This is a genomic window from Sphingobium fuliginis (assembly GCF_015074805.1).
Taxonomy (GTDB): Bacteria; Pseudomonadota; Alphaproteobacteria; order Sphingomonadales; family Sphingomonadaceae; genus Sphingobium; species Sphingobium fuliginis.
The window spans coordinates 1,196,811-1,311,403 of sequence record NZ_CP060035.1; the positions used below are offsets into that span (position 1 = coordinate 1,196,811).

Annotated in this window: 102 protein-coding genes and 2 tRNA genes (2 of these 104 cut by a window edge); 46 read left to right on the forward strand and 58 right to left on the reverse strand. The window is 64.5% G+C overall.

Annotation, left to right across the window (positions count from 1 at the left end; translation table 11 throughout):
- A protein-coding gene (gene secA, locus H5V43_RS05600; protein WP_193666790.1) for a preprotein translocase subunit SecA crosses the window boundary here: on the forward strand, positions 1-1,572 show its 3' portion. 1,158 nt of this gene lie to the left of the window's left edge; only the last 1,572 of its 2,730 coding nucleotides appear in the window; its start codon lies off the left edge, out of view; its stop codon occupies positions 1,570-1,572.
- Between the two features lie 220 nt (positions 1,573-1,792).
- Here the strand turns inward: secA and H5V43_RS05605 are convergent, their stop codons facing one another.
- From H5V43_RS05605 to H5V43_RS05615, 3 genes are all read right to left on the reverse strand, one after another.
- On the reverse strand, positions 1,793-2,251 hold the full coding sequence (locus tag H5V43_RS05605; protein WP_200887615.1) for a DUF983 domain-containing protein: 459 nt from the start codon (positions 2,249-2,251) through the stop codon (positions 1,793-1,795).
- Positions 2,252-2,556: 305 nt separating this feature from the next.
- Positions 2,557-2,757: a hypothetical protein gene (locus H5V43_RS05610; protein WP_025548941.1), complete on the reverse strand. Its 201-nt coding sequence runs from the start codon at positions 2,755-2,757 to the stop codon at positions 2,557-2,559.
- A 73-nt stretch (positions 2,758-2,830) separates the two neighbouring features.
- Positions 2,831-2,920 (reverse strand) — tRNA-Ser (locus tag H5V43_RS05615).
- A gap of 241 nt (positions 2,921-3,161) precedes the next feature.
- On the opposite strand from H5V43_RS05615, the gene H5V43_RS05620 reads away from it, so the two are divergent.
- The 10 genes from H5V43_RS05620 (at position 3,162) to mazG (ending at position 13,079) form a co-directional block, all read left to right on the forward strand.
- The gene (locus H5V43_RS05620; protein WP_025548940.1) at positions 3,162-4,199 is read left to right on the forward strand and encodes a lytic murein transglycosylase; all 1,038 of its coding nucleotides are present in this window, start codon (positions 3,162-3,164) and stop codon (positions 4,197-4,199) included.
- Positions 4,200-4,279: 80 nt separating this feature from the next.
- Complete coding sequence (locus H5V43_RS05625; RefSeq protein WP_025548938.1) at positions 4,280-5,443, forward strand: D-alanyl-D-alanine carboxypeptidase family protein; 1,164 nt, start codon at positions 4,280-4,282, stop codon at positions 5,441-5,443.
- Positions 5,440-6,081, forward strand: coding sequence for a dTMP kinase (gene tmk, locus H5V43_RS05630; RefSeq protein ID WP_025548937.1), 642 nt, complete (start codon positions 5,440-5,442; stop codon positions 6,079-6,081). Before H5V43_RS05625 ends, tmk begins: the two co-directional genes overlap by 4 nt.
- Positions 6,078-7,040: an AAA family ATPase gene (locus tag H5V43_RS05635; RefSeq protein ID WP_025548936.1), complete on the forward strand. Its 963-nt coding sequence runs from the start codon at positions 6,078-6,080 to the stop codon at positions 7,038-7,040. Before tmk ends, H5V43_RS05635 begins: the two co-directional genes overlap by 4 nt.
- Before the next feature lie 43 nt (positions 7,041-7,083).
- The gene (metG, locus tag H5V43_RS05640) at positions 7,084-8,646 is read left to right on the forward strand and encodes a methionine--tRNA ligase (protein WP_025548934.1); all 1,563 of its coding nucleotides are present in this window, start codon (positions 7,084-7,086) and stop codon (positions 8,644-8,646) included.
- 4 nt (positions 8,647-8,650) lie between these two features.
- Entirely contained in the window at positions 8,651-9,424 is a 774-nt protein-coding gene (locus H5V43_RS05645; RefSeq protein WP_025548933.1) for a TatD family hydrolase, read from the forward strand.
- Positions 9,421-10,200 (forward strand): MBL fold metallo-hydrolase, encoded by a 780-nt coding sequence (locus H5V43_RS05650; protein WP_025548931.1) that lies wholly within the window; start codon positions 9,421-9,423, stop codon positions 10,198-10,200. Before H5V43_RS05645 ends, H5V43_RS05650 begins: the two co-directional genes overlap by 4 nt.
- A gap of 15 nt (positions 10,201-10,215) precedes the next feature.
- Entirely contained in the window at positions 10,216-10,866 is a 651-nt protein-coding gene (locus H5V43_RS05655; RefSeq protein ID WP_025548930.1) for a retropepsin-like aspartic protease family protein, read from the forward strand.
- Positions 10,863-12,158 (forward strand): MFS transporter, encoded by a 1,296-nt coding sequence (locus tag H5V43_RS05660; protein WP_025548929.1) that lies wholly within the window; start codon positions 10,863-10,865, stop codon positions 12,156-12,158. The genes H5V43_RS05655 and H5V43_RS05660 overlap by 4 nt, the downstream gene beginning before the upstream one ends.
- 132 nt (positions 12,159-12,290) lie before the next feature.
- Positions 12,291-13,079 (forward strand): nucleoside triphosphate pyrophosphohydrolase, encoded by a 789-nt coding sequence (gene mazG, locus H5V43_RS05665; protein WP_025548927.1) that lies wholly within the window; start codon positions 12,291-12,293, stop codon positions 13,077-13,079.
- Between the two features lie 58 nt (positions 13,080-13,137).
- Here mazG and hflX read toward each other — a convergent pair whose 3' ends face one another.
- The 7 genes from hflX to dusB all read right to left on the reverse strand — a co-directional run bounded on the left by hflX (position 13,138) and on the right by dusB (position 22,536).
- A complete protein-coding gene (gene hflX / locus H5V43_RS05670) occupies positions 13,138-14,469 on the reverse strand; it encodes a GTPase HflX (RefSeq protein WP_025548926.1) in 1,332 nt (443 codons plus the stop codon).
- Positions 14,470-14,534: 65 nt separating this feature from the next.
- A complete protein-coding gene (gene hfq, locus H5V43_RS05675; protein WP_025548924.1) occupies positions 14,535-15,017 on the reverse strand; it encodes an RNA chaperone Hfq in 483 nt (160 codons plus the stop codon).
- Positions 15,018-15,172: 155 nt separating this feature from the next.
- Positions 15,173-16,546 (reverse strand): nitrogen assimilation response regulator NtrX, encoded by a 1,374-nt coding sequence (ntrX, locus tag H5V43_RS05680; RefSeq protein WP_044662332.1) that lies wholly within the window; start codon positions 16,544-16,546, stop codon positions 15,173-15,175.
- Positions 16,536-18,800, reverse strand: coding sequence for a HAMP domain-containing histidine kinase (locus H5V43_RS05685; protein ID WP_025548923.1), 2,265 nt, complete (start codon positions 18,798-18,800; stop codon positions 16,536-16,538). Before H5V43_RS05685 ends, ntrX begins: the two co-directional genes overlap by 11 nt.
- 151 nt (positions 18,801-18,951) lie before the next feature.
- Complete coding sequence (ntrC, locus tag H5V43_RS05690) at positions 18,952-20,397, reverse strand: nitrogen regulation protein NR(I) (RefSeq protein ID WP_025548921.1); 1,446 nt, start codon at positions 20,395-20,397, stop codon at positions 18,952-18,954.
- A gap of 13 nt (positions 20,398-20,410) precedes the next feature.
- Positions 20,411-21,520 carry a two-component system sensor histidine kinase NtrB gene (locus H5V43_RS05695; RefSeq protein WP_025548920.1) on the reverse strand — a complete coding sequence of 370 codons (1,110 nt, stop codon included), beginning with the start codon at positions 21,518-21,520 and terminating at the stop codon, positions 20,411-20,413.
- Positions 21,517-22,536 (reverse strand): tRNA dihydrouridine synthase DusB, encoded by a 1,020-nt coding sequence (dusB, locus tag H5V43_RS05700; RefSeq protein ID WP_025548918.1) that lies wholly within the window; start codon positions 22,534-22,536, stop codon positions 21,517-21,519. The genes H5V43_RS05695 and dusB overlap by 4 nt, the downstream gene beginning before the upstream one ends.
- A gap of 106 nt (positions 22,537-22,642) precedes the next feature.
- Here dusB and H5V43_RS05705 point away from each other — a divergent pair, with 106 nt between their 5' ends.
- Positions 22,643-23,824 (forward strand): bifunctional 2-C-methyl-D-erythritol 4-phosphate cytidylyltransferase/2-C-methyl-D-erythritol 2,4-cyclodiphosphate synthase, encoded by a 1,182-nt coding sequence (locus H5V43_RS05705; protein ID WP_037482354.1) that lies wholly within the window; start codon positions 22,643-22,645, stop codon positions 23,822-23,824.
- A 5-nt stretch (positions 23,825-23,829) separates the two neighbouring features.
- Entirely contained in the window at positions 23,830-24,348 is a 519-nt protein-coding gene (locus tag H5V43_RS05710; RefSeq protein ID WP_025548915.1) for a CinA family protein, read from the forward strand.
- On the opposite strand, the gene H5V43_RS05715 is transcribed toward H5V43_RS05710, so the two are convergent.
- Positions 24,294-24,770, reverse strand: coding sequence for a type II toxin-antitoxin system RatA family toxin (locus tag H5V43_RS05715; RefSeq protein ID WP_025548914.1), 477 nt, complete (start codon positions 24,768-24,770; stop codon positions 24,294-24,296). The two genes, H5V43_RS05710 and H5V43_RS05715, sit on opposite strands and share 55 nt — an antisense overlap.
- Positions 24,771-24,774: 4 nt before the next feature.
- Complete coding sequence (gene lipA / locus H5V43_RS05720) at positions 24,775-25,758, reverse strand: lipoyl synthase (protein WP_025548913.1); 984 nt, start codon at positions 25,756-25,758, stop codon at positions 24,775-24,777.
- 20 nt (positions 25,759-25,778) lie between these two features.
- On the opposite strand from lipA, the gene H5V43_RS05725 reads away from it, so the two are divergent.
- From H5V43_RS05725 to alaS, 4 genes are all read left to right on the forward strand, one after another.
- The gene (locus tag H5V43_RS05725) at positions 25,779-26,429 is read left to right on the forward strand and encodes a carbonic anhydrase (RefSeq protein ID WP_025548912.1); all 651 of its coding nucleotides are present in this window, start codon (positions 25,779-25,781) and stop codon (positions 26,427-26,429) included.
- On the forward strand, positions 26,429-27,163 hold the full coding sequence (locus H5V43_RS05730) for an NYN domain-containing protein (protein WP_025548911.1): 735 nt from the start codon (positions 26,429-26,431) through the stop codon (positions 27,161-27,163). Before H5V43_RS05725 ends, H5V43_RS05730 begins: the two co-directional genes overlap by 1 nt.
- Positions 27,163-27,444: an acylphosphatase gene (locus H5V43_RS05735; RefSeq protein ID WP_025548909.1), complete on the forward strand. Its 282-nt coding sequence runs from the start codon at positions 27,163-27,165 to the stop codon at positions 27,442-27,444. Before H5V43_RS05730 ends, H5V43_RS05735 begins: the two co-directional genes overlap by 1 nt.
- Before the next feature lie 179 nt (positions 27,445-27,623).
- Complete coding sequence (gene alaS, locus H5V43_RS05740; protein ID WP_025548908.1) at positions 27,624-30,278, forward strand: alanine--tRNA ligase; 2,655 nt, start codon at positions 27,624-27,626, stop codon at positions 30,276-30,278.
- Between the two features lie 339 nt (positions 30,279-30,617).
- Here alaS and ahcY read toward each other — a convergent pair whose 3' ends face one another.
- From ahcY to H5V43_RS05755, 3 genes are all read right to left on the reverse strand, one after another.
- Positions 30,618-32,027, reverse strand: coding sequence for an adenosylhomocysteinase (ahcY, locus tag H5V43_RS05745; protein WP_044662340.1), 1,410 nt, complete (start codon positions 32,025-32,027; stop codon positions 30,618-30,620).
- Positions 32,028-32,148: 121 nt separating this feature from the next.
- The gene (locus H5V43_RS05750) at positions 32,149-32,700 is read right to left on the reverse strand and encodes a hypothetical protein (protein ID WP_025550884.1); all 552 of its coding nucleotides are present in this window, start codon (positions 32,698-32,700) and stop codon (positions 32,149-32,151) included.
- A gap of 163 nt (positions 32,701-32,863) precedes the next feature.
- Positions 32,864-33,424: a YqgE/AlgH family protein gene (locus tag H5V43_RS05755; RefSeq protein WP_025550882.1), complete on the reverse strand. Its 561-nt coding sequence runs from the start codon at positions 33,422-33,424 to the stop codon at positions 32,864-32,866.
- Positions 33,425-33,570: 146 nt separating this feature from the next.
- On the opposite strand from H5V43_RS05755, the gene H5V43_RS05760 reads away from it, so the two are divergent.
- Complete coding sequence (locus H5V43_RS05760) at positions 33,571-34,053, forward strand: peroxiredoxin (protein ID WP_025550880.1); 483 nt, start codon at positions 33,571-33,573, stop codon at positions 34,051-34,053.
- Between the two features lie 73 nt (positions 34,054-34,126).
- On the forward strand, positions 34,127-35,581 hold the full coding sequence (locus H5V43_RS05765; protein ID WP_025550878.1) for an AMP nucleosidase: 1,455 nt from the start codon (positions 34,127-34,129) through the stop codon (positions 35,579-35,581).
- Between the two features lie 41 nt (positions 35,582-35,622).
- On the opposite strand, the gene H5V43_RS05770 is transcribed toward H5V43_RS05765, so the two are convergent.
- The 5 genes from H5V43_RS05770 to H5V43_RS05790 form a co-directional block, all read right to left on the reverse strand.
- On the reverse strand, positions 35,623-36,396 hold the full coding sequence (locus H5V43_RS05770; RefSeq protein WP_025550876.1) for an alpha/beta fold hydrolase: 774 nt from the start codon (positions 36,394-36,396) through the stop codon (positions 35,623-35,625).
- Between the two features lie 7 nt (positions 36,397-36,403).
- Complete coding sequence (locus H5V43_RS05775) at positions 36,404-37,084, reverse strand: DUF2238 domain-containing protein (protein ID WP_025550875.1); 681 nt, start codon at positions 37,082-37,084, stop codon at positions 36,404-36,406.
- A 10-nt stretch (positions 37,085-37,094) separates the two neighbouring features.
- Positions 37,095-38,120: an aspartate-semialdehyde dehydrogenase gene (locus tag H5V43_RS05780; RefSeq protein ID WP_025550873.1), complete on the reverse strand. Its 1,026-nt coding sequence runs from the start codon at positions 38,118-38,120 to the stop codon at positions 37,095-37,097.
- Between the two features lie 235 nt (positions 38,121-38,355).
- Positions 38,356-40,575 carry a S9 family peptidase gene (locus H5V43_RS05785; RefSeq protein WP_025550871.1) on the reverse strand — a complete coding sequence of 740 codons (2,220 nt, stop codon included), beginning with the start codon at positions 40,573-40,575 and terminating at the stop codon, positions 38,356-38,358.
- A 118-nt stretch (positions 40,576-40,693) separates the two neighbouring features.
- A tRNA-Val gene (locus H5V43_RS05790) sits at positions 40,694-40,768 on the reverse strand.
- A 134-nt stretch (positions 40,769-40,902) separates the two neighbouring features.
- On the opposite strand from H5V43_RS05790, the gene H5V43_RS05795 reads away from it, so the two are divergent.
- Positions 40,903-41,031 (forward strand): entericidin A/B family lipoprotein, encoded by a 129-nt coding sequence (locus tag H5V43_RS05795; RefSeq protein WP_007685859.1) that lies wholly within the window; start codon positions 40,903-40,905, stop codon positions 41,029-41,031.
- A gap of 17 nt (positions 41,032-41,048) precedes the next feature.
- Here H5V43_RS05795 and H5V43_RS05800 read toward each other — a convergent pair whose 3' ends face one another.
- Entirely contained in the window at positions 41,049-41,237 is a 189-nt protein-coding gene (locus H5V43_RS05800) for a hypothetical protein (RefSeq protein ID WP_025550870.1), read from the reverse strand.
- Between the two features lie 171 nt (positions 41,238-41,408).
- Between H5V43_RS05800 and hslV the strand changes: the two genes are divergently transcribed.
- Positions 41,409-41,975: an ATP-dependent protease subunit HslV gene (hslV, locus tag H5V43_RS05805; RefSeq protein WP_025550868.1), complete on the forward strand. Its 567-nt coding sequence runs from the start codon at positions 41,409-41,411 to the stop codon at positions 41,973-41,975.
- A gap of 117 nt (positions 41,976-42,092) precedes the next feature.
- Positions 42,093-43,394: an ATP-dependent protease ATPase subunit HslU gene (hslU, locus tag H5V43_RS05810; protein ID WP_025550866.1), complete on the forward strand. Its 1,302-nt coding sequence runs from the start codon at positions 42,093-42,095 to the stop codon at positions 43,392-43,394.
- 122 nt (positions 43,395-43,516) lie between these two features.
- On the opposite strand, the gene H5V43_RS05815 is transcribed toward hslU, so the two are convergent.
- Positions 43,517-45,043, reverse strand: coding sequence for an aminoacyl--tRNA ligase-related protein (locus H5V43_RS05815; protein ID WP_025550865.1), 1,527 nt, complete (start codon positions 45,041-45,043; stop codon positions 43,517-43,519).
- Between the two features lie 209 nt (positions 45,044-45,252).
- The gene (gene phaR, locus H5V43_RS05820) at positions 45,253-45,849 is read right to left on the reverse strand and encodes a polyhydroxyalkanoate synthesis repressor PhaR (protein WP_025550863.1); all 597 of its coding nucleotides are present in this window, start codon (positions 45,847-45,849) and stop codon (positions 45,253-45,255) included.
- Here phaR and H5V43_RS05825 point away from each other — a divergent pair.
- The gene (locus H5V43_RS05825) at positions 45,848-46,936 is read left to right on the forward strand and encodes an alpha/beta hydrolase (RefSeq protein WP_025550861.1); all 1,089 of its coding nucleotides are present in this window, start codon (positions 45,848-45,850) and stop codon (positions 46,934-46,936) included. The two genes, phaR and H5V43_RS05825, sit on opposite strands and share 2 nt — an antisense overlap.
- Before the next feature lie 50 nt (positions 46,937-46,986).
- A complete protein-coding gene (locus tag H5V43_RS05830; protein WP_025550859.1) occupies positions 46,987-48,159 on the forward strand; it encodes an acetyl-CoA C-acetyltransferase in 1,173 nt (390 codons plus the stop codon).
- Positions 48,160-48,218: 59 nt separating this feature from the next.
- Here the strand turns inward: H5V43_RS05830 and alr are convergent, their stop codons facing one another.
- From alr to H5V43_RS05870, 8 genes are all read right to left on the reverse strand, one after another.
- Positions 48,219-49,265 carry an alanine racemase gene (alr, locus tag H5V43_RS05835; RefSeq protein WP_193666791.1) on the reverse strand — a complete coding sequence of 349 codons (1,047 nt, stop codon included), beginning with the start codon at positions 49,263-49,265 and terminating at the stop codon, positions 48,219-48,221.
- 40 nt (positions 49,266-49,305) lie between these two features.
- Positions 49,306-50,898, reverse strand: a complete 1,593-nt coding sequence (locus H5V43_RS05840; RefSeq protein ID WP_099185776.1) for an MFS transporter — start codon at positions 50,896-50,898, stop codon at positions 49,306-49,308.
- A gap of 247 nt (positions 50,899-51,145) precedes the next feature.
- Positions 51,146-51,517 (reverse strand): tRNA-binding protein, encoded by a 372-nt coding sequence (locus H5V43_RS05845; protein ID WP_099185775.1) that lies wholly within the window; start codon positions 51,515-51,517, stop codon positions 51,146-51,148.
- 277 nt (positions 51,518-51,794) lie between these two features.
- Positions 51,795-53,795, reverse strand: a complete 2,001-nt coding sequence (locus tag H5V43_RS05850; protein ID WP_099185774.1) for an acetyl-CoA carboxylase biotin carboxylase subunit — start codon at positions 53,793-53,795, stop codon at positions 51,795-51,797.
- Between the two features lie 228 nt (positions 53,796-54,023).
- Positions 54,024-55,022: a biotin synthase BioB gene (gene bioB, locus H5V43_RS05855; RefSeq protein ID WP_025547353.1), complete on the reverse strand. Its 999-nt coding sequence runs from the start codon at positions 55,020-55,022 to the stop codon at positions 54,024-54,026.
- Positions 55,022-57,187: a methylmalonyl-CoA mutase gene (gene scpA / locus H5V43_RS05860; RefSeq protein ID WP_061934215.1), complete on the reverse strand. Its 2,166-nt coding sequence runs from the start codon at positions 57,185-57,187 to the stop codon at positions 55,022-55,024. Before scpA ends, bioB begins: the two co-directional genes overlap by 1 nt.
- 1 nt (position 57,188) lies before the next feature.
- Positions 57,189-57,629 carry a methylmalonyl-CoA epimerase gene (gene mce, locus H5V43_RS05865; RefSeq protein ID WP_025547355.1) on the reverse strand — a complete coding sequence of 147 codons (441 nt, stop codon included), beginning with the start codon at positions 57,627-57,629 and terminating at the stop codon, positions 57,189-57,191.
- A gap of 114 nt (positions 57,630-57,743) precedes the next feature.
- Positions 57,744-59,276 (reverse strand): acyl-CoA carboxylase subunit beta, encoded by a 1,533-nt coding sequence (locus H5V43_RS05870; RefSeq protein WP_025547356.1) that lies wholly within the window; start codon positions 59,274-59,276, stop codon positions 57,744-57,746.
- A 121-nt stretch (positions 59,277-59,397) separates the two neighbouring features.
- Here H5V43_RS05870 and H5V43_RS05875 point away from each other — a divergent pair, with 121 nt between their 5' ends.
- Positions 59,398-60,813 (forward strand): helix-turn-helix domain-containing protein, encoded by a 1,416-nt coding sequence (locus H5V43_RS05875; RefSeq protein WP_025547357.1) that lies wholly within the window; start codon positions 59,398-59,400, stop codon positions 60,811-60,813.
- A 37-nt stretch (positions 60,814-60,850) separates the two neighbouring features.
- On the opposite strand, the gene H5V43_RS05880 is transcribed toward H5V43_RS05875, so the two are convergent.
- Positions 60,851-61,747, reverse strand: a complete 897-nt coding sequence (locus tag H5V43_RS05880; protein ID WP_025547359.1) for a LysR family transcriptional regulator — start codon at positions 61,745-61,747, stop codon at positions 60,851-60,853.
- A 108-nt stretch (positions 61,748-61,855) separates the two neighbouring features.
- Between H5V43_RS05880 and H5V43_RS05885 the strand changes: the two genes are divergently transcribed.
- A complete protein-coding gene (locus tag H5V43_RS05885) occupies positions 61,856-62,641 on the forward strand; it encodes an SDR family NAD(P)-dependent oxidoreductase (RefSeq protein ID WP_025547360.1) in 786 nt (261 codons plus the stop codon).
- Positions 62,642-62,730: 89 nt separating this feature from the next.
- Positions 62,731-63,438, forward strand: coding sequence for a 2OG-Fe dioxygenase family protein (locus H5V43_RS05890; protein ID WP_025547362.1), 708 nt, complete (start codon positions 62,731-62,733; stop codon positions 63,436-63,438).
- A gap of 3 nt (positions 63,439-63,441) precedes the next feature.
- On the opposite strand, the gene gor is transcribed toward H5V43_RS05890, so the two are convergent.
- Entirely contained in the window at positions 63,442-64,788 is a 1,347-nt protein-coding gene (gor, locus tag H5V43_RS05895) for a glutathione-disulfide reductase (RefSeq protein WP_025547364.1), read from the reverse strand.
- Positions 64,789-64,952: 164 nt separating this feature from the next.
- Entirely contained in the window at positions 64,953-66,458 is a 1,506-nt protein-coding gene (pgi, locus tag H5V43_RS05900) for a glucose-6-phosphate isomerase (protein WP_025547365.1), read from the reverse strand.
- A gap of 234 nt (positions 66,459-66,692) precedes the next feature.
- On the opposite strand from pgi, the gene lepB reads away from it, so the two are divergent.
- From lepB to era, 4 genes are all read left to right on the forward strand, one after another.
- Complete coding sequence (gene lepB, locus H5V43_RS05905; RefSeq protein ID WP_025547367.1) at positions 66,693-67,514, forward strand: signal peptidase I; 822 nt, start codon at positions 66,693-66,695, stop codon at positions 67,512-67,514.
- Positions 67,469-68,182, forward strand: coding sequence for a ribonuclease III (gene rnc, locus H5V43_RS05910; RefSeq protein ID WP_048578033.1), 714 nt, complete (start codon positions 67,469-67,471; stop codon positions 68,180-68,182). Before lepB ends, rnc begins: the two co-directional genes overlap by 46 nt.
- A 79-nt stretch (positions 68,183-68,261) precedes the next feature.
- On the forward strand, positions 68,262-68,549 hold the full coding sequence (locus H5V43_RS05915) for a GIY-YIG nuclease family protein (protein WP_099185773.1): 288 nt from the start codon (positions 68,262-68,264) through the stop codon (positions 68,547-68,549).
- A gap of 36 nt (positions 68,550-68,585) precedes the next feature.
- Complete coding sequence (era, locus tag H5V43_RS05920; protein WP_025547371.1) at positions 68,586-69,494, forward strand: GTPase Era; 909 nt, start codon at positions 68,586-68,588, stop codon at positions 69,492-69,494.
- Positions 69,495-69,611: 117 nt separating this feature from the next.
- On the opposite strand, the gene topA is transcribed toward era, so the two are convergent.
- The 3 genes from topA to plsY all read right to left on the reverse strand — a co-directional run bounded on the left by topA (position 69,612) and on the right by plsY (position 73,971).
- A complete protein-coding gene (gene topA / locus H5V43_RS05925) occupies positions 69,612-72,164 on the reverse strand; it encodes a type I DNA topoisomerase (protein WP_025547373.1) in 2,553 nt (850 codons plus the stop codon).
- Between the two features lie 113 nt (positions 72,165-72,277).
- Entirely contained in the window at positions 72,278-73,360 is a 1,083-nt protein-coding gene (gene dprA, locus H5V43_RS05930; protein WP_099185771.1) for a DNA-processing protein DprA, read from the reverse strand.
- Positions 73,357-73,971: a glycerol-3-phosphate 1-O-acyltransferase PlsY gene (gene plsY, locus H5V43_RS05935; RefSeq protein ID WP_037481602.1), complete on the reverse strand. Its 615-nt coding sequence runs from the start codon at positions 73,969-73,971 to the stop codon at positions 73,357-73,359. Before plsY ends, dprA begins: the two co-directional genes overlap by 4 nt.
- Positions 73,972-74,154: 183 nt before the next feature.
- Between plsY and murI the strand changes: the two genes are divergently transcribed.
- Positions 74,155-74,958, forward strand: a complete 804-nt coding sequence (gene murI, locus H5V43_RS05940; RefSeq protein WP_025547377.1) for a glutamate racemase — start codon at positions 74,155-74,157, stop codon at positions 74,956-74,958.
- Between the two features lie 153 nt (positions 74,959-75,111).
- Positions 75,112-76,332 carry a 5-aminolevulinate synthase gene (hemA, locus tag H5V43_RS05945; protein ID WP_025547379.1) on the forward strand — a complete coding sequence of 407 codons (1,221 nt, stop codon included), beginning with the start codon at positions 75,112-75,114 and terminating at the stop codon, positions 76,330-76,332.
- A gap of 146 nt (positions 76,333-76,478) precedes the next feature.
- On the opposite strand, the gene H5V43_RS05950 is transcribed toward hemA, so the two are convergent.
- The gene (locus H5V43_RS05950) at positions 76,479-77,126 is read right to left on the reverse strand and encodes a class I SAM-dependent methyltransferase (RefSeq protein ID WP_025547381.1); all 648 of its coding nucleotides are present in this window, start codon (positions 77,124-77,126) and stop codon (positions 76,479-76,481) included.
- Positions 77,126-78,343, reverse strand: a complete 1,218-nt coding sequence (locus H5V43_RS05955; protein WP_025547383.1) for a BtaA family protein — start codon at positions 78,341-78,343, stop codon at positions 77,126-77,128. The genes H5V43_RS05950 and H5V43_RS05955 overlap by 1 nt, the downstream gene beginning before the upstream one ends.
- 133 nt (positions 78,344-78,476) lie before the next feature.
- Between H5V43_RS05955 and H5V43_RS05960 the strand changes: the two genes are divergently transcribed.
- From H5V43_RS05960 to H5V43_RS05985, 6 genes are all read left to right on the forward strand, one after another.
- On the forward strand, positions 78,477-79,469 hold the full coding sequence (locus H5V43_RS05960; RefSeq protein ID WP_099185770.1) for a ligase-associated DNA damage response exonuclease: 993 nt from the start codon (positions 78,477-78,479) through the stop codon (positions 79,467-79,469).
- Positions 79,469-81,052 (forward strand): cisplatin damage response ATP-dependent DNA ligase, encoded by a 1,584-nt coding sequence (locus tag H5V43_RS05965; RefSeq protein ID WP_025547386.1) that lies wholly within the window; start codon positions 79,469-79,471, stop codon positions 81,050-81,052. The genes H5V43_RS05960 and H5V43_RS05965 overlap by 1 nt, the downstream gene beginning before the upstream one ends.
- Before the next feature lie 112 nt (positions 81,053-81,164).
- A complete protein-coding gene (locus tag H5V43_RS05970; protein WP_025547387.1) occupies positions 81,165-81,515 on the forward strand; it encodes a GFA family protein in 351 nt (116 codons plus the stop codon).
- A 142-nt stretch (positions 81,516-81,657) separates the two neighbouring features.
- Entirely contained in the window at positions 81,658-82,863 is a 1,206-nt protein-coding gene (locus tag H5V43_RS05975) for a saccharopine dehydrogenase family protein (RefSeq protein ID WP_025547389.1), read from the forward strand.
- 118 nt (positions 82,864-82,981) lie between these two features.
- Positions 82,982-84,154, forward strand: a complete 1,173-nt coding sequence (locus H5V43_RS05980; RefSeq protein WP_025547391.1) for a carboxynorspermidine decarboxylase — start codon at positions 82,982-82,984, stop codon at positions 84,152-84,154.
- Positions 84,155-84,302: 148 nt separating this feature from the next.
- On the forward strand, positions 84,303-85,496 hold the full coding sequence (locus H5V43_RS05985; protein ID WP_025547393.1) for a type III PLP-dependent enzyme: 1,194 nt from the start codon (positions 84,303-84,305) through the stop codon (positions 85,494-85,496).
- Between the two features lie 74 nt (positions 85,497-85,570).
- Here H5V43_RS05985 and H5V43_RS05990 read toward each other — a convergent pair whose 3' ends face one another.
- From H5V43_RS05990 to H5V43_RS06020, 7 genes are all read right to left on the reverse strand, one after another.
- Positions 85,571-86,776: a class I SAM-dependent RNA methyltransferase gene (locus H5V43_RS05990; RefSeq protein WP_025547395.1), complete on the reverse strand. Its 1,206-nt coding sequence runs from the start codon at positions 86,774-86,776 to the stop codon at positions 85,571-85,573.
- Positions 86,773-88,167, reverse strand: coding sequence for a bifunctional ADP-dependent NAD(P)H-hydrate dehydratase/NAD(P)H-hydrate epimerase (locus H5V43_RS05995; protein WP_025547396.1), 1,395 nt, complete (start codon positions 88,165-88,167; stop codon positions 86,773-86,775). Before H5V43_RS05995 ends, H5V43_RS05990 begins: the two co-directional genes overlap by 4 nt.
- Positions 88,167-88,355 carry a hypothetical protein gene (locus tag H5V43_RS23565; RefSeq protein WP_244968671.1) on the reverse strand — a complete coding sequence of 63 codons (189 nt, stop codon included), beginning with the start codon at positions 88,353-88,355 and terminating at the stop codon, positions 88,167-88,169. Before H5V43_RS23565 ends, H5V43_RS05995 begins: the two co-directional genes overlap by 1 nt.
- A gap of 190 nt (positions 88,356-88,545) precedes the next feature.
- Positions 88,546-89,262, reverse strand: a complete 717-nt coding sequence (locus H5V43_RS06005; protein ID WP_025547399.1) for an N-formylglutamate amidohydrolase — start codon at positions 89,260-89,262, stop codon at positions 88,546-88,548.
- The gene (locus tag H5V43_RS06010) at positions 89,259-90,158 is read right to left on the reverse strand and encodes a 4-(cytidine 5'-diphospho)-2-C-methyl-D-erythritol kinase (protein ID WP_025547400.1); all 900 of its coding nucleotides are present in this window, start codon (positions 90,156-90,158) and stop codon (positions 89,259-89,261) included. Before H5V43_RS06010 ends, H5V43_RS06005 begins: the two co-directional genes overlap by 4 nt.
- Positions 90,145-91,767, reverse strand: coding sequence for a tetratricopeptide repeat protein (locus tag H5V43_RS06015; RefSeq protein ID WP_025547401.1), 1,623 nt, complete (start codon positions 91,765-91,767; stop codon positions 90,145-90,147). Before H5V43_RS06015 ends, H5V43_RS06010 begins: the two co-directional genes overlap by 14 nt.
- A gap of 31 nt (positions 91,768-91,798) precedes the next feature.
- A complete protein-coding gene (locus H5V43_RS06020; RefSeq protein ID WP_025547403.1) occupies positions 91,799-93,451 on the reverse strand; it encodes an electron transfer flavoprotein-ubiquinone oxidoreductase in 1,653 nt (550 codons plus the stop codon).
- A gap of 128 nt (positions 93,452-93,579) precedes the next feature.
- On the opposite strand from H5V43_RS06020, the gene H5V43_RS06025 reads away from it, so the two are divergent.
- From H5V43_RS06025 to moaB, 3 genes are read left to right on the forward strand one after another with little or no spacing between them, the layout of a single operon-like run.
- The gene (locus H5V43_RS06025; RefSeq protein ID WP_052816653.1) at positions 93,580-94,296 is read left to right on the forward strand and encodes a uracil-DNA glycosylase family protein; all 717 of its coding nucleotides are present in this window, start codon (positions 93,580-93,582) and stop codon (positions 94,294-94,296) included.
- A complete protein-coding gene (locus H5V43_RS06030; RefSeq protein WP_099185769.1) occupies positions 94,293-96,092 on the forward strand; it encodes a lytic transglycosylase domain-containing protein in 1,800 nt (599 codons plus the stop codon). Before H5V43_RS06025 ends, H5V43_RS06030 begins: the two co-directional genes overlap by 4 nt.
- Positions 96,092-96,619: a molybdenum cofactor biosynthesis protein B gene (gene moaB, locus H5V43_RS06035; protein ID WP_025547406.1), complete on the forward strand. Its 528-nt coding sequence runs from the start codon at positions 96,092-96,094 to the stop codon at positions 96,617-96,619. The genes H5V43_RS06030 and moaB overlap by 1 nt, the downstream gene beginning before the upstream one ends.
- Before the next feature lie 23 nt (positions 96,620-96,642).
- Here moaB and H5V43_RS06040 read toward each other — a convergent pair whose 3' ends face one another.
- On the reverse strand, positions 96,643-97,152 hold the full coding sequence (locus H5V43_RS06040; RefSeq protein ID WP_244968672.1) for a YbjN domain-containing protein: 510 nt from the start codon (positions 97,150-97,152) through the stop codon (positions 96,643-96,645).
- Between the two features lie 80 nt (positions 97,153-97,232).
- Here H5V43_RS06040 and H5V43_RS06045 point away from each other — a divergent pair, with 80 nt between their 5' ends.
- Positions 97,233-98,300, forward strand: a complete 1,068-nt coding sequence (locus H5V43_RS06045) for a PA0069 family radical SAM protein (protein ID WP_025547410.1) — start codon at positions 97,233-97,235, stop codon at positions 98,298-98,300.
- Between the two features lie 85 nt (positions 98,301-98,385).
- Here the strand turns inward: H5V43_RS06045 and dnaE are convergent, their stop codons facing one another.
- The gene (gene dnaE, locus H5V43_RS06050) at positions 98,386-101,922 is read right to left on the reverse strand and encodes a DNA polymerase III subunit alpha (protein ID WP_025547412.1); all 3,537 of its coding nucleotides are present in this window, start codon (positions 101,920-101,922) and stop codon (positions 98,386-98,388) included.
- Between the two features lie 128 nt (positions 101,923-102,050).
- Here dnaE and H5V43_RS06055 point away from each other — a divergent pair, with 128 nt between their 5' ends.
- Complete coding sequence (locus H5V43_RS06055) at positions 102,051-103,859, forward strand: diguanylate cyclase (protein WP_025547413.1); 1,809 nt, start codon at positions 102,051-102,053, stop codon at positions 103,857-103,859.
- Here H5V43_RS06055 and H5V43_RS06060 read toward each other — a convergent pair.
- Both H5V43_RS06060 and H5V43_RS06065 read right to left on the reverse strand, forming a co-directional pair.
- Positions 103,845-104,534: an ABC transporter ATP-binding protein gene (locus H5V43_RS06060; protein WP_025547415.1), complete on the reverse strand. Its 690-nt coding sequence runs from the start codon at positions 104,532-104,534 to the stop codon at positions 103,845-103,847. The genes H5V43_RS06055 and H5V43_RS06060 overlap by 15 nt on opposite strands.
- Positions 104,527-105,777, reverse strand: coding sequence for a lipoprotein-releasing ABC transporter permease subunit (locus H5V43_RS06065; RefSeq protein ID WP_025547417.1), 1,251 nt, complete (start codon positions 105,775-105,777; stop codon positions 104,527-104,529). Before H5V43_RS06065 ends, H5V43_RS06060 begins: the two co-directional genes overlap by 8 nt.
- 532 nt (positions 105,778-106,309) lie before the next feature.
- On the opposite strand from H5V43_RS06065, the gene H5V43_RS06070 reads away from it, so the two are divergent.
- The gene (locus H5V43_RS06070) at positions 106,310-106,780 is read left to right on the forward strand and encodes an Hsp20 family protein (protein ID WP_025547419.1); all 471 of its coding nucleotides are present in this window, start codon (positions 106,310-106,312) and stop codon (positions 106,778-106,780) included.
- Between the two features lie 54 nt (positions 106,781-106,834).
- Here H5V43_RS06070 and H5V43_RS06075 read toward each other — a convergent pair whose 3' ends face one another.
- The 8 genes from H5V43_RS06075 to ccmC all read right to left on the reverse strand — a co-directional run bounded on the left by H5V43_RS06075 (position 106,835) and on the right by ccmC (position 113,859).
- The gene (locus H5V43_RS06075) at positions 106,835-108,763 is read right to left on the reverse strand and encodes a potassium transporter Kup (protein WP_025547421.1); all 1,929 of its coding nucleotides are present in this window, start codon (positions 108,761-108,763) and stop codon (positions 106,835-106,837) included.
- 142 nt (positions 108,764-108,905) lie between these two features.
- The gene (locus tag H5V43_RS06080; RefSeq protein WP_044662380.1) at positions 108,906-109,541 is read right to left on the reverse strand and encodes a tetratricopeptide repeat protein; all 636 of its coding nucleotides are present in this window, start codon (positions 109,539-109,541) and stop codon (positions 108,906-108,908) included.
- Positions 109,538-109,948 (reverse strand): cytochrome c-type biogenesis protein, encoded by a 411-nt coding sequence (locus H5V43_RS06085; protein WP_025547423.1) that lies wholly within the window; start codon positions 109,946-109,948, stop codon positions 109,538-109,540. The genes H5V43_RS06080 and H5V43_RS06085 overlap by 4 nt, the downstream gene beginning before the upstream one ends.
- Positions 109,945-110,472: a redoxin family protein gene (locus H5V43_RS06090; protein ID WP_025547425.1), complete on the reverse strand. Its 528-nt coding sequence runs from the start codon at positions 110,470-110,472 to the stop codon at positions 109,945-109,947. Before H5V43_RS06090 ends, H5V43_RS06085 begins: the two co-directional genes overlap by 4 nt.
- Entirely contained in the window at positions 110,469-112,409 is a 1,941-nt protein-coding gene (locus tag H5V43_RS06095; RefSeq protein WP_099185768.1) for a heme lyase CcmF/NrfE family subunit, read from the reverse strand. Before H5V43_RS06095 ends, H5V43_RS06090 begins: the two co-directional genes overlap by 4 nt.
- A gap of 139 nt (positions 112,410-112,548) precedes the next feature.
- Positions 112,549-112,995 carry a cytochrome c maturation protein CcmE gene (ccmE, locus tag H5V43_RS06100; RefSeq protein WP_025547427.1) on the reverse strand — a complete coding sequence of 149 codons (447 nt, stop codon included), beginning with the start codon at positions 112,993-112,995 and terminating at the stop codon, positions 112,549-112,551.
- Positions 112,992-113,132 carry a hypothetical protein gene (locus tag H5V43_RS06105; RefSeq protein WP_165363354.1) on the reverse strand — a complete coding sequence of 47 codons (141 nt, stop codon included), beginning with the start codon at positions 113,130-113,132 and terminating at the stop codon, positions 112,992-112,994. Before H5V43_RS06105 ends, ccmE begins: the two co-directional genes overlap by 4 nt.
- Positions 113,133-113,136: 4 nt before the next feature.
- Positions 113,137-113,859, reverse strand: coding sequence for a heme ABC transporter permease CcmC (gene ccmC / locus H5V43_RS06110; RefSeq protein ID WP_025547429.1), 723 nt, complete (start codon positions 113,857-113,859; stop codon positions 113,137-113,139).
- Positions 113,860-114,059: 200 nt separating this feature from the next.
- Between ccmC and purF the strand changes: the two genes are divergently transcribed.
- Positions 114,060-114,593: the start of an amidophosphoribosyltransferase gene (purF, locus tag H5V43_RS06115; RefSeq protein ID WP_025547430.1), read on the forward strand. It continues 927 nt past the right edge of the window; the window shows 534 of its 1,461 coding nt (coding positions 1-534); the start codon lies at positions 114,060-114,062; its stop codon lies off the right edge, out of view.

Sequence of the window (114,593 nt, forward strand, 5' to 3'; positions counted from 1 at the left end):
GAATTCTACGAAATCTACAAGATGAACGTCGTCACCATCCCGACCAACCGGCCGGTGCAGCGTGTCGATGAGGAAGACAGCTTCTACAAGAATCTGGAGGACAAGTTCCGCGGCATCGCCAAGACCATCAAGGTCCATGCGGAGCAGGGCCAGCCGGTCCTCGTCGGCACCGTGTCGATCGAAAAGTCGGAAATGCTGTCCGAATTCCTGACGCAGCAGGGGGTGAAGCACGCCGTCCTCAACGCCCGCTTCCATGAGAGCGAAGCGCATATCGTGGCGCAGGCGGGCCGCAAGGGCGCCGTCACCATCGCCACCAACATGGCCGGGCGCGGCACCGACATCAAGCTGGGCGGCAACCTGGAATTCCGCGTCGAGGACGAGCTGCGGGACATGCCGGAAGGCCCGGAGCGCGAAGCCGCCATCGCCCGCATCGATGCCGAGATCGAGGCGGAGAAGCAGGAAGTGCTCGCCGCCGGCGGCCTGTTCGTGCTGGGCACGGAACGCCATGAAAGCCGCCGCATCGACAATCAGCTTCGCGGCCGCTCGGGCCGTCAGGGCGATCCCGGCCTGTCGCGCTTTTATCTCAGCCTCGACGACGATCTTATGCGCATCTTCGGCCCGGACACAATGTTCGCGAAGATGATCCGCTCCAATCTGGAAGATGGCGAGGCGCTGCCGCCCTCGAAATGGCTCAGCAAGGCGATCGAGACCGCGCAGAAGAAGGTCGAGGCGCGCAACTACGACATCCGCAAGCAGGTCGTCGAATATGACGACGTGATGAACGACCAGCGCAAGGTCATTTACGAGCAGCGCAGCGACATCATGGACGCGGAGACGGTGGACGATGTCGTCGTCGACATGCGGCATGAGACGGTCAACGATCTGGTCGGCGCGTCCTGCCCGCCGGGCACCTACCCCGAACAGTGGGACATGGAGCGGCTGAAGGCCCGCACGGCCGAAGTGCTGAACCTGGAACCCGATTTCGACGGCTGGCTGGCTGAGGACCATGTCGATCCGGAAATGATCGAGGAACGGCTGAGGGCACTGGCGGACGAGGCGGTGGCCGACAAGGTCAAGGAACTCGATCCCGAAAACTGGCACATGATCGAGAAGTCGATCCTGCTCCAGAGCCTGGACCACCATTGGAAGGAGCATCTGTCGACTCTCGACGCGCTCCGCCAGGTCGTCCATCTGCGCGCCTATGCGCAAAAGACGCCGATCAACGAATATAAGCAGGAAGCCTTTGCCCTGTTCGAACGCATGCTGGGCAATATCCGCGAGGATGTGACCGGCTCCATCGCGCGCGTCCAGTTCCGCATGGAAGAGCCGCTGCCGGAATTCGACCTGCCGGTGCTGCCCGACTTCATCACCACCCATATCGACCCCTTTTCGGGCGAGGATAATAGCGGCGACATCGACGGCGGGCAGATCAGCGGGATCACGACCACCCTGCCGCGTCCGCCGGTGGGCGGACAGGGCGGAGAATTCGCCAATCTGGACATCAGCCGCAATGCGCCATGCCCCTGCGGCTCGGGCCAGAAATACAAGCATTGCCACGGCGCGCTCAGCTAGGCTGTGTGGGGATTCAGCCCATGGCGGGCTGCAAATGGCGGCTTTCTGCTTGGAAGAATGCGACAGCAGGAAACCGGAGCGCGCGACCTGCGCCCGATTTGACGCAGCGCGCTCCGGAACAAGCCCGTCGTTTCAACAATGGGCATGCTGACCCGGCTTCAGCAGGACGAAGGGAATAAGGCCGGGGCAATCGCGCGATATGGCTGAATGCCGATACAGCCTAATCGCCGGGCCCGTCCCCATGCAGTTTCGCCCATAATTGGGCTGTACCCGCTTCCTGCGCCTTGTTCACATATTGGGCGGCGATCAGCCAACCCTTGATTGGTCGCAACGGAAGCACTGTCGTCAGGATCAGCACCGGGACACCGACGGCCAAATGCACCCAAAGGCCCGGCCGCGCCAAAATCTCCAGCATGATGATGAAGACCACGCCCGGAACGCAGGCGAATAGCTGCACGAATACGGCTGGCCCGTCCGCCGGATCGGCAAAATCATAATTCAGCCCGCAAATCTCGCAATGATCGCGCACCGTAAGGAAGCCGCGGAAGATATGTCCCTCGCCGCATCGGGGACAACGGCCGAAGGGGCCGGTCTCCATTGGAGAAAGCCGCTTCCAGCGACCTTCCATTTCCGCCGCCGGTTGCATCGTTGTTATCCTGTCCGTGTCGCTCATCGTCATGCCATTCTGCCTGTCGCAGAAATGTCGTCATATCCTGCGGATTTTCAATTGGGCTTTTTGCCCCAGGGCAGTCTGCCCCCGCTCATGGAATTGACGTTACGGAAAGCAGCGTTCTACCTTTGGGTAGATTGCCAAGAACATCTGCACCTGCTAATCCGGGGAGGATTTGGATGCCCGACAGCAAACAAATCGCGCTCCCGGCTTTCCCTTGCCCGGGAGCGCTTTTTATTTGCAATGCATTGCGACGCCAAAAGTTCCCGCCAGCCTGATGGCCGATAGGCCCATGATAATGGGCATGAAGCCGATCAGGGCTCCCGTTCCATCGCATCATGAAGGACCTGATCGGGACAGGACATGGCAAGGGCCCTGACCTTGTAGCGCAGCGCAAGTTCGCGATGGACCGCAACCTCCTGCGACGAAGCGCTGCGCCTTTCAGCAGCATCGGCTTTCGCGGCTTCTTCTCTTGCGCGCCGGAACATGTAGCGCGCATCGTTATCGGCAGACATCGTCACCTCCGATGATTGTCGACCGCTTCTAGCATGAAGAAAACCGCCGCGCTTTAACGGGGATCAAATTGGATGGCGGACAGGGTGGGATTCGAACCCACGGTGAGCGTGAACCCACGGCGGTTTTCAAGACCGCTGCCTTAAACCACTCGGCCACCTGTCCGTCGCCACGCTTCCGGGAGCGATTTCCAGCCGATCGAACCGATCGCTGGTCGGGAAATCGCGGAAAACAGCGCAGCGATCCGATTCAGTCAGATCGAAACCCGCTCTAGCGAACCCGGCGGCCTTGCCAAGCGTAAAAATGGCGGGAAGGCGGTTTCATCGCCCGAATGGCGCCGTGCGCCATTAAGGGGATTCACGCCACGCCATCCCTGTGCAACAAAAGGGCTTAAGGAGATTCTTCAATGCGTTCGTCGATCATGTCGCTGTTGCTGGGGCTCGCCGCCGTCATGGCGGGCGGTCTGACGGCGGACAGCGTCAGCGCGCAGGAGGATGTCGCCTTTCGCGCCTATCTGGAATCCCTCCGCCCGAAGGCGCGGACCATGGGCATCCGGGATACGACCCTGGATAGCGTTTTCCCGGGCCTGACCCCCAATCCCCGCGTGGTTCAGCTCGACCAGAACCAGCCTGGCGGCGGCGCCTACGCCCCCATTCCCAATTTCGAGCCATATCGCCGCCAGCATGTCGACGCGGCGCGCATCGGCCGGGGCCGCACGGCCTATCTCGCCAACCGCGCCCGGCTCGCCCGGATCGAGGCGGAGACCGGCGTGCCGGAGGAGGTCATGGTCGCCATTTACGGCCATGAGACAAATTACGGCGCCTATACCGGCGATTTCGACCTGATCCGCTCACTCGCGACCCTTTCCTATGAGGGGCGCCGCCGGACATTGTTCGAACCGGAACTGCTGGCGACGCTCAAGATGCTGGACAATGGCGTGCCGCGCAGCCGCCTGGTGGGCAGTTGGGCGGGCGCGACCGGTTATCCCCAGTTCCTGCCCAGCGTCTATCTGCGGTTGGGCAAGGACGGCGACGGCGACGGAAGGGTCGACATCTGGAACAGCGAAGCCGATGCGCTCGCCTCCATCGCCAATTATTTCGTCCATGCCGGATGGCGCCGGGGCCAGCCGTGGGGCATTGCGGTGTCCGTTCCCGCCGGTCTCGACCGCTCCGGCCTTGCCGCCCGCACCAGCCCCGCCCGCTGCCCGCGCGTGTTCAATCGCCACAGCCGCTGGCTCAGCATGGCCGAATGGCGGCGCATGGGGATCGTGCCCAGCGGCGGCGGCTGGCCCGCCGACCGGGTGATGGCGACGCTGCTGGAACCCGATGGGCCGGGCAAGACGGCTTATCTGCTCACCAGCAACTACCGGGCGATCCTCGACTATAATTGTTCGAATTTCTACGCATTGTCGGTCGGCCTGCTCGCCGACGCGGTGAAGCAATAGAGCGCTTTGCTATTGGTCCTGCCATGGCTAATGAATGTGCTAGGCACTCGAAGAATCCACCAGTCCGAAGGCAATCCTGCATGAAGAAGTCCATCGCCGCCCTCCTGTTCGTCGGGTTGCTCTCCACGCCGCTGACCGCCGCCGCGCCGCCCTATAGCAGCGAAGCGCCGATCGCCTATATGAAGGACCTGTCGTCAGGCGCGGTGCTCTATAACAAGGGTGGCGACACGCGGATGCCGCCTGCCTCCATGGCGAAGATGATGACGGCCCATGTCGCCTTCCGCCTGATCCAGAAGGGCGACCTGAAGCTCGACCAGAAATTTACCGTCCGCCCGGAAACCTGGCAGCAATGGCATGGCCCGCAGGCCGGTTCGACCATGTTCCTGTCGCCGGGCGAGCAGGTGTCGGTGGAAAATCTGCTGCACGGCATCGTCACCCTTTCCGGCAATGACGCCTGCGTCGTGCTGGCGGAGGGCATTGCCGGGACCGAGCAGGCCTTCGTCGCGCTGATGAATCAGGAGGCGAAGCGTCTGGGCCTCAAGAACAGCAATTTCGGCACCAGCAATGGCTGGCCGGACGAAGGCGTCACCTATGTCACCGCCGCCGACCTGGCGACGCTGGCCGAAGCGACGATCGAGGAAACGCCCAACCTCTACAAGAAATTCTACGCCACGCGCAGCTTCACCTGGGGCAAGACGATGGGCGGCGCGGACATCGAGCAGGGCAACCGCAATCCCATATTGGGCAAGGTGGCCGGGGCCGACGGGCTCAAGACCGGGCATACCCAGGAAGCGGGTTTCGGCTTCACCGGATCGGCCGAGCAGGAGGGGCGTCGTCTGGTCATGGTCGTCGCGGGCCTGACCAGCTTCAATCAGCGGATTGCTGAATCCGTGCGCTTCATGGACTGGGGCTTCCGCGCATGGAAGGCGCAGCCGCTGTTCAAGAAGGGCCAGACCGTCGAGACCGCCGAAGTGCAGCTTGGCAGCGCGACCAGCGTGCCGCTGGTGGCGCCGCAGGACATGGCCGTGACCCTGCCTCGCGCCGCATCGTCCAACATCTCGGTCAAGGTCGCCTATACCGGCCCGATCAAGGCGCCCATCGCCAAGGGGCAGAGGATCGCGCAACTGATCGTCTCGACCCCCGATACCCCGCCGCAGATCCTGCCGCTGGTCGCCGGCGAGGATGTCTCCGAAGCCGGCATTTTCGGCCGCCTGTGGAACGGGCTGAAGTCGTTCTTCGGGTGACCGACGCCCGGACGACAGGGGGGCGCTTCATCTCTCTGGAAGGCGGGGAGGGCGCGGGCAAGTCGACCCAGTTGAGCGCGCTTGCCGCGGCCCTGCGCGCGCGCGGCCTGGAAGTGGTGGAAACCCGCGAACCCGGCGGCAGCGAAGGGGCGGAGGCCATTCGGGCCCTCCTGCTGACCGGTGGCGCGGACCGCTGGAGCCCTCGCGCCGAAGCGCTGCTGTTCGCCGCTGCCCGTGCCGATCATGTCGAAAAGACGATCCGCCCGGCGCTGGAGCGCGGCGCATGGGTGCTTTCCGACCGCTTCCTGGACAGCAGCCGCGCCTATCAGGGCATGGGTTCGCTGACCGACGCGGACATATTGGCGCTTCACCGGATCGGCAGCGACGGTTTCCTGCCCGACCGGACGCTCTTCCTCACCCTGGCGGAGGAGGAGGCGAGCGCTCGCGCCCAATCCCGCGATGGGGATGCTGCGGACAGGATCGGTGGGCGTGACCGGGACTTTCACCGGGCCGTCTCGACGGCCTTCCATCGGTTCGCGCAGCAGGAACCGGCGCGCTTCCTGACCGTCGATGCCTCTGGCGAAGCCGAAGCCGTGACGGCAAGGCTGCTGCATGCCTTGCAGGACCTGCTGCCATGACGCCGCTGCTCGGCCATGACGGGCAGGCCCGCACCCTGATCGGCGCGGCGCGAAGCGGCCGCCTGCACCATGGCTGGATATTGGCCGGCCCACGCGGCATCGGCAAGGCAAGCTTCGCCCGCGCCATGGCGCTGCGCCTGCTGGCGGAGGCAGCGGGCCCGGCCATCGCGGCCGACGGGCTGGACGTGCCGCACGACCACCCGATCCGTCGTCTGTTCGAGGCCGACGCCCACCCCGACTATGCGGAGCTTTTCTGCCTGGAAAGGGAAAGCGGCACCGCGCGCAACATCACGGTCGATCAGGTCCGGGGCCTGCAGCGCCTGATCCAGTCGGCTCCCTCCATGTCCTCGCGGCGGATCGTCGTCATCGACAGCGCCGACGATCTGGAGCGCGGCGCGGCCAATGCGCTGCTCAAGAATCTGGAAGAGCCGCCGGCCGACATGCTGTTCCTGCTGGTCAGCCATGCGCCCGGCCGCCTGCTGCCGACCATCCGCTCCCGCTGCCGCACCCTGCGCTTCGACAGCTTGGGTGAGGATGCCATGCGGAGCATCCTCTACAAGGCGGACGCAGGCCTGTCTGCGGACGAACTGACGGCGCTGGTCCGCGCAGGCGAGGGGTCTCCCGGCAAGGCATTGCGCTATGCCGGCCTCAACATAGCGGACATCGAGCATTCGCTGGCGGCGATCGCCGCCGACGGCGACCCCGGCAATCGCCATCGGCTGATCCTGGCCAAGATGCTTTCATCAAAAAGCGCACGGCCCCGTTATGAGGCCTTTCTGGAGCGTGCCCCGGCCTTCATCGCGGCGGCGGCGCGCCAGCGGCAGGGGGACGATCTCGGCAAGGCGCTGGACCATTGGGAAGCCGCCCGTCAGCTTGCAGGCGGAGCCATCATCCTGTCGCTCGAACCGGGGGCGGTGGTTTTCGAACTGGCGGGGCATGTTGCGGCCCTTGCCCGCTGAAAAGCGGCTTTGCGCAAGGGCTAACACCCGCTAGGGAAGGCCCATGTCCAAGCCCTATACCATCACGACCGCCATCAGCTACCCCAATGGCCGCCCGCATATCGGCCACGCCTATGAAGTGATCGCCACCGATGCGATCGCCCGTTTCCAGCGGATGATGGGCCGCGACGTCTTCTTCCAGACCGGCACGGACGAACATGGCCTTAAAATGGCCCAGACCGCCCGCGGCCGGAACATGGAGCCACGCGCGCTTGCCGATGAAATGTCCGGATATTTCAGGGCTATGAACGACGGTCTGAATATCAGCTATGATCGTTTCATCCGCACCAGCGAGCCGGATCACCATCGCGCCAGCCAGGCGATCTGGCAGGCGATGGAGGCCAATGGCGACCTCTATCTCGGCCGGTATGAAGGCTGGTATTCGGTGCGCGACGAAGCCTTTTACGACGAAAAGGAACTGACCGAAGGGGAGGGCGGGCAGAAGCTCTCGCCCCAGGGCACGCCGGTGGAATGGACGGTGGAGGAAAGCTGGTTCTTCCGCCTGTCGGCCTATCAGCAGAAGCTGCTGGACCTCTACGCGAGCCAGCCTGATTTCATCCAGCCCGACAGCCGCCGCAATGAGATCATGCGCTTCGTCGAAGGCGGACTGTCCGACCTCAGCGTGTCGCGCACCAGCTTCGACTGGGGCGTGAAGGTGCCGGGCAGCGACGGCCATGTCATGTATGTGTGGGTGGACGCGCTCACCAATTACATCACCGGCTGCGGCTATCCCGACGATGCCGAACGCATGGCCCGTTACTGGTCGGAAGGAGGCGACATCACGCATATCATCGGCAAGGATATCGTGCGTTTTCATACCGTTTACTGGCCGGCCTTCCTGATGAGCGCGAAGCTGCCTTTGCCCAAGCAGGTGTTCGGCCACGGCTTCCTCCTCAACCGGGGGGAGAAGATGTCGAAGTCGCTCGGCAATGTGGCCGATCCGATGGAACTGGCGGAGGGCTTCGGCGTGGACCAGCTTCGCTATTTCCTGCTGTCGGAAGTCACCTTCGGCAATGACGGCAGCTACAGCGCGGAGGCGATCGTCGCCCGTTCGAACAGCGACCTCGCCAATAGTTTCGGCAATCTCGCCCAGCGGACGCTGAGCTTCATCGCCAAGAATCTCGAAGGCCGTCTGCCGGAACCGGCGGCGCAGGATGTCGACCGCGATCTTCTTGCAACCGTGGGAGAAGCGGCCCGGACTTTCCAGGGCGCCATGGCCGACCTTGCGCCATCGACCGCCATCGAAGCCTGGATGCGTGCGGTCTTTGCCTGTAACGCCTATATCGACGCGCAGGCGCCCTGGACGCTCCGCAAGACAGATCCCGCCCGGATGGAGGCCGTGCTCGCCACCCTCTACGAAGCCATCGCCGATCTCGCCATCATCGTCCAGCCGGTCATCCCGGCAAGCGCCTCCGCCCTGCTCCAGCAGATGGGGGTAGCCGAGGATGGCCGCAGCTATGCCGCCATCGCCACTGACTGGTATGCGCAACTGCGCGCGTCGGGCTTTACCTTGAGCCCGCCCAAGCCGCTTTTCCCGCGGCTCGAACTGCCCGTCGAAGAGGCATAAGGACATGTTCATCGACAGCCATTGCCACTTGAATTACAAAGGGTTGATCGAGGATCAGCAGAATGTGCTCGAACGGGCGCGTGGCGCCGGCGTCGGCCTGATGCTCAACATCGCCACGCGGGAAAGCGAGTGGGACGATGTGCTGGACACCGCGTTGCGCGAACCCGATGTCTGGGCAACCGTCGGCATCCATCCGCATGAGGCAGACGAGCATCCGCATGTCGATACGGCGAAGCTCGTCGAACGCGCTTCCCACCCGCGTATCGTCGGCATAGGCGAGACCGGCCTCGATTATTATTACGACCATAGCGACCGCGAGCGGCAGCAACGCAGCTTCCGCGCCCACATCGCCGCCTCCCGCGGAACCGGCCTGCCGCTGATCGTCCACACCCGCGATGCGGAGGAAGACACGCTCGCGATCATGCGCGATGAAATGGGGAAGGGCGCCTATGGCGGGGTCATACACTGCTTCACCGCCAGCGGCGCCTTTGCCGATGCGGCGATGGAACTGGGTTTCCTTATCAGCATTTCGGGTATCGTGACCTTCAGGAACGCCAGGGATTTGCAGGAAACGGCCGCGCGCCTGCCGCTCGAAAGCCTGCTGATCGAGACTGACTCCCCGTTCCTCGCGCCGGTTCCCCATCGCGGCAAGCCCTGCGAACCGGCGTTCGTGGCGGACACTGCCCGTTTCCTGGCGAATTTGCGGGGCGAGAGTGTCGAGCAGCTGGCCGAGGCGACGTCAGCCAATTTCCGCAAGCTGTTCAGCAAGGCGGCATGAGCCTCAAGCTCACCATCCTGGGCAGCGGCACCTCTTCGGGCGTTCCCCGGATCGGCAATGACTGGGGCGCATGCGACCCGCAGGAGCCGAAGAACCGCCGCACCCGGGCATCGATCCTGATCGAAAGCCCCACGACCCGGCTGCTGATCGACACATCACCGGATATGCGCACCCAGTTGCTGGCGGCCGATGTCGTGCAGATCGACGCCATATTGTGGACGCATGACCATGCCGACCACAGCCACGGCCTGGACGACGTCCGTCAGCTTTACCATCATCGCGGCACGCCCGTGCCCGGCTATGCACGCCCCCAGACGCTCCGCCTGCTCCGTGAACGCTTCGGCTATGCCTTCGAAGGGCGTCACGGTTATCATCCGACGATCGAACCCCATGCGCTGCCGGACGGCCTGCGCATCGGGGACATCGGCATCGCCTGCACGGATCAGCCCCATGGCGAGATATTCTCCACCGGCTTCCGCTTCACGCATGATGGTCATTCCATTGGCTATGCCACTGATTTTCATGACATAACGGTCGACATGCTGGCGCTGTACGATGGGCTGGACATCTGGGTTGTCGATGCCCTGCGGGAAAAGCCGCATCCGACGCACGCGCATCTGGCGCTTACCCTGGATGCCGTTCAGGCCGTAAGGCCCCGCCGTGCCATATTGATCCATATGGACCAGAGCATGGATTATGCGACGCTCCGCCGGACACTCCCCGAAGGCGTCGAACCGGGCTATGACGGGCTGGTGGCCGAACTGGGCGCGACATAGGGGGCGGGGCAGGGGATGGATGGCGATCAGGCAATGTCCAGTCTCTGGTATGTGCTGGCGCTTGTCCTGGTCGGGTCGGCCCTGATTGCCCGGCGCGCCCCGATGGGCGGGCTCATGCGCATGGCCATGCTCTGGATCGTCATCTTCGCCGTCCTCCTCGGGCTGTTCAAGGCTGGCGAGAAGTCCGGTCTGTTTTCCAGCCGCTTATATGGGGCCGGGGACGAATCCCCTCCATTGTCGACCAATGCCGCGTCGACCAATGCCGCGCCGGCGGCCTTGCCGTCCGCGCATGTGGAGGGACAGGCCTTGCGAATCCCGGTCGCGCCCGACGGTCATTATTGGGTGGAGGGAATGGTCAACGGGAACCCGACGCGCTTTCTGATCGACAGCGGCGCCAGCGTCACCGCCCTGTCAGTGGAGGCGGCCCGCGGTTCCGGCCTGAACTTCGACCTGAACGCGCCCGGCGTCAGCATGATGACCGCCAACGGCAAGATCGACGCCAAGCGCTCGACCATCGCCACGCTGGTGGTCGGCCCGATCCGGGCCAGCGATCTCGACATCGTCGTTTCCCCGGCTTTCGGAGAGGTCAATGTGATCGGCATGAACATGCTGTCGCGCCTGAAAAGCTGGTCCGTGCAAAATGGAGAGATGGTGCTGACCCCATGACGTCATCGACCGCAGCACCCGATCAGCGTCAGCGCCTGAAGGCCATCATCGGCGGCTCCACCGGCAATCTGGTCGAATGGTATGACTGGTATGCCTATTCCGCCTTCACCCTCTATTTCGCCCAGCATTTCTTCCCGAGCGAGGACCGCACGGCGCAATTGCTGAGTGCCGCGGGGATTTTCGCCGTGGGCTTTCTGATGCGACCCATCGGCGCCTGGCTGATGGGCGTCTATGCCGATCGCCATGGCCGGAAAAGCGGCCTGACGCTGTCCGTGGCCCTGATGTGCGCCGGCTCCTTGCTGATCGCCGTCACGCCCTCCTATGATAGCGTCGGGGTGGCCGCGCCCTTGCTGCTGGTGCTTGCGCGCCTGATGCAGGGACTGTCGATCGGCGGCGAATATGGCGCCAGCGCGACCTATCTGTCCGAAATGGCGGGGCGCAACCGCCGCGGCTTTTTCTCCAGCTTCCAATATGTGACCCTGATCGCGGGGCAACTTGTCGCCATCTGCGTCCTGCTGGCGCTCCAGGCCATGCTGACCGAGGCCGAACTGGATGCCTGGGGCTGGCGCATTCCGTTCCTGATCGGCGGAGCGCTGGCGATCATCGTCTTCTGGCTGCGGCGCGGCCTGGCCGAAACCCAGAGCTTTGCCGTGGCCAGGGCGGAGGGCGCCCCCAAATCCGGATTCATGGAACTCGTGACCCGGCATCCGCGCGAGACGCTGACGGTGATGCTGCTGACGGCAGGCGGCACGATCGCCTTTTACGCCTATTCCATCTACATGCAGAAATTCCTGGTCAACACCAGCGGCCTCAGTCGGGAAATAGCGTCGCAAATCAATGGCATAACGCTTTTTCTTTTCATGCTGCTTCAGCCTGTCGCGGGGGCGCTTTCCGACCGCATCGGGCGCAAGCCGCTGATGATCGGCTTCGGCCTGCTCGGCGTCCTGTGCACCTATCCCATCTTCGCGACGCTGGCCGTCACCAAGGACCCGTGGGCGGCGGGGCTGCTCGTAATGGCCGGCCTGGTGATCGTGACCGGCTACACTTCGATCAACGCGGTGGTGAAGGCGGAATTGTTTCCCGCCCATATCCGCGCATTGGGAGTGGCTTTGCCTTATGCGCTGGCCAACACCTTGTTCGGCGGCACCGCGGAATTCGTCGCTCTCTGGTTCAAGCAGATCGGCGACGAACAGGCATTCTACATCTATGTGACGGTGATGATCGGCATCTCCCTGATCGTCTATATCCGCATGCCCGATACGCGGCAGCATAGCCGGATAGTGGAAGATTGAGGAAGCGAGGATCATCACATATTTAACATAATCCTTATTATCGAACTAAGATATTCATTGCCGGAAGCTGGCCTTGGCCCATCCGGCACCCTATCATCCTCCCAATCCCACCCATTTGATCCAGAGTCCTGCATGTCATCCAACAGCAAGGCGAGTCCCGCCGACATCATGCCGCTCGCCAAAGTCATGGCACGGCTGCGCGATCCCGACACCGGTTGCCCCTGGGATGTCGAACAGGACTTCGCCAGCATCGCGCCCTATACGATCGAGGAAGCCTATGAAGTCGCCGACGCCATAGAGCGCGACGATATGGCGGCCCTGCGGGACGAACTTGGCGATCTGCTGCTGCAGGTCGCCTTCCATAGCCGTATGGCGGAACAGGCCGGCCATTTCACATTGCAGGAGGTCATCGACGGCATCACGGAAAAGATGATCCGCCGTCATCCCCACGTCTTTGGCGAAGGAACCGGACGCACGGATGGCCATGCCCAATGGGAAGCCATCAAGGCCGCCGAGCGCGCCGAGAAGGAACCCGATCCAAGCGCGCTGGCGGGAGTCGCCATTGCGCTGCCCGCCCTGCTCCGCGCCGAAAAGCTTCAGAAACGCGCAGCCCGCACGGGGTTCGACTGGCCCGACATCGGCGGCGTCATCGACAAGATCGAAGAAGAACTGGACGAGGTGCAGGCGGCGACTACCCAGGCCGAACGGGAGGAGGAAGTGGGCGACCTTCTCTTTGCCGTGGTCAACCTCGCCCGTCATCTGAAAGTCGATCCGGAAGTCGCCCTGCGCGCCGCCAATGGCAAGTTCGACAAGCGTTTCCGCATCATGGAGGGACTGGCCGGCGAGGACTTTCCCGCGCTTCCGCTCGATGAGAAAGAAGGTCTGTGGCAACAGGCGAAGCGGCAGTTACGACAGGCTTGATAAGGCGACATGGTACTGGACAGGCCGGAACCCGGTTCCAGCATTTCGTCCAGTAAGGTTAATTTCCTCGGCGCTTGAGGAACCGCGCCAGCGCGGAATCGGACAGCCGGACATCCACCAGCATATCCTCGGCCTCCGCCCTGCTGCCGATCACCTCGCCATGTTCGTGCAGCCACGCCATCCCCGCACCGTCCGCCAGCGGCACATGCAGGTGATGGACCTGCGCCCCGGCGGTCAACCGGGTGCTGATCGCGCGCTGGAGGTCATCGACACCCTCGCCGGTCAGGGCGGACAGGATCACCACATCGTTCCGCCGCACCGCCGTCTCCCGCGCCAGCGTCGCCGCATCTTCGTCCAGCAGGTCCAGCTTGTTCCACGCTTCGATGATCGGCGGCGGTTCATCGCCCTCGCCCCCCTCCAGAGCCCCTTCCCCCGCGACGCCAAGCTCGCCCAGCACATCCATGACGTCGTCGCGCTGGGCGTCGCTGTCTGGATGCGCTATGTCGCGGACGTGGACGATCAGATCGGCCGACAGCACTTCCTCCAACGTCGCGCGGAACGCCGCGATCAACTGCGTCGGCAGGTCCGAAACGAACCCGACGGTGTCGGAAAGAATGGCCTTGTCCAGTCCCGGCAAGGCGATCTGCCGCATCGTGGGATCGAGCGTCGCGAACAGCAAATCCTCCGCCATGACGTCAGCCCCGGTCAGCCGGTTGAACAGCGTGGACTTGCCCGCATTGGTATAGCCCACCAGCGCGATCACCGGCCAGGGGGCCCGCTGCCGCCGCGCCCGGTGCAGGCCGCGCGTCTTCGTCACCTGATCCAGCTCCCGCCTGATCTTCGCCATCCGGTCGCGGATCATCCGCCGGTCAGCCTCGATCTGCGTTTCGCCCGGACCGCCCAGGAAACCGAAGCCGCCGCGCTGCCGCTCAAGGTGGGTCCAGCTTCGCACCAGCCGCCCGGCCTGGTAATCCAGATGCGCCAGTTCGACCTGCAGGCGCCCCTCATTGGTCGCGGCGCGCTCACCGAATATCTCCAGGATCAGGCCGGTCCGGTCGATGACCTTGGTTTCGGTCGCCTTTTCCAGATTGCTCTGCTGCACGGGGCTGAGCGCATTGTCGACGATGACCAGTTCCGCCTCTTCGGCCCGCGCCAGCGTCGCGATCTGGTCCACCTGACCGCTGCCGAACAGGGTTGCGGGCTTGCGGTCGCGCACGCGAAAGGCCTGCGCCGCGCGCACGTCGATGCCGATGGCAAGGGCAAGGCCCCTCGCCTCCTCCAGCCGCGCATCGCTGTCGCGACGTTCCGGACCATGGACATCGGCGCGCACGACAATGGCGCGCGCGCCGCGCGACACCTCGTCATCGGAATCTCGGTTGAAGACAGCCATGGTGGCTTAACGCTTCCGGCCCCCGCCGGCTTCATCGGAAACCGGGCGAGGACAAGAAAAAGCGTTCAATCCTCGCCCTCACCCTCGCCGGTGAGGTCCAGCGCGTGCAGCGGCTGCACGGTGGAAATCGCATGCTTGTAGACGAGCTGGACCATGCCGTCCCGCTCCAGCAGCATGCAGAAGAGGTCGAAGGCGGCGATTTCGCCCTGCAACATGACGCCGTTCACCAGGAACATCGTCACCGGGCTGCCGGACTTGCGCACCGCGCTCAGGAAGATTTCCTGGAGCAGCTTCGACTTGCCATTGCCGTCGCTGGCCTTCCGCAATTCGGTCAGATCCATGGATTGCGCGGGCATGACGGTCGAAATCGCATGCTTGTACACCAGCTGCGACTGCCCGTCCCGCCGCAGCAGCACGGAAAAATTGTCGAACCAGGTGATGATGCCCTGCAGCTTCACACCCTTGACCAGGAACATGGTCACGGGCGTCTTGCTCTTGCGCAGGCTGTTCAGGAAGATGTCTTGAAGGTTGTTCACTTTGTCGGCCATGGTCTTCACCAGTCCTTTATTGGCGGGACGTTACCCGCTCTCGCACCCTTAAGCAGAGTGTCTTGCCCGCCCCCGCCTGTCGGAAGCGAGGCAAGCCTACCGCAATTGCGAAGGGCCGTCCATGCCCTGTTTGGCTGAAGATCGTTCAGTTTACCTCAACCATCCTTGCCATCCGTAATTCCCAGCAGCTTCAACTTCCGGTGCAGGGCCGAACGTTCCATGCCGATGAAGGTGGCGGTACGGGAAATATTGCCCGAAAAGCGGCGGATCTGGATGCGCAGATATTCCCGCTCAAAGCTTTCCCGCGCCTCGCGGAGCGGCGCGCCCATGATCGCTGACTGCCCCATCCCCTCCGAACCGCCGTTGCTCGTCAGTTCGGCCGGCAGCATGTCCAGTTCGATCCGCCCGATCCGCTCGCCCGGCGCCAGGATCATCGTCCGCTCGATGACGTTGCGAAGCTGACGGACGTTGCCCGGCCATTCATTGGCCTGCAAGGCGGCCATGGCGTCGCTGGCGATCTCCGGCGGCGGCACCCGGCGCTCCGCCGCGAAACGGGCGAGATAATGTTCGACCAGCGGTGGAATGTCATCCCGGCGCTCGGCCAGCGGCGGGATGATGAGGGGCACGACGTTGAGCCGATAGAAGAGGTCCTCGCGGAAACGCCGCTCCTCGATCTCCGTCGCCAGGTTGAGCGCGGTCGAGGAAATGACGCGGACATCCACCTTTACCTGCCGCTGCCCGCCGACGCGGGTGAAGCTCTGATCCGTCAGCACGCGCAGGATCTTCGCCTGCGTCGTAAGCGGCATGTCCGCGATTTCGTCGAGGTAGAGCGTGCCGCCATGCGCCTGCTCCAGATAGCCGGGACGCACCAGCCCGCTCGGGTCCTCGACGCCGAACAGCTCTTCCTCGACACGATCCGGGTCCATCCGCGCGGCGGCGACGATGATGAAGGGCGCGTCCGCCCGCCCGCTCCAGCTATGCAGCATGCGCGCGGCGACTTCCTTGCCGACGCCCGCCGGCCCGGAAATCAGCACCCGGCTGCCCGTCCCCGCCACCTTCTTGATCGTGGCGCGAACGGCATTGATCGCCGCCGAAGTGCCGGTCAGTTCGTCATCCTGCCCGAAACGGGCGCGCAGCACCTGATTTTCGCGCCGCAGCCGCTCCGTCTCCGTCGCGCGGGACACCAGATGCAGCAGCCGGTCCGCCTCGAACGGCTTTTCGATGAAGTCCGCCGCTCCCTTCCGGATGGCGGCGACGGCGGTATCGATATTGCCATGGCCGGAGATCATGAGCACCGGAATGGTCGCATCCCGCCGCTTGATCTCGTCCAGCAGTTCCAGCCCGTCCAGCTTCGATCCCTGCAACCACACGTCCAGCAACACCAGCGAAGGCCGCCGGGCGTCCAGCGCCTCGATCGCGCTGTCGCTATTGGCGGCGGTGCGGGTGGTGAAGCCCTCATCCTCCAGGACGCCCGCGACCAGATCGCGAATGTCCTCCTCATCGTCGACTATCAGAATATCAAGCGCCATTGGCTGTCACTTTTCCAGTCGTTTTTCCATGGGGCAAGGCGATGACCTGCCCCTCTTCCAATTTCTCGAGCGCCGCCACCGGGAAGCGCAACGTCACGCGCGCGCCCCCGCCATCGGCGTCGTCGAAGCGGATTTCGCCCATATGCTCCTCGACAATCTTCTTCACGATGGCGAGGCCCAGGCCCGTGCCCTTGGTCCGGGTGGTCATATAAGGCTCCAATATGCGTTCGCGTTCCGGCGGCAGGCCGATGCCATTGTCCTGCACCGCGATCAGCAGGTTGCCGCCGTCATGCTCCACCGTCATGGACACCTGCCCGCGCCAATGGTCGCCATCCGCGGCGGGCTTGGGCTCGATCGCCTCGACGGCGTTCTTGACGATGTTGGTGAGCGCCTGGCCCAATTGCCGGCGGTCGCAGACCATTTCCGCATCGCCATCCATGGAATGATATTCGAAGCGAATATCGGGATGGGCGACTTCGTGCAGGAACAGCGCGTGGCGGGCGATGTCGTCGATCCGCTCGCGCCGGAACACCGGCTTGGGCATGCGCGCGAAGGAGGAGAATTCGTCGACGATCCGCCGCAGGTCGCCCACCTGCCGCACGATGGTGCCCGTCAGGCGCGTAAAGGTGGCCTTGTCGCTCGTCACCTCCTCGGCATAGCGGCGTTGCAGCCGTTCGGCCGCAAGCTGGATCGGGGTCAGCGGGTTCTTGATCTCATGCGCGATCCGCCGCGCCACGTCGGACCATGCCGCCCGCCGCTGGTCGGAAAGCTGCTGCGTGATGTCGTCGAAGGTCAGGATGTGGCGCGACGCATCCTCCGAAACCTTGACCGCCAGCGTCCGCACGTCGCCATGGGCGCGGATCTGGACGATGCCCGCATCCTCCTCCGAAGCGATCAGCGCCGCCAGTTCGGGCGACACTTCGGTCAGCGGACAGCCCACCGGATCGTCCCCCTCCCGCACCAATATGGCGGCCGCCGAACTGTTGAGCAGCAGGATGATGCCGTCGCGGTCCACCGACAGCACGCCGGCCGACACGCCCGACAGGATCGCCTCGATGAAGGCGCGGCGTTCATCGAGCTGGCTGTTCGCCGCGACCAGCGCGCCGGTCTGCGCTTCCAGCCTCTGCGTCATCCGGTTGAACGCGGCGGCCAATGTGCCGATCTCATCCCGCGCCTGGGGGCTGGTCACGCGGGCCGACAGGTCGCCCGCCGTGATCCGCCGGGCAGCCATGACCAGTTCGTTCACGGGCCGCACCATCCAGTCGGCGACCTTCAGCGCGATATAGACCGCCACGCCCACCAGCAGCAGCGATCCCACGAACAGCAATATGTTGAAGCGCAACTGCAAGGCGCGGGACTGCGCGGCGAAAATGTCGTAATCCGACAACACCTTCTGCGCCCGCTCGACGTTGCTGAACGCCGTCGAACCGGAATCGCGGGTGGCGTAGAGATAGATTTTCGCGTTGGGATAGAGCAGCGTCACCGCCTCGATCTGGTTGGGCTTGGCGGCGACCACCACATCCTCGCCTGCTTCCAGTCGCTTCACCACATCGGGCGTCAGCATCTCCGACGCCGGCCGGCTTTCCGGATCGACCGTCGCCGCCGTGCGCGCCACGCCGTCCTTGCCGATCTCGATGATCGCGGAACGGTTCAGCTTCCGCGTGACGACCTGATAGATATAACCTTCGGCAAAGCGCGGGCTGGAGACTTTCGACTGGCTCAGATAATCGCGCAGGTCGCTCGCCATGGTGACGGTTTCGTCACGCACGTCGCGCAGGTTCTGCTCATAATAGCCCCGCGCCAGGTCGCTCGCATTTTGCAGCATGCCCCGCGCACTGTCGGAAAACCAGAACTGCACGCCATATTGGAACAGCAGGGAGGCGAAGATCACCACCAGCAGCATGGGCACGCTGGCGACGATGGAGAATATCGCCACCAGACGGACGTGCAACTGCCCGTCGCTCCCTATGGCGGATTGGGCCGCGCGCCGCTTCGCCACCCGCCGTCCCAGCAGCACCAGCAGCGCAATCGCCGGCACCAGATTGGCGACCAGCAGCAACGCCACGATGGGCGGGGTCAGCAATGTGTAGGATTGCCCCTGTCCCGTCAGCAGGAAATAGGTGATGCCCGCCATGCCCAGGAACAGGACAAGCGTCACCGCCTCCACCACCGCGGCAAGGCGGCGGCGCAGGAAAAGGGGGAAATGCCTTTTCCATGCCCGGCCCCGCGCCGGCAGAGTCACTGCGCCTTCCATAGTGGCTTGGTTACAACATTAATGTGCCCGATCAAACACAGTAATTGATGGGCATGGCGCTTCCGGTCGAAAAGAGCGGTCGGTTCGTCGCCGCCGCCCGGAACGGTCGATCCGAACGCATCGGCTTGACCTATCTTCCCCGCCGAATATTCTAATCGCCGATCCGAAGCTGCAAGGGATCGAGCCCATAGTCGGTCAGCTTCTTGCGCAGCGTGTTGCGGTTGATGCCCAACAGTCCCGCGGCGCGTATCTGGTTTCCGTCGACGCTGGCCAGCGTCTCCTGGAACAGGATCGGCTCCACCACCGCCAGCAGGTCGTCATGCAGGCTGCGGTTCGGCTGGGTCAGGCCGATGCCCAGTTGCCGCTTCGCCCATTCCCGCACCGCCTGGCCCAGCAGGTCGCCGGGGGCGGCATAATCGGCGGGCACGGCTTCCAGCGGCAGGCTGTTGCGCAGCATGTCGGCGGTGATCATGTTCTCACGGCTCAGAACCGCCAGCCGCTGCATCAGATTCTGCAGTTCGCGCACATTGCCGGGCCAGTGATAGGCCATCAGCAATTGCGCCGCATCGTCGGACAGCGACTTGCGCGGCAGCCCCTCCTGCGCCGCGCGGTCCAGGAAATGCCGGGCGAGCAGGATCACGTCCTCCCGCCGCTCACGCAGCGCCGGAAGCGCGATGGGGACCACGTTCAACCGGTAATAGAGGTCCTGCCGGAAGCGGTTCTCCTCGATCAGCCTGGGCAGATCCTTGTTGGTGGCCGCGATGATGCGGACATTCACCTTGACCGATTTGGAGCCGCCGACGGTCGTGACCTCTCCGGACTGAAGGACGCGCAGCAGCCGCGTCTGCGCTTCCATCGGCATGTCCCCGATCTCGTCCAGGAACAGCGTGCCGCCCTGCGCCTGCTCGAACTTGCCTGCGGTGCGGGCATGGGCGCCGGTGAAGGCCCCTTTTTCATAACCGAACAGTTCCGCCTCGATCAGTTCGCGGGGGATGGCGGCCATGTTGATCGGCACGAACGGCTTGGTCCGCCTCTGCCCCAGGCTATGGATCGCCTCTGCCACCAGTTCCTTGCCGGTCCCGGATTCGCCCAGCACCAATATGCTGAGGTCGTTCGAAAGGACCCGGGCGATGGTCCGATACACCTCCTGCATCGCCGGGGAACGACCCACCAGCGGCAATCCGTCATGCGGCAGGCCGGCATCGGCCGCTTCCTCGTCCGCCCCCTTCCCCGATCCCAGCGCATCCGACACGGCCCGCGTCAGCTCATTGAGATCGAAGGGCTTGGGCAGATATTCGAACGCGCCCTTTTCGGTGGCGCGGATCGCCGTATTCAATGTGTTCTGCGCCGACAGGATGATGATGCTGAGCGCCGGGCGCCGTTCCAGAATCTCCGCGACCCCATCCAGCCCGTCGCCGTCCGGCAGCATGACGTCGGTGATCAGGACGTCCGGCGAAAAGCTTTCCAGCAGGGCGCTCCGCTCCCGGATCGATGCGGCCGTCTTGACTCTGTATCCCTGCCGCCGCAGCGCTTCCCCCACGACCACGCAGATCGCCGGATCGTCGTCCACCACCAAAATCGAGGCCGTCACCGCCATCATCTTGCCGCCATCAACCCGTTCCCATCGGCAGCAGGATGCGGAAGGTCGATTCCCCTGCCTCATGATCGCGCGAATATTGCACGAACCCGTTCATGTCGCGCACCAGCTTGTCCACCAGCGCCAGCCCCAGCCCCGTCCCGTCCCGCCTGCCGGTGATGAAGGGATTGAACAGGTGATCCAATATATGCTCCGGCACGCCCGGCCCATTGTCGACCACCAGGATTTCGATGGGCAGCACCGCGCTGCCCTTCCCCTTGCCGACCACTACGGAAACGCCATGGCGAAACGCCGTCTCCACCCTTATCCGGGGCTTCCTGCTGTGCTCCAGCGCCTCGGCGGCATTTTTGAGCAGGTTGATCATCACCTGCACCAGCGCATCCTCGTTGATATTGGCGAATGGCAGGGATGGATCATAACTTTTTACGATCCTTATATCCTTTGCGAATCCGGCGGCGGCGATATTCGCCGCCCGGTCGATCAGCGGATAGATGTTGCCGCTGCGGCACTCCAGGGTCCGGTCCGTCGTGAAGTCCTGCATCCGGTCGATCAGCGCGGCGATCCTGTCCACCTCATTGCAGATGAGTTGCGTCAGCGCGGCGTCCCGTCCGTCATTTCCCGATTCCAGCAACTGGGCCGCGCCCCTGATGCCCGACAGCGGATTCTTGATCTCATGCGCCAGGATCGCCGCCGCGCCGATGGCCGATCGCGCGCCGCCCGCCGTACCGCGATGGCCGATCTTGCGCGCCTGGCTCTGGGTGTGGATCGATACCACGCGCCAGCCTTCATGATCGACGATGGGCGCGATCATCAGGTCGACCTCCATTTCCGCCGTGCGCCCCGCATGCACGCGGATGTCATAGGCGGCGATCGGCTTGTTGCTGTGCCAGATGTCGAAGCGCGCGCCCATTTCCGCCATGCGGATGGTCCGCGCTATGTCGCTGCCGACAATGGCCGATCGCGCCATGTTGAGCAGCGTTTCGGCGCGGACATTGGCATCGGCGATGCTGTTGTCCGGCCGCACCACCAGGGTCGCGACCGGCAACGCCGTCATCAGTTCGGAAAGCGAAGGCCCATCCTGTTGCGGTCGAAGCGACGGGATGGTCGTCATGGCCGCCGTCATGCCGCCTTGCGCGTCTCGACCGGCCCCTCGTCGGCAATCAGCGGTTCGTAGAAGCGCGCCAGCATGTCCAGCACGACATCGCCGTCCGGCTCCTGGTTCACCGCATTGCGGAACTCGGCCGAACCCGGCAGCCCCTTGGTGTACCAGCCGATATGCTTGCGGGCCATGTTGACGCCGGTATGATTGTCATAATGCTCCAGCATCGCGCGATAATGTTCCGTAATCACGCGATATTGTTCCTCCAGCGCAGGATCGGCCAGCCGTTCCCCGGTGCGGAACCAGTGCATCACCTGCCCGATCAGCCAGGGCCGCCCATAGGCGCCCCGCCCGATCATCACGCCGTCGGCGCCGCTCTGCTCCAGCGCCGTCTCGGCATCGTCGATGGAGCAGATGTCGCCGTTGACGATGACGGGCAGCGACACCGCATCCTTCACGCTGCGCACGAAGGCCCAGTCGGCCGACCCCTTGTACATCTGGCAGCGCGTGCGGCCATGAACGGTGATCAGCTTCGCGCCCAGATCCTCCGCGATCCGGGCCAGTTCGGGCGCGTTCAGGCTGGCATGATCCCAACCCATGCGCATCTTGACCGTGACGGGCACATCGACGGCCTTCACCGTCGCTTCGATCAGCGAAGCGGCCAGCGGCAGGTCGCGCATCAACGCGCTGCCCGCATCGCCATTCACGACCTTTTTAACCGGGCAGCCCATGTTGATGTCGATGATCGCCGCGCCGCGATCCGCGTTCAGCTTGGCAGCCTCCGCCATTTCCGTGGGCGAACAGCCGGCCAACTGCATCGATACGGGCTCCTCCAGCGGATGCCAGGCCGCCTTCTGCAGCGACTGGCGCGTCTCGCGAATCATCGCCGCCGTGGCGATCATCTCGGTCACGTTGAGGCCGGAGCCATAGCGGCGGACCAGTGTCCGGAACGGCATGTCCGTCACGCCCGTCATCGGCGCCAGCACGACCGGCATGTCAATCGTCACCGGACCTATGGAAATCGGGGAAAGCCTCTGCATCATTCCAACACTGCCTAAAAAACAGGCAGCCCTTAGCGGAAATCCGCATCATCGGCAAGCGAGGCGGGGCTGGCGGTTGGCCCGGCACTGCGATACAGGCGCGGCCATGACAGACAGAACCGTCGCTTTGCTGGTCGCAGCAGGTCAGGGCAGCCGCGCGGGCGGCGACATTCCCAAGCAATTCCGGCGCATCGGCGGCAAGCCGGTCCTCGCCCACGCCGTCGACGCGCTGGCCGGGCATCCCGCCATCGGTTCCCTTGTCCTGGTCGTCGGCGCGGGGCAGGAGGAGGATGCACACGCCGCACTGGAAAGCTGCACCGTCTCCGCCATCGTTCAGGGCGCCGACAGCCGCCGCGGGTCCGTCCGCGCCGGTCTTGAGCATATAGCGTCCGCTGGCGGCGCGGCGCGCATATTGGTGCACGACGCTGCCCGTCCCTTTCTCCCCGCGACGGTGATCGACCGGCTGCTCGCCGCGCTGGAGGGTGCGCCCGGCGCCATTCCCGCCTTACCGGTTGCAGACACATTGGTCAGAAGCGAACATGACAAGAGCGACCATGACAAGGCCGGGGACGTCGTCGACCGCGATGGCCTGTTCCGGGTCCAGACGCCGCAGGCCTTCCGCTTCGATGCCCTGCTGGCCGCGCACAGAAGCTGGGACGGCAATCGGGAAGCAACCGACGATGCCCAGATATTGCGGCATTCGGGCCATGACGTCACATTGGTCGCTGGCGATGAAAGGCTGGAAAAATTGACCTATGCCGAGGATTTCCTCCGCGCCGAAGCCCGGCTGGGCGCTGCCCGCAGCGTCCGGACCGGCATGGGTTATGACGTCCACCGGCTGGCCCCCGATGAGGAGCTCTGGCTCTGCGGGGTCCGCATTCCGCACGACCGGGGCCTCGCTGGGCACAGCGACGCGGACGTGGCGATCCACGCGCTGGTGGATGCGCTGCTGGGCGCACTGGCGGAGGGCGACATCGGCAGCCATTTCCCGCCCTCCGACCCGCAATGGCGGGGAGTCGCCTCCTCCCGTTTCCTGGAATATGCGGCGGAGCGCGTCGCAAAACGGGACGGCTTTATCGAGCATGTCGACCTGACGCTGATCTGCGAGGCGCCGAAAATCGGCCCGCACAGGGACGCCATGCGCGCCCGGATCGCGGAAATCCTGCACCTTCCTCCCGACCGGGTCAGCATAAAGGCGACCACCACCGAACGGCTGGGCTTTGCCGGTCGGCGGGAGGGTATTGCCGCACAGGCTGTTGCCACGCTCTCCCTCCCCGCGCTAATCTGATCGCCATGCCTGATAGCATCCTTCCCGCGTCGCTTGTCGAACTGGCCGAGCGCGTCGTCGCCGCCAACCGTCGCGCCGGCCGCACCATCGCCGTGGCGGAAAGCTGCACCGGCGGCCTTGTCTCCGCCGCACTGACCGAAATCGCCGGATCGTCCGAGGTGTTCGAAGCCGGTTTCGTCACCTATTCCAATGACATGAAGAGCGAGCTTCTCAAAGTATCGCAGGATGTCATCGAAACCTTCGGCGCGGTTTCCATCGCCACCGCCTGGGCCATGGCGCAGGGCGCGCTGAACAAGAGCCACGCCAACGTCGCCGTCGCCATCACCGGCATAGCCGGCCCCGGCGGCGGATCGGAGCAGAAACCGGTCGGCACCGTCGTCTTCGCCCGCGCCGAACGCGGCGCCAGCCCCGACAAGATCGTGGCCGACATGCATTATTTCGGGGATACGGGCCGGGGCGGCGTCCGCCTTCAGGCGGCGCTGTGCGCGCTCGAACTGCTGCTGCCCGACTCGCCCGCGCCATAAAGCTCCGCCGCGCGGGTTTCGAACGCGCCGATCATCTTGCGCAGCGCCTTGTCGAACACCTGGCCGGCCAGCATCTCGAACAGCTTGCTCTTGAATTCGAACTCGACCTCGAAATCCACCAGAACGCCGCCCTTGCCGTCGTCGCGAAAGCTCCATTCATTGTGGAGATGCTTCAAGGGCCCATCCAGATAATCGACCCGCACATGATCCGGCCTATGCTTGTGCACGCGGGACGTGAAGCTCTCCTTGATCCCCTTGAACCCGACGATCATGTCCGCGACCATCTCCGAATCGCTGTCGGACCGCACCCGGATCGCGCTGACCCAGGGCAGGAATTCGGGATAGGCCTCCACATTCGCCACCAGGTCGAACATCTGTTCGGGCGTATAGGGAAGCGGCCTCGTTTCGTTATGCTTGGGCATCGGCTTATTGGCCAGCCTTTGCCAGTTGCGCCTCGCGAGCCGCGCGCATTTCCGCGAAATCCTTGCCCGCATGATAGCTGGAGCGGGTCAGCGGGCTCGACGCCACCTGCAGGAAGCCCTTGGCCCGCGCGATCGCCGCATAGGCGTTGAACGCCGCCGGAGTGACGAACTCCATCACCTTGGCGTGCTTGGGCGTCGGCTGGAGATATTGCCCCATGGTCAGGAAATCGATGTCGGCGGAGCGCATGTCGTCCATCACCTGATGGACCTCCAGCCGCTCCTCCCCCAGACCCAGCATGATGCCCGACTTGGTGAAGATCGACGGATCGAGCTTCTTCACCGTCTCCAGCAGCCGCAGCGACGCGTAATAGCGCGCGCCCGGGCGAATGGTCGGATAGAGGCGCGGCACCGTCTCCAGATTATGGTTATAGACGTCCGGCCGCGCCGCGACGATCATCTCGACGGCGCGTTCATGCTTGTTGCGGAAGTCCGGCGTCAGGATTTCGATGGTCGTGTCCGGGGTCTTGCGGCGCAGCGCCTCGATCACCTTCACGAACTGCGACGCGCCGCCATCGGGCAGGTCGTCGCGGTCGACGGAGGTGATGACGATATGCTCCAGCCCCATTTCGGCGCAGGCATCGGCCAAATTCTGCGGCTCGTTGGGATCGACCTTGCGCGGCATGCCGGTCTTGACGTTGCAGAAGGCGCAGGCCCGCGTACAGACATCGCCCAGGATCATCACGGTCGCATGCTTCTTGGTCCAGCACTCCCCGATATTCGGGCAGGCCGCCTCCTCGCACACCGTCGCCAGCCCCTTGGTCCGCATCAGCTTGCGCGTCTCGTGATAGCCGGGGCTGGTCGGCGCCTTCACGCGAATCCAGTCGGGCTTGCGGGCGCGCTCGGGACGAGTGGCGGGCGCGGGGATCGGGACGATGTCGGTCATGCGCTCCAGATAGCGATGCGAGAGCGCTCTTGCCAGCCCCATCATTGTTCGGCACAGACCGGCGCATGACCGATTTCGCTGATATGCTCGCCGGCTATCGCCGCTTCCGCAACACCGGTTGGACCCAGCAGCGGGAACGATGGGATGAACTGAGCGAGGGGCAGAGCCCCCGCGTCATGGTCATCGCCTGTTCCGACAGCCGAGTCGATCCCGCACAGATATTCGACACCAGCCCCGGCGAGATCTTCGTGGTCCGCAATGTCGCGGCGCTGGTGCCCCCCTTTGAAACCAATCCCGGCCGCCACGGCGTCTCCGCGGCGCTGGAATTCGCGGTCCAGGTGCTCAAGGTGGGCGAGATCGTCGTCATGGGCCATGGCAAATGCGGCGGCTGCAAGGCGGCGCTCAGCCATTCGCTGAAAGACGCGCCTCCCGGCGAGGGCGGCTTCATCCACAACTGGATCGAACTGCTGGACGAAGCGCGGGAAAAGGTGGTCGAACGCTTTGGCGCGGATGACGGCCGCGACGCCGAACGCGCCATGGAGCAGGAAGGCGTCAAGGTCAGCCTGGCCAATCTGCGCACCTTCCCCTGCGTCCGCACGAAGGAACGGAGCGGCGAGATCAGGCTGATCGGCGCCTTCTTCGCCATTGCCGACGGCCAGCTCCACCTGCTGGACGAGGCGAGCGGCCAGTTCAGCCCGGCGGCACTGGAAGCCTGATGACCGCGCCGATCCCCAGCGGCAATATCGCCCTGCTGATCGATGCCGATAATGTCTCCGCCGACCATTTCGACCCGGTGCTGACGGTCCTGGCGGAACTGGGCACCGTCAATATCCGGCGCGCCTATGGCAATTGGAGCAAGCCCGCGCTCAAGAGATGGGCGCGGCAGGCCGTGACGCAGGCCATCGAAACGCAGCAGCAGTTCGACCTCACCCGGGGCAAGAACGCCACCGACATGAAGATGACGATCGACGCCATGGATTTGATGGCGTCGGGCCGGGTCACCGGCTTCGGCCTGATGTCGAGCGACAGCGATTTCACGCCGCTCGTCACCCGCATCCGGCAGGAAGGCCTGCCGGTCTATGGCTTCGGAACGGACAAGACGCCGCAGGCCTTCCGCAGCGCCTGCACCCGCTTCATCGACGTCGGGGCGCTCGCCAGCGCAAGAACGGCGCCCGTCGAACTGGAGGAGTCGGCGGCGGAACCCGCCTCCCCCGACGCGCCCGAAGTCGCGCCCGATCTCGTCAAGCTGTTGATCGACGCCTATAATGCCGTCAAACGCGACGATCAGGGCTTCGCCCGCCTCAGCGAAGTGGGCCAGCTCGCCGGGAACCGCTCCAGTTTCGACACGCGCAACTATGGGTTCAAGCGGCTGTCCGACCTTGTCCGCTCGATCAATAATTTCAAGGTGGAGAGCCGCGACGGCCAGACCTGGATCAAGCGGGTGCACTGATGACCATCCTCGCCCGCCACCTGACGATCCTCGGCCGGGTGCAGGGCGTGTTCTACCGCAACTGGGCCGTCGAAACGGCCCGGGGTCTCAACCTGACAGGCTGGGTACGCAACCGCATGGACGGCAGCGTGGAGGCGCTGGTGGAAGGACCGCGGGATGCGGTGGAGCGGTTCGTCCTGCTGGCGCGACAAGGCCCGCCCGCCGCGCAGGTCGCGCGGATAGAGGCCGAGGATGTCGCGGTCGGGGGACATGAATCATTTCAGAAGCGGCCGACCGCCTGACTTCGCCGGGCGGGCGGGCGGACGGGCGGAAAGGAAAATCGCGTCCTTGGGCCGAGGCGGGCGGCCCGGTCCGCTTTTCCGGCCCGCCTGTCTCAGCGGGAAACCCCATCGGCCGATATTCCCATGAACGACGAAAAGCCCCGCTTGTGCGTTGGAGCGCTTCCCACTAAATCGCCCGCATGACATCGACCAACGACATTCGCCGCTCCTTCCTCGACTATTTCGGGGCCAACGGCCACACCATCGTTCCGTCCGCGCCTCTCGTGCCGCACAACGACCCGACGCTGATGTTCGTCAATGCGGGCATGGTGCCGTTCAAGAATGTCTTCACCGGCCTTGAATCCCGCCCCTACACCAAGGCGACGAGCAGCCAGAAGTCGGTCCGCGCCGGCGGCAAGCATAACGACCTCGACAATGTCGGCTATACCGCGCGCCACCATACCTTCTTCGAAATGCTGGGCAATTTCAGCTTCGGGGATTATTTCAAGGAACAGGCGATCACCCATGCCTGGACCCTGCTGACGAAGGAATGGGGCCTGTCGCCCGAAAAGCTGACGGCGACGGTCTATCATACCGACGACGAAGCCTTCGACCTGTGGAAGAAGATCGCCGGCCTGCCGGAGGAGCGGATCATCCGCATCCCCACCAAGGATAATTTCTGGGCCATGGGCGACAGTGGCCCCTGCGGCCCCTGCTCGGAAATCTTCTACGACCATGGCGACCATATCTGGGGCGGTCCTCCCGGAAGCCCGGAGGAAGATGGCGACCGTTTCGTCGAGATCTGGAACCTCGTCTTCATGCAATATGAGCAGGAAGCGAACGAGATCGTCTCCGAACTTCCCAAGCCCAGCATCGACACCGGCATGGGTCTGGAACGCATCGCCGCGGTCCTGCAGGGCGTCCACGACAATTACGACACCGATACCTTCAAGGCGCTGATAGAGGAATCGGGCGCGCTGACGAAAACCGCCACCGATGGCGAGTATAAGGCCAGCCACCGCGTCATCGCGGATCACCTCCGCTCCACCAGCTTCCTGATCGCGGACGGCGTGCTGCCCGCCAATGAAGGCCGCGGCTATGTGCTGCGCCGCATCATGCGCCGCGCCATGCGCCACGCCCATATCATCGGCGCCAAGGAGCCGTTGATGCACCGTCTGGTCGGCAGCCTCGTCTCCGAAATGGGCGGCGCCTATCAGGAACTGGTCCGCGCCCAGCCGCTGATCGAGGAAACCCTCCTGCGCGAGGAAACCCGGTTCCGCCAGACGCTGGAAAAGGGGCTGAAGCTGCTCGACGAAGCGACCGGCGACCTGTCGGAAGGCGGCACGCTCCCCGGCGAAACCGCGTTCAAGCTCTACGACACCTATGGCTTCCCCTATGACCTGACCGAAGACGCGCTGCGCTCGCGCGGCCTCAGCGTCGACCGCGAAGGCTTCGACAAGGCGATGGCCGAACAGAAGGCCGCCGCCCGCGCCGCGTGGAAGGGCTCAGGCGAAAAGGCCTCGGACGAAATCTGGTTCGACATTGCCGAAAAGGCCGGCAATACGGAGTTCATCGGCTATAGCTCGACCGAGGGCGAGGGCGAGGTGCTGGCGATCGTCAAGGACGGTGTGAACTTCGACAGCGCGAGCGCTGGCGAGACGGTCACGATCATCACCAACCAGACGCCGTTCTACGGCGAAAGCGGCGGCCAGATGGGCGATGCGGGCACGATCAGCGCGCAGTCCGGCCTGGTCGCGGATGTCGAGGACACCGCGAAGCCGCTGGGCCGCCTCCATGCGCACCGGGCGAAGGTCGGCGCGGGCAGCGTCAAGCTGGGCGACACGGTTCACCTCAGCGTCGACGTCAGCCGCCGCGACCGCATCCGCGCCAATCACAGCGCCACCCATTTGCTGCATGCCGCGCTCCGCAACCAGCTCGGCGCCCACGTCACGCAGAAGGGCAGCCTCGTCGCACCGGATCGTCTGCGCTTCGACTTCTCCCATCCCGAGGCGCTGACCCACAGCCAGATCGCCGCCATCGAAGCCGATGTGAACGAACAGATCCGCCACAATGAAGCGGTGACGACGCGCCTGATGACGCCGGACGACGCCATCGCCGCTGGGGCCATGGCCCTGTTCGGTGAGAAATATGGGGACGAGGTCCGCGTCCTCTCCATGGGCAAGGGCGATGCGAACAGCTATTCGGTCGAATTGTGCGGCGGCACCCATGTCCGCGCAACCGGCGACATCGCGATCTTCAAGATCATCTCGGAAAGCGCCGTTTCGTCTGGCGTCCGCCGCATCGAAGCGCTGACCGGCGAAGCCGCGCGCCTCTGGCTCTCCGATCGCGAAGACCGGCTGCGCCAGTCCGCCGCCGCACTCAAGACGACGCCGGAGGAAGTCCCTGCCCGCATCGCCGCGCTGGTCGAACAGAGCCGCAAGCTGGAACGCGAGCTCGCCGAAGCGAAGAAGGCGCTGGCGCTGGGCGGCGGGGGTTCCGCACAGGCGGCGGGTCCGGAGAAGGTGGGCTCGGTCAACTTCATCGGTCAGGTGGTCGAGGGGCTCGATCCCAAGGAACTGCGCGGATTGGTCGATCAGAACAAGGCAACGCTCGGCAGCGGCGTCTCCGCCGTCCTGGCGGTGGTCGATGGCCGCGCCAGCATTGCCGTCGGCGTCACCGACGACCTTGTGAACACGATCAGCGCCGTGGATCTGGTCCGCGCAGGCGTCGAAGCCTTGGGCGGCAAGGGCGGCGGAGGCCGTCCCGACATGGCCCAGGGCGGCGGTCCGGAAGGCGACAAAGCGCAGGCGGCGATCGAAGCGGTCAGGGCAGCCCTCGCCAGCGGGCCTGCATAACCGCGCGGCCGGCCCGATATTCGACCGCAGGCCATGCACCGCGGGGTGAGCGGCGCCCTCCTTCTACCCGGAAGGACGGAGTCGCTCTCCCACCCGTTCAGCTTGCGCCTGTCGAAGCCCCGCTTCTTTCTCGAAGAGAAGCGCTCCACGGCAAGCCCAAAGAGACGGATATTGGGTGATCCGGTCCAGACCCGACAGCAACAGGGCTGAGTGCCTGGCTCTCTGCAAGAAGGAATGGAACTGCACGACCGGCTCACGGCAACCTGACCCGGCACAAAAGCACGTACCGCCCAAGCCCAAAAAAAAGGGGAGGCTCGATGCCTCCCCTCCCCATCCCGCTCAGTAGCGGTAATGATCCGGCTTGAATGGCCCTTCCTGGGTCACGCCGATATAGGCGGCCTGCTTGGGCGTCAGCTTCGACAGCTTCACGCCCAGCTTCTCCAGGTGGAGCGCCGCCACCTTCTCGTCCAGATGCTTGGGCAGCACATAGACGTCGTTCTTATACTCATCCGACTTGGTCCAAAGCTCGATCTGCGCCAGCACCTGGTTGGTGAAGGACGATGACATGACAAAGCTCGGATGGCCGGTGGCGCAGCCCAGGTTCACCAGCCGGCCCTTCGCCAGCACGATGATCTTCTTGCCGTCGGGGAACTCGACCTCGTCGACCTGCGGCTTGATCTCGGTCCACTTCATGTTGTTGAGGCCCGCGATCTGGATCTCGCTGTCGAAATGGCCGATATTGCACACGATCGCCATGTTCTTCATGGCGCGCATATGGTCGACGGTGATCACGTCCTCATTGCCGGTCGCGGTGACGAAGATGTCGGCGCGGGTGGCCGCCTCTTCCATGGTGACGACTTCATAGCCCTCCATCGCCGCCTGCAACGCGCAGATCGGATCGATCTCGGTCACCAGCACGCGCGCACCGCCATTGCGGAGCGAAGCGGCCGAACCCTTGCCCACGTCACCGAAGCCGGCGACCACGGCGACCTTGCCGGCCAGCATGACGTCGGTGGCGCGACGGATGGCGTCGACCAGCGATTCCTTGCAGCCATAGAGATTGTCGAACTTCGACTTGGTGACGCTGTCGTTGACGTTGATCGCCGGGAAGGGCAGCTTGCCCTTCTTCGCCAGTTCATAGAGGCGGTGGACGCCGGTCGTGGTCTCTTCCGACACGCCCTTGATGGCCTTGACCGTCTCGGTCAGATAGCCCGGACGCTCGGCCAGGAAGCGCTTCAGCGTCGCGACGAAGATTTCCTCTTCCTCGTTGCCGGGGGTGAACAGTTCTTCCCCGGCCTCGACGCGGGCGCCCCACAGCGCGAACATGGTGGCGTCACCACCATCGTCCAGGATCATGTTGCAGACCGTATCGCCCCAGTCGAAGATGCGGATGACATAGTCCCAATATTCCTCCAGCGTCTCGCCTTTGACGGCGAACACCGGGATGCCCCGCGCGGCGATGGCGGCGGCGGCATGATCCTGGGTCGAGAAGATGTTGCACGACGCCCAGCGGATTTCGGCGCCCAGTTCCGCCAGCGTCTCGATCAGCACGGCGGTCTGGATCGTCATGTGCAGCGACCCGGTGATGCGCGCGCCCTTCAGCGGCTTGGCGGCGCCGAATTCGGCGCGCAGGGCCATCAGGCCCGGCATTTCGGTTTCCGCGATTTCGATTTCCTTGCGGCCGAAAGCGGCAAGGCCGATGTCGCGGATCACATAATCCTGCGCCTGGGTGGCGGGTGCGGTGGCCACGAGCCTGTCTCCATATCGTTAAGATTGAGGCCGCCGCCCGAATGAACGAACGGCGACGATGGGCTGGGCTTTACCAATCGCCGCCATCCAAGGCAACTCAATATAAAGTTTTCTTTATGTCTTATTCGGCAGGACCGCGCACTGCGACCTTCACGGGCGCGCCGGATGAGGTCCCCTCCGTTTTCCGCACCTTCTCCACCACCGCCGTGACGATGTCGCACCGCGCGCCGGACAGATGCGGGCTGATCGCCGCCGCATCGGCGAGTTCCAACAAGGCCGACCGGCTGGGCGGCAGGGCGTTGGCGGCGTCCGTGATCGACTGGAGGTCGCGGCAGCCCAGCCCATCCGCGCCCGCGCCATAGACATTGGCGAGGCCCGTGACGTAATTGTCATAAGCCCCCAGCGCGCCGACCGGCCCGGCGGCCGAACGGAAATGCTCGCGCAGCTCGTCATTCACCTGCGTCAGCGTCTCGCGCTTTTCCCGGATGAAGCGGTTGTAGCTGGCAAGGAAGTCATGTCCCGTCGCCCGGCACCGCAGCGCAGATACCATCAGCATCATCTCGAAATCCCGGATTTGCGCTGCTTCCACGGCGGTCTGCTTCCAGCAGTTCGCCGCCGTGGCCGGCGCAAGCGGCATCGTCGCGGCAAGCGCCGCTGCGATCAATATCCTCATGAGTTGAACCCCCGTCCAATTGCCCGAGGATCAGGGTGCGCTCATCCGGTTGCCGGACTCTCAACGGCGAAGGTTAGCCGAATTTTACCGTAAAGGGTTCAGTTACGCCAAGGCAACAAGCCCCCAATGCAGCCATGCTTACGGCAACGTTCCGAAAGGCCGGTCAGGCCGATCCCGCGCCGCTGACCAGATGGGAGGCATCGACTCCGGCCGCGGCATAGGCGGCCGACCATTTCCGCGCCGCCGGCACGTCGAACAGAAGCTCAGGGGTGCAGTCGGTCGGAAACCAGCTTTCCCCGTTCATTTCCTCATCCAGTTGCCCCGCGCCCCACCCGGCATAGCCAAGCGCGACCAGATAGCGACTCGGCCCCTTCCCTTCCGCAATCGCCTTCAATATCTCCAGCGAGCCGGACAGGCCCCATCCTTCGCCCACGGCGACCATGTCATGACCGCTCCAGTCCAGGGAATGCAGGACGAAGCCGCGCCGGGGTTCAACCGGCCCGCCGCGCAGCACGGGAGAATCCGGAACATCGCCGGGTTCGATGTCGAAGCTCTCCAGCAGGTCGTGCAGGCTGACCCCGTCGATCTCATCGCTGACCGCGATCCCCAGCGATCCATTCTCGTCATGCACGCACATGGCGATGACGGAATGATCGAACCGCATGTCCTCCATTCCCGGCAGGGCAAGCAGGAACTGTCCGGCATAGGAGCGTGCTGTGGTCATGGCGCGACTATACGCCCCTTGTCGCCTTTGCCAATGGCGGGCCGTCGCTTGGGCGGGGCAGCGCGCCATATTCCATGGCTCCCCCTTGACAGACAGGGCGGCAGGGCCAACGTGCCGCGAACCCCAACAAGGCCAGGAGGCAGACGATGACCATTTCGAAGGGCGAACGCATCCCTAGCACCACTTTCGTCAAGATGACCGAAAACGGTCCCGAGCAGGTTGCTTCGGACGATTTCTTCGCGGGCCGCACCGTCGCGCTCTTCTCCGTGCCGGGGGCCTTCACCCCCACCTGCTCCGCGCGCCATCTGCCCGGCTTCGTCGATAAGGCGGAGGAACTGAAGGGCAAGGGCGTGGATGAAATCGCCTGCACCGCGGTCAACGACGCCTTCGTCATGGGCGCCTGGGGCAAGTCCGCCAGCGCCGACGGCAAGGTGACGATGCTGGCCGACGGCAATGGCGACTTCGCGCAGGCCGTCGGCCTTACCATGGACGGCAGCAAGTTCGGCATGGGCACGCGCGGGCAGCGCTTCTCCATGATCGTCAAGGACGGCGTCGTTACGGAGCTGAATGTCGAGGCGCCGGGTGATTTCAAGGTGTCGTCAGCCGAATATCTGCTCGACCAGATCTGATTTCCGGGGGATGTGCGCCCGCTATCCGGGCGCGCATCTTCCTTCGGTCATATAAGTGCGTTACCAAGGCTCGATGACAAGAAGCATCGGAAGTGCGATCGTCGCTGAACTCGACGACATCTATCGGAACTCCATCGAAAATCTTCGCGAGGCGATGCGCGCCTACGCCCGCGACGGCAGCGTACCGCCACCGGAAGCCAGGACGGACCGGCGTTTCTGCTATCCGGAATTGCGGATCACCCATCACGGCGAGTCGGACGCGCCGCCCCCCGGCCGCTCCTTCGCGCGGCTGTCCAAGCCCGGACGCTATGTGACCACCGTCACCCGCCCCGCCATGTTCGGTGACTATCTGGCCGAACAGGTCGACCTTCTCGTCCGCGACTATGGCGTAATGGTGGAAACCGGCATCAGCGACCAGCCCATTCCCTTCCCCTATGTTCTGGACGGGCTGGACATGAGCGCGCTGGATGGCACCCCGCCGACCGAACTGGCCCGCCACTTCCCGGCCACCGAACTGGCGGAAATCGGGGACGAGATCGCGGACGGCCTGTTCATGCAGGATGCGGAGGGCGAAAGGCCGCTCGCGCTGTTCGACGGCCTTCGTACCGATTTTTCACTGGCCCGCCTGAAGCATTACACCGGCACCCCGGCAGAGCATGTGCAGCGCTACATCCTGTTCACCAATTATCACCGCTATGTCGACGAGTTCGTGGCATGGGCCTGCGCCGAATTGCAGCGGGAGGGCAGTCGCTACACCGCGCTGTCAGGGGCCGGTGGGGTCTATGTAACGCCGGAAACCGCCGACCCGGCGCAGATGATCGCGGACAGCGCCTGGCGCAGGCATCAGATGCCCGCCTATCACCTGATCGCTCCGGACCGCAGTGGCATCACGCTGGTCAACATCGGCGTCGGGCCCTCCAACGCCAAGACGATCTGCGACCATCTGGCCGTCGTGCGGCCGGAAGCCTGGCTGATGATCGGCCATTGCGGCGGCCTGCGCCCCAGCCAGCGGATAGGCGACTATGTGCTGGCCCACGCCTATCTGCGCGACGACCATGTTCTGGATGAAATGCTGCCGCCCGAAATCCCGGTTCCCGCCATCGCGGAAGTACAGGTGGCGCTGGCGAAGGCGGCGGAGGCCGTGCTGGGCGGCGACGATCGGGAGGATTTCAAGCGCCGCCTGCGCACGGGCACGGTCGTGACGACCGACGACCGCAACTGGGAACTGCGCTATTCCAGTTCGGCGCTGCGGTTCAGCCTGTCCCGCGCCGTTGGCATCGACATGGAGTCGGCCACCATCGCCGCGCAGGGCTATCGCTTCCGCGTGCCTTATGGAACGCTGCTCTGCGTTTCGGACAAGCCGATCCATGGCGAACTGAAATTGCCGGGACAGGCCAATCGCTTCTATGAGGAAGCCATTGCGGGGCATCTGCGCGTGGGCCTTATGACCTGCGAACTGCTGCGGCAGGAGGGGCCGAAGCTCCACAGCCGCAAGCTGCGCGCCTTCAACGAGCCGCCGTTCCGCTGAAGCTTGCCATGCTCCTGCAAGGGCAGGAGCATGTGCATGGCTCAATCCGTCAGGAAATCCACCATCGCCTGCCCCAGCTCCTTCCGCGTCACCGCATTCATGTGGTTCCCCGGAACTTCGACATAGCGGCCGTGGGGCAGCAGTTCCGCCAGTTCCTGCGCGACGCCATTGTCCCGGTCATCGGCTCCGCAAATCACCTCTATGGGCTGCTGGAACCCGGCGATGACCTCCCTGGGCGTATCGACGAAGGTGTTGAGGATGTGCAGCATCGCGACCGGATCGCCCTTGGTGGTCTTCAGGAAGGCTTCCGTCATCCATTCCGACGTCCCCCGCTCGAACGTGCCGAGGTTGGTGAGGACATTGCGATAATAGCCGCCATTGTCGAGCGTCTGGACCAGACCGCGCAGCCCCATGCCGGCCAGGATCACCCGGCGCGGCGTCGCGCCCCGCGCCAGCATCCGCACCGTCGTCCGCGCCCCCAGCGAATAGCCGCCCAGATCATAGTCGGTCAGCCCAAGCTGCTCGACCAGCGCCAGCCCGTCCTCGGTCAGCGCGTCGGGCGGGTAAGCGGCGGCATCATGGGGCTTGCCGCTTTCGCCATGCCCCCTAAGGTCGGGCAGGATGAGGCGAAATCCCGCCTCCACCAGCTTCGCGGCATGGCCGTAACGTATCCAGTTGGTGTAGGCATTGGAGAAATAGCCATGGATCAGAACCAGGTCGCGGCCCTGCCCCACCACATGCACGGCAAGGGGAAGCCCGCCCAATCCCTTGATCTCCAGCTTCTCGATGGGCAGGTCGGACGTGGGGCCGGACATGAGCGGGCTACTCCTTGGATGAATGCGCGTGCGGCGATATGGCCTTGCCCTCTCCTTGTCGAGTAGAGAGAAGCCAGACAAGTGCGAGGACGCTCCCGATCTGCGCGGCCGCCATGTCCTTTTGCGGGTCCCACATGTCGCCCTGCTGGCCATTATACCAGTCCGCCGTCTGGCCGGCGGCCACCACGCTCAGCAGCCATTCGAAAATCTCGTAGACAGCGCCCACGAACCCGACGGAGACAAAGGCGAAAACAAGGCTCCAGCCCGTCCGCATGACGCCATGACGCCGCGCCGCTTCCGCGAAGGGCGCTGTCAGGAGGGCGCCGAAGGCGAAATGCACCAGCCGGTCATAGCCGTTGCGCGCCAAGCCGAAAGTGCCGGAAATATCATGGCCGCTGATCGCCCGCGCCCAGATGTCATAAGGTACATAGGAATAGATGTACCGCCCGCCCAGCGTATGCAGCAGCAGGAACAGCAGGACGCACGCCACCGATCCGTTCGACAGCGGCCATCGGCGCAACAGCCAAGGCGAGACAAGGATGAGCAGCGCCGTCGGCCCATGCTGGAGCGGCGCCAGTTCGGGATAGGGCTGATCGACATTTGCGGCGACAATGGCCGCGACCAGCAGAACGATCATCCGGCGCTGCGCGGCTGGAACGGCTTTCCAGACAGCAGCGCCGGAGATCATGGGAAGGGCCTCAGCCCTTCTTCAGGTGACGGCGGCCCAGCAGTTCCGCGATCTGCACCGCATTCAGAGCCGCGCCCTTGCGGAGATTGTCGCTGACGCACCAGAGGTTCAGGCCATTGTCGATGGTCGAATCCTCACGCACGCGGCTGATGAAGGTGGCATAGTCGCCCACGCACTCGACGGGGGTGACGTAACCGCCGTCCTCGCGCTTGTCGACCAGCATCACGCCGGGCGCTTCACGCAGGATATTCTGGGCCTGCTCCGCCGAAATCTCATTCTCGAACTCGAGATTGATCGCCTCGGAATGCCCGACGAACACCGGCACGCGCACGCAGGTCGCCGTGACCTTCACCTTGGGATCGAGGATCTTCTTGGTTTCCGCAACCATCTTCCACTCTTCCTTGGTCGAACCATCGTCCAGGAAGACGTCGATATGCGGGATCACGTTGAAGGCGATCTGCTTGGTGAACTTCTTTGGTTCGGCCGGATCGCCGACGAAGATGTTGCGCGACTGCTCGAACAGCTCGTCCATGCCCGCCTTGCCCGCGCCGGAAACCGACTGGTAGGTGGCAACGACGACGCGCTTGATCGTGGCGGCGTCATGCAGCGGCTTCAAGGCGACCACCATCTGCGCGGTCGAGCAGTTGGGGTTCGCGATGATGTTCTTCTTCTTGTAGCCGTCGATCGCATCCGGATTCACTTCCGGCACGATCAGCGGCACGTCCGGGTCCATGCGGTAGAGCGACGAATTGTCGATCACGACGCAGCCCGCCGCAGCCGCCTTGGGCGCATATTCCGCCGTCGGGCCGGAGCCTGCGGCGAACAGGGCGATGTCCCAGCCGGTGAAGTCGAAATGCTCGATATTCTTGCATTTGAGCGTCTTGCCGGTGTCACCGAAATCGATTTCGGTGCCCTGCGACCGGGGCGAGGCGACCGCCGCGATCTCGTCAATAGGGAACTCGCGCTCGGCGAGAATGGTCAGCATCTCGCGGCCCACATTACCGGTGGCACCAACGACGACGACCTTGTAGCCCATGACTTAACACTCCACTCCATGCAAAATTGCGGAGTGGGCGCCATAGCGGCATTGCGCCGTTTGTCCAGTGACAAGCCGTTTATTGCGTCAAAGCTTGGCTTGCATGGCGGACCTTGCCCTGCCCCCTTCCCTTACACCCTCCCTCCGTTCGGGCTGAGCCTGTCGAAGCCCTTCACTTTCTTCTCAGAGAAAGCCCTTCGACAGGCTTGGAGCGAACGAAGGACAGGGTTCAGAATTATCGAGATTGAGGCCCCGTCCCATGCCGCGCCAGGAAATCCTCGATGGTCCGCCACAGATGCACGCTGATCCCCGGCCCGCCGACGCGGTGCGTCTGGCCCGGATAGACCATCATCTCGAACGGCACGGCGGCGCCCTGCATCTTCGCCACCAGCGCCGTCGAATTGTCGAACACCACATTATCGTCCGACATGCCGTGGATCAGCAGCAGCGGGTCCCTGATCTTCACCGCCTCATCCACCGCGCCGGAACCGGGATAGGCGCTGGGCTTCTCCTGCGGCCGGCCCAGATAGCGCTCGGTATAATGGGTGTCGTATAGTTCCCATTTCGTGACCGGCGCGCCCGCCACCGCCGCAGAGAACACCCCCGGCGCCTTCTCCAGCAGCTTGAGCGACATATAGCCGCCATAGGACCAGCCATAGGTCGCGATCCGCTTGGGATCGACATAGGGCTGGGTCTTGAGCCAGTTCACGCCCGCAAGCTGATCCTCCACCTCGACCGTACCCATGGCATGGTAGATCTGGTCCTCGAACGCCTTGCCGCGATCGGGCGTACCCCGATTGTCGACGGCAAAGACGATCCAGCCCCTGTCTACCAGATATTGGTAGATGGGCGATCCCCATGAATTGGTGACCTGCCGTCCGGCGCCGGGCCCGCCATAATGGAGCATGAAGACCGGATAGCGCTTCCCTGCCTCCAGCGGCGGCGTCATGATCCGGGTGTAGAGCGTCGAGCCGTCCGCCGCCTTGATCGTGCCGAACCGGGTCTTCACATGGCTGGCCCAATAGGGCGCATAGGGGTGGCTGCCCCGAACCGCATTCTCCGACAGCCAGTTCAACTGCTTGCCCCCGCTGTCGGCCAGATAGACCTGCCTGGGCTGGTCGCTATTGCTGCGCGCGACCACGATGCGGCTCGCCGCGCCGTCCATCACGGCGTCGTTCCACCAGCCCGCCGAGGTCAGCTGCCGCAGCGGCCCCGCCTTGGCGAGCGGCGCGGCATAAAGCTGCTGCTCCAGCGGCGTTTCCCTGTTGCCGGTGAAATAGACGAGGCCCTTCCCCTCATCCACGCTCACCACATCGCGCACTTCCCATTCACCGCTGGTGAGCGGCGTCCACCGGCCGCCCCGCACATGGTAGAGATGTCCATGGCCGGTCTTTTCCGACCACCAGAGGAAGCTGCCATCCTTGAGCGGCGTGAAATTGTTGCTGAGGTTGATCCAGCTCTTCGCCCTTTCGGTCAGGATCACCCGCGCCCTGCCGGTCGCCGGATCGACGGCCAGCAGGTCGAGCGTCTTCTGGTCCCGGCTCTCGCGCTGGACGTAAAGTGTTCTGCCATCCTTGGACCAGTCGACGCGGGCGAGATAAACATCCTTCTCCGTGCCGAGATCGACCTTGACGGGCTCCCCGCCCTCCGGCTTCATCACATACAGTTCGATCAGCGCATTGGGCGTTCCGGCCGCCGGATAGCGCTGCTCATAGACCTTGGTGCCCTCGCCGCCGATGGCCGTGCGCGTGACGATGCCGACCGGGCTTTCGTCCACGCGCGCAACCGCGATCAGCCTGTCGTCGGGCGACCACCAATAGCCGGTGCGCCGGTCCATTTCCTCCTGAGCGACGAACTCCGCCACGCCCCAGCTCACCGTGTCGCTGGCGCCCTGGGTCAACTGCTTCTCCGCGCCGCCCATTGGCTGAACGAAGAAATTGCCGCCGCGCACGAAGGACACATAGCCGCCCCTGGGACTGACCACGCCGTTCAACTCGCCATCGGGCGTGTCGGTGAGACGCGTGACCTTCCCATCCAGCGCGGCCAGATAAAGGTCGCCGTCGACCGGCACGAGGATGGACTTGCCATCCGGCGCCCAGTCATAGCTGACGATGCCGGTGCTGCCCGCGACGGAACGATCCCGCTCCCGCTGCATCTTCTCCGCCTCGGAAAGCGCCGCGCCGCTGCCTGTCTTCTTCGAATCGACCAGCATCCGCTCCGCGCCCGTGGACGTATCCACCGCCCAAAGGTCGAGCCGTTCCTTCTCATCCGTCCGTGGCTTCAGCAGCGTCACCAGCTTGCCGTCGGGCGACAGCTTCAATGCCCTTGGTTGCGGGCCGGAGAGGTCCGGACTGGCGAACACCCGCTCCAGGGTCAGCTTTTCCTGCGCCTGGGCGGACATCACGGAAAGCAACAGCGCGCCGACAGCCGCGCCGCTTTTCAGATATGGCGACATTTTCATCCCTTGCCTCGCGGCGAAACCGCCGCATCACATGGCGCAGAGAATTAGCGCCAAGCAGATGAAAAGATCAATGTTGGGAAATAATATTTCTCCGCCATGATCGCCCGGATCATGGTGGGCGCGACAGGGATTGAACCTGTGACCCCACCCGTGTGAAGGGTGTGCTCTACCGCTGAGCTACGCGCCCCCTGTAAGGAGGAGGCGGCCATTGGCATCCACCGCGCCGCCTGTCAAGCATATCGGACAAGCTATTTTCCGAAAATGGACTTATCCGCTTCATCCGCGTTATAGTCGATACGCTTTCAGAAGGAGTGCATATTCATGCGTCAAACCGTCGCCCTGGTCATTGCCGGGCTGCTTCTCACCTCTTTGGCCGCCTGCAACACCGTGAAGGGTGCGGGCCGGGACATCGAATCCGTCGGCCGCGCCGGGGAAAAAGCCATCAACTGATCCGGCGGGACCGCCGGTTACTGGAGGATGCGGCCGGCAACGGCCGCATCCTTCTCCAGGCGGACGCCGTCGCATTCCGGCTCGCCACAATCGCAGGCGGCGATCGTATAGCGTACGCCGCACATCACCAGCACGTCCTGGTCGAAGGAATAGTTCGATATTCCCGCACGTTCGACCTTTTCCTGCGCTCTGGCCTTGAGGGTCATGATCCTGCCTCTCTGCAACATGCCCGAATGATTGTTGCTGCGTTGCACAATGTCAATTGCGCCAGATTGGTTCCTGAACGAATTGAAATAAATCTGTCCAGAAAATGACACGATCCGGCGCTTATGCAGCGGATGCTTGCGCGCCGTCACCATCGCTCCCATATGCCGGCCATGAATGACCAACGCTCCCATTCCATGCCGGTCTGGCATGGCACGACCATCATGTCGGTACGCAAGAACGGGAAGGTGATCGTGGCCGGCGACGGCCAGGTCTCCATGGGCCAGACGGTGATGAAGCCCAACGCCCGCAAGGTCCGCCGTCTCCACGATGGATCGGTCATCGGCGGCTTCGCCGGCGCCACGGCGGACGCCTTCACCCTGTTCGAACGGCTGGAGGCCAAGCTGGAGCGCCACAACGGCCAGTTGATGCGCGCCGCCGTGGAACTCGCCAAGGACTGGCGGACCGACAAATATCTCCGCAACCTGGAAGCAATGATGATCGTCGCGGACAGGGAAGTGACGCTGATCCTGACCGGCAATGGCGACGTGCTGGAACCGGTTGGCGGCGTCGCGGCCATCGGTTCGGGCGGCAACTTCGCCCTCGCCGCGGCGCGGGCGCTGGTGGAATATGAGGAAGATGCCGAAACCCTGGCCCGCAAGGCGATGAAGGTGGCGGCGGACATCTGCGTCTACACCAACGACCAGCTCGTGGTCGAAGAGCTGGAATCTGTAGCTTGAACCCCGTTCGGGCTGAGCCTGTCGAAGCCCCCTCCTTTCTTCAGAAGCAACGCCCTTTGACATTTGAATGAGCCAGGCGGCTCATGAAGACAGGGCGAACGGATTTTTAGAGATCCCATGAACGACAATCTGACACCCAAAGCCATCGTCTCCGCCCTCGACGCCCACATCATCGGCCAGGCCGACGCCAAGCGCGCGGTCGCCGTCGCGCTGCGGAATCGTTGGCGCCGTCAACGCCTCTCCGCCGACCTGCGCGACGAGGTGACGCCGAAGAACATCCTGATGATCGGCCCCACCGGCTGCGGCAAGACGGAGATCAGCCGCCGTCTCGCCAAGCTGGCCGACGCGCCCTTCGTCAAGGTGGAAGCGACCAAATTCACCGAGGTCGGCTATGTCGGCCGCGACGTGGAGCAGATCGTCCGCGATCTGGTCGAGGAAGCCGTGCGCCTGGAACGCGACCGCCGCCGCGAAGCCGTGCGCGAAGCCGCGTCTGAAGCCGCCATGGCCCGCCTGCTCGACGCCCTCACCGGCAAGGAAGCGAGCGAGGCGACCCGCCTCTCCTTCCGCCAGCGGATCGAGAACAACCAGATGAACGATGTCGAGGTGGAGGTGGAGGTCACCGACAGCCCCTCCATGCCGATGGAAATCCCCGGCATGGGCGGCCAGATCGGCATGATCAACCTCAGCGACATGATGTCCAAGGCCTTCGGTCAACAACAGAAGAAGCGCCGCAAGCTGCGCGTCGCGGAAGCCTGGGACAAGCTGGTCGAGGAGGAGCAGGACAAGAGGCTGGACCAGGACGATGTCGCCCGCGTCGCCATTTCCAGCGCGGAGCAGAACGGCATCGTCTTCCTCGACGAGATCGACAAGATCGCGGTGAGCGACGTGCGCGGCGGCTCCGTCAGCCGCGAAGGCGTGCAGCGCGACCTGCTGCCGCTGATCGAGGGCACGACGGTCTCGACCAAATATGGCCCGCTCAAGACGGACCATATATTGTTCATCGCATCGGGCGCTTTTCATGTGGCGAAGCCCAGCGACCTGCTGCCGGAATTGCAGGGCCGCCTGCCGATCCGCGTCGAACTGAAGGCGCTGACGGAGGATGATTTCGTCTCGATCCTCTCCGACACCAAGGCGAGCCTTGTTGCGCAATATCGCGCGCTGCTGGCGACCGAGGGCGTGACCATCGACCTGACGCCCGACGGCATCCGCGCCGTCGCGAAGATCGCGGCGGAGGTGAACAGCGAGGTCGAGAATATCGGAGCTCGCCGCCTCCAGACGGTTATGGAAAAGCTGCTGGAGGATGTGAGCTTCGACGCCGAGGATCGCCAAGGCGAAACGCTGGTGATCGATGCGGCCTATGTGGAGAAGCAGTTGAGCGCAGTGGCGCGCAACACCGACCTCAGCAAATATGTGCTGTAAGGGCGAAGCTAGCCCTTATTAACGCCGTGTTCCTGCCTGCGCAGGAACACGGCGTATTTACAGACGCCTCTGTCAATCAAGCGAAGTCAGAAGCGGTTCCGACTCCACCTACTGATTAAAAGTCAGTAGCTCCGCCCCACCAGCACACGCTCCACCGCCTTCTCGCCGGTGAACACGCACAGCCCATCCGCCGCTTCCGCATCGGATGGAATATTGCGCAACGTCAGCTTCTCACCCTTCAACCACTCAACCACCTTGTCGAGCGCAGCCCCAGTCGGCTTGGCCCACTGCACCAGCGCCCAGCCCGGCTTCTTGCTCGCGCCGAAATAAGCCTTCAGCCCATCCAGCGACGTCACCGACCTGTCGATATTCCCCAGCAGCCGCGCCTGCGCATCCGCAAACAAAGCCTGCTGAATATCCTCCAGCATACCCGTAGCCGCGCCAAGGAAGTCCGCCTTCGCCACAATCTGGCTATCGAGCTTCCCGTCCTCACGATAAAGCCGATCACGCCGGATTACGGACACATTGCCCCCGGCCACGTCGCGCCCGCCGACTTCGATCACGACCGGCGCCCCCTTCTTGACCCAGCCCCAGCGCTTGTTCGCCGCCTTGGCCGGCCGCCGGTCCAGCAAGGCGCGCACCGGCTCCCGGAACACATCCTGCCTGTTCAGCTCCGCCACCAGCTCGCCGCAATAATCCAGGATTGCCGCATCCTCATCCGTATCGCGCAGCATCGGCACGACGACCACCTGATAAGGCGCGACCCGCGGCGGCACGCGCAGCCCGTCATCATCGCCATGCACCATGATCAGCCCGCCGATCATCCGCGTCGACACGCCCCAACTGGTCGTCTGGGCCAGTTCCTGCTGCCCCTCGGCATTCTGGAACTTGATATTCTGCGCCGAAGAGAAGGTCGTGCCCAGGAAATGCGATGTGCCTGCCTGCAACGCCTTGCCATCCTGCATCATCGCCTCGATGGAATAGGTCGCGACGGCCCCCGGAAAGCGCTCATTCTCGGGCTTCTCACCCGCGATCACCGGCAGCGCCACGCACTCCTCGGCAAAGCCGCGATAGACTTCCAGCATCTTGAGCGTCTCTTCCATCGCCTCATCGACGCTGGCGTGAGCAGTATGCCCCTCCTGCCAGAGAAATTCCGCCGTGCGCAGAAACATCCGCGTGCGCATTTCCCAACGCACGACATTCGCCCACTGGTTGATCAGCACCGGCAGGTCGCGCCAGCTCTGCACCCAGCGGGAGAAGGCCGCGCCGATCACCGTCTCCGACGTCGGACGAACCACCAACGGCTCCTCCAGCTTCGCTTCGGGATCGGGGATCATCTTCCCGTCCTTCTGGATCAGCCGGTGATGCGTGACGACCGCCATCTCCTTGGCAAAGCCGTCGACATGCTCCGCCTCCTTCTCGAAATAGGAAAGCGGAATGAACAGCGGGAAATAGCAATTCTCATGGCCGGTCGCCTTGATGCGCTCGTCCAGCAGCTTCTGCATCCGTTCCCAGATGCCGTAACCCCATGGACGGATGACCATGCACCCGCGCACACCGCTTTCCTCGGCCATGTCGGCTTCGGAAATGACGGCCTGATACCAGGCGGCGAAATCCTGTTCGCGGGTAACGGAAAGGGCATGCTTCACGGGATCGACCTTAAAATTCGAGTGGATGGCGCGCCATAGGCCAAGCGCGCCGCCCCTGTCGACCCCAAAGGGCCGTCGCCCCAATGAGCAACCAGCCCAAGTAAAGGGCGAACATCGACAATATCGTCATCCCAGCGAAAGCTGGGATCTCGTAAGGCCAGGCTGTGTCGTACCGCCTGAGATCCCAGCTTACGCTGGGATGACGGAAATCAGGAAAGCTTGTCGATCTTCGCGTTGAGCGCGGCAAGCTGGGCCTTGAGTTCCGCGATCTCATCGTCCTTCGCCTCTTCGGCAGCGGACGGCGTGGGCGAAGATGTCGGCGCCGCCATGCCAGCTATTCCGGGCATCCCCGGCATCCCCGTGCCAAAGGCGCTCGCCGCCGCCTCGAACATCTGCATGTTGCGCTTGGCGATCTCGGCCAGCGGGCCGCCGCCGAAGGCACCCTTCATGGCTTCCTGGAACTGCTGCTGGTTCTTGCGAAAGGCGTCCATCGACGCTTCCAGATATTGCGGCACCATGGACTGCATGGAATCGCCGTACATGGCGATCAACTGACGCAGGAAGTTGACGGGCAGCATGTTCTTGCCCCGCTGCTCCTCCTCCATGATGATTTGGGTCAGGACATTATGCGTGATGTCCTCTCCGGTCTTCGCATCGACGACGACGAACTCGCGCCCCTCACGAGTCATCTGCGACAAAAGATCCAGCGTGATGTAGCTCGACGTTTCTGTGTTATAGAGCCGCCTGTTAGCGTACTTCTTGATGACGACCGGTTCGGATTCGTTCGCGGTCTTAGATTTGGCCATGGATACCTCTCCCACACCTGCATTTTCCGCATTAGCACAAGGGAATGCCGCGCCGCAACATGGGCCGCGGCCCCTGCCTCTTTTTCTCAATATTTTATGGCGCGAGACGCAGGATGATCCCGAACTGCGCAAACGGGCGTTCCAGGGTTTGCGGAAATATCAGGAGGCTATTCGCCCCGCCCCGCCCCCCGCCGTTCCCGTCGTGGCTCGCGAAGGCAGCGCCAGGCTGCTTCGATATGGGACGGAAAACGGCCGTCATCCCGTGGTTTTCGTGCCTTCGCTGATCAACCCGCCGCAAGTGCTGGACCTGTCCGGCAGCCGGTCCATGCTGCGCCACATGCGCGCAGCAGGACATGACGCCTATCTGGTCGACTGGGGCACACCCGCGGCGGACGACGGCACGCTGGGGCTCGACCGGCATGTGACAGACCGCCTGCTGCCGATGCTGGCCGCCCTGCCCCGGCCACCCATATTGGTGGGATATTGCCTCGGCGGAAATCTGGCCATCGGCGCTGCGGCGCTGCAACCCGCAAGGGCGTTGGCGACGATTGCCGCGCCCTGGAACTTCGACGGGTTCCCTGCGGCAGACCGGGAACAGATCGGCGCGCTCTGGCGCAGTTCCAGGCCCATGTGCCAACGGTTGGATTATGTCCCGATGGAGGTGCTGCAATCGGGCTTCTGGGCGATGGACCCCGCCCGGACGATTCGCAAATATGCGGCCTTTGCCGGCATGGAGCCGGGTTCCGACGAAGAGCATGCCTTTCTAGCGGTCGAGGATTGGGCCAATGGCGGCCCACCGCTCAGCTATGCTGCGGGGCGTGACCTTTTCGAACAATTCTATGCCGCAAATGCGAGCGGACGGGGGGAATGGCATATCGACGGACGAACGGTCGATCCCCGCCGGCTGACTTGTCCAACGCTTTCAATCCGTTCCGCAGCGGACCGCATCGTTCCCGCCGCCGCCGCCCCGAAAATGGGCGAGAACACGACCTTGAGCCTTGGCCATGTCGGCATGATCGTGGGCGGCAACGGACGGGCGATGCTGTGGGAGCCTTTGTCCCAATGGCTTTCCAGTCATGGCGGATGATGATATGTGCGCCTGCGAAAACAATCACCCCGGAACTGAGGATCAAGGCTTTGTCAGACATCGTCATCACCGCTGCCAAGCGTACCGCCGTCGGCAGCTTCATGGGCGCCTTCGGGTCGACCCCCGCGCATGAGCTGGGCCGCACCGCCATCGTCGCCGCTCTCGCCCAGGCCGGCGTCGCGCCGGAGGAAGTGGACGAAGTCATATTGGGCCAGGTCCTGACCGCGGCGCAGGGCCAGAACCCCGCCCGTCAGGCCGCCGTCAACGCCGGCATTCCGGTGGAGCGCACCGCCATCGGCCTCAACCAGCTTTGCGGCTCTGGCCTGCGCGCGGTCGCTCTGGCGGCTCAGGCGATCCGCGCGGGCGACGCCCGCATCATGGTCGCGGGCGGTCAGGAAAGCATGTCGATGGCGCCCCATGCGCAATATCTGCGCGGCGGCGCGAAGATGGGGCCGATTTCCTTCATCGACACGATGACGCATGATGGCCTGACCGACGCCTTCAACAATTATCACATGGGCATCACGGCGGAAAATCTGGCCGAGAAGTACCAGATCAGCCGCGAGGCGCAGGATGAATTCGCCGTCGGCAGCCAGAACAAGGCCGAAGCCGCCCGCGCATCGGGCCGCTTCAAGGACGAGATCGTTCCCGTGACGATCAAGGGCCGCAAGGGCGACACCGTCGTCGACGCCGACGAATATATCCGCGCCGGCGCCACGCTGGAGGCGATGCAGGGCCTGCGTCCGGCCTTCAAGAAGGACGGCACCGTCACCGCCGCCAATGCCAGCGGCATCAACGACGGCGCCGCCGCCCTCGTGCTGATGAGCGCCGATGAAGCCGCCAGGCGCAACGCGACCGTGCTGGCGCGCATCGCCGGCTTCGCGACCTGCGGCGTCGATCCCTCGATCATGGGCATCGGCCCGGCTCCGGCGAGCCGTCAGGCGCTGGCCAAGGCGGGCTGGTCGCTGGCCGATCTGGACCTGATCGAAGCCAATGAAGCCTTCGCCGCGCAGGCGCTGGCCGTCGGTCAGGAACTGGGTTGGGACCCGTCAAAGGTCAATGTGAACGGCGGCGCGATCGCCATCGGCCATCCGATCGGCGCTTCGGGCGCCCGCGTCCTCACCACCCTGCTCTACGAAATGCAGAAGCGCGACGCCAAGAAGGGCCTCGCGACCCTCTGCATCGGCGGCGGCATGGGCGTCGCCATGTGCGTCGAGCGCTAAGCCGGCGGTAAAGCAACGAAGGGCCGCCGATCCCAATCCGGATCGGCGGCCTTCTGCTGTCAGCGCCAGATACGGTCGAAACGCGCGCCCAGCCCCGTCAGCAACTCATATTGCGACAGCCCGGAAACCGCCGCCGCCTCCGCCAGCGCATAGTCGACGCCCAGCCAATCCCCCTCCGCGACCTCGGGCACACCCGACACATCGACGGCGGTCAAATCCATCGAGACCCGTCCCACCACCGGCAGGTGCCTGTCCCCGACAGTCATGGACCCCCGCCCTGAAAAGCCGCGCAAATAACCGTCGGCATAGCCCAGATTCACCACGGCGATCTCCATGTCCGCCGCTGCGCGATGGGTCGCGTTATAACCGATCGTGTCGCCAGCCCGGACGCGGCGGCGTTGCAGCACCTGCGCCTCCGGAAAGACGACCTGCCCGATCCGCCCCGCCGCTTTGGTGCGCGGCACGCCGCCGTAAAGCGCGATCCCCGGCCGCGTCATGTCGAAGGCATAGGCCGCGCCCAAGCAAATCCCCGCGCTGTTCGCCAGGCTGTAACGCGCCGCCCTGACTGCGCCCCGCAGCGCCGAAAACCGTTCCAACTGCACCTGGCTCAGCGGCACATCCTCATCGGCGGAAGCCAGATGGCTGAGCAATGTCGCCACCTCCAGCCCCGCGACCTGCGCCGAAACATCGCCCCCCCAATCCAGCCCCAGGCGGTTCATGCCGGTATCGACCATGACGTCGCAAAGCCCGCCGCCCGCCTCCTTCCAGCGCGCAATCTGCCCTTCCGTGCACAGCACCGGCCTTGCGCGGGAGGCGAGCGCCACCGCCATGTCCTCCTCCCGCACGCCATGCAGCACGGAAAGCGACACGCCCTCGCCGATCAAAGGCTCCAGCGCCATCGCCTCGGCCCAGTTGGACACGAAGAAATCCCGGCACCCCGCATCCAGCAAGCGCCGCATCACCTCCGCGCTGCCCAGCCCATAGCCATTGGCCTTGATCGCCGCCCCGCATGCCGCCGCGCCGCCCTGCCGCTTCAACCAGCGCCAGTTGGCGAGCAAAGCGCCTCCATCCAGACGCAGGCGCAAAGGTGCGGAAAAATCAGCCATCGCCTGTCCGATAGCGCTCCGCGACGCAAGCGTCGAGGGATCAGGCATCCATCGCGGCCCCGCGCGTCTCCGGCAGGGCGACGATGCAGGTCAGCAGCGCGACCGCCACCACCGCGATGGTGTACCACAGCCCCGCATAGGGATCGCCCGTCCGCGCCACGATATATTGGCTGACCAGCGGCAGGAATCCGCCGAAATAACCGGTCCCGATATGATAGGGGATCGACAGCGAGCTATAGCGGATCCGCGCTGGGAAATATTCCGACAGCAGCGCCGCGACGGGACCATAGGTCGCCCCCGACAGCGTCCAGAGCAGCAGCAGCGCCAGGAACAGCAGCAAGGCGCGCGGCCAGTCCGGAGTGACGGGGGCCGATTCATATCCCGCCGCATGCAGCGCCGCATCCAGCCCTTCCGCGCTCAAGTCCGCGACCGCCACGGAACCGACGCTGACCGAAGGCGTCGCCGCCTCCCGCTTTTCATAGGCGATGCCGCGCTTGGAAAAATGGTCGAGCAGCTTGCCGCAGACGGTCGGCTGCACCTTGGCGAAGGGATCGAAGCTGCAATCGGGGCCGCTGACGATCACCGGCGCGCGCTCCGCCGCCCGGTAGAGGGCCGGGTTCGCCACGCTCCCCATGAACTGATAGAGCGGCATGAGCAGCAACAACACCAGCGCATAGCCGATGACGATGGGCTTCTTCCGCCCCACCCGGTCGGACAGCCAGCCGAAGAAGATGAAGGCCGCCACGCCCGCAAAGGCGCTGCCGCCCACCAGCAACTGCGCGATGCCCGGCGCAACATGCAGGCCGTTCTGCAGGAAATAGAGCGCCTGGAACATCACCGTATAAGCGATGACGGTGAAGCCCGCCGCGATGCCGATCATCGCCACCAGCATCCGCCGCTTGTTGCCGGGATAGGTGAACGCCTCCTTCAGCGGATTGCGCGATTGCTCGCCCGCCGCCTTCATCGCCGCGAAGATCGGGCTTTCGCGCAGCATCAGCCGCATCCAGAGCGAAATCGCCAGCAACGCCAGCGAGAAGATGAAGGGCAGGCGCCAGCCCCAATCGTCCCACACCGCCTTGCCGACGATCCATTGCGTGCCGACCACGACGATCAGCGACAGGATGAAGCCGCCGATCACCCCCGCCTGGATGAAGCTGGTGAAGAAACCCCTCCGCCCCGGCGGCGCATGTTCCGCGACATAGATCGCCGCTCCGCCATATTCCCCGCCCAGCGCCAGTCCCTGCGCGATCCGCAGCAGGATCAGGATGACCGGCGCGGCGACGCCGATGCTCGCGGCGGACGGGGTCAGCCCGACGCCCGCCGTCGCCGCTCCCATCAGCACGATGGTCGCCAGAAAGGTATATTTGCGCCCCAGCCTGTCGCCCAGATAGCCGAACAACGCCGCGCCGAGCGGCCTGAACCCGAAACCGATGGCGAAGCCTGCCAGCGAATAGAGGAGTTCCACGGTCGGATTGTCCGTCGGGAAGAATGTACGACCGATGATCGGGGCGAGGACGCCGTAGATGTAGAAGTCATACCATTCGAACAATGTGCCGAGCGCCGAAGCGGTGATGACCAGCCGGTCACGCTTCGCATCCATCACATAGTCGGTGCCGACCGCACTTCCACCCATTCCGCCCCCGCTTGCCTGACTGATTGTTCGCCTACGTTCTAATGAAGTGCCGAACTCCGGCAAGCGCGACGTGCGAATGGACGCGATATGCGTGGGAAGCGGACACCCGCTTTATCCCTCTCCCTCAAGGGAGAGGGCTGCGCAGACTTGGCAGCTTGCTGCCTTAGTCGTAGCTGGGTGAGGGGGTTGCGATCCAGGGGATCGCGCGGAACGCAGGCCCGCTCCCCTTCATCCAGACCCGCTCCCTTCAAAACAGCCGCGCCCCATTCGGCACTGCCCGATCCGGCGCAAACAGCACCACGGCCCCGGCCTCATCGGCAAAGCCAAGCGTCAGCACCTCGGACAGGAACTTCCCGATCTGCCGCGGCGGAAAATTGACGACGGCCGCAACCTGTCGGCCCGGCAGGTCCTCCACCGCATAATGTTCCGTGATCTGCGCGCTCGATCTCTTCTGGCCGATGCCCTGACCGAAATCGATCACCAGCTTATAGGCTGGCTTGCGCGCCTCCGGATATGGCTCCGCCGAAAGGATCGTGCCGACGCGAATGTCGACCTTCAGAAAATCGTCGAAACCGATGATGTCGGCGGCGGCCGAAGCGGAATCATGATTCAGATGCATGGCGGCATGCTAGAGCGTTTTCCAAGCAGATGGAATCATCTGCTGAATCGGAAAACGCGACAAAACAAAAACTTGGAGCAGTCGAGCCGATGCAATCGGATCGGAATCTGCTCCAGAGCGATTTCCAGGCGATCGGAACCGACCGCCGGTCCAGAATCACGGAAAAACAAGGAATCTGGAACGGCGATCCGATTCAATTTCAAAGCAGCCCGCTCAAGAACCGGTCCCATGGCAAGGTCGGGAAGGCCGTTCCCCCGACCTCGCCCCAGGCAAGCGCTTATTCCAGTTCCAGAATGATCGCGTCGACCGGCAGGCTTTCCCCTTGCGCGGCGGACACGCTCTTCACCACGCCCGCCTTCTGCGCCCGCAAGATATTCTCCATCTTCATCGCCTCGATCACGGCCAGCGGCTGGCCGATCTCGACCTTGTCGCCTTCCTTCACATTCAGCGCCACCAGCAGGCCCGGCATCGGGCAGATCAGGAAGCGCGACAGGTCTGGCGGAATCTTCTCGATCATATGCCTGGCATGCACCGCCGCATGGGCGGGCAGGATGCGCAGCTTGTGGCTGGCGCCATGGGCGGTCAGCACGAAGCCCGAACGCACCGGCGCGATCTTCACCGCCAGTTGCTCCTCACCGAACTCCGCCTCGATCAGCCGATCGCCGGGCGTATATTCCAGCGCCAGTTCGATGGCTTCGCCATCCACCGTGACGTCATCGCCATTGATCACGACATCATGGACCGCATCGCCGACCTTCACCTGCCAGTCGGTCGGCGGAGCGAGGCGCTTGCCAAGCTGCCCGTCGATGCGGCGCGCCCGGTCCGCCTGCGCCATGGCTGCAAAGGCGCCGATGGCCGACAGACGCTTCAGCAGCGTCTCCGAAGCCGGCGCGCCGGTGAAGCCCTCCGGATATTCCTCCGCGATGAAGCCGGTGGTGATGTTGCCCGAACGGAAGCGCTCATGCTGCATCAGCGCGGAAACGAAATCGATATTATGCCCCGGCCCCTCGATCTCGAACTGGTCGAGCGCCGCGATCTGCTTGTCTATGGCTTCCAGACGGGTCGGCGCCCAGGTGATCAGCTTGGCGATCATCGGGTCGTAGAACATGCTGACCTCGCCGCCCTCGACCACGCCGTCATCGACACGCACCAGCGCCCCCGTTTCATCCGCGCCGGTTTCGGGCGGATTGTAACGGATCAGGCGGCCCGTGGAGGGCAGGAAGCCGCGATAGGGGTCCTCGGCATAGACGCGGTTCTCGATCGCCCAGCCGTTGATCTTCACATCTTCCTGGGCGAAGCCCAGTTCCTCGCCATTGGCGACGCGGATCATCTGCTCGACCAGATCGAGGCCAGTGATCTCTTCCGTAACCGGATGCTCCACCTGCAGACGGGTGTTCATCTCCAGGAAGTAGAAACCGTCGCCCGTCTTGTCCGCGCCCGACACGATCAACTCGACCGTGCCCGCGCTGAAATAGCCGACCGCCCGCGCCAGGGCGACGCACTGCTCGCCCATCTTCCTGCGCATTTCGGGAGACACGAAGGGCGACGGCGCTTCCTCCACCACCTTCTGGTGGCGGCGCTGGATCGAACATTCACGCTCATTGAGATAGACGATGTTGCCGTGCTGATCGCCCAATATCTGGATTTCGATATGGCGCGGGCTTTCGATGAACTTCTCGATGAACACGCGGTCATCGCCGAAGCTGTTCAGCCCCTCGCGCTTGGTCGCCTCGAAGCCTTCGCGAACGTCCTGCTCGGAATAGGCAAGGCGCATCCCCTTGCCGCCGCCGCCGGCCGATGCCTTCATCATCACCGGATAGCCGATCTCGTTCGAGATGCGGACGGCATGTTCGGTATCCTCGATCACGCCGACATAGCCGGGGACCACATTGACGCCGGCCGCCTTGGCGAGCTTCTTCGATTCGATCTTGTCGCCCATGGCGGCGATCGCGTTGGCCGGGGGACCGACGAAGACGATGCCCGCTTCGTCCAGCGCCTTGCGGAAGCTCTCCCGCTCGGAGAGAAAGCCATAACCCGGATGAACCGCGTCGGCGCCGGTCGCCCTGCACGCCTCGATGATCTTGTCGGCCAGCAGATAGGACTGGGCGGCAGGCGGCGGGCCCAGATGCACGGCCTCGTCCGCCATCAGCACATGGGGGCTGCGCGCATCCGCGTCGGAATAGACCGCAACGGTCTTGATGCCCATCTTCCGCGCGGTGCGGATGACGCGGCACGCAATTTCGCCACGGTTCGCGATCAGGATCTTGGTGATTGCCATTATCTATCCTTGCCCCAGTCCTTATTCAGTTCCTCTCACCCCGTTCGGGCTGAGCTTGTCGAAGCCCCCTCCTTCCCTTTCGAAGAGAAGTGCAGCCCTTCGACAAGCTCAGGGCGAACGGAGGTGGTGGTTGATGCTAATCGCCGTGCATGAAGGCGCCCGACGAGAACAAACCCCAGAAGATCACGGCCAGCACAACGACGATCACCGCCATCATTCGGCCGAATTTCACTCAGCCGCCTCCAGATGCCCATGCGGCTGAGCCATCATCGGCGTCAGCCCGAGCTTCCCGAGCAACGCGCTATCCTTGTCGTCCCCGGCATTGGCCGCGGTCAGCAGCTTGTCGCCGGTGAAGATGCTGTTCGCCCCCGCCATGAAGCAGAGCGCCTGACAGGCCTCGCTCATGCTCTCGCGCCCGGCGGAAAGCCGCACCATCGACTGCGGCATGACGATCCGCGCCACGGCGACCGTGCGGACGAACTCCACCTCGTCGATCTTCGCGAGCGGCGTGTCCTTCAGCATATCGCCCAGCACCGTGCCCTCGACCGGCACCAGCGCATTGATCGGCACGCTTTCGGGATGCGGCATGGTGGCGAGCGCATGCAGGAAACCGATGCGATCCGATCGCGTCTCCCCCATGCCGACGATTCCGCCGCAGCACACATTGATGCCCGCGTCCCGGACATTTTCCAGCGTCTCGATCCGGTCCGCGAAGGTCCGGGTGGTGATGACGTTGGCGTAATTTTCCGGCGAGGTGTCGATATTGTGGTTGTAATAATCCAGCCCCGCATCGGCCAACTGCTTGGCCTGACCAGCCGACAGCATGCCCAGCGTCATGCAGGTTTCCATGCCCATCTGGCGAACGCCCTTCACCATTTCGATGAGCTTGGGCATGTCCCGTTCCTTGGGATTGCGCCACGCCGCGCCCATGCAGAAACGGCCCGAACCATGGTCCTTCGCCTGCGCCGCCGCCTGAAGCACCGCCTGCACGTCCATCAGCTTGGTGGCCTTGAGGCCGCTTTCCGCCTCGGTCGACTGGCTGCAATAGCCGCAATCCTCCGGACAGCCGCCGGTCTTGATCGACAGCAGGGTCGAAAGCTGCACCTCATTGCGCGGGAAGTTCGCACGATGGATCGACTGCGCCTCGAACATCAGGTCGTTGAAGGGCAGGTCGAACAGCGCGGCAATCTCGTCGCGGGTCCAGTCAGTGCGAGGCGTCTTAGTCATTATGCGGCTTCCTCCAGCCCCGCCGGGGGCATGTTGTGGCCGAGGAGGCGCAGCACATCGGCGGCGCATTCCACGACGTTGGAGCCCGGTCCATAAATCCCTTGGACGCCTGCGTCACGGAGGAAGTCGTAATCCTGCGGCGGAATGACCCCACCCGCCACCACCTTGACGTCGTTGCGGCCCTGTTCCCGAAGCTGCCTGATGAGTTCGGGAATAAGCGTCTTGTGCCCGGCGGCCAGCGACGAGGCGCCGACCACGTCCGCGCCGCTGTCGAGCGCCAGCACCACCGTTTCCTCCGGCGTCTGGAACAGCGGGCCCGACACGATGTCGAAACCCATGTCCCCGAACGCGGACGCGATCACGTTGGCGCCCCGGTCGTGGCCGTCCTGCCCCATCTTGGCGATAAGGATCTTCGGCTTGCGACCGAGGCGCCGCTCGACGGCCTGCACCCCGTCAAGAACCTGTTGCCAGCGGGCATCCCGTGCATAGGGCTTGGAATAGACGCCCTTCACCGGCGTCGGCACCGTGCCGTATCGGTTGAAGCTGTCCTCCATGGCGGAGGAGATTTCGCCCAGCGTGGCGCGGGCGCGCGCCGCTTCGACCGCATGGGCGAGAAGGTTGTTCTCGATCGACTGCTCGCCCGCTGCCGCCCGGCGCAGCGCATCCAGCGCGGCCTGACAGGCGGCCTCGTCACGCTCCGCCTTCACCTTGTTGATGCGGGCGATCTGCGCTTCACGGACCTTGCTGTTGTCGACTTCCAGCGTCTCGAGCAGGTCCTCGTTCGCCAAGCGATATTTGTTCACGCCGACGATCACGTCCTCGCCCCGGTCGACCCGCGCCTGACGGGCGGCGGCGGCGGTCTCGATCATCGCCTTGGGCCAGCCGGCGGCCACCGCCTTGGCCATGCCGCCTTCGGCCTCGACGCGGTCGATGATCTCCTGCGCGGCGTCGACCAGTTGCTGGGTCAGCGCCTCGATATAATAGCTGCCGCCCAGCGGATCGACGACATTGCACATGCCCGTCTCTTCCTGGATGACGATCTGCGTGTTGCGCGCGATACGGGCGGAGAAATCGGTCGGGAGCGCGATTGCCTCGTCCAGCGCATTGGTGTGCAGCGACTGCGTGCCGCCCAGCATCGCCGCCATCGCCTCGATGGTGGTGCGCATGACATTGTTATAGGGGTCCTGCTCGGTCAGCGACACGCCCGACGTCTGGCAATGGGTGCGCAGCATCTTGGAGCGTTCGTCCTTCGCGCCGAGCTTCGTCATCACCCGATGCCAGAGCACGCGGGCAGCGCGCAGCTTGGCGATCTCCATGAAGAAGTTCATGCCGATGGCGAAGAAGAAGCTCAAACGCCCGGCGAACTTGTCGATGTCTAGGCCGCTCGCCACGCCATAGCGCACATATTCCGCGCCGTCCGCGATGGTGAAGGCCAGTTCCTGCACCTGCGTCGCCCCGGCTTCCTGCATATGATAGCCGGAGATGGAGATGCTGTTGAACTTGGGCATCTCCCGGCTGGTATAGCCGAAAATGTCGCTGATGATCCGCATCGAGGGTTCGGGCGGGTAGATATAGGTGTTGCGGACCATGAACTCCTTCAGAATGTCGTTCTGGATGGTCCCGTCGAGCAGCCTGCGCTCAACCCCCTGCTCTTCGCCCGCGACGATGAAGAAGGCCAGGATCGGGATCACCGCGCCGTTCATGGTCATGGAAACCGACATCTGGTCGAGCGGAATGCCGTCGAACAGGATCTTCATGTCCTCGATCGTGTCGATCGCCACGCCCGCCTTGCCGACGTCGCCCACGACACGCGGATGGTCGCTGTCATAGCCGCGATGGGTGGCGAGGTCGAAAGCGACGCTCAGCCCCTTCTGTCCCGCCGCCAGATTGCGGCGATAGAAAGCGTTGGATTCCTCCGCGGTCGAAAAGCCCGCATATTGCCGGATGGTCCAGGGACGCCCCGCATACATGGACGCGCGCACGCCCCGCGTGAACGGCGCGAAGCCGGGCAGGCCCGGATCGCCAACTTTATCCGGGGTGACATCCTCCGCCGTGTAGAGCGGCTTGACCGTGATCCCTTCCGGGGTTTCCCAGTTCAGGTCCTTGCCCTTCACCTCCTTGGCGGCGGCGGCGGCCCACTGGTCCAGCGTCGGCTTCTCTGTCATATCAATGCGCGCCTTCCTTGGGCGTTTCCATGATTTCGGTCAGCACCCCGTTCATGTCCCTGGGATGGACGAAGAAGATCAGCGTCCCATGCGCCCCGATGCGGGGCTCGCCCAGCACCTTCTTGCCCAGCCCCTCGAACCACGCCTTGGCTTCATGAATGTCGGGCACTTCATAGCACATATGATGCTGCCCGCCCGCCGGGTTCTTGGCGATGAAGCCGTGAATGGGCGAGTTTTCGCCCAAGGGTTCGATCAGTTCGATCTGCGTGCCGGCGGTGCCGTTCTCGCCCGGCGTATCCACGAAGCAGACCTTCACCCCCTGCGCCGGCAGGTCGAACGGCTCATGCGCGATGGTCGCGCCCATGACGTCGCGATAATAGGCAATCGATGCTTCCAGCGAGGGTGTCGCCACGCCGATATGATTGAGACGGCCGAGTTTCATAACGTCATTCCCAACTTCGTCATTCCCGCGACGGCGGGAATCCATCTCCCGCCCTCTCCCCGGATATGATGTCCGGAGAGGGTTCCCCGCCCGCGCGGGGATGACGGATTCACCTTAGAGCGGAATATTGTCGTGCTTCTTCCAGGGGTTCTCCAAAGCCTTGTTCCGCAGCTTGCGCAGTCCCAGGGCGATCCGCTTCCGGGTCGAATGCGGCTGGATCACCTCGTCGATGAAGCCCTTGCCCGCCGCCACGAAGGGGTTGGCGAAGCGGTCCTCATATTCCTTGGTCTTTTCCGCGATCTCTTCGGGCGTCTTGCCCCGGAAGATGATCTCCACCGCGCCCTTGGCTCCCATCACCGCGATTTCGGCGGTGGGCCAGGCATAGTTGAGGTCGCCCCGCAGATGCTTGGAGGACATGACGTCATAGGCCCCGCCATAGGCCTTGCGCGTGATCACGGTGATCTTCGGCACGGTCGCCTCGGCATAGGCGAACAGCAGCTTCGCGCCATGCTTGATGATGCCCGAATGCTCCTGCGCCGTCCCGGGAAGGAAGCCGGGCACGTCGACGAAGGTCACGATCGGAATCTCGAACGCATCGCAGAAGCGCACAAAGCGCCCGGCTTTCTTGGACGAGTTGATGTCCAGCACCCCGGCAAGTACCATCGGCTGGTTCGCGATGACGCCCACCGTCTTGCCCTCGACCCGGCCGAAGCCGCAGATGATGTTGCCCGCATGGGCGGGCTGCACCTCGAAGAAGTCGCCCTCGTCCACCACCTTGCGGATCAGCTCATGCATGTCATAGGGCTGGTTCGCATTGGCGGGGACCAAAGTGTCCAGGCTGTCCTCGATCCGGTCCCACGGATCGGCGCTCGGCCGCTCCGGCACCGGCTCCTTGTTGGACGCCGGCAGGAAGTCCACGAAATCGCGCACCGCCAGCAGCGCCTCGATGTCGTTCTCGAACGCAAGGTCGGCCACGCCCGATTTGGTGGTATGCGTCACCGCCCCGCCCAGTTCCTCCTGCGTCACGACCTCGTTGGTGACGGTCTTCACCACGTCCGGGCCGGTCACGAACATGAAGCTCGAATCCTTCACCATGAAGATGAAGTCGGTCATCGCCGGCGAATAGACCGCGCCGCCCGCGCACGGCCCCATGATCACGCTGATCTGCGGCACCACGCCCGACGCCAGCACATTGCGCTGGAAAATCTCGGCATAGCCCGCCAGCGAAGCCACGCCTTCCTGGATGCGCGCGCCGCCCGAGTCATTGAGGCCGATAACGGGAGCGCCCACCTTCAGCGCCATGTCCATGATCTTGCAGATCTTCATCGCGTGCCGTTCCGACACCGCGCCGCCATAGACGGTGAAGTCCTGGCTGAAGACATAGACCAGCCGGCCGTTGATGGTGCCCGATCCGGTGACGACGCCGTCGCCGGGGATATGCTGCCCGTCCATGCCGAAGTCGATGCAGTTGTGCTCGACATACATGTCCAGCTCCTCGAAGCTGTCCTCGTCCAGCAGCACGTCCAGCCGCTCCCGCGCGGTCAGCTTGCCCTTGGCATGCTGCGCGTCGATGCGGCGCTGTCCGCCGCCCAGACGCGCGGCCTCCCGCTTGGCTTCGAGCTGTTCGATGATGGCGAGCTTCGACATATCAGGCTTTTCTCCGGCTTGTCGCGGACGTCTATGTCCGCCCCTTCCCAATCTTTCCGCATTTTCGCAAATGCAATTTTGCCAATTTGCAAATCGCGATTTTGCAAATTATGGACGATCCATGGCTCGTGGCAATCGAATCTTCGCAGGACCGCGCCTGCGCCAACTCCGTCTCGACCATCGCATGGACCAGGCGACCATGGCCCAGGCCCTTGGCATATCGGTATCCTATCTCAGCCAGCTTGAGAATGACGACCGCCCCCTGACGGCCAAGGTCAAGGCGGCCGTCGCCAGCGCCTTTCCCACCGACTGGGCCAGCTTCGACAGCCGGGAGGAGGAACAGCTTCTGGGCGCCTTCACCTTCGCCCTCGCCCATCCCGAACTGCCCGGCGTGCCGATGGAGCCGGAACGGATCGAGAAGCTGCACCTGCATTTCCCCGAATTCGCGGCGCGCTATGTCGACCTCTACAATGCCCATATGCGCGCCAATGAACGCATCAACATGATCGAGGAGGCCATAGCCAACGATCATGCGGTGCAGGCCCGCCTGCCCTGGGAAGCGGCGCGCGACTGGTTCCACGAAGCGGGCAATTACGTCCATGTCCTTGACTGTCTGGCGGAGGACATGGCCGCCAGCTTCACCGCCGGCCAGACGCTGGACGAAGGCATGCTGGTGGAGGCGCTGGCCCGCCGCCACGGCATCGAAACGCTGATCGCGGAAACGCCGGATTCCGCGCTCCGCTCCTATACCAGCAGCGAAAAGCGCCTGTTCGTGAACGCGGCCCTGCCCACCGAAAGCCGCAAATTCATGCTCGCCCACCAGTTGATGATGCTGGAGGGGCAGGCCGTGATCGCCGACGTGGTCAACAGGGCGGCGCTGCCCGTGCCCGGCGCGGACCGGCTGCTCGCCATCGGCCTCGCCAATTATGCGGCGGGGGCGCTGCTGATGCCCTATGCCCCCTTCCGCGAAGCCGCCCGCGAAGTCCGCCATGACATAGACCGTCTCGCGCGCCGCTTCGGCGTCAGCTTCGAACAGGCCTGCCACCGCCTTTCAACGCTGCAAAGGCCCGGCCTGCGGGGCATCCCCTTCTTCTTCTGCCGCGTCGACATGGCGGGCAACATCACCAAGCGCCACAGCGCCACCCGCCTGCAATTCGCCCGCTTCGGCGGCGCCTGCCCCTTATGGAACGTCCATGAAGCGGTCGCCGTCCCCGACCGGATCAACGTGCAACTGGGCGAAACGCCCGACGGCGTCCGCTATGTGTCCATGGCGAAGGGTCTGGTTAAACCCTCCGGCAGCTACAGCCGCACGCCGCGCCGCTTCGCCGTCGTGCTGGGCTGCGAAATCGCGCATGCCGCCAATTTCGTCTATGCCGACGGCCTGCAACTGGAGGTGGAGGGCGCGGCGACCCCGATCGGCATCACCTGCCGCCTCTGCCCCCGCCAGAGCTGCGACCAACGCGCCTTCCCGCCCGCGGACCGCCCGATCCGCGTCGATCCCGACAATCGCCAGATCGTGCCCTATTGGATCGGCTAAGGCACACCGCTTTCCTCGCAGCGCCCGGACCGCTGGGCTAATCCGGCAATTCCAGCTCCTCCTCCAGAAAATCGAGAAAAGCCCGCACCCGCGCCGCCAGCCGGTCCTGCGCGGAATAGAGCGCGTGAATATCCTCGCCCTCCCCCGTGCTGAAATCGCCCAGCACCTCGACCAGCCGCCCTTCCCGCACGTCGGCGGCGACGTGAAAGCGCCCGTGCCGCGCTATGCCGCCGCCCGCGATCGCCATCTGCCGCACGACCTCGCCCGAATTGCCGAAGAAACGCCCCTGCACCGGACGCTGCACCGTCCGCCCGCCGATCCGGAAGGCCCAGCTGTCCACCGATCGACGAAAGCTGAACTGCAGGCAGTCATGCCCGTCCAGATCGTCCGGCCTGAGCGGCATGCCCCGCGCAGCCAGATAGGCGGGACTGGCGACCAGCACCATGCGGCTGCGCCCCAGCTTCTTGGCGCGCAGCCGCGTATCGCGCAGCGGCCCGATCCGGATGGCGATGTCGGCCCTCTCCTCCACCAGGTCCACCACCGCATCGGATAACGCCAGATCGACCGTCACGGCCGGATGCCGGGCCAGAAAGCGGGGCAGGATCGGCAACAGGCAGTGGATGCCGAAGGATACGGAGGCATTCACCCGCAACAGCCCTCGCGGTCCCTGCTCCTCCTGCCCCAGCCTGCTTTCGACATCGGTCATTTCCGCCATCAGCGCCGACATCCGGTCGCGATAGGCGGCCCCTTCCATCGTCAGCGCCAGCGACCGCGTGGTCCGCCGCAGCAGGGTGACGCCCAGCCGCTGCTCCAGCCGGGCGATGCTGCGGCTGACGGCGGACGGCGTCAGCCGCAAGGCCCTGGCGGCGGAGGCAAGGCTGCCCTCCTGCGCCACCGCCAGAAACGTCTCTATATCCCCGAAGCGGTTGTCCATGCATCGCTCATGATCTGAAATCACTTCTATAGTGACGATGATCATTCTAATCATCAATGATCCCTTCTCCTATTTCTGCGTTCACCCACGCAGAACAGGAGTTGCCCCATGGATCTGAAACTCAACGGCAGGACCGCGCTCGTCACCGGATCGACCGCCGGGATCGGCTTTGCCATCGCCAGGCGCCTTGCCGAAGAAGGTGTGGAGGTCGTGATCACCGGCCGCAATCAGGCCAAGCTCGACGATGCGGCCACGCAGCTTGCCCAGTCCGGCAGGGTCCGCCCGATCCTGGCCGATCCCGCGACGGCGCAGGGCGCGGCCACGCTCATCGAAGCCGCTCCGGACGTCGACATCCTCGTCAACAATCTCGGCATCTACGAAGCGAAGACCTTCACCGAAATCTCCGACGAGGACTGGCATCATTTCTTCGAGGTCAACGTCGTCAGCGGCGCCCGCCTCGCCCGTCATTATTTCCCGCGCATGATCGCGAAGAACTGGGGCCGCATCATCTTCATCGCCAGCGAAAGCGCGCTGGTGATCCCCGGTGAGATGATCCACTACGGCATGACCAAGACCGCCCAGCTCGCCATCGCCCGCGGCCTGGCCGAACAGACGCGCGGCACCGGCGTGACGGTGAATACGGTGTTGCCCGGCCCCACCCGTTCGGAAGGGATCGTCGACTTCATCCAGTCGGTGGTCGAGAACAAGGACGCGCCCGAGGCCGAACGCGAAGCGGAATTCTTCCGGACGCTGCGCCCGCTCTCCCTCGTCCGCCGGCTGATCGAGGCGGACGAGATCGGATCGATGGTCGCCTATCTCGCCAGCCCGCTCGCCGCCGTCACCAACGGCGCGGCGATCCGGGCGGAGGGCGGGATCGTCCCCACCATAGCCTGATAGGGGCGCCCGATATGGGCGCCCGATCCATATCCTGCTTGCGGGAACTGGCCCTGTCGCTCGTCTGCCTCTCCGGATAGGAAGGACGGATGAGCGACACGGACATTCTCATGGACACGCCCCTCCGGCACGAACTGGCGGAAGCCGGCTATGCCCGCCTGTCCGGGGCAGACCTGTTCGAACAGCTCCCCTCCGCCGGCTGGAACGCGCTCGCGCGAAGCTGGGACGATCTCGGCCCCGATCTCTATATGGCGGACGGAGGGCGCTATCGCCGCCGCCGCCACGCGACCTTCGCCTGCGAACAGGGCGTCTTCACGCGCCAACCGCACCAGCCGCATTTCCAGAGCCGCGACTATAATCCCCTGAATGGCGATGTGCAGCGCTGGTTCGATCCCGTCGAGCAAGGCACCATCGACAATAGCGCGATGCAGGCGATCTTCGCCTTCTGCGCGCGCAGCTTCCCCCTGACCGGACGGCAGCATGTCGAACTCCACCAGTTCCGCATAGAGGCCCGCACCGGGGAACTGGGCCGCCCCACGCCGGAGGGCATGCACCGCGACGGCGTGGACTGGGTCTTCGTCATGCTGGTCGAACGCCGCAACGTCCGCGAAGGCGTCACCCGCATCGGCACGCCGGAGGGCGGCGCATTGGGCGAATTCACCCTTGCCCGCCCGGGGGACGCGGTGCTGATCGACGACCACCGCATCATGCACGGCGTCACCGAAATCCACGCGGTCGACCCGGCGCAACCCGCCTGGCGCGACGCTCTCGTCCTCACCTTCGCGGCCGGCGCCTGAGCCCTATTTCAACAGCACCAGCTCCTCGGCCATGCTCGGATGCAGGGCGACGGTGTCGTCGAACTCCTGCTTGGTGAGGCCGGCCTTCACCGCAATCGCCGCCGCCTGAAGGATTTCCGGCGCATCCGGCCCGATCATGTGCAGCCCGACCACGCGATTGGTCGTCGCGTCCACCACCATCTTGTAGAGCGCCCGCTCGTCCCGCCCGGCCAGCACATTCTTCATCGGCCGGAAGTCGGAGGTATAGACCTTCACCGTCCCATATTTGTTCTTCGCCTGCGCCTCGGTCAGCCCCACGCCCGCCAGCGGCGGATGGCTGAACACGGCGGAGGGCACGCAATCATAATCGACCGTGCGCGGATTGTCCCCGAACACCGTATCCGCAAAGGCGTGCCCCTCGCGGATCGCGACCGGGGTGAGCTGCATCCGGTCGGTGACGTCGCCCACCGCATAGATGCTCTCGCAGCTCGTGCGGCTATATTCATCGACCTTGATCGCGCCCTTGTCGCTCAGTTCGACCCCGGCATTCTCCAGCCCCAGCCCATCGACATGCGGCTTGCGCCCGGTCGCGAAGACTAGCAGGTCGCAGGCGATCGGATCGCCGCTCCTGAACCGGACGCACAGCGTGCCGTCCTCATTCTTCTCGATCTTCTCCATCTCGGCGTTGAAGCGGAAATTGATCCCCTTCATCGTCGAAATCTGGAGCAGCCGGTCGCGGATCTGCTCGTCATAGCCGCGCAGCAGGGTGTTGGACCGGTTGACGATCGTCACATGGCTGCCGAACTGGTGGAAGATGCCCGCAAATTCATTGGCGATATAGCCGCCGCCGACAATCACGATCCGCTTCGGGCATTCCTCCAGGTGGAACAGTTCATTGGACGTCACGCCATGCTCCGCCCCCTCGATGTCGGGAACGATGGGCCAGGCGCCGGTCGAAACCAGGATATATCTGGCCGTGACCTCGCGCCCGCTGGCCAGCTTCACGCCATGCGGCCCGGTGATCGTCGCCCGCTCGGGGATCAGTTCGACCTCATGGCTGTCCAGCGTGTTCTTGTAGAGGCCCTCCAGCCGGTCGACATCGGCCAGCACATTGTCGCGCAGCGTCGTCCATTCGAAGCCGCAATCGGGCACATTCCAGCCGAAGCGCCGCGCATCCTTCAGATCCTCGGCAAAATGCGCGCCATAGATGAGCAGCTTCTTGGGCACGCAGCCGCGAATGACGCAGGTGCCGCCGACCCGATATTCCTCGGCCACCGCCACCTTCGCGCCATGCGCCGCCGCCACGCGCGAAGCCCGCACGCCGCCGGATCCCGCCCCGATGACGAAAAGGTCGAAGTCGTAATTGCTCATCCATCCCTCCGCTAGATTGCGCCCGCATATGGAGCGTCCCCAGCGGAGTTACAAACCAGAATCTTCTTTCTCCCCTCCCGCAGGCGGGAGGGGCCGGGGGTGGGCGCGAGCAAAGCGCGCCTTCCAACGCCACCCCCCTCCCACAAACGGGAGGGATTCATTCGTCAAACCCCACCCAAAGCCAGATCGATCAAAGCCATGGTCGAAGGATCGAACCCCTTCGGCCCCTCCGCCTCGATGGACCTGGCGATTTCCTTGCCCAGCTCGACACCGAACTGATCGAACGGATTGATCCCCATCAGCACCGCATTGGCAAAGGTCCGATGCTCGTAGAAAGCGATCAGCGCCCCCAGAACCTCCGGCGTCACATCGTCCAGCAATATGGTGGTCGAAGGCCGGTTCCCTGGATAGGCCCGCGCCGGATCGGCCTCATTATCCTTGCCCCGCAGCAAAGCCGCGCCCTGCGCGAAGCAGTTCACCAGCAAGGCCCGATGATGCGCCGGATCGAGCGCATGGCCCGGATCGATGGAAGCGATGAACTCCACCGGCGTCAGGATCGTCCCCTGATGCAGCAACTGGAACACGGCATGCTGCGCGTCCGTGCCGACGCCGCCCCAGGTGATCGCCGCCGTCGGTCCATCGACGGGCTTGCCGTCGCGCGTCACGCTCTTGCCGTTGCTCTCCATCTCCAGTTGCTGGAGATAGGAGGGCAGCAGCCGCAGCCTTTCGTCATAGGCGAACAGCGCCCGCGTCTGGCATCCCAGCACCCGCGCATAATATTGGTCGACAAAGGCGGCGATCAGCGGCGCGTTCTGCCTGGGGTCGCTCAGCCGGAAATGCCGGTCCATCGCCGCCGCGCCTTCCAGCAGGCTCTCGAACGCATCCCATCCCAGCGCCAGCGCCGCCGGAAACCCGATGGAGGACCAGAGCGAATAACGCCCGCCCACGCTCTCCGCGAAGGGCAGCACGCGCGTCTCGTCCACGCCCCATTCGATCGCCTTGTCGGGCGATGCGGTCAGCGCGATCACCCGGCCATAGGGGTCTTCCACCCCCGCCTCAACCATCCAGTTGATCGCGCTCGCCGCGTTCAGCATGGTCTCCGTGGTGGTGAAGGTCTTCGAAGCCACAGCGATCAGCGTCGCCTCCGGATCGAAGCGCGAAATCGCCCGCTCCAGCGCCGTGCCGTCGACATTAGACACGATGGCGACGTCATAGCGCGCTCCGTCGCCGCCCAATGCATCGACGATCAGGTCGGGCCCCAGCGCCGACCCGCCAATGCCGATATGCAGGATATGCCGGACCGGCCCCAGCGCCTCGCCCTCTATGGCGTCGATCAACGCCCGCATCCGCGCATGGAACATCTTGGCCCGCGCCACGCTATCGGCATTGCCCTCGCCCCGCTCGGCGGGATGCTCGGCGGCGCGGCCCTCGGTGTTGTTCACCGCCTCGCCCGCGAACAAGGCGTCCCGCTGCGCGGCAAAGCCCTTTTCCTCGGCCAGCGCCAGGAATCCCTCGAACAGCTCGTCGGTCAGATGCGTTTTCGACCAATCGAAGCGCACGGGCCCCTGGCGCAGGGTGAACTTGCTCAGCCGGTCGGGATCGGTGGTGAAGATGGACTTGAGATCGGCCTGGGGAAGAGCCGCGAGCGCTGCCAGTGCAGGGCTGGACATTGGGACATATCCTCTTGTTTTGCCGTTGATCGATACCGACGCTGCACCTGTCGATTCTTGCCCATCCTAGCCAAGTCGTTCCGCTATTGCACCGTTCGAGGGGAAAAATCGGGCTGCGGGGCAGCATGAAGTGACAACCCGTTGGTCTCTAGCCCGCTTGACGGCGGCTTTACTAACCCGCAAAAGCCGCGACGGCCTGTTTTCAGGGCGAATTGAAGGAAAAGACGACCAAGCATGAGCGCAAAATCCGAAACGCGGGATTTCCTCTGGTTTCTCGCAAAGCTGGCGGTGTTCGTCTTCGTCCTTCGCAGCTTCATCGTGTCGCCCTTCAACATCCCGTCGGAATCGATGCAGCCGCGCCTGCTGATCGGGGATTATCTGCTGGTGGCGAAATGGCCCTATGGCTATTCGCGCTATTCGCTGCCCTTCGGCATACCGCTGATCCCCGGCCGCATCTTCGCCTCGACGCCGCAGCGCGGCGACGTGGTGGTGTTCAAGGCGCCGCCGAACCAGAAGAACGACTATATCAAGCGCGTCATCGGCCTGCCCGGCGACATGATCTCCGTGCGCGGGGGCACCGTCTATCTGAACGGTCAGGCCATTCCGAAGCAGAAGGTGGCCGACCTCGTCATACCGGTGACGCCCAATATGGAGGATGCGGCGGCGAAGGAAGGCAGTCCGTCCCCCTGCTACCGCCCGAAGTTCGAGGAGGCCGTACCCGGCGGCCGCCAGTGCCGCTACCCCCAATATCGGGAGACGCTGCCGGGCGGCAAAAGCTACAATGTCCTCGACCTGGTGCCGGACGGCGCGGCCGACGACCGCGACACGGTGGTGGTGCCCGAAGGCCATCTCTTCATGATGGGCGACAATCGCGACCGCAGCGCGGATAGCCGCTTCCCGGCGGTCGACGGCGGCGGCATCGGCCTGGTTCCTGAGGAAAATCTGGTCGGCAAGGCGATGATCTCCGTCTTCTCGACCGACGGCAGCGCCAACTGGCTGCTGCCCTGGACATGGGTGTCCGCCGCGCGCTGGAGCCGCATCGGGGAAGGCTTTTGACGAAACCCGACACCGAAGGCTGGCTGAGCGCCCTGATCGGCCGCGCGCCGAAGGACCCGGCCGCCTTCAACCAGGCGCTGACCCATGGCAGCGCCCATGCGGTGAATTATGAACGGCTGGAATTTCTAGGCGACCGCATCCTCGGCCTGCTGATCGCGGAGTGGCTCTACGACCGCTTTTCGGGCGAACCCGAAGGCAAGCTTTCCCGCCGCTTCAACGCGCTGGTTTCCGGCGAGACCTGCGCAGAAGTCGCCCGCAGCGCCGGGGTTCCGGCTCATCTGGTGCTCGGCAAGCAGGCCCGCGACGATGGCGCCGCCGACAGCGACAATGTGCTGGGCGACGTCATGGAGGCGCTGATCGGCGCGCTCTATCTGGAGGGCGGCCTGGAGGAGGCCCGCACCCTCGTACGCCGTCTCTGGGCCGACCGCGTCGACACCCAGTCCAGCGCGCCCAAACACCCCAAGTCCGCGCTCCAGGAATGGGCGGCAGCCAACAAGCGCAAACCGCCGGAATATGCGATGACCGACCGCTCCGGACCCCACCACGCCCTGAAATTCACGGTAACGGTCAGCATCAAGGGCGCAGGCGAAGCAAGCGCGACGGGCGGCTCCAAGCAGGAAGCGGAAACCGCAGCGGCAAAGGCCCTGCTGGACAAACTGACCGCGTAAACCGCCCACAACTAAGTCCAAAACTCCACCCCGTTCGCCCTGAGCCTGTCGAAGGGCTTTTCTTTCTTCTGGAACGACATTGCCCTTCTGGACCTACCTCCTCCACTGCGCCGACCGCAGCTTCTACACCGGCCACACCGACAATCTCCAAACCCGCATCGCGCAACATGAGGCAGGCGCAATCCCTGGCCACACCCAAAACCGCCGCCCGATAAAACTGGTCTGGTCGCAAGAGTTCGGAACCCGTATGGAGGCGCTGGAAGCAGAGCGCCAAATCAAGGGCTGGAGCCGGGCCAAGAAACTTGCGCTCATCCGCGAGGATTGGAAACTCATCTCCACCTTGGCGCGCTCGAACCAGGAAAAGTAAAGCCCTTCGACAGGCTCAGGGCGAACGGAGTTAAATTTGGAAGGTTCAGAAGTTCAGCAACATTGCGGCGTCATCGCCATAGTCGGCGCCCCGAACGCTGGCAAATCCACGCTGGTCAACGCGCTGGTAGGCCAGAAGGTGGCGATCACCAGCCCCAAGGCGCAGACCACCCGCACCCGCGTCATGGGCGTGGCGATCGAGGGCGACGCGCAGATGGTGCTGGTCGACACCCCCGGCATCTTCGCCCCCAAGCGCCGCCTTGACCGCGCCATGGTGCAGGCCGCATGGGGCGGCGCGCAAGGGGCCGACCTGATCGCGCTGGTCGTCGACGGCAAGGCGGGCCTCGGCGCCAAGATGGAACCGATCATCAGCGCCCTCGCCGCCCGGCCGGAGAGGAAATGGCTGATCCTCAACAAGGTCGACATCGCCATCAAGGAAAAGCTGCTGGTCCACACCCAGCGGCTCTACGAACAGCTCGACATAGCGGAGACCTTCTTCGTCAGCGCGGCGACCGGCGACGGCCTTCCCGAACTCAAGACCGCCTTCGCCAGGGCTATGCCCGAAGGCCCCTGGCACTTCCCGGAGGATCAGGTTTCCGACGCCACCGACCGCATGCTGGCGGCGGAGATCACGCGCGAACAGCTCTATCACCAGCTCCACGCCGAACTCCCCTATGCCGCCGCCGTCGACACGGAAAAATATAGCGAGCGCGAGGACGGATCGGTCGAAATCCACCAGCAGATCCTCGTCGGCCGCTCCAGCCAGCGCGCCATCGTGCTGGGCAAGGGCGGCCAGCGCCTCAAGGAAATCGGCTCAAAGGCCCGCGCCGAACTGGCCAGCCTGCTCGGGGTCAAGGTCCATCTCTACCTCCACGTCAAGGTGAAGGAAGATTGGGAAGACGACCGCTTCATCTACCGCGACATCGGCCTGGATTGGGTGGAGTAAGCCAACCCGCTTATCAATCAGCGTCATTCCCGCGCAGGCGGGAATCCATCACCTGACCTTGCGCCAGGCACAATTTATGGGAGATGGATTCCCGCTTTCCGGGGATGACGAGCATAATTACTCCGCCGCTACCTTCTTCTTCGCAGGCGCCTTCTTGGCGGCAGGCTTCTTAGCTCCAGCTTTTTTCGCCGGCGCCTTCTTCCCCTTCTTCGCAGGCGCCGCCGCAGCCCGCGCATCGATCAGTTGCGCAGCCTCCTCCAGCGTCAGGGCATCCTGCTCGATGGTCTTGGGCAGCGTCGCATTGGTCGTGCCATCGGTCACATAGGGACCATAGCGCCCCGCCATCAGCTTGATCTCCGCTTCGGTGCGCGGATGCTTGCCCAGCACCTTCAGCGGCTCCCGCGACGAAGACCCACGCCCGCCCTTGTTCGCCGCATCGGCCAGCTTGGCCACGGCGCTGTTCATCCCCACCTCGAAAATCTCCGCGGTGGAGGACAGCCGCCCATATTTGCCGTCATGCAGCAGATAGGGCCCGAACCGCCCGATATTCGCCACGATGGGCTTCCCCGTCTCCGGATGCAGCCCGATCTCGCGCGGCAGGCTCAGCAGCTTCACCGCCCAGTCCAGCGTCAACTCGCCATCGGGCAAATCCTTGGGAATGGAGCCGCGCTTGGCCTCCTTGCCCTCGCCCATCTCGATATAGGGCCCGAACCGCCCGGATTTCCGGACGATGTCCTGCCCGGTCTCGGGATGCTGGCCCAGCACCTCCGGTCCCTTGTCCTCGCCATCCTTGTCACCGCCCGGCTGCCCGAACTTGCGCGTATATTTGCACTCCGGATAGTTGGAGCAGGCGATGAACGCCCCGAACCGCCCGCCGCGCAGCGACAATTGCCCGTCGCCGCACATCGGGCAGGCACGCGGATTGGACCCGTCCGCCTTGGGCGGGAACAGCATCGGCTCCAGAAACTTGTCCAGCTCGGACGTGATGTCGGAAGGCTTCTGCTCCATCACCTCGGCGGTCTTGGGCTTGAAGTCGCGCCAGAAGGCTTCCAGCACTGCCTGCCACTGGGCCCGCCCGCCGGAAATATCGTCCAGCTCCTCCTCCAGCCCCGCCGTGAAGTCGTAGGACACATACCGCTCGAAGAAACGCTCCAGAAAGGCCGTCACCAGCCGCCCGCTCTCCTCCGCGAAGAAGCGGTTCTTCTCGATCCGCACATAGTCGCGGTCCTTCAGCACCTGCAAAGTCGAGGCATAGGTGGAAGGCCGCCCGATCCCCAGTTCCTCCAGCTTCTTGACCAGCGACGCTTCCGAATAGCGCGGCGGCGGCTGGGTGAAATGCTGCTCCGCCGTCACCTTCTTCTTGGCAGGAGCGTCGCCCACGCCCAAGCGCGGCAGCAGCCTCGAATCATCGTCTTCCGCATCGTCGCGCCCTTCCTCATAGAGCGCCAGGAACCCCGGAAAGATCACCACCTGTCCGGTGGCGCGCAGCCCATGCTGCCCGGTCGCATCGACCAGATCGACGGTCGTCCGCTCCAGCCGCGCCGAAGCCATCTGGCTCGCCAGCGCCCGCTTGAAGATCAGGTCGTACAGCCGCGCATGGTCGCCCGACCCCACCTTGTCGCGCGAAAACTCGGTCGGACGAATGGCCTCATGCGCTTCCTGCGCATTCTTCGCCTTGGTCTGGTACTGGCGCGGCTTTTCGGGCAGATAGCCGCCGTCATAGCGCTCCGCGATCGCCTTGCGCGCGGCGGAGATGGCGCTGCCGTCCATCTGCACGCCGTCGGTCCGCATATAGGTGATCGCGCCATCCTCATAGAGCTGCTGCGCGATCCGCATCGTATGGCTGGCCGAAAAGCCCAGCTTGCGCGCCGCCTCCTGCTGCAAGGTCGAGGTCGTGAACGGCGGCGGAGGGTTGCGCGAAACCGGCTTGGTCTCGACCTTCTCGACGGTGAAGCGCCCGGCCTCCACATCCGCCTTCGCGGCCATGGCGTCGCCTTCCCTGCCGATGGTCAGCCGCTCGATCTTCTCGCCGCGCCAGCGCACCAGCCGCGCAACGAAACCCTGTCCGCCCTGCTCCATCTCGGCCGCGACCGACCAATATTCCTGCGGCACGAAGCTTTCGATCTCGCGCTCCCGGTCCACGACCAGCCGCAAGGCCACGGACTGCACCCGCCCCGCCGACTTGGCGCCGGGCAGCTTGCGCCACAGCACCGGCGACAGGGTGAAGCCCACCAGATAATCCAGCGCCCGCCGCGCCCGATAGGCGTCGATCAGATCCTCGTCCAGCGCGCGCGGCTGGGCCATCGCGTCGGTCACCGCCTGCTTGGTGATCGCGTTGAAGGTCACGCGGTCCACCTTCTGCGGCAGCGCCTTCTTCGCCCGCAGCACCTCCTGCACATGCCAGCTTATCGCCTCCCCCTCTCGATCGGGGTCGGTCGCCAGGATCAGCCGGGTCGCCTTCTTGGCTTCGTCGGCTATGGCCTTGAGCTGCTTGCCCTTGTCGCCATAATTTTCCCAACTCATGGCAAAGCCGTTGTCGGGGTCCACCGACCCGTCCTTGGGCGGCAGGTCGCGGATATGCCCATAGCTGGCCAGCACATGGAAATCGCCGCCCAGATATTTTTCGATGGTCTTCGCCTTGGCCGGCGATTCAACGATGACAAGCTGCATTCATGCCCCGGTTCAAATTGTCTCTCACGTACACGCGCGAGTCTGAAAGCTGTTTCCGCCCCCCGTCAAGCCGCAGCGATGCAGGCGGCATTCCGCACGGTCGGGACGCCCCGTCACGACAGGCTGACCTTCCCACCCGCATGCCGCTCCAGCCGGGCGGCGAGTTCCAGTTCCAGCAGCACGGTCTGCACCACGGCGGGGCCAAGGCCCGACAGCCTTATCAGTTCATCCACCGGCACGGGCGCCGGTCCCAGCAGCGCGACGACCGACGCCCGCTCCCGCTCGGCCACGTCGCCGGACGGCGGCTCGCCCGCGAAGTGGCCGCCGGGCTGCCGAACCATGCGCGGGTCGATGGCGCCGATCGCCTCGATCACGTCGGCGGCGCTCTGGACCAGCACCGCGCCCTCCCGGATCAACTGGTTGCACCCCTGGGCGCGGGGATCGAGCGGAGAGCCGGGCACCGCCATCACCTCCCGTCCCGCCTCCCCCGCCAGCCGCGCCGTGATCAGCGAACCGGACCGGGGCGCGGCTTCCACGACGAGGGTCCCCCGCGCCAGCCCGGCGATGATCCTGTTGCGCGCCGGGAACTGCCGGGCCAGCGGCTGCGTGCCCGGCGGATGCTCCGTGACCAGCAGCCCTTCCTCGGCCAGCCGCTCCTGCAGTTCCGCATTTTCGGGCGGGAAGGCGATGTCGATGCCGCAGGCGATGACGGCGATGGTGCCGCTCTCCAGCGCGCCCTGATGCGCGGCCGTATCGATCCCCCGCGCCAGCCCCGACACCACGACCGCCCCATGCTGTCCCAGATCCTGCGCCAGCATCCGGGCGAAGCGGCACGCCGCGGCGGAGGCGTTGCGCGCCCCTACCATCGCCACGCAATCCCGCGCCGCCAGCGATACGTCCCCGCGCACGATCAGGGCCGGCGGCGCGCCCTCCATCTGCTCCAGCAGGAAGGGGTAATCGGCATCGCCCATGATCAGGTAGCGGGCGCCAGCCGTCCGGCTGCGCGCGATCTCCTGCTCGACGATCTTCGCGTCCACGATGCTGGCCTTGCCGCCGCCGCGCGCCGCCAGATCGGGCACCGCGCGCAAGGCCTCGCCCGCCGTGCCGAAACGCGCCATCAACTGGCGGAAGGTGACCGGGCCGATGCGCGGCGAACGGATCAGGCGCAGGCGGTTGAACCGCTCCTGCTCGCTCATTCCCCGGCCGCCGCCTTTTTCGAAGCGCCCACCTTCGGCTCGGTTCCCCTGGCGAGCCGTGCGATATTCTCCCGGTGCCGCCACAGCACGATCAACGCGAGCGCCAGCGCAACGGGGACCAGCTCGATCCGGCCGAAGCACCACATGGCGACAGGCGCGCTGACCGCCGCGGACATGCCGCCGACCGACGACCATCTGGTTCCGAACAGCGCCCCCAGCCACACGGCCGCGAAGACGATCCCCGCCGGCCAGTACAGCGCCGTCACCACGCCCATCATGGTCGCCACGCCCTTGCCCCCGGCAAAGCGCAGCCAGACCGGATAGCAATGTCCGATAAAGGCCATGGCCCCGGCCATCGGCCCGCCACCATCGACCAGCGCCGCGCCGACCAGCACCGCCGCCGCGCCCTTCAGCAGATCGAGCAGCAGCGTCGCCGCAGCCAGCCCCTTTCGCCCGGTCCGCAGCACATTGGTCGCGCCGATATTCCCCGACCCGATCTTGCGCAGGTCGCCCGCCCCGGTGAGGCGCGTCAGCAGCAGCCCGAACGGGATGGAACCCAGCAGATAACCGATCAGCAGGACGAATGCGGGAAGTAGCCAGGGAGGAGTCATGATCTCGCCAAATTGGTTGCGGCGCGACCATAGCGTTCCCGGCGAACCGGGCAATGGCGAAGGTGACGAAATATGGGTCGGAATATCGGGGATGGGGGTTCCCGCCATCTAGCCCTTCCTCTCAAGGGGAGGGCTCTTGAGGGAAGTTGACAGGCCCGCCCCATGCCGCGACATGTCTGCCCGATGACAGTCGCACCCCATGCCCCCCTTCTTTTCTTCGATTCCGGCGTCGGCGGGCTTTCCATCCTTGGCCCGGCACGAAGCGCCCTGCCCAACGCGCCGGTCGTCTATGCCGCGGACAGCGCGGGCTTCCCCTATGGCACCAAGAGCGAGGCGGAGATCGCCGCCCGCGTGCCCGCCCTGCTCGGGCGGCTGGTGGAGCGCTACCGCCCGCGCCTCGCCGTCATCGCCTGCAACACCGCCTCCACCATCGCCCTGCCGGCGGTCCGCGCCGCGCTCGACATCCCCGTTGTCGGCACGGTACCGGCAATCAAGCCTGCCGCCCTGCTCTCGCAAAGCCGGGTATTCGGCGTGCTCGGCACCGACGCCACGGTGCGCCAGCCCTATGTCGACAGGCTCGCGGCCGAACATGGCGCCGACTGCACGGTCCTGCGCCATGGGTCGGCCGCGCTCGTCCAGCTTGCCGAGGCGAAACTGCGCGGCGAACCGCTCGATCCCGCCATTGCGCGGGACGCGCTGGCCGGCCTGTTCGACCAGCCGGGCGGCGATCGGATGGACATAGTGGTCCTCGCCTGCACGCATTTTCCGCTGGTGGAGGCCGAACTGGCCGCCGCTTCGCCCCGGCCGCTCAGATTCGTGCACGGCGGTGAAGGAATTGCGCGCCGCATCGCCTATCTGACCCAGGGGCAGCCATGGCCGTCCGAACCGCAGCCCGGAACCGCGGTCTTCACTCGCCTGGACGAGAGCGTGGAGCCACTCCGCCCAGCGCTGGAAGGCTATGGCTTGCAACGGATCGAAGGACTTTGAAGGGGTGGACCTTTGGTCCAATCGCAAGTCCTTCTATCAGTGTGATAGGTAATTCTCCCTAAGGCTGCGAGCGTTTATCACTGGTAATAGGCCAAAACAGCGGATAAATGCCCCTCTAAAGAGGGGATGCGGGAATAGGGACTGGGCGTTCAAGTGAACTACAAGCACATCTTCACGCAGGCGATCGACCGGCTCCATAGCGAGGGCCGCTATCGCGTGTTCATCGACATCCTGCGCAACAAGGGCGCCTTCCCCAACGCCCGCTGCTTCCACGGTCATAACGGGCCCAAGCCCATCACCGTCTGGTGCTCCAACGACTATCTCGCCATGGGCCAGCATCCCAAGGTCGTCGCCGCGATGGAAGAGGCACTGCACGATGTCGGCGCGGGCTCCGGCGGCACCCGCAATATCGGCGGCAACACCCATTATCATGTCGATCTGGAGGCCGAACTGGCCGATCTGCACGGCAAGGAAGGCGCGCTGCTCTTCACCTCGGGCTATGTCTCGAACGAAGCGACGCTCTCGACCCTCGCCAAGATCCTGCCCGGCTGCATCATCTTCTCCGACGAGCTGAACCATGCCTCGATGATCGCGGGCATCCGCAATTCGGGCTGCGAGAAGCGCGTCTTCCGCCACAATGACGTCGATCATCTGCGCGAACTGCTGGCCGCCGAAGACCCGGAAGCGCCCAAGCTGATCGCCTTCGAAAGCGTCTATTCGATGGACGGCGACATCGCCCCCATCGCCGCGATCTGCGACCTGGCCGACGAATATAACGCCCTCACCTATCTGGACGAGGTTCATGCAGTCGGCATGTACGGCGCGCGCGGCGGCGGCATTTCGGAACGGGACGAGGTCGCCGATCGCGTGACCATCATCGAAGGCACGCTGGGCAAGGCGTTCGGCGTGATGGGCGGCTATATCGCGGCCGACCAGATGATCGTCGACGTGATCCGCAGCTATGCGCCCGGCTTCATCTTCACCACCTCCCTCTCCCCCGTGCTGGTCGCCGGCGTGCTGGCCAGCGTCCGTCACCTCAAGCAGTCGAGCGAGGAACGCGAGGGCCAGCAGGCGTCCGCCGCGACCCTGAAGCGCCTGATGGCGGAAGCCGGCCTGCCGGTGATGCCGTCGGTGACGCACATCGTCCCCCTGATGGTGGGCGACCCGGTGAAGGCCAAGCGGATCAGCGACATATTGCTGGCGGAATATGGCGCCTATGTGCAGCCCATCAACTATCCCACCGTCCCGCGCGGCACGGAGCGCCTGCGCTTCACGCCCGGACCGGCGCATACCGAAGCAATGATGCGCGAACTGGTCGATGCTCTGGTGGAAATCTGGGACCGGCTCGAACTGGAATTCAAGAAAGCGGCCTGACCGGCAACCGCGCGAGTTCCGCTGGAGGCGCTGCCCTCATTTCCCCTCCCGCAGGCGGGGGCTGGGATGGGTCGGCGCAACATCAGCGGCAATTTCCAGCGGCCAGGCCGGAATTCGCAACCCCGATCCGGGAACCGGCCGAAAACTCACAGCCGGATCAACCCACCCCTGACCGCATAGCCCCGATACAGGCTCCGGCTATGCGCAAAGCCCCCCATGTCCGCCGCCACCCTGCCGATCGCCTGCCTGAATTCCGCCCGCGGCGACACATGAAAGCGCGCCAGCCACCCGAACAGCGCCCGCTTCCACAAGCCCGGCAGACCATCCTGCTGCCCGAAGTCGACAATCTCCAGCTTGCCGCCATGCGCGACGCAACCCGCCGCCTGCCCCAGAGCCGCTTCCCAGTCCGGGATCATGGACAGCGCATAGCTGATGAACACCCGCTCGAACCGTTCCCTCCCGAACAGCGCCTCTGCATCGAACGCACAGGCATCCCCCTGCGCCAGCACGACGCGATCCCCCAGGCCCGCCTTCGCCACGGCTTTGCGCGCCGTCCCCAGCATCGCCTCGGAAATATCGACGCCATAGAGCCGCGCCTCCGGCCAGGCCTTGCCCACGGCGATCAGATTGCGTCCCGTGCCGCAGCCGATCTCCAGCACCGCCCCACCGCGCGGCGGCGCCAGGTCGGCAATAAGCCCATCCCGCCCCAGCAGGTAGAATTTCCGCGACAGGTCGTAAATGTGCCGCTGATGCCGATAGACGCTGTCCATCAGCCCGCCATGCCCGCCCGTCATCACGCCCTCCCCAGCACATAGAGGTGGACGCCGCCATAAATGGCCGACCGGTCCCGCGCCGTATATTCCCGCGATTCCTCCGCCCGATAGTCCCAGCGCGACAACAGCGCATCGTCGACCCGCCCCGGCAGGATGCTCGGTTCGCCCGCCGTCCGGAACAGCACCCGCGCATTTTGCTTCGCCGTTCGCGTGATCTGGGCCCAGAGCGCGTTCAACTGCGCATCGTCCATCCAGTCCTGCGCGTCTAGCAAGATGTAGCGATCGACGGACCCCGCCTCCTGCGACACGAGAAAGTCGGTGAAGTTCACATGCCGGACATCCACCCGCCCGGCGCGTTCCACCACGGCCGCATGGTTCGCGGCCTGCAAATAGGGCGGCAATGGCCCCTCGCCGCCGGCATAACCCCGCCCGAAAGCCTGCACCGCGAAATAATTGTCCTTGAGGTCGAAGCCGCAGGCCAGCTTTTCCAGCCGCGCCTTCAGCACGCCGTCCATCCGCGCGTCCCCGGCCAGCGCCTCATATTGCGCGGGCGGGATGCCCAGGCCGAAGAGCGAAGCCGGCTGGCTCGTCAGCCACCGCATGAAGGCGCTGTCGAACACCGGCGCCAGCTCCCTTTCGAAGATCGCCCGCTGCTCCTCCCGCGATTTCGCATCCAGCATCCGCCGCGGATCGACGCCATGCAACCGCGCCAGCAGATGCGCCGCGCCGATGAAGCGCCCCAGCAGCCCATGCCTGTAAATCCCCCGCGCAAAGCCGCCGATCCGCCGCCGCCCGATGAAATCCCGCCCCTCCCAATAGCGCCGCGTGGCGTCGTCCAGCACCGGCGCCACGAAGGTGCGATAGGCCGCCAAATTCTCTCTGCAATCCGCCCTGGCGAAGAAGCGATGGAAGGCCCGATGGTCCGGCAATGCCTGCGCCGCCGCCAGCTTCAGCCGGTTGAGCGCGACATGCGCGGTGTTGAGGTCGACCGCTGTGATCTTCGCCGGATCGGCCGTCAGATAGCTCAGCACATTGCACCCGCCCGAAGCGATGGTGACGACATGGCTGTCCGGCCCGATCGCCAGCGCTTCCATGTCGACCTCCGGATCTTCCCAGATCTGCGCATAGACAAGGCCCCGGAACGCAAAGGTGAAGGCCCGCTCCAGCAGGCCCTGTTTCGACAGATGCCGATGCCGGTGCACCGCGCGGGTAACATTCTGGTGAGCCGTAGATGCCATGTGCCGCGCCTCCTCGCTGCCGGTCGTCCGGCGGCGCATAGGGCAACGGCATGTCGTGCCCATGACGATCGGGTTACGGCAATATGAAGGCCCTTGCGGAACCAAGCGGCGCATTCCACCTTCTTCCACAGCAATGCCTCACTGGATCGAACCCCACCCCACCGGCATCTATGTCCGCCCGGCCGATGCCTGGATCGATCCCTCCGTCCCGCAGGAACGCGCGCTCGTCACCCATGGCCATGCCGATCATGCGCGCGGCGGCCACGGCCATGTCTGGGCGACGGAGGAAACGCTGGCGATCATGGCCCTGCGCTACGGCACCGCGTCGGGCACGGCGGTGCCCTATGGCGAAGAAATCCGCATGAACGGCGTCACGATCAGCTATGTGCCCGCCGGCCATGTCCTCGGTTCCGCCCAGATCCTGCTGTCCCACGCTGGCGAGCGGGTAGTCGTCACCGGCGACTACAAGCGCCGCCCCGATCCCACCTGCAAAGCCTTCGAACCCGTCCCCTGCGACATCTTCGTCACCGAAGCCACATTCGGCCTGCCGGTCTTCCGCCATCCCGACACGGGCAGCGAGGTCGACCGCCTGCTCGCCGCCCTGCACGCCCATCCCGACCGCTGCGTCCTGGTCGGCGCCTACGCCCTGGGCAAGGCGCAGCGCCTGATCTGCGAACTGCGCGCCCGGGGCCATCACGACCCCATCCACATCCATGGCGCGCTGGAGAGGATGTGTGCGCTCTATGAACAATTCGGCATCGCCCTGGGCGAACTGCGCCCGGCGACCGGCCTCCCCGCCGGGGACATGCGCGGCCGCATCGTCGTCTCGCCCCCATCCGCCCTCAACGACCGCTGGAGCCGCCGCCTGCCCGACCCGATCACCGCCATGGCGTCGGGCTGGATGCGCGTCCGCCAGCGCGCCCGCCAGCGCAATGTCGAACTTCCGCTCATCATCTCCGACCATGCCGACTGGGACGAGCTGACCGACACCATCCGCGAGGTGGCCCCATCGGAAACCTGGATCACCCACGGGCGGGAGGAAGCCCTGCTCCACTGGTGCATGACCCACCAGATGCGCGCCCGCGCCCTTGCCCTGGTGGGCCGCGAAGACGAGGATGAAGGCTGATGCGCGCCTTCTCCCGGCTTCTCGACGGCCTCGTCTACACCCGCTCCCGCAACGGCAAGCTGGACCTTATCGCCAGCTACATGCGCAGCGCCCCCGACCCGGACCGGGGCTGGGCGCTCGCCGCCCTCACCGGCAATCTCGACCTGAAAGCGGTCAAGGCTTCCACCATAGCGGAAATGACCCGCGCCCGCGTCGATCCGGTCCTTTTCGAAATGAGCCGGGACTATGTGGGCGACCTCGCCGAAACCGTGGCCCTCCTCTGGCCCAAGGCGGAGGACCAGCCGCCGGAGGTGGACGACGGCTCCCTCACCCTATCCGCCATAGTCGACCGCCTCCACGCCACCAGCCGCGCCGCCGCCCCGACGACCCTGGCCCGGATGATGGACCATCTCGACGCCTCCGGCCGCTTCGCCCTGCTGAAGCTCGCGACCGGCGGCCTGCGCGTCGGCATCTCCGCCCGGCTCGCCAAGACCGGCTTCGCCCAGGCCTTCGGGCTCGACGTCGACGATGTCGAGGAATGCTGGCACGCTCTGGCCCCACCCTATGCCGACCTGTTCGCCTGGGCGGAGGGCAGGTCGGACCGCCCGGATCCCGCCGGCACGCCCTTCTTCCGCCCCTTCATGCTCGCCCATCCGCTGGAGGCCGAAAGCGTCGACCTTTCCGACTATGCCGCCGAATGGAAATGGGACGGCATCCGCATCCAGATCGTCGGCACGGGCGCGCAGACCCGCCTCTACAGCCGCGCCGGAGACGACATCACCGGCAGCTTCCCTGACATAGCCGAAGCCTTCCGCCATCATGCGGTGCTGGACGGGGAACTGCTCGTGAAAGGGGAGTTTCAGGGCGGAGAGGCTGCCAGCTTCAACGCCCTCCAGCAACGCCTCGGCCGCAAGGCGGTGACGGCGAAGATGATGGACGATTATCCCGCCTTCGTCCGCCTCTACGACATATTGCTCGACGCGGAGGAGGACCTTCGGCCGCTCCCCTGGGAACAGCGCCGCCTCCGCCTCGAAGCCACCGTGCCCCAGCTGGACCCGCACCGCTTCGACATCTCGGCCCTCATCGAAGCACCCGATTTCGACAGCCTGGCGGAAATACGCGCCGGCGCCCGCGACGCCGCGATCGAGGGCGTGATGCTCAAGCGCCGCGACAGCCCCTATGTCGCGGGGCGCAAGGCCGCGCTCTGGTATAAATGGAAACGCGATCCGCTGACCGCCGACTGCGTTATGATGTACGCGCAGCGGGGCCATGGCAAACGCTCCTCCTTCTATTCCGACTATACCTTCGGCTGCTGGACGGCGGATGGCGAACTGCTGCCCGTCGGCAAAGCCTATAGCGGCTTCACCGACGAGGAGCTGAAATGGCTCGACCGCTTCGTGCGGACCAACACGGTCAACCGCTTCGGCCCGGTGCGGGAGGTGGAAAAGTCGCTGGTGCTGGAGGTCGCCTTCGACAGCATCCACGAAAGCAAGCGGCATAAATCGGGGCTGGCCATGCGCTTCCCCCGGATCGCGCGCATCCGGAAGGACAAGCCTGCGCATGAGGCGGATACGGTGGAGGGACTAAGACGGTTGGTGAACTGACGCGCGCCGCGCCTGAACCTGAAGGGGACGGGCCTATGGCCGAAAATCACCCGATTCCCCCAATTCCCTTCCAGTCCCAATGCCTCTAGGCTCTCCAAAAAAGGAGATTCCAATGCCCTACACCGGAAGCTGCCATTGCGGCGCCGTCACCTTCACCGTAGCCGCCGATGCGCCCGGCGAGGCGATGACCTGCAACTGCTCCCACTGCCGCCGCAAGGGCTTCATGCTGACCTTCGTCCCCGCGGACCAGTTCACCCTCGACAGCGGTGCGGACAAGCTGAGCGACTATCAATTCTACAGGCACAGGATCACGCACCAGTTCTGCACCGACTGCGGCACGCAGGCCTTCGCGCAGGGCCAGGGCCCCGATGGCTCGGCCATGCAGGCCATCAACCTGCGCTGCGTGCCCTCCGTCGATCTCGACGCGCTCAGGATCAGCAAGGTGGATGGGGCGAGTTTCTAGGACCGGTCGATATTCAGCCCATGGCGTGCGGGAAGGGGGCTGACCGGGCTCCCTCTCGACAGACTGACTTTGCGCTGTAACGCCAACTCCCTATATGGGCGCTTTCGCGCGGATCGCGCGGCACAGCTATGGAGCAGTTGAATTGAGCAAGGTTCTGGTCATTGGTGCGGGTGGCGTCGGGTCTGTCGCGGTTCACAAAATGGCGATGAACTCTGACATTTTCAGCCATATCACACTCGCCAGCCGCCGCATCGTCTCCTGCGAGAAGGTGGCCGAATCGGTGAAGGCCCGTACCGGCGTCACCATCGACGTGGCGCAGGTCGACGCCGACAATGTCGCCGAAACCGTCGCCCTCATCGAAAGGGTGCAGCCGAAACTGGTCGTGAACCTTGCCCTGCCCTATCAGGACCTGGCGATCATGGACGCCTGCCTCGCGACCAAAACCGACTATCTCGACACCGCCAATTACGAACCGCGCGACACGGCGAAGTTCGAATATAGCTGGCAATGGGCCTATCAGGAGCGCTTCAAGGAAGCCGGCATCATGGCGCTGCTGGGTTCGGGCTTCGACCCCGGTGTCACCAGCGTCTTCGCCAGCTACATCAGGAAGCATCTGCTCGACCGGATCGACACGCTCGACATACTCGACTGCAATGGCGGCGACCATGGCCAGCATTTCGCCACCAACTTCAACCCGGAAATCAACATCCGCGAAGTCACCGCGCCCTCGCGCCACTGGGAAGGCGGCAAGTGGGTGGAGGGCCCGGCGCTGAAACACAAGCAGGTCTTCGACTTCGACCAGGTGGGGCAGAAGAACATGTACCTCATGTATCATGAGGAACTGGAATCGCTCGCCAAATTCTACCCTGAAATCAAGCGCATCCGTTTCTGGATGACCTTTGGCGACGCTTATCTCAAGCATCTGGAAGTGCTCCAGAATGTCGGCATGACCCGCATCGATCCGGTGATGTACAATGGGCAGGAAATCATCCCGCTCCAGTTCCTGAAGGCCGTGCTGCCCGAACCGTCCAGCCTGGGTTCGACCACCAGGGGCAAGACCAATATCGGCGACATCGCCACCGGCCTCAAGGATGGAAGCCAGAAGACGGTCTATGTCTATAATGTCTGCGACCATGAGGACGCCTATGCCGAAACCGGCAACCAGGCGGTCAGCTACACCACCGGCGTCCCCGCGATGATCGGCGCGGCGCTGATGCTGACCGGCGCATGGCGGGGTGAAGGCGTGTTCAACATCGAACAGTTCGATCCCGATCCCTTCATGGACATGCTGAACCGGCACGGCCTGCCCTGGCAGGTGAAGGAACTGCCCGCGCCGCTGGATTTCTAAACTGGATTTTTAAAAAAGCTTCGTTCCTGACGCCGTTCGGGCTGAGCCTGTCGAAGCCCCTTACTTTTCTTCAAAGTAAGCCGCACCTCAACAGGCTCAGGGCGGCGTGGATGAACCGATGGAAACCAAAGCCGGCGATCCCGCCGCCTTCGCCCATTTCGACCTGCGCCGCGTCCCTTCGCCCGCCTTCGTGGTGGACGAGGCCGCGGTGCGCCGCAACCTGTCGGTCCTGCGCGACATCCGCGACCGCGCGGGAATCAGGGTGCTGGGCGCGCTCAAGGCCTTCTCCATGTGGTCGCTTGGGGGCGTGATCGGCGAATATCTCGACGGCGTCTGCGCCTCCGGCATATATGAAGCGCGCCTCGGCCGGGAAGAATATCGCGGCGAAGTCGCCACCTATTGCGCCGCCTACAAGCCTGAAGATCTGGCCGAAATCCTTAGGATTTCAGACCATGTCATCTTCAACAGCCCCGGCCAGATCGCGCGCCTGCGCCCGGTCATCGACGATGCCCGGATGAACGGTGTGAACTTCGACATCGGCCTGCGCCTCAATCCCCTCCATGCGGAGGGGGAGGTGCCCAAATATGACCCGTCCCAACCGCACAGCCGCCTCGGCTTTCCCATCGACCAGCTGCGCCCCGAACATCTGGAGGGCGTCGACGGCCTCCACATCCACAATCTGTGCGAACAGGATTTCCTGCCGCTTCAGCGTACCTGGGCCGCCATCGAATCCCGCGTCATGCCCCATGTCGGCCGCCTCAAATGGCTGAACTTCGGCGGCGGACATCATGTCACGCGCGCGGATTACCAGATCGACGACCTGATCGCCTTCCTCCGGGCGATAAAGGCGCAAACAGCCCTCGAACTTTATATCGAGCCGGGCGAGGCAATGGCGCTGGACGCGGGCATATTGGTCGGCGAAATCCTCGACGTGATCGACAACGGCATGCCCGTGGCGATCACCGACATCTCCGCCACCTGCCACATGCCCGACGTGATCGAGGCGCCCTACCGCCCGGCCATGCTGCATGAGGAAGCGGACGGCCCCGTCACCCGACTCGGCGGTCCATCCTGCCTCGCCGGGGACATCATAGGGGACTATCGAGTCCCCGGCGGCGCGACTCCGGGGCGGCGGATCGCCTTCCTCGATCAGGCCCATTATTCGATGGTAAAGACCAACACATTCAACGGCGTGCCGCTGCCGGCCATCTGGCTGTGGAACTCGGAAACCGACGAACTCAAGCAAATCCGGGAGTTTTCCTACGAGGATTTCAAGTCCCGTCTCTCCTGACGCACATTTCATAGCCGGCCGCGCAACAAAATTTACGCATGCGCTTTACAGGGGGACCCCTGCCGCATATATCGCCCTTCCGCTGCCCCATGGGACTTCCACCGCAAGGCAGCTTCTTTGCCAACGACTACCCTGGAGGTCCCTTGAGTTGCACAAGCATCATAGCGCGCTGGGGGTAGCGACCGCCCTCAAACCGGCAGCACCGGTAACGCTGATCCGTCCCCAGGCTGCGGCCCGGGCCGCCCGATTCTTCTCTGAGAAGTTTCCGGGGCGCTCGCTCTATGCAGTCAAGGCGAATCCGTCTCCCGATCTGATCCGCACCCTCTTCGCTTCCGGCATCACGCATTTCGACGTGGCGTCCATCGCGGAGGTGCGCCTGGTGGCGGAGACGCTGCAGGGCGAGGGCAAGCTTTGCTTCATGCACCCGGTCAAGGCCGAGGAAGCGATTGCAGAGGCCTATCACGTCCATGGCGTGCGCACCTTCTCGCTCGACACGCTGGACGAGCTTGCGAAGATCATGCGCGCCACGAATGATGCGACCGATCTTGAGCTGTGCGTGCGCCTGCGCGTTTCCTCCGAACATTCGGAACTCAGCCTTGCGTCCAAATTCGGCGCCGAACTGGGCGAGACCCGCGAACTGCTGATGGCGACCCGCCAGGCGGCCGATGCTCTGGGCATCTGCTTCCATGTCGGCAGCCAGGCGATGAGCCCGCAGGCCTATAGCGACGCCATCGAACGCGTGCGCGCGGCCATTGTCGATGCGGCGGTCACGGTCGACATCATCGATGTCGGCGGCGGCTTCCCGTCCATCTATCCCGGCATGGAGCCGGTCGCGCTCGAAAATTATTTCGACGCGATCCATCGCGGTTTCGAGAGCCTGCCGATCAGCTATTCGGCCGAACTATGGTGCGAGCCCGGCCGCGCCCTTTCCGCCGAATACAGTTCGGTCGTCGTGCGCGTCGAACGCCGTCGCGGCACGGAACTCTATATCAACGACGGCGCCTATGGCGCGCTGTTCGACGCGGCGCATATCGGCTGGCGCTTCCCTGTGGCCCTGCTGCGCGAGGAAGAGAGCGAGGCGGAACTGACCGGCTTCTCCTTCTATGGCCCCACCTGCGACGACATGGACCATATGGTCGGCCCCTTCATGCTGCCGGACGACGTGCAGGCGGGCGACTATATCGAAATCGGGATGCTCGGCGCCTATGGCGCTGCGATGCGCACCGGCTTCAACGGCTTCACATCCGAAGCCGTGGTGGAGGTGGAGGATGAGCCGATGGCGAGCCTCTATGTCGATGCGATTCCGGCCCGCCGTCGCGCAACTGTCATCAAGCTGGGGTAGAGGCTTGGGCCTCCCCCTTGAGGAGAGGATGCAAGGCCCCTCGCCGCACTCCCCCGCGGCGAGGGGCTAATCTCTCAGCGCCGGAAGATGCCGACCAGTTCCACATGGGTGGACCAGCGGAACTGCCCCACCGGCCGAACCCGCTCCAGCCGATAGCCGCCGGCGATCAGATGCGCGGCATCCCGCGCGAAACTGGCAGGGTTGCACGAAATATAGGCGATCACCGGCACCCGCGATGCGGCGAGCTGCATCACCTGCTCGCGCGCCCCTGCGCGCGGCGGATCGATGACAATCCCCGCGAACCGGTCAATCTCCGCAGGCGTCAGCGGTCGCCTGAACAGATCGCGATGATCCGCCACCATGCGCCGCCGCGCCTTATTCGCCGCCGATTTGAGCGAGAGGACAAGATCACGCGCCGCCTCCGCCGCATAGACGGGCCGCCCATCCCCCAAAGCCAGGGCGAATGTGCCAAGCCCGCAAAAGAGATCCGCAACGGCGCCCTCCGCCGGCATGGCGGCCTGCGCTTCCCGCACCAGCGCGGCTTCGCCATCGGGTGTCGCCTGAAGAAAAGCGAAGGGCGGAAAAGCAACCGGCACGCCGCCGAAGCTGACCGTGACCGGCTCCGGTTCCCACCGCGTCTGCGGACCGTCCCCTTCATCGATGGTCAGGCGAGCCAGCCCATGGTCCCGCGCAAAAGTTAGAAGCGCCTCGTCTGCGGCAAGCCCCTCGATCCGCACGCCCTCCAGCAAAAGGTCGACGCCCTGATCGGTCAGCGACATGCGGACATGCGCAGCGCGCTTCTCGGGCAGGATGACCGCGCACAGGCTCCTCAGCGGCGCCACCAGCGCGAACAGCCGGGGATCGAGGATCTCGCACATCGCGAGGTCGACCAGCATATGGCTGCCCGATTCGGCAAAGCCGATGACGACCTTCCGCCCCTGTCTGCTTGCGCGCAGCGATGCACGGCGACGGACCTTCGGCGGCGAGATATGCGGCGGCAGGAGCATGCCGGGTTCCACGCCCTGCCCTGCCAGGGCTCCTGCAACGCGCGCCGTCACGAACTCCGCGTAGCTCGCATCGTCGATATGCTGCAACTCGCATCCGCCGCAGGTCGGAAAGTGAACGCATGGCGCGTTGACATGATGCGGCCCCCGCAATATGCCGCCGTCCGCCGCGATCCTGTCACCAGGCGCGGTCAACGGAACATGGCGGCCAAGGGCGGTCACGCCATCGCCCTTCGCGGCGATGCGGACGATGATGTCGGTATCAGGGTCGGTCACAGGCGGGAGGCGATAGCCGCTGGCAGCTCCGCAAGCAAATCGTCCGCGATGAACGCCGCGCCCGCCCGCCTCGCCGCCTCTCCATGCAGCCACAGCGCTTCACATGCCGCCTGGAATCCGTCCCCCGTGACAGCGAGCCGAGCAGCGACCAGCCCCGCCAGAACATCGCCCGTCCCCGCCGTCGACAGCCAGGATGAACCCGGCGGCGAAAGGACAGCGCGCCCATCCGGCGAGGCGACAATGCTGTCGCTTCCCTTGTAGATCAGCGTCGCGCGCGTCCGCTTCGCCGCCTCCAGCGCCCGCTCCACCTTGCTGCCCGGCAGATTTCCGAACAGGCGGACAAATTCGCCTTCATGGGGCGTCAGGACCGAGCCCTGCGGAATGGCGTCCACCCCCTCTTCCCCCAGCAAGACCAGCGCGTCGGCGTCCAGAACGAGCGGATGCCCGGCGGCAAGTACGGCTTTCAACCGATCCGAAGCCTCGCTCCCACGTCCCAGGCCCGGCCCTACCAATATGGCCCTGAACCGATCGTCGTTCAGAGAACGCGCTACATCCCCCGCCTTATCGGCCTGCTGCGTGACGATGGCGCCCGGCCCCAAATGCACCAAACCCTGCACCAGATGCCGAACCATGCCCGATCCCGCACGTGCCGCGGCCTGGCTGGCGAGCAGTCCGGCGCCCGCCATTTCGCCGCCAACCACGGCGACCAACCCCCGGCTATATTTATGCGCGTCGGGCGCCGGCGGATGCAATTGCGGCGGCGCCAGCCGGTGAATCTTCGCGCCGGACGCAACAATGCCGATGTCGGCGCAAACCAGCCGCCGCCAGCATCCTGCGGCCGGTTGCAACATATGCGCCGGCTTTAGCGCACCCAGGGCAACACAGACGCCCATGACAGGCACATCGGAAAGCAGTTCGCCCCTATCCGTCTGCACGCCGCTAGGCAGGTCCACGGCATAGCTGAAGCTCGCCTGTTCGGTAAGGGCGCGCAGCTTCGCCGCGATCGCCCAGTCCAGCCCACGAGAGAGGCCGGTCCCGAACAGCGCGTCCACGATCTGCGTCGCCGGCGCCGCGTCCAGGAAAGCTTCGACGGGGCCACCCCATGCCTCCCGCGCCTTCATGCTGGAATCCGTTCGGCTTTCGCCAAGGGCGGCGACGCGCACCGGCACGCTTCGCGCCCGAAGGAGCCGCGCGATCACGAAGCCGTCGCCGCCATTATTGCCGGGACCGCAGAGGACCAGCAAGTCACGCTTTCCACCTGCCCGCCAGATGATCTCCGCAGCGGCGGCCCCCGCGCGCTCCATCAGCATATATTCGGGGATGCCGGCTGCGATCACGGCCTGCTCCGCCCGCCGCATCTCGGCCGCCGTCAGGATCGCATGCATCCGCATCATTTCTTCCCTTCGGAGAAGCGGGCGGGAAGGCGATAGCGGTCCTGCCCGACGCTCAACGCGATTGCCCCCTTGCCGGCGACCTGAATACCGGCCTGTTCTGCCCCGTCCGCCAACGCGATTCCGCGTCCGTCATGGACTATCCGGAAGCGCCGGAAGCCGCCGTCCGCATGGCGCACCGTCAGCATCTTCCCATCCCGCTCGACCGCACAATCCTCGCTCCACTCCGCGCCCGGTCCGATTGCGCAGAAAATCTTTTCCCGCCCTTTCCCCGCAAGTTCGCCGGACTCCGGGCGAGGGCTGCATCCCGCCAGCGCAAGACACAGAAGCGCATCATGCATCAACGAGCGGGATTTCATCATTCCTGCCCGCTGCCCGTCATGCGAGCCGGCTGCGGCATTCGAGAACCACCGGAGCCAATATTGCGGCAAATCGCCTTTGCCCTTCCTCATCGCTGACCAGATCCTGCCGCATCTCTATGCCCAGATAGGGAATGCCGTTCCTCTCCGCATGACGGTTCATCGTGGCGTTCAGCACCTTGCCCGAATAGGGCAGTTGGTCACCCACTTTGAGCCCCGCCGCCTCCAACATGGGAATGGCGATCCGGGCGGCCCTGTCATCCTGGTTGTAGAGCACGCCGATGTCCCAGGGCCGCTTCTGATCGGGATCGCTGGCGAGGCGCGGCGTGAAGCTGTGGACGGACAGGATGAACGGCGAAGCCATGCCGTCCAGCAGCCGCGCGACATGATGATGATAGTGGTGGTGGAACCGCATCATCCGGTCGGCGAGGTCGGCATGGCGGTTTCCCGCAATGGCATGGCCATCGCTCATGACGGGCAGCAGGCCGGGTGCATCCTCTTCCCGGTTGAGGTCGATGACGAGGCGCGAAACGCCGCCGAGCACCGCCGTGCAGCCCAGTTGCCGCGCCAGCAGCGCGCTGACCTCCGCCACGCCGATGTCTATGGCGATATGATCGCTCAGCAAGGCGGCATCGATCCCCAGGTCGATGTCCGCCGGAACATGCGCCGAGGCATGATCGGCAATGATCAGGATGTTGAGGTCGCCTCCATCGATCTGTGTGAAAGCCTCGCTCATGCCGCCCTGATCCTCGTTTCCGCGACCCACCATCCGTTCCAACCAGCGCGCAAGACTGCCGCAGCCTCCGCCATCTGCCGATCCCTATCGAAGAGGGCGAAGCAGGTCGCGCCCGACCCGGACATGCGGACAAGGCGCGCTCCGGCGCAGGCTCCCAGCGCCGCCAGTACATCCGCGACGACCGGCGCTGCCGCCATGGCGGCCTGCTCCAGGTCGTTGCGCCCCTCGATGATCAACTGTTCCAGCCCCTCTGCCGCAAGCGGACCCCGGTCCAGCCGATCCCAAAGTCCGAAGACTTCCGCGGTCGACAGGGCGACGCCGGGATTGACGAGCAGGATCGGCATGGCGGTCAGGCCTTCGACAGCCTGGGGCTGCAATATCTCGCCGCGTCCACGCACCATTTGCGGGATGCTGCCGATGCAGGCGGGAACGTCCGATCCCAATGAAAGGGCGATGCGCTCCAGAGCCTGCGGAGCCATCGGCGCATTCCAGAGCCTGGTCAGCAAACGCAGCGCAGCCGCGGCATCGGCGGAACCGCCGCCAATGCCCGAGGCGACAGGCAATATCTTGGTCAGCCTCAGATCGGCGCCGGGACTTCCCCCCAGATGGGCCTGCAACGCGCGGGCGGCCTTTACCACCAGATTGTCCGGGCCGCCATCCAGCAAGGGACCGAACGGGCCATCCATCTCCAGCCTGATTTCTCCGTCCGCGCGGATGCGGCCCGTCAGCCTGTCGCCCAACTCGGTGAAGACGAACAGGCTCTCCAGCGCATGATAGCCGTCTGCCCGCTTGCCCCGGACATGGAGCGCCAGATTGATCTTGGCAAAGGCGGTTTCGACCAGTTCGCCCGCGTCCACGGGGCGGGCGGCGACATCCTCCGCTTCAACGTGCGGCATATTCCGGCTTCATCCCCTCTCTGGTCTTGGCGGCCAGTCGCTGCGCCGTCTCTCCCTCAGCAAAGACGGCCGCGGCGCGCCAGGCATAGCGCGCCTCATACCGTCGTCCGGCTGCCCAGAGCGCATCGCCCAGATGTTCGTTGATGGTCGCGTCTGAGGGCGCGCCCGCTGCTGCCCGCTCCAATATCGGCACGGCGGCATCGATGTCGCCGGTCACGAACTGCGCCCAGCCCAGGGAGTCGGTGATCGATGCATCCTGCGGCTTCAGCGCGCTCGCCTTCTTCAGCAACTCCAGCGCCGCATCCATGTTCTGCCGCCGCTCGATCTGCGCATAGCCCAGATAATTGAGTATGGCCGGTTCGTTCGGCGCCAGCTTGGCCGCCCGCTCCAGCACGGCCCGCGCTTGGTCCCATTGCGCGCCCTGTTCCAACGCGCTGCCTTCGAACAGCAGCAGCGCCCAGGGAACGGCATCGTCCGAATAGCCTGCCTGCGCCGCGCGGAAGGCCGATGCGGCCGCCCGGTAATCCTTTTCCTGCATCAGCAACTGACCCAGCCGGACATGGCGTTCCGGCTCCGCATTGGGGACGGCTGCGAGCGCATGGGCAAGGGTGATCGCCTCCGGCCGCTGGCCCGCCGCCGCCAATGCCTCGACCAGTTCGGCCTGCCCCAGCGCGCCGTACCAGCCGGCGCCGGGGACCTTGCGGGCTTCCTCGACCGCATAGGCCGCATAGCCGCCCCGGCTCAGCAAATCGGCGGCGACGATGCGGGGCGCGGCCCCGGCAGGATCGGCAAAGGCGGCGATGCGCGCAAGCCTGATCCCCAGCGACCCCGTGCTGCCGTCCGAGGATATGTCGGCGGCCAGCCGGGTAAGCAGCCGGGCGAACCCCTGCCCCGCCGTCAGGGCCTTGCCATGGAACGAAAGCGCCTTGCCCCTGGCAATATCCTCGCGGGCCTGCGCGAAATTGGCGTGGGTTTCGGGCAGAAGCGCCAGCGCATCCGCCCTGGCGCCCCGCGCCGCCAATTGTCCGGCGAAGAGCAGCCGCAGTTCGTCCGCCTCTGCGGTCCGCAATGCAAGCGCCTGGTTGATCGATGGCCGGGCAGTCTGAAGGTCGCCGTTACGCAGCGCCTGCAGCGCCAGATGTTCGTCCAGATAACGTTTCGCGAGGGAGGCGAAACGATCCGTGGGATCGATGACAGGCGCCGCATAGCGCCCCTCCCCCACCGAAATCCAGCTGCGCATGATCGGCGCCAGAAAGGCGAAATTGCCTTCCGCCACCATGCGGTCGACGATCAGCCTTGCACCTGCCCAATCCTTCCGGTTCAGCGCGTCCGCGATCTGGAGCAGGGTGCCGTCGCGCGGCAGGATGCCGTCGCTTTCCAGCACGGCGGCGGAGCGCAGCGCCAGCGCCATATCGCCGCTGATCACCGCCTGGAAATAGGATCGGCGTGCAACCTCCAGACTGGCGGGATCGCCCGCCAGCGCTTGCCGGTAGCTGGTCAGCGCAAGGCCGGGAGCGCCGTCGTCATCGGCCAGGCGCCCCCGCATATAGGCATGCAATGCGCTGCCGGGGTCCACCGATGCGCCCGCCGCGGCGGGCAGCACCAGCATGATTGCAGCAAATGCCTGTTGAGGTAGGCGCCTACATGTTCGGATAGTTCGGTCCTCCACCGCCCTCGGGCACCACCCAGTTGATGTTCTGGGTCGGGTCCTTGATGTCGCACGTCTTGCAGTGGACGCAGTTCTGCGCATTGATCTGGAAGCGGGGTTCGCCTTCTTCCAGCCCGACCACTTCATAGACGCCCGCCGGACAATAGCGTTGCGCCGGCTCGTCATAAAGGGGCAGGTTGTAGGAAATCGGGATGGACGGGTCCTTGAGCTGGAGATGGACCGGCTGATCTTCCTCATGATTGGTGTTGCTGAGGAACACCGACGACAGCCGGTCGAAGCTGATCACGCCATCGGGCTTGGGATAATCGATCTTCCTCGACACGTCCTTGCGCCACAGCTTCTCCGCATCGGGCTTGTGCTTCATCGTGAAGGGCAGGCCGATCTTCAGCGTGCGCATCCACATGTCGATGCCCGCCAGCACCGTGCCGATGGTGTTGCCGAACTTCGACAGCAGCGGCTCGGCATTCTTGACCAGTTGCAGTTCGGCCGCGATCCAGCTCGACCGCAGATTGGCCTCATAATCGTCCAGCACATCGCTCGACCGTTCGGCCCGGATCGCAGCGAAGGCCGCCTCCGCCGCCAGCATGCCCGATTTCATCGCGGTATGCGTGCCCTTGATGCGGGGCACGTTGACGAAGCCCGCCGAGCAACCGATCAACGCGCCGCCCGGGAAGGCGAGCTTGGGGATCGACTGCCAGCCGCCCTCGTTGATCGCCCGCGCGCCATAGGAGACGCGACGCCCGCCCTCCAGATATTTGCGGATTTCCGGATGCTGCTTCCAGCGCTGGAATTCCTCGAACGGGTAGAGATAGGGGTTGCGATAGCCCAGCCCCACGACGAAGCCCAGCGCCACCTGCCCATTGGCCTGATGGTAGAGGAAGCCGCCGCCATAGGCGTCGGTCAGCGGCCAGCCCTGGGTATGGATGACGAGGCCGGGCTTGTGCTTGGCGGGATCGATGTCCCACAATTCCTTCATGCCCAGGCCATAGACCTGCGGCTCGCTGTCGGCATCGAGCGCGAACTGGCGCTTCAATATCTTGGTGAGATGGCCCCGCGCGCCCTCCGCAAAGAAGGTGTAGCGCGCATGCAGTTCCAGCCCAGGCTGATAGTCAGGCTTGCGATTGCCCTCCCTGTCGATACCCATGTCGCCGGTCGCGACGCCCTTCACCGACCCGTCCTCATTGTAGAGGATTTCCGCCGCCGCGAAGCCGGGGAAGATTTCGACGCCCAGCCCCTCGGCCTGTTCGGCCAGCCAGCGGCAGAGATTGCCCAGCGATCCGGTATAGGTGCCCTTGTTGTGCATCCATCCCGGCGTCATGATGTGCGGCATGCTCATCTTGCCGCCCTTGCTGAGGAACCAGTGCTGATTGTCCGTCACCGGCACTTCGGCCATCGGGCAGCCCATGTCGCGCCATTCGGGGAACAACTCATCCAGCGCCTTGGGATCGACCACCGCGCCCGACAGGATATGGGCGCCGATTTCCGAGCCCTTTTCCAGCACGCAAACCGACAATTCCTGCCCAGCCTCGTTCGCGAGTTGCTTCAGCCTGATGGCCGAAGACAGCCCCGCCGGTCCCCCGCCGACGATGACGATGTCATAGGGCATCGAATCCCGTTCGCTCATATTCCCTCCATTTCGTCGACGCCGCCGGTTTTCCTTCCTGATCCGGTCGCCGCGCTACCCAAACGTTTTGCCATTGAGCGCGATGAAGAAACTTGACCACGGCGTCAACCTCTGGCCCAAGACAATCGATGCGGGGATTATTGCAGGAAAATCTGGCGGAGACCGCCAATGCCTATATGGCGTGGTGGAGGCTGGCCGGCGTGGATTGCGCCATCGGGGAGGAACCGACCAACTGGTTGCGCCCCGTTCAGGAGCCGCCGCGAACGCGGATCGCCGCGCCCGACGATGCTCCCGCCCAGACTAAGCCCCAGTCTTTCGACTCCTTCCTGACCTGGCTTGCGGAGGACGCCGCCCAGCCGGAGCGGCGCTGGCCGGGCGCCGCGCTGATGCCCGCAGGGCCCGTCAACGCACCTCTCATGGTCATCACCGACATGCCCGATCCCGCAGACATCGGGGCAGGAGCCCTGCTCAGCGAGCGCGCGGGTCAATTGTTCGATGCCATGTTGCGGACGATCGGCCTCAAGCGGCAGGACATCCATCTGGGGTCGCTCTTCCTGTCCCGTCCGCCGGGCGCGATGGTGGAGGCGTCGGATCTGGCGGCGGCCGCCGCGCGCATGCGCACACATGTGATGCTTGCCTCCCCCCGAAGATTATTGTTGTTGGGCGACCGAACGATCCGCACCCTTCTGCCAACGCCGGAGACAGGTTTACGGAATTTTAACCATGATGGCGGCACCTTACCCGCCTTCGCCACATTTCACCCGCGTTTGCTGCTTGGCCAACCCGCAGCAAAGGCAGAATGTTGGCGTGTGCTGCAAGGTCTGATCGAGGAAATGACTGAGTGATTCGCGCAACCACCCTTTCATCATGCCTGGCAGCGCTGGCTTTCGCCGCGACGGCCATGCCGGCAAACGCCGACACGGCGGTTACTGTTCCCGCGATTGCCCGGGAATTGCCTTCATCGCCTCTCCAGCTGAGCGAGGCCGACAAGGGCCGGTACAGCGCCATTTACGCCGCCTTGCGGGACCAGAAATGGATGGATGCGAAGGCGATGATCGGCGCGCTGGACGCGCAGGACGCTTTCCGCCCGGTCGCCCTGGCCGAACTCTACCTCGCAAGGAATTCCCCCAGGGTCGAGCTGTTCGAACTGCTCGACCTCATCAACAAGGCGCCATGGCTGGACAAGGCCGATCAGCTTTCCCGGCTGGCGCAGAAGCGTGGCGCCACGATCCTGCCCGCCCTGCCCCAGGTGCAGAAGATGGTCTGGCTGGGTGGCGCGCCCCGCCGCGAATATGTGTCGGCGGTGAAGACCGATGCGCTGGCTCAGGCACTGGTCGGTCAAATCCAGCCCTTCATCAAGAATGACGATCCGGCCGGCGCCGAAGCCCTGCTTTCCACCGGTGAGGCGGGGCTGACGCCGGAGGGCCTGACCGAAGTGCGGCAGCGCATCGCCTGGGCCTATTATATCGAAAGCGACGACGCCAACGCCCGGCGCATGGCGGCGAAGGCCCTTGAAGGCCGCAGCGGCGGCGATTGGGCTGTTCAGGCCTATTGGACCACCGGCCTTGCGGCCTGGCGCCAGAATGACTGCCGGGCCGCTGCGCCCGCTTTCGGCAATGTCGCGGCGCTGGCCGGCAATAGCGACATGCGCGCAGCAGGCGCCTATTGGGCGGCGCGCGCCTATATGGTGTGCGGAGAACCGGAGCGGGTCGAAGCCCTGCTGAAGACCGCTGCGCGCTCGGAAGAGAGCTTTTACGGCCTGCTGGCCCGCGAAACGCTGGCCGTGCCCTTGGGCGGCGCGCCTGCCGCACCTCGCTTCGGCGCTACGGAATGGCAGCAGCTCAAGGACAGCCCTAATGTGCGGGCGGCCGTCACCCTGTCAGCCATTGGTGAAACGGCACGAGCGGACCAGATCCTGCGCTATCAGGCGAAGATCGGCGGGACCAGCCAATATGATGCGCTGATCCGGCTGGCGGGCGCGCTGAGCCTGCCGGAAACCCAGCTCTGGCTCGCTCATAACGGTCCTGCTGGCAAGCAGCCGGGCAGTTTCGCGCGCTTCCCCGCACCCGATTGGCGGCCGGATGGTGGATGGCGGGTCGACCCGGCGCTGATCTATGCCCATGCGCTCCAGGAATCCGGTTTCCGCCGGGATGTCGTGAGCAGCGCAGGCGCGCGCGGACTGATGCAGGTGCTGCCCAGCACGGGCAGCCTGATGGGCCTTTCCGCGTCCGATCAACTGTTCGTGCCGTCGACCAATATGGAATATGGCCAGCGCTACCTCGAAAATCTGCGCGACATGGGCGCGACCGGCGGGCTGCTGCCCAAGGTGATGGCCGCCTATAATGCCGGGCCGATGCCCGTCGAGCGTTGGAACAGCGAAGTGAAGGACAATGGCGACCCGCTGCTGTTCATCGAATCCCTGCCCTATTACGAAACGCGCGCCTATGTGAACATCGTGATGCGCAACTATTGGATGTATCAGATCCAGGCGAAGGGCAGTGCGGAATCGCTGGCTGGCATGGCGCAGGGACTTTGGCCGACCTTTCCGGGAACGAAGGGCACGCGCCTGGTGCGCCTGGCTCCCAGGAAGCCGATGGCCAGCGCAAGCATTGCCGCCAGCATTGCCGGCGGTTCCGACTGATGCCGATCGACGAAGGCCGGCCCTTCCTGCCGGTTCGGATTGCATTGCTGACAGTGTCGGACAGCCGCACGGCCGCCGACGACAGGTCGGGCGACATTCTGGCGGATCGCATTGCCGCCGCCGGCCATGTCCTGGCCGATCGTCATATCGAGCGGGACGAACGCTCGGCCATCGTCGCGCGCCTGCATGCATGGATCGACGATCCGCAGATCGACTGCATCATCACGACAGGCGGAACGGGAGTCACGGGCCGCGACGTCACCCCGGAGGCTCTGGCGCAGGTGCAGGACAAGGAAATTCCGGGCTTTGGAGAGTTGTTCCGCTGGCTCAGCTATCAAAGCATCGGCACGTCCACCATCCAGTCGCGGGCGACCGCCTGCGTCGCTCGGGGCACCTATATCTTCGCGTTGCCTGGATCGACGGGCGCGGTGAAGGATGCCTGGGACGGCATCCTCGCCAGCCAACTCGACAATCGTTTCCGGCCCTGCAATTTCGTGGAACTCATGCCGCGCCTGACCGAACGCTGAGGACATCGCCACAATTTGCGGCCTCATTTGGTCGGCGCAGGGTTCTCCTTGAAGAATTTGCTGGCCTCACCCAGCATGACCGTCCACCAGTCGATCACATCCGCGAAATTCTTCTGGTTAAGCCCGCCGACGGTCGTCACGTCATAGGCAACCGCCAGCGATCCGTCGTCCCAGACGGACATCTGCGCGAACCTCTTGTCCTTGTTCCATTTATTGGCAAGCTCCGGCGTATTGCCGCCGTCATCCTCAAAGCTCACCTGAAATTGCAGCGACCCGCAATGCCGCGTCTGCTCGCATTCATAGAAGAAGATCGAGTAATCATAACCGCTCGCCGCGCTTTCGATCTTCGGATTGCCGGTCTGCTTGCTCTTGCCCAACAGCGCCTTGTATCCGGCGGCCTGAAGCGCCTGCACCACGGTTTGCGGATCGCTCGCGCATATCAGGCCCGCATCGCAGGCCCCAGTGTCGGCAGCCAGGCCGGGCGTTGCCAGAGCCATCCACAAGCCTGCCGCGGCGATGATCTTCCGCATCATGTCCCCCTTTTCGAACGGGCTTCAGATGAACCGGCGGATACGGCCTTGTCAACATGTTCCCTTTATGTTCTAATTCCGATATGGCGGTTGAGAAAGGCAGAGGTGCGACGGTAAACGGCGAAAGCCGGCGTTTCAACATGCCCGAACGAACGTCCGACGGCGATTGGCTGGATGCCCTGACCGACATTGACGGCGTCCCGCCGCGGCGGCGTACGGAGGTGACGGTAGAACGCCCTCGAACCATCATCAGCCGCAACAACTCTCCCGACATTGCCTTCAGCCAGTCGATCAACGCCTATCGGGGCTGCGAACATGGCTGCATCTATTGCTTCGCCCGTCCGACCCATGCCTATCACGACCTGTCGCCGGGCCTGGATTTCGAAACCCGGCTGTTTGCGAAGCCCGACGCGGCAACGTTGCTTCGCAAGGAGCTTTCCAAGAAATCCCATCAGGTCAACCCGATCGCGATGGGCACCAATACCGATCCCTATCAGCCGATCGAACGGGACTGGAGGATCACCAGACAATGCCTTGAAATATTGTGGGAATGCCGTCATCCGGTCTATATCACGACCAAATCCGATCGGATATTGCGCGACATCGACCTGCTGACCTGCATGGCGCGGGAAAGGCTGGTCGCGGTGATGATTTCGGTGACCTCGCTGAATCCCGCCACGGCCAGAACGCTGGAACCGCGCGCGCCGCATCCGCTTCGCCGGGTGGAGGCGATCCGGCGGTTGGCGGATGCGGGCATACCGGTCGTCGCCAGCATATCGCCCATCGTTCCCGCTATCACCGATCATGAGATAGAGGATATTGTCGCTCGTGTCGCATCGGCTGGCGCACGGGACGCCAGCTATATCCCCGTCCGCCTGCCCCATGAAGTCGCCCCGCTGTTCCGCGCCTGGCTGGAAGAACATTATCCCGACCGCGCGGCCAAGGTGATGGCAATCATCCATGACATAAGGGGCGGTCGCGACAATGACGCGAATTTCGGCAGCCGGATGCGCGGACAGGGAGTATGGGCCGACCTGATCCGCACGCGCTTCCAAAAGGCACGTAAACGGGCGGGCTTCACTGGAGAACGGGTGACTCTGCGCACCGATCTGTTCCGAAGGCCGGAGGGTGACCAGATGAGCCTATTCTAGGGTTTCAGGCTCCAGATCGAGCTTCAAAACTGAGGTTCCTGCACATGGCGACGGTGAGGGCAAGCTGTCCTTGGCCGGAGGAAGCTCAACCCGCCACCAAGCGCAAGCCCGAACGCCGATTGCGTGCGCGATAGCCGTCCGCTTTGGCTTCCATCCGTTCGAACGAGCCAATGCGCAGGCCGGCAATCGTCGCGATGCTGTCGACCTGGTCCGCGCCGATCAGATAATCGTCGCCCAGGAACAACCGCGCCGCCTTGCCTCCCCCCACGGGCGCACGCAGGAAGACTTCGCTCCGTCCTCCCTTCGCGCGCGCCAGAAGTTGCGCCAACGTCCCGATTGCGGCTGCATCGCTCACATCGACCACCAGTTCCATGCGGGAACTATTGGCCAATTGGCGGAAAGGCTCCACCCCGCGAACCGTCACCCGCGGCGTTTCTTCGCCCGGCAAGCGGTCCAGTTCAACCATCAGCAACGCGCAATCGCCTTCGCGCGCCATATCCTCGATAGCCTTGCAGGCATCCTCATCGAAGCAGCTCGCCTGAAACTGACCGCTGCTGTCGGAGAATGTGGCGGCGGCATAACGCGCACCCCGCTTGGTTTCACGCCAGCGCACATCCTCGACCATGGCCGCCATCACGCCGGTGGCACGTCCGCCCTCAGCCACCGGTTCGGCGCAAATCGCGCCATAGCTTTTCGCGCCGCGCGCCTCTGCCAGATGGCGGTAGCGGTCCACCGGATGCGCGGAGAAATAGAAGCCGAAGGCATCCTTTTCCTGCGCCATGCGGTCCGCCGTCGACCAGGTCTGGTGCGGCGGGATGCGGACATCCGCATGCGGCGTTTCGACATCTCCGAACAGACCGCCCTGACCGCTTTCCCTTGCCTCCGCAGCGCTGGAGGCGACGCTGAGGATCGTTTCCGCCGCTGCATGGACGCCGGCCCGGTCGGCATGCACGCCGTCGAAGGCGCCAGCCGCCGCCAGGCTTTCCAATTGCCGCCGGTTGAGCAGACGCGGCTCGATCCGGTCGGCAAAATCATCCAGCGACTTGAACGGGCCGCCAACCTCCCGCTCGGCCACAAGCTGTTCCATCGCCTTCTCGCCCACGCCTTTCAGCCCGCCCAGCGCATAGCGTACGGCAAAGCCCAGGCGCGGGTCGTCGCCTTCATATTGGACCGGCTCGACCGAAAAATCCGCCAGGCTGCGGTTGATGTCCGGCGCCAGGCAGCTCAGCCCCATGCGCCGCATGTCGTCCACGAACACGGTCAGCTTGTCCGTCAGGTGGATGTCGAAGGCCATGGACGCGGCATAGAATTCCGCCGGATAATGCGCCTTCAGCCAGGCGGTCTGATAGGCGAGCAGAGCATAGGCGGCGGCGTGCGACTTGTTGAAGCCATAGCCCGCGAACTTGTCGATCAAGTCGAACAGTTCGTTCGCCTTGCCCGCCGCGATGCCGCTGTTCGCGCACCCCTCGACGAAGCGGGCGCGTTGCGCATCCATCTCCGCCTTGATCTTCTTGCCCATGGCGCGGCGCAGAAGGTCGGCATCGCCCAGTGAATAGCCCGCCAATATCTGCGCGGCCTGCATCACCTGTTCCTGATAGACGAAGATGCCATAGGTCTCTTCCAGGATCGGTTTCAGCAATATATGTGGATATTCAATCTCTTCCTGACCGTTCTTGCGACGGCCGAACATGGGGATGTTATCCATCGGCCCGGGGCGGTAGAGCGACACCAGCGCGATGATGTCCCCGAAGTTGGTCGGACGCACGGCGGCCAGCGTCTTGCGCATGCCCTCCGATTCCAACTGGAACACGCCGACCGTATCGCCCCGCTGGAGCAGTTCATAGACCGCCGGATCGTCCCAGCCGAGCGAATTGAGGTCGACCTCCACCCCCCGGCCCGCAAGCAGTTGCACCGCCTTCTGCAAGACGGACAGCGTCTTGAGGCCAAGGAAGTCGAACTTCACCAGCCCCGCGCCCTCGACATATTTCATGTCGAACTGCGTCACCGGCATGTCGGAGCGCGGATCGCGATAGAGCGGCACCAGTTGCGACAGCGGCCTGTCGCCGATCACCACGCCCGCCGCATGGGTGGAGCTGTGGCGCGGAAAGCCCTCCAGCTTCATCGCATAGTCGATCAGTCGCCTGACCTGCGCGTCATTGTCATATTCCGCCCTGAACTCCGCCACGCCGTTCAGCGAGCGTTCCAGCGTCCAGGGATCGGTCGGATGGTTGGGCACCAGCTTGGCCAGGCGGTCGACCTGCCCATAGCTCATCTGCAGGACGCGGCCCGTGTCCTTCAGAACGGCGCGCGCCTTCAGCTTTCCGAAGGTGATGATCTGCGCGACATGGTCCGTGCCATATTTCTGCTGGACATAGCGGATCACCTCGCCTCGCCGCGTTTCGCAGAAGTCGATGTCGAAGTCCGGCATGGAGACGCGTTCCGGATTCAGGAAGCGCTCGAACAGCAATCCCAGTTGCAGCGGGTCCAGATCGGTGATCGTCAGCGCCCAGGCGACGACCGATCCAGCGCCCGAACCACGTCCCGGCCCCACCGGAATGTCATGATCCTTCGCCCATTTGATGAAGTCGGCCACGATCAGGAAGTAGCCCGGAAATCCCATCTGGATGATGATGTCGGTTTCGAACCGCAGCCGGCCGAAATAGGGCTTTCGCGCTTCCTCGTCGGTGATGCCGGCCTTGGCCAGCCGGGCTTCCAGCCCTGCCGTCGCCTGCTCGCGCAGCATCTTCGCCTCGCCCTCTATGTCGCCGGCCAGGCTGGGGAGGATGGGCTTGCGCTTGGGGGCGGCAACGGCGCAGCGCTGGGCGACCACCAGCGTATTGGCGAGCGCTTCGGGCAAATCCTCGAACAGCCGCCTCATCTCCGCCGCCGGTTTCATCCAGGCGTCCGGCGAACTGGTGCGACGGTCGGGCGTCTCGACATAGGCGCTGTCGGCAATGCAGAGCATCACGTCATGCGCTTCGTGGAAATGCGGCTCGGCAAAGCAGGTCGGGTTGGTCGCCACCAGAGGCAGGTCGCGGGCATAGGCAAGGTCGAGCAGTTCCGGTTCCGCCTTCCCTTCGATGGGGTCGAAACGGCGGCAGATTTCGATATAGAGCCTTCCGGGAAACAGCGCTTCCAGCCGCCTGGCATAGGCCAGCGCCGCAGCGGGCTGATCCTCGGCGAAGAGCCGCGCCAGCGCGCCTTCCCCTCCGGCAGTCAAGGCGATCAGGCCATCGGTCCGCCCCTCCAGCATGTTTAGGCTGATATGCGGCACCTCTTCGACGGGCCGGTCGAGATGCGCCATGGATACCAGCGCACAGAGATTGTCATAGCCGGCCGCATCCTGCGCATAGAGGGCGATCCAGTCGTGCACGGGCGCCGCATTGGCCGGGCGGTCGGGGCGCGAAATGCCGATCATCGCGCCGATGATCGGCTGCACCCCCTCCCCCTTGCAGGCGTCGGAAAAGGCCATGGAGCCATACAGGCCGTTACGGTCGGTGATGGCTGCGGCGGGAAAGCCCAGAGCCCTCGCCTGCTTCGCGATCTTCTTGGGGTCGATCGCCCCCTCCAGCATGGTGAAGGATGAAAAGACGCGAAGGGGGACGAAACCGGCATGAGGCATGACCTCATCTAGGCATTCCCACCGATTCGGCGCCAGCCCCCGGACGCAGAAAGTCGTGGGTAAAATTGCACCGTCACTGGCCGATGGTTAACACATCTCCAACTATTGAGTTCTAGCCTGAGCGGATCATGCGTCTATCCACCATCACCAACTATGCCTATGGCGCCACCGTGGCCCTTACCCTCGCTTCGGGGGCGGTCATGCTGATGGCCTCCAGCGCGGAAGAAAAGGAGCGGGCCGCCGTCGAGCAGCGGGCCGTGTTCGACCAGATGACCGCCACGCTGGAGGAAGACACCTATCGGCTGACCGAGCAGGCCCGCGCCTATGTGATTACGGGCGATCCGTCGCATATCATCGCCTATCGGCGGGAGAAGGCGGCGCTCCGCTCTGTCGAGCAGCGTATTCTGCATCTGCGCGACCGGGGAGCAAGCATCAGCGAACTGGCGGCGTTGCGGCAGGGGTTGCACTGGGCCGACGCGCTGACCGATGAGCAGGAAGCCGCCATCAACGCCGCCGAAAAGGGAGACCGGGAGACCGCGCGCACCATAGTCTTCGGGGACGAATATGGCCGGGAACTCGATCGCGTCGCCGCCCAGATCGGCAAATTCCAGTATATGCTGGATCAGCGGGCGGAAAACACCGTCCGGCAGGCGACCGAAGCGGCCCGGCAGTGGCGCATCATGTCGGAAATCATGCTGGGTGCTACCGCCCTGCTGTTCCTGTGTGTGCTCTACTTCATCCTGAAGCAGCGCATATTGCGTCCGGTGGTGAGGCTGAGCGATGTCGTGACGCGCCTTGCCGCGCAGGACTACGCCGCTGTGCCGCCCGACTTTCCCCAGGTGGACGAGATTGGCGACATGGCGCAGGCCATCCGCATTTTCCGGGAAAACGGCCTGGAAAGGCAAAGGCTGGAGCAGGAACGCGATGCGGACCGGATCACGCGCGACCAGCTTTCCCGCATGACGCAACGCCTGCAGGGATGCGACAGCACCAGCGATCTGGTCGAGGTCGTCCGGCGTTTCGCGCCTGAGATCGCGCCGGGTTTTGCCGGGCGGCTCTACATTCACGACACGCGCCGCAACATGATGGTGCAGGCCTGCGACTGGCTGTCGCCCCGGCAGTCGGGCGGCGATTTTACACCCGCCGCCTGTTGGGCGCTGCGGCGGGGGCAGATTCACAAGCCGGCCGGCGATCTGGTCGACATTCCCTGCGAGCATCTGACGGGAAATGCGCAGGTCCGCACCATCTGCATACCGCTGACGGCGCAGGGGGAGAGCATCGGCCTGCTCTATGTCGAGCAGCCCGAGGATCGTACCGCCGACCAGATCGGCCGCACCGAGAAATATTTGGAGATGCTGGCGGAAAATATCGGCCTGGCTCTTGCCAATCTGCGGCTGCGCGATGCGTTGCGGCAGATGGCCATGGCCGATCCGCTGACCGGGCTGGCCAATCGTCGCCGCTTCGATGCGGTGTTCAACGAACAGGTGGCCCATGCCGAAAGCGCCCTGACGCCGCTGGCCTGCCTGATGGTCGACATCGATCATTTCAAGCGGTTCAACGACGCCCATGGCCATGATGCGGGCGATGCCGTGCTGCGCGCCGTGGGCGGCGTGCTGGACGAAGCGTTGCGGGAAAAGGATTGCGCTTTCCGTCTGGGCGGGGAGGAGTTCGTGCTGTTGATGCCCGGCTTCGCGCAGGATCAGGCCATCGACCGCGCCATTCAGGTGCAGCAGAAATTGCAGGAACTGCGAGTCGAGCATCGGGGCGAAGAACTGGGGCCGATCACAGCCTCCTTCGGCCTTGCCGTCTTCCCCGACCATGGCAGGGCGGAAACACTGGTCCGGACGGCGGACGCCGCGCTGCTTCGGGCGAAGAATCAGGGAAGGAACCAGATCGTCATCGCGACGGTCCGGGATGCGGCGTCACATTCCGCCTGAACTTTCCTCCAGCAGTCCTTCATGAAGGCGGACAACCCGGTCCATCTTCTCCGCCAGTCTTTCATTATGCGTCGCCACCAGCGCGGCGGAACCTTCCTCGCGCACCAGCCGCAGGAATTCGGCCAGCACGACGTCGGCGGTCCGCTCGTCCAGATTGCCGGTGGGCTCGTCCGCAAGGACCAGCGCAGGCCGGTTGGCGAGCGCCCGCGCCACGGCCACGCGCTGCTGCTCGCCGCCGGAAAGCTGGCTGGGCCGATGTTCCAGCCGATGGCCAAGCCCCAATGACCCGAGCAGGGATTCGGCGCGAGCGCGGGCCGTTGCCATCTCCTCATCGCGGATCACCTGCGGCAGGATGACATTCTCCACCGCATTGAAGTCGGGAAGCAGATGGTGGAATTGATAGACGAAGCCCAGCGCATCCCTGCGAAGCCGCGTCCGTCCGTCATTGTCGAGCTTCGCCGCTTCCTCGCCCGCGATGCGGATCGATCCGTCGAAGCCGCCCTCCAACAGTCCTACCGCCTGGAGCAGCGTCGATTTCCCCGATCCCGACGGACCGAGCAACGCCACGATTTCTCCCGGCGCCACCGACAACTCGACACCGCGCAACACCTCTATGGTGACGCCGCCCTGGGTGAAGCTGCGCTTGAGGCCTGCGACCTTCAATATCTCATTCATAACGCAGCACCTGCACGGGATCGGTATTGGCGGCCTTGAACGCGGGATAGAGCGTCGCCAGGAAGCTGAACATCAACGCCATCAGGCAGATGATGGCGATCTCCACCGGATCGGGCTTGGCCGGCAATTCGGTGAGGAAGCGGATCGACGGGTCCCAGAGATTCTGCCCCGTCATGAACTGGATCGCGTTCACCACGCTCTGACGGAAGAACAGGAAGGTGAAGCCCAGCACCATGCCCGCCGCCATGCCCAGCGCGCCGATCGTCACGCCCACGGTCATGAATATCTTCACCAGCCCGGCCCGGCTCGCACCCATGGTCCGCAGGATGGCGATGTCGCGCGTCTTCGCGCGCACCAGCATGATGAGCGAGGAGAGGATGTTGAAAACCGCCACCAGCACGATGATCGACAGCACGACGAACATGGCGACGCGCTCGACCGCCAGCGCCTCGAACAGCGAGGCATTCATCTGCCGCCAGTCGGTGACGATCGCGCGGCCCGCGACCTTGCCGGCCAAGGGTTCCAATATGGCGGCCACCTGGTCGGCGTTGACGGTCTCCACCTCGATCATGCTGACGACGTCGCCCAACAGCAGCAATGTCTGGGCGTCCTCCACCGGCATGACGACGAAGGCCTTGTCATAATCGTAGATGCCGACCTCGAAAATGGCGGCCACTTGATAGGATACCTGCCGCGGCACCGTGCCGAAGGGCGTCGAACGGCCCGCGGGATTGATGATGGTAAGGCTGTCGCCCAACTGGATTCCCAGATTTTCCGCCAGCCGCGACCCTATCGCCACCTTGCCGCCATTGGGGGTCAGCGCGCTCAGGCTGCCGGCCACGACCTTCGCCTTCAGCGTTGCATTGTTGCGGATGTCGTTCACGGTCATGCCGCGCACCAGCACCGCTTCCACCCGCCCCTGAAAGCTGCCCAGCAGGGGCTGCTCGATCAATGGCGTGGCGCTGGTCACGCCGGGCGTCGCCTTCGCCTCCCTCAACACCGCCTTCCAGTCCGGCAGGCGTCCGCCATAGCCCTGGACGACGGCATGACCGTTAAGGCCCACGATCTTGTCGAACAGTTCGGCGCGAAAGCCGTTCATCACGCTCATCACGATGATCAGCGCCGCCACCCCCAGCATCACGGCGGCCAGGCTGATGCCGGCAACCAGGAATATGAACCCCTCCCCCTTGCCGGGCAGCAGGTAACGCTTGGCAATCATGCGTTCGTATCGGGATAGAATCATGACGGCGCGAATGGCCTCTCGATTGGACAGGCAGCCCGTCTAGCATGCTATCGAACGACGGCAAGCATTGCCGGATTGTTGCACCGGAGCCACAGCCTCGCGGGGAAAATCACAAGGCTGGGAAATAGCCCGTGACAGCGGCCTGCTCTATACATAGCACAGGCGACGAAGCACAGGTAAATGGCCGTGGTTCAGGGATACTGCATCCCGCTTCGAGCTTAGGGGGCTGAGAAGCGGTTGAGGCAGGCCAAGGGGGAGACGAGCAATCGTCCATTAGTACCCGGGTCGTGGAAACACGGCCCGGGTACTTTTCTTTTCGGGCTTGAACGACCAGCCATTGGGCCGCCTCCGGGCATGTGAACAAGGCTGCGCATGGCGCCCGCCACGCATCCAAAATCCCGTCGCCAGACCACTTGAAACGCTTTTCCATCGAACCATATCAAAGCCGTTCAGCCGCCATATGGGGTTGGACATGGTACCGCCGGATGCCTTGTTCTGGGTCCGGCATGTTCATTTTGCTCTTTGGGAGATTATGACAGTGCGTGGTTTTGACCTTACCCCCTATCGCCGCTCGACCGTGGGCTTCGATCGTCTCTTCGACCTGATCGAGAACAACGCCCGGTTGCAGCAAGGCGACAATTATCCCCCGTTCAACATCGAACGGATTTCCGAAGATCGCTATCGCGTCACGCTGGCCGTCGCGGGCTTCCGGACGGACGAGATCGACATCACTGCCCAGCAGAACCTGCTCCAGGTCACCGGGCGCAAGGAAGAATCGCAGGGCGGCGACCGCTCTCGCTTCCTGCATGTCGGCATCGCCAACCGCAGCTTCGAACGCCGCTTCGAACTCGCCGATTTCGTGCGGGTCGAAAAGGCCGACCTGGCCGATGGTCTGCTGACGATCGAACTGGTGCGTGAGGTTCCGGAGGCGATGAAGCCGAAGAAGATCGCGATCAACGGCGGTCAGCTCGTCGAGATCAATGCCGATCGCGACGCGGCCTGATCCGCGTGGATGGAAGATGGGGCGCGGCGGTTCTGCCGCGCCCTTTTATATGGATCAGATCTCGACCTGGCTGCCCAGTTCGACCACGCGATTGGTCGGCAGCCGGAAGAATTCCATTGCGCTTTCCGCATTGCGCAGCATCCAGGCGAAAATCTTCTCCCGCCACAGCGGCATCCCCGGCTTGGCCGACGGCAGCAGCGTCTGCCGGGCTAGGAAGAAGCTGGTGTCCATCATCCTGAACGCCTGACCGCAACCAGTCACATTCTTGAGCGCGGCGGGGACGTCGGGCTCCTGCATGAAGCCATATTGCAGCACCAGCCGGAAGAATCCGCGGCCCAGATCCTCCAGCTTGAAGCGCCCGTCATCTTCTACAACCGGCACATCCTTGATCTTGACGGTCAAGAGGATGACGCGCTCATGCAACACCTTGTTGTGCTTGAGATTATGCAGCAGCGCATGCGGAACGCCATCGGGCGTGGAGGTCATGAAAACCGCCGTACCGGGCACCCGAACCGCGCTGTTCGCGGCGGACGCGACGAAGACGGGAATCGGCATGGCCGCTTCGCGCAGCCGGTCCTGAACCAGACGGCGCCCGCGCGACCAGGTGGTGAGCAGGGTGAAGATCACGAAGCCGATCAGCAGCGGGAACCAGCCGCCATCGGGCACCTTGGTGAAATTGGCCGCCAGATAGGCGCCGTCCACCAGGAACAGCACCGAAAGCAGGGGCGCTGAATAATACCAGCGCCATTTCCATAGCCGGTAGAGCAGCACCGTCAGCAACACATTGTCGATGAACATCGCGCCCGTGACGGCGATGCCATAGGCGGCCGTGAGGTTCGAGGAGGTCTGGAATACCAGCACCAGCAGGATCACCATGACCATCAGCCCCCAGTTGATGAGGGGGATGTAGATCTGGCCGGCCGTCGACGCGCTGGTATGCGCAATCCGCAGGCGTGGCATGAAGCCGAGCTGTATCGCCTGTTGCGTAACGGAAAAAGCGCCGGAGATCACCGCCTGGCTGGCGATGATCGCGGCCAGCGTGGCCAGCCCGACCAGCGGCAATTGCGCCCATTGCGGCGCCAGATAATAAAAGGGGCTGTGAAGGGCGGCCGCGCCCTCCCGGAACAGCAGCGCGCCCTGCCCCATATAGTTCATCATCAAGGCAGGCAGGACGAAGGTCAGCCAGGACACGCGGATCGGACTGCGTCCGAAATGCCCCATATCGGCGTAGAGCGCTTCCGCGCCCGTCACGGCCAGCACGACCGCGCCCAGGGCGAGGAATGCCGGCAGCGGGTCGGTGACGAAGAACATGACCGCCCAATAGGGATTGAAGGCGTGGAGGATGCCCGGCGTCTTGACGATGCTGATGATGCCCAGAACCGCGATGGTCAGGAAATAGAACAGCATGATCGGGCCGAACAGCGATGCGACCCGGTTGGTCCCCAGTCCCTGTATCCAGAACAGGCCGAGCAGGATGACGATCGCGGCCGGCAGGATCAGCGGCGCAAGGCTGCTGTTGTAGACCGCCAGTCCCTCGACCGCCGACAGCACCGACACGGCGGGCGTGATCATCGAGTCGCCGTAGAAAAGGGACGTCGCGAACACGCCGAGCAGGACGATGCCGCGCGACCATCGCTGCGTCCTGGTCTGGCCGTTGATCAGGGCGAGCAGGGCGAGACTGCCCCCCTCCCCCTTGTTGTCCGCACGCATGATGACGGTGACATATTTCAGCGTCACGACCAGCATCATCGACCAGAACATCAGGCTGATGACGCCCAATATATGATCCGGATCGAGGTCCAGATGATGATGCCCGGCGAATGTTTCGCGGAAGGCATAAAGCGGGCTGGTGCCGATGTCCCCGAAGACGATGCCGATCGCACCGACGACCAGCTTCAGCGTGGCCTTCTGTCCGGCATGACCGTGATCATGGGCGCCCTCGTCATCGACGCGCACGGCGCCGTTGGTGATCTCGTCAGCCATGAAGAAAATGCCGAATTGTCATGATCTTTGGACACCCGAACGGGGAAGCGGCCCGTCTTGTCATTCCATAAGCCCCCGCAAACCGCCGCGCCCTATCACGGCTCCCGGGTGGTGGCAATGATGCCGCTGCGGCTTCGACCGTCTATCGGCCTTCGGACCCGAGCATGGCATCGATACGCGCGATATTGCCTTCGAGTTCCTTCTTGACCTCGCTGCCTTCGGGGGCGCTGGCGGCCAGCGGGCCCCAAAGGGCGCGTGCTTCCTTGAGTTGCCCCGCCCGGGCGAGGGCCAGTCCGTAGAAATAGCGGGGCGCCGGACCTTCGGGATCGATCGCCATCGACCGGCGATAGGCGAAATCGGCGGCGGGAGACAGCACTCCGCCTGCATGCGCGACCAGCGCATTGCCGAAGCCCAGCCACAAATTGGGATCGTCCGGAGTCTCGCGAAGTCCGGACAAAAGGACGTTCGCCGCTTCCTTCGTCTTCCCCTGTCGGCCAAGGCCGTCCGAAAGCATCAGCCATTGGCCCGCCTTGCCATAGCGCTCGGCAAGGCCCCGGCGTTGCTCGGCCAGCTTCTCGTCGAACGCGGCGCCGCCCCTGTCGGCCGCCTGCCGGGGCGAGCCAGCCAGTCCGGGACGGCCCTGCCACGCATAGCCGGCCAAACCCAGCAACAGCGCAGCGGCCGTGATTTCCCAGGCCGACCTCGGCACCCGCCCGACAAGGACGAGCGCCACGCTCACCAGGACCAGCTGGGCGCCGGCAATGATCCAGCCGGTCATGCCCGCCTCCCCCGCTTGATCCGACCGCGCAGCAGCAGCAGCCCCAATCCCAGCAGGATCAGGGGCGCGGCCCAGAGCGGCCAGAGGATCGGATCGGCTGTCGGCTCATAGCTGACCCAGTCGCCATAGCGCTCGATCAGCCAGGCGCGGATATGCTCGGGCTCTTCCCCCGCCATGATGCGTTCGCGAATCTGGGAGCGCATGTCGCCGGCCATGCTGGCATTGCTGTCGGCAATCGACTGACTCTGGCAGGTGAGGCAGCGGATCGTCTCCATCAGCGTCCGCGCCTTCTTCTCCAGGGCCGGGTCTTCGATCTGGCGGTCGGCATAGGGCGCCGGCGGCAGCGCGGACTGCGCGAAGACCGGCACGCTCAGCATCAGCGCCAGCAGGGCGACCAGCATCCTCATTGCGCATTCCTCAGCCGGTCCAGGATCATCGGCACATCATCCTGACGGATGTCGCCGACATGCTGATAGGCGATGCGGCCCCTTCCATCGATGATGAAGCTTTCGGGCACGCCCGACGAACCCATGGCGATCTGCACCTCGCTCCGCGCATCCAGGCCGATGCGGGAATAGGGATTGCCATAGCGCTTGAGGAAGGCGTCGACATCGGGCCGGGCATCGCGGATGGCGATGGCGTCGATCTCCACGCCCGCCTGCCTGAGCGCCAGCAACTGCGGCGCCTCGGCCGCGCAGGGCACGCACCAGCTCGCGAAGATATTGAGCAGGCGCGGCTTGCCGGTCGCGAGTTCCGAACTTGCCAGCGGCGGCCGGTCGCTCGCGGCGGCAGGCAGGACAAAGGCAGGCAGCGCCTTGCCCACCAGTTTCGAATTGATGATCCGGTCGTCCGGACGCAGCAGCCCGCTGGCAAACAGCCCGAAAAAACCAAGGAACAGCGCCAGCGGCAGCCAGATCAGCAGCTTCCTCATGCGCCGGCCTCCACGGCCCTGCGTGCCCGCCATTTGAGCAGCCATCCGCGCCGTTCCCGCCCGACCAGCGCCAGCGCGCCGCCCACAGCGATCAGGAAACCGCCCAGCCAGATCAGCGTCACGAAAGGCTTCCACCAGATGCGGAGCTGCCAGCGGCCTTCATCCGCCTCCTGCCCCAGCACGACATAGAGCTGGCCATTCCAGCGGGTCAGCAGAGCGGCCTCCGTCGTCGTCGTGGGCGGCGAGGCGAAGAAGCGGGACTGCGGGTGGATCAGGACCGGCTCCCCACCATCCCGGCTGGCTTCCATATCCGCCTGGAGCGCGGTCCAGTTATCGCCCGCTATCGGCAGAATCTGCTTGAACCGGATCGTCCAGCCCGCCGTCTCCACAGTATCGCCAGGGCGGGCGGCCACCAGCTTTTCCACCGTGAAAGCCGAATCGCAGGCCATGCCCGCCAGGCTGACCGCGCAGCCCAGATGCGCGATCACCATGCCCCAGGTGAAAAGCGGCGTGCGACGCAGATTGCGCTTCCAGAGCGGCGCGACACTCCCCACAGCGACGGCCAGGGCGATCACCAGGCCGAGGAAAGGCAATATGCCGATCCGTCCCCAGGCGAATGCCGACAAGGCGAGGAAAACCAATCCCGCCATTATCAGCGGGACGGCTATGCGCCGGCTCACCTCCCGCATCCGGTCGCGCCGCCAGCGGGTCAGCGGCCCGAGGACCATGACGATCATCAAGGCAAGCGCGACAGGCCCGGCGATGCGGTCGAAATAGGGCGCGCCGACCGACACCTTATGGCCGAAGGCCTCGGTCAGCAGCGGATAAAGCGTGCCGATCAGCACCAGCCCCAATATGACCGACAGCAGCAGATTGTTGACGACCAGCATGGTTTCCCGGCTGACCAGCTCGAACGGCGCGCCCTCGCGGACCGCGCCCACGCGCCAGCCGAACAGCGCCAGCGCCCCGCCGATATAGAAGCCGAGCAACGCCAGGATGAAGGTTCCGCGCTCCGGATCGACGGCAAAGGCATGGACGCTGGTCAGGATGCCCGACCGGACGAGGAAAGTGCCGACCATCGACATGGAGAAGGCGACGACCGCCAGCATCACCGTCCAGGCGCGCAGGGCGTCGCGGGTGGCCAGCACGGTCACGCTATGCAGCAGCGCCGTCGCCGCCAGCCACGGCATGAGCGAGGCGTTCTCCACCGGGTCCCAGAACCACCAGCCGCCCCAGCCCAGCTCATAATAGGCCCAATAGCTGCCCGCCGTGATGCCGAGCGTCAGCAATATCCACGCCCCCAATACCCAGGGCCGCATGGCGCGGGCGAAAGCGGCGTCCACCTGCCGGGTCAGCAATGCGCCGACAGCGAAGGAAAAGGCAACCGACAGCCCGACATAGCCAAGGTAAAGCGTCGGCGGATGAAAGGCGAGGCCGGGGTCCTGCAACAGCGGATTGAGCCCCTGCCCGTCTGCCGCCGGCGGGTCGATCCGCGCGAAGGGATTGGAGGCGAAAAGCAGGAAGGCGTAGAAACCAAGGCTGATCGCCGCCTGTCCGCCCAGCGTCGCCATATGGGTGTCACGCCGCAAGGCCCGCTCGAACAAGGCGACGGCCGATCCGGCGACGCCCATCACCGTCACCCAAAGCAGCATCGACCCTTCATGATTGCCCCATGTTCCAGCGAATTTGTAGAGCCACGGCTTCATCGAATGGCTGTTGGTGGCGACGAGCAGGACCGACATGTCGGATCGCAGAAACAGCATGATCAGCAAGGCGAAGGCCGTCGCGGTCAGCACCCCCTGCGCGACCGCCACCGGACGGACGGCGCCCAGCAGCTCGCTCTTGCCACCCGCCAGGCCGATCGCGGCCAGCGCCAATTGAAGCAGCGCCAAGGACGCGGCGAGCCATAATGCGGCAAGGCCGGCTTCAGCGATCATGCTGCCGCTTTCCTCCCGAATGCTTCATGGCCATGAACCAGATGCCGGGCCTGCTCCGCCCCTTCGAGTTGCGGAGCGCGGGGCCTGATGGATGCTGAACCAACCCCAGCATGACCTTGCCGATGACGCTGGCTCTCGCTCACCTTTCGGCCTTCATCTTGTGGTTTTTTTCATCATAGCTCATGCCTTCCAGTTCACGCGGCATGTAGCGTTCGTCGTGCTTGGCCAACAGGTTGGTGGCCTGGAAGGTGCCGCCCGCATCGAAAGCACCTTCCGCCACCACACCTGAACCTTCGCGGAAAAGGTCTGGCGTGATGCCCTTGAAGCTCGCCGGAACGGTCGCCTTGCCGTCGGTGACGTCGAAATGGATGGTGACGCCGTCGCTGGCGCGCTTCAGGCTGCCCTTGACCACCATGCCGCCCAGCCGGATCGCCTTGCCCGGCTCGACGCCCTTGGTCTTAACGTCATTGGGCGCGTAGAAATAAGCCGCCTCGTCCTTCAGCGCGGAAGCGGCCAGCAATCCCGCGCCGATCAGCGCGAGCAGGGCCACCACGGCCAGGATCAGCCTTTGATGCTTTGCCTTCATGCCCTGTCCGCCGATACCCTGTCCGCCGATGCCCTGCGTTCAGCGTTGCGCATCGCGCGCCAACTGAACAGGCTGATGAGGCCGGTGCCCGACAAGGTCAGCGCATAGGCGCCGATGACGAAAGCCCATTGGTTCATATCCTCACCCCCGCGCCAGCCTTTGCATGCGCGCTTCGATCTTGTTCTGCGCCAATATGGCGCGCATGCGCATCAGCACGATCGCGGCGAAAAGCAAGGTAAATCCGGCGAGGGTGAAGCCGAGCGGCCAAAGCAGCGCGGTATCGATGCTGGACCCGCGCAGCGTGATGCTGGGCCCCTGATGCAGGCTGTTCCACCAGACGACGGAGCGGTTGATGATCGGGATGTTGATCGCGCCCACCAGCCCGAAAATGGCTGTCACCGGGCTCACCCCGCCGCTGCCCTGCCGCGCGCTGGCATTGGCGAGCGCGATATAGCCGAGATAGAGGAAGAACAGCACCAGCATGGAGGTCATGCGTCCATCCCATTCCCACCATGTACCCCAGGTCGGCCGGCCCCAGATCGATCCGGTGACAAGGCAGATCGCCGTGAAGAAAGCGCCCGGCATGGCGATGGCCCGGCCCGCGACGGCCGCGAGCGGATGGCGCCAGACGAGCTGCATGAGGGCAGCGACGGCGATTCCGGTCCATCCGCCCATGCCCAGCCACGCAGCCGGCACATGAATGTAGAGGATGCGCACCGTATCCCCCTGAAGATAGTCCGCCGGGGTCACGAACAGGCCGCAGCCGGCGCCGGCCAGCAGCAGGATCAGCCCCGGCCAGAACAGCCAGGCGGTCAACGGCCGGGCAATTCTGAGGAAGCGTGCAGGATTGGCGAAACGATGCATGAGAAGAGGCTATTAGCCTCCCCAATGGCTCAAGGCCAGTAGGCCTTTTTCCCAATTTCATCGCTGGAAAATAGCGGCCGGTAGGTATTGCATCCCTTTTTTGTGACAGGCAGGCGACAAATCGTCCTCAACGCACTATATGCGCGCGAAAGCCGTCCCGATGAGGGCGCACAGGATCGGCAGTGGACCATCAAAAACCCATGTTTACGACCAACCCGTTCGACGACGACAAATTGCGTGAGGAATGCGGCATTTTCGGCGTCTTCAACGCTGAAACCGCCTCCGCCATGGTGGCCCTTGGCCTTCACGCGCTCCAGCATCGCGGCCAGGAAGCCGCGGGCATCACCAGTTGGGACGGCCATGATTTCCACACCCATCGGGCAATGGGGCATGTGGCCGGGAATTTCGACCGCGACGAAGTGATTCGGGGCCTTCCCGGCACCGCCGCCTGCGGCCATGTCCGCTATTCCACCACCGGCGAGACATCGCTCCGCAATGTCCAGCCGCTTTATGCGGAACTGAGTTCGGGCGGTTTCGCCGTCGCGCATAACGGCAACATCTCCAACGCCATGAAGCTGCGGCGGGAACTGATCCGCCGCGGTTCCATCTTCCAGTCGACGTCGGACACGGAAGTCATCATCCATCTGGTCGCCACGTCCACCTATCGCACGCTGCTCGACAAGTTCATCGATGCGCTGAAGCAGGTCGAGGGCGCCTATTCGCTGATCGTCATG

What these genes read in the sequence shown, in the direction of transcription:
- H5V43_RS05605 (WP_200887615.1), bottom strand. Translation starts at nt 2,251, where the DNA reads ATGACGATGAGCGACACGGACAGGATAACAACGATGCAACCGGCGGCG.
- H5V43_RS05610 (WP_025548941.1), bottom strand. Translation starts at nt 2,757, where the DNA reads ATGTCTGCCGATAACGATGCGCGCTACATGTTCCGGCGCGCAAGAGAA.
- H5V43_RS05620 (WP_025548940.1), top strand. Translation starts at nt 3,162, where the DNA reads ATGCGTTCGTCGATCATGTCGCTGTTGCTGGGGCTCGCCGCCGTCATG.
- H5V43_RS05625 (WP_025548938.1), top strand. Translation starts at nt 4,280, where the DNA reads ATGAAGAAGTCCATCGCCGCCCTCCTGTTCGTCGGGTTGCTCTCCACG.
- H5V43_RS05635 (WP_025548936.1), top strand. Translation starts at nt 6,078, where the DNA reads ATGACGCCGCTGCTCGGCCATGACGGGCAGGCCCGCACCCTGATCGGC.
- metG (WP_025548934.1), top strand. Translation starts at nt 7,084, where the DNA reads ATGTCCAAGCCCTATACCATCACGACCGCCATCAGCTACCCCAATGGC.
- H5V43_RS05645 (WP_025548933.1), top strand. Translation starts at nt 8,651, where the DNA reads ATGTTCATCGACAGCCATTGCCACTTGAATTACAAAGGGTTGATCGAG.
- H5V43_RS05650 (WP_025548931.1), top strand. Translation starts at nt 9,421, where the DNA reads ATGAGCCTCAAGCTCACCATCCTGGGCAGCGGCACCTCTTCGGGCGTT.
- H5V43_RS05655 (WP_025548930.1), top strand. Translation starts at nt 10,216, where the DNA reads ATGGATGGCGATCAGGCAATGTCCAGTCTCTGGTATGTGCTGGCGCTT.
- H5V43_RS05660 (WP_025548929.1), top strand. Translation starts at nt 10,863, where the DNA reads ATGACGTCATCGACCGCAGCACCCGATCAGCGTCAGCGCCTGAAGGCC.
- mazG (WP_025548927.1), top strand. Translation starts at nt 12,291, where the DNA reads ATGTCATCCAACAGCAAGGCGAGTCCCGCCGACATCATGCCGCTCGCC.
- hflX (WP_025548926.1), bottom strand. Translation starts at nt 14,469, where the DNA reads ATGGCTGTCTTCAACCGAGATTCCGATGACGAGGTGTCGCGCGGCGCG.
- hfq (WP_025548924.1), bottom strand. Translation starts at nt 15,017, where the DNA reads ATGGCCGACAAAGTGAACAACCTTCAAGACATCTTCCTGAACAGCCTG.
- ntrX (WP_044662332.1), bottom strand. Translation starts at nt 16,546, where the DNA reads ATGGCGCTTGATATTCTGATAGTCGACGATGAGGAGGACATTCGCGAT.
- H5V43_RS05685 (WP_025548923.1), bottom strand. Translation starts at nt 18,800, where the DNA reads ATGGAAGGCGCAGTGACTCTGCCGGCGCGGGGCCGGGCATGGAAAAGG.
- ntrC (WP_025548921.1), bottom strand. Translation starts at nt 20,397, where the DNA reads ATGGCGGTGACGGCCTCGATTTTGGTGGTGGACGACGATCCGGCGATC.
- H5V43_RS05695 (WP_025548920.1), bottom strand. Translation starts at nt 21,520, where the DNA reads ATGACGGCGGCCATGACGACCATCCCGTCGCTTCGACCGCAACAGGAT.
- dusB (WP_025548918.1), bottom strand. Translation starts at nt 22,536, where the DNA reads ATGCAGAGGCTTTCCCCGATTTCCATAGGTCCGGTGACGATTGACATG.
- H5V43_RS05705 (WP_037482354.1), top strand. Translation starts at nt 22,643, where the DNA reads ATGACAGACAGAACCGTCGCTTTGCTGGTCGCAGCAGGTCAGGGCAGC.
- H5V43_RS05710 (WP_025548915.1), top strand. Translation starts at nt 23,830, where the DNA reads ATGCCTGATAGCATCCTTCCCGCGTCGCTTGTCGAACTGGCCGAGCGC.
- H5V43_RS05715 (WP_025548914.1), bottom strand. Translation starts at nt 24,770, where the DNA reads ATGCCCAAGCATAACGAAACGAGGCCGCTTCCCTATACGCCCGAACAG.
- lipA (WP_025548913.1), bottom strand. Translation starts at nt 25,758, where the DNA reads ATGATGGGGCTGGCAAGAGCGCTCTCGCATCGCTATCTGGAGCGCATG.
- H5V43_RS05725 (WP_025548912.1), top strand. Translation starts at nt 25,779, where the DNA reads ATGACCGATTTCGCTGATATGCTCGCCGGCTATCGCCGCTTCCGCAAC.
- H5V43_RS05730 (WP_025548911.1), top strand. Translation starts at nt 26,429, where the DNA reads ATGACCGCGCCGATCCCCAGCGGCAATATCGCCCTGCTGATCGATGCC.
- H5V43_RS05735 (WP_025548909.1), top strand. Translation starts at nt 27,163, where the DNA reads ATGACCATCCTCGCCCGCCACCTGACGATCCTCGGCCGGGTGCAGGGC.
- alaS (WP_025548908.1), top strand. Translation starts at nt 27,624, where the DNA reads ATGACATCGACCAACGACATTCGCCGCTCCTTCCTCGACTATTTCGGG.
- H5V43_RS05750 (WP_025550884.1), bottom strand. Translation starts at nt 32,700, where the DNA reads ATGAGGATATTGATCGCAGCGGCGCTTGCCGCGACGATGCCGCTTGCG.
- H5V43_RS05755 (WP_025550882.1), bottom strand. Translation starts at nt 33,424, where the DNA reads ATGACCACAGCACGCTCCTATGCCGGACAGTTCCTGCTTGCCCTGCCG.
- H5V43_RS05760 (WP_025550880.1), top strand. Translation starts at nt 33,571, where the DNA reads ATGACCATTTCGAAGGGCGAACGCATCCCTAGCACCACTTTCGTCAAG.
- H5V43_RS05765 (WP_025550878.1), top strand. Translation starts at nt 34,127, where the DNA reads ATGACAAGAAGCATCGGAAGTGCGATCGTCGCTGAACTCGACGACATC.
- H5V43_RS05770 (WP_025550876.1), bottom strand. Translation starts at nt 36,396, where the DNA reads ATGTCCGGCCCCACGTCCGACCTGCCCATCGAGAAGCTGGAGATCAAG.
- H5V43_RS05775 (WP_025550875.1), bottom strand. Translation starts at nt 37,084, where the DNA reads ATGATCTCCGGCGCTGCTGTCTGGAAAGCCGTTCCAGCCGCGCAGCGC.
- H5V43_RS05780 (WP_025550873.1), bottom strand. Translation starts at nt 38,120, where the DNA reads ATGGGCTACAAGGTCGTCGTCGTTGGTGCCACCGGTAATGTGGGCCGC.
- H5V43_RS05785 (WP_025550871.1), bottom strand. Translation starts at nt 40,575, where the DNA reads ATGTCGCCATATCTGAAAAGCGGCGCGGCTGTCGGCGCGCTGTTGCTT.
- H5V43_RS05795 (WP_007685859.1), top strand. Translation starts at nt 40,903, where the DNA reads ATGCGTCAAACCGTCGCCCTGGTCATTGCCGGGCTGCTTCTCACCTCT.
- H5V43_RS05800 (WP_025550870.1), bottom strand. Translation starts at nt 41,237, where the DNA reads ATGACCCTCAAGGCCAGAGCGCAGGAAAAGGTCGAACGTGCGGGAATA.
- hslV (WP_025550868.1), top strand. Translation starts at nt 41,409, where the DNA reads ATGAATGACCAACGCTCCCATTCCATGCCGGTCTGGCATGGCACGACC.
- hslU (WP_025550866.1), top strand. Translation starts at nt 42,093, where the DNA reads ATGAACGACAATCTGACACCCAAAGCCATCGTCTCCGCCCTCGACGCC.
- H5V43_RS05825 (WP_025550861.1), top strand. Translation starts at nt 45,848, where the DNA reads ATGGATACCTCTCCCACACCTGCATTTTCCGCATTAGCACAAGGGAAT.
- phaR (WP_025550863.1), bottom strand. Translation starts at nt 45,849, where the DNA reads ATGGCCAAATCTAAGACCGCGAACGAATCCGAACCGGTCGTCATCAAG.
- alr (WP_193666791.1), bottom strand. Translation starts at nt 49,265, where the DNA reads ATGGCTGATTTTTCCGCACCTTTGCGCCTGCGTCTGGATGGAGGCGCT.
- H5V43_RS05840 (WP_099185776.1), bottom strand. Translation starts at nt 50,898, where the DNA reads ATGGGTGGAAGTGCGGTCGGCACCGACTATGTGATGGATGCGAAGCGT.
- H5V43_RS05845 (WP_099185775.1), bottom strand. Translation starts at nt 51,517, where the DNA reads ATGCATCTGAATCATGATTCCGCTTCGGCCGCCGCCGACATCATCGGT.
- H5V43_RS05850 (WP_099185774.1), bottom strand. Translation starts at nt 53,795, where the DNA reads ATGGCAATCACCAAGATCCTGATCGCGAACCGTGGCGAAATTGCGTGC.
- bioB (WP_025547353.1), bottom strand. Translation starts at nt 55,022, where the DNA reads ATGACTAAGACGCCTCGCACTGACTGGACCCGCGACGAGATTGCCGCG.
- scpA (WP_061934215.1), bottom strand. Translation starts at nt 57,187, where the DNA reads ATGACAGAGAAGCCGACGCTGGACCAGTGGGCCGCCGCCGCCGCCAAG.
- mce (WP_025547355.1), bottom strand. Translation starts at nt 57,629, where the DNA reads ATGAAACTCGGCCGTCTCAATCATATCGGCGTGGCGACACCCTCGCTG.
- H5V43_RS05870 (WP_025547356.1), bottom strand. Translation starts at nt 59,276, where the DNA reads ATGTCGAAGCTCGCCATCATCGAACAGCTCGAAGCCAAGCGGGAGGCC.
- H5V43_RS05875 (WP_025547357.1), top strand. Translation starts at nt 59,398, where the DNA reads ATGGCTCGTGGCAATCGAATCTTCGCAGGACCGCGCCTGCGCCAACTC.
- H5V43_RS05880 (WP_025547359.1), bottom strand. Translation starts at nt 61,747, where the DNA reads ATGGACAACCGCTTCGGGGATATAGAGACGTTTCTGGCGGTGGCGCAG.
- H5V43_RS05885 (WP_025547360.1), top strand. Translation starts at nt 61,856, where the DNA reads ATGGATCTGAAACTCAACGGCAGGACCGCGCTCGTCACCGGATCGACC.
- H5V43_RS05890 (WP_025547362.1), top strand. Translation starts at nt 62,731, where the DNA reads ATGAGCGACACGGACATTCTCATGGACACGCCCCTCCGGCACGAACTG.
- gor (WP_025547364.1), bottom strand. Translation starts at nt 64,788, where the DNA reads ATGAGCAATTACGACTTCGACCTTTTCGTCATCGGGGCGGGATCCGGC.
- pgi (WP_025547365.1), bottom strand. Translation starts at nt 66,458, where the DNA reads ATGTCCAGCCCTGCACTGGCAGCGCTCGCGGCTCTTCCCCAGGCCGAT.
- lepB (WP_025547367.1), top strand. Translation starts at nt 66,693, where the DNA reads ATGAGCGCAAAATCCGAAACGCGGGATTTCCTCTGGTTTCTCGCAAAG.
- rnc (WP_048578033.1), top strand. Translation starts at nt 67,469, where the DNA reads ATGGGTGTCCGCCGCGCGCTGGAGCCGCATCGGGGAAGGCTTTTGACG.
- topA (WP_025547373.1), bottom strand. Translation starts at nt 72,164, where the DNA reads ATGCAGCTTGTCATCGTTGAATCGCCGGCCAAGGCGAAGACCATCGAA.
- dprA (WP_099185771.1), bottom strand. Translation starts at nt 73,360, where the DNA reads ATGAGCGAGCAGGAGCGGTTCAACCGCCTGCGCCTGATCCGTTCGCCG.
- plsY (WP_037481602.1), bottom strand. Translation starts at nt 73,971, where the DNA reads ATGACTCCTCCCTGGCTACTTCCCGCATTCGTCCTGCTGATCGGTTAT.
- murI (WP_025547377.1), top strand. Translation starts at nt 74,155, where the DNA reads ATGACAGTCGCACCCCATGCCCCCCTTCTTTTCTTCGATTCCGGCGTC.
- H5V43_RS05950 (WP_025547381.1), bottom strand. Translation starts at nt 77,126, where the DNA reads ATGACGGGCGGGCATGGCGGGCTGATGGACAGCGTCTATCGGCATCAG.
- H5V43_RS05955 (WP_025547383.1), bottom strand. Translation starts at nt 78,343, where the DNA reads ATGGCATCTACGGCTCACCAGAATGTTACCCGCGCGGTGCACCGGCAT.
- H5V43_RS05960 (WP_099185770.1), top strand. Translation starts at nt 78,477, where the DNA reads ATGCCTCACTGGATCGAACCCCACCCCACCGGCATCTATGTCCGCCCG.
- H5V43_RS05965 (WP_025547386.1), top strand. Translation starts at nt 79,469, where the DNA reads ATGCGCGCCTTCTCCCGGCTTCTCGACGGCCTCGTCTACACCCGCTCC.
- H5V43_RS05970 (WP_025547387.1), top strand. Translation starts at nt 81,165, where the DNA reads ATGCCCTACACCGGAAGCTGCCATTGCGGCGCCGTCACCTTCACCGTA.
- H5V43_RS05980 (WP_025547391.1), top strand. Translation starts at nt 82,982, where the DNA reads ATGGAAACCAAAGCCGGCGATCCCGCCGCCTTCGCCCATTTCGACCTG.
- H5V43_RS05995 (WP_025547396.1), bottom strand. Translation starts at nt 88,167, where the DNA reads ATGCGGATGCATGCGATCCTGACGGCGGCCGAGATGCGGCGGGCGGAG.
- H5V43_RS23565 (WP_244968671.1), bottom strand. Translation starts at nt 88,355, where the DNA reads ATGCTGACGGTGCGCCATGCGGACGGCGGCTTCCGGCGCTTCCGGATA.
- H5V43_RS06005 (WP_025547399.1), bottom strand. Translation starts at nt 89,262, where the DNA reads ATGAGCGAGGCTTTCACACAGATCGATGGAGGCGACCTCAACATCCTG.
- H5V43_RS06010 (WP_025547400.1), bottom strand. Translation starts at nt 90,158, where the DNA reads ATGCCGCACGTTGAAGCGGAGGATGTCGCCGCCCGCCCCGTGGACGCG.
- H5V43_RS06015 (WP_025547401.1), bottom strand. Translation starts at nt 91,767, where the DNA reads ATGCTGGTGCTGCCCGCCGCGGCGGGCGCATCGGTGGACCCCGGCAGC.
- H5V43_RS06020 (WP_025547403.1), bottom strand. Translation starts at nt 93,451, where the DNA reads ATGAGCGAACGGGATTCGATGCCCTATGACATCGTCATCGTCGGCGGG.
- H5V43_RS06025 (WP_052816653.1), top strand. Translation starts at nt 93,580, where the DNA reads ATGCGGGGATTATTGCAGGAAAATCTGGCGGAGACCGCCAATGCCTAT.
- moaB (WP_025547406.1), top strand. Translation starts at nt 96,092, where the DNA reads ATGCCGATCGACGAAGGCCGGCCCTTCCTGCCGGTTCGGATTGCATTG.
- H5V43_RS06040 (WP_244968672.1), bottom strand. Translation starts at nt 97,152, where the DNA reads ATGATGCGGAAGATCATCGCCGCGGCAGGCTTGTGGATGGCTCTGGCA.
- H5V43_RS06045 (WP_025547410.1), top strand. Translation starts at nt 97,233, where the DNA reads ATGGCGGTTGAGAAAGGCAGAGGTGCGACGGTAAACGGCGAAAGCCGG.
- dnaE (WP_025547412.1), bottom strand. Translation starts at nt 101,922, where the DNA reads ATGCCTCATGCCGGTTTCGTCCCCCTTCGCGTCTTTTCATCCTTCACC.
- H5V43_RS06055 (WP_025547413.1), top strand. Translation starts at nt 102,051, where the DNA reads ATGCGTCTATCCACCATCACCAACTATGCCTATGGCGCCACCGTGGCC.
- H5V43_RS06060 (WP_025547415.1), bottom strand. Translation starts at nt 104,534, where the DNA reads ATGAATGAGATATTGAAGGTCGCAGGCCTCAAGCGCAGCTTCACCCAG.
- H5V43_RS06065 (WP_025547417.1), bottom strand. Translation starts at nt 105,777, where the DNA reads ATGATTCTATCCCGATACGAACGCATGATTGCCAAGCGTTACCTGCTG.
- H5V43_RS06070 (WP_025547419.1), top strand. Translation starts at nt 106,310, where the DNA reads ATGACAGTGCGTGGTTTTGACCTTACCCCCTATCGCCGCTCGACCGTG.
- H5V43_RS06075 (WP_025547421.1), bottom strand. Translation starts at nt 108,763, where the DNA reads ATGGCTGACGAGATCACCAACGGCGCCGTGCGCGTCGATGACGAGGGC.
- H5V43_RS06080 (WP_044662380.1), bottom strand. Translation starts at nt 109,541, where the DNA reads ATGACCGGCTGGATCATTGCCGGCGCCCAGCTGGTCCTGGTGAGCGTG.
- H5V43_RS06085 (WP_025547423.1), bottom strand. Translation starts at nt 109,948, where the DNA reads ATGAGGATGCTGGTCGCCCTGCTGGCGCTGATGCTGAGCGTGCCGGTC.
- H5V43_RS06090 (WP_025547425.1), bottom strand. Translation starts at nt 110,472, where the DNA reads ATGAGGAAGCTGCTGATCTGGCTGCCGCTGGCGCTGTTCCTTGGTTTT.
- H5V43_RS06095 (WP_099185768.1), bottom strand. Translation starts at nt 112,409, where the DNA reads ATGATCGCTGAAGCCGGCCTTGCCGCATTATGGCTCGCCGCGTCCTTG.
- ccmE (WP_025547427.1), bottom strand. Translation starts at nt 112,995, where the DNA reads ATGAAGGCAAAGCATCAAAGGCTGATCCTGGCCGTGGTGGCCCTGCTC.
- H5V43_RS06105 (WP_165363354.1), bottom strand. Translation starts at nt 113,132, where the DNA reads ATGAACCAATGGGCTTTCGTCATCGGCGCCTATGCGCTGACCTTGTCG.
- ccmC (WP_025547429.1), bottom strand. Translation starts at nt 113,859, where the DNA reads ATGCATCGTTTCGCCAATCCTGCACGCTTCCTCAGAATTGCCCGGCCG.